A 114,542-nucleotide genomic window follows, 5' to 3' on the forward strand; every position below is an offset into this window, starting at 1 on the left:
GGGTTTATGGGACCAACCGATGAAGTGCGCTTAGTGAGGGGACGGCTCCGCTATCAGTCTGAGCACTGCGGTTCGCCCAAGATGTTTTCGCCCACGGAAGAAGAATGGCAACAGTTTTGGGTGGCGGCTCAGCTGTGCAATCTATGGAATTGGGCCTCCCGGTATGACGATACCGACATCTGCGATGGGACTCAATGGGAAGTCGTGATCACTCTGGGAGAACGGAATCTCCGATCCTACGGTTCCAATGCGTACCCAGGTGGTAAAGGAACGGGTTACTCGGAGCCCTTCACATTGTTGCTAAGGGCAGTCCGAAAACTCGTCGGGGGGGAGAGTTCGGCTGAGGCCTCTGGAATTACTCAGAAGTCAGTAATTTGAACAACAATATATCCAGTATCCATACTGGTTTCAGGGCTGGTTGTGCCGCCTAAGTTGCTGACTTCTCAGTAACCTTCCCTGTCACACATTCCTGCTAGGTTCTTTCCAGCAATGTATCGCTACTGCGATTGCCGAACCGTGAAGCTTGCCTACGCCTTCCTATCTGGGTCGAACATTTCTGGGTCGAATATTCTTACCGAGGTATCTGCATGTGAACACTCGAGTTTCTGAAGTGCTCACACCCGCGAACGCCACTTCCCATCTCCCTATCAGGGATCCATCAACTTCCTCGCGTCATGAGAGAGTTGGAAGGTTGGGAGACTCTGGCAATAGAGCCTACTGCACCAGCTCCACCTTGACGAATGGAGGCAGCATATACAGTTTGTCGTTCTTGATAAGAAATCGATATGTTTGCTTGCCCACATAGAAACCCATCATGCTCTTCGCATTGATCTCTACCTGCGCGAGGTATCCAAACGCTGGGGGCTTCCTGACACCTGAGAGATACGCATAGCATCGTTGTGGCTCTCCAACAAATTGATAGCGAGCGGCGTCCGGATCAAGCAGAATCCCTTGCATCAAGCGCTTGATGGCATCCTGATAAGTTGGTGAGACTGGGACATTCCCATAATCAGCACTCGCGATTTGTTCGGAAGTGAGGGGAATGGGGGATGTGATGCAACCGAGGGTGAGGAGCAGAAACAGTGCAAGGACGGTTCTGAGACAGGCTTTCGACGGAGAGATCATCGCTCCTCACGGCAGAAACCGGCCGCTTCTGTGTCGCCACCTGACGCCATTTTAGGAGCCGCCTTGTTGACCTTCAATAAGGTCCATCGCCTCAGGCTCATTCGTCGGGGAGTGTGATTTTGGAAGGCAGACCCAGCAGATTCGCTGCAAGTAAGCTCCACGATGTCACGCCCTAAACGCACAGCCTCATAAACTACGAAACCACGCGCAAGGTTTGGAGTAGAAGAAAGCCGAAGGGGTTTATCCGCCGACAATGATTACGATAAAGCGATAATTAGTCGGCGGCACACGCGAAGTGCGGTTTGGTGGCGGTGACCCGGATCGAACGGGTGACCCGCGGCTTATGAGTCCGCTGCTCTACCAACTGAGCTACACCGCCACTGGATTGATTTTACTGAAGAACTTACACTTGAGGCTACCCACGGAGTCTTGAAAGTGTCCACCAAATGCCCACCGTAAATGCGTTGCAAACTACCAAGGATGCGAAGCAGGATGCAACAGAGCCGTTAGGGGGGTGGACTATATCACGGCGGGGATCAGAAGGACAAATACCGAGGTTATTACGGGGTAGGGGTGGCCGGCTCGGGAAGACTGTCCGAGGCCTCCTCGGTCAGTTTTCGATGTCGCGCCACGACCAGCGCGCCGGCCTCTTCAAGTCTCGCTTCTGAGACGATGTTATAGCGATCGAATATGGATCGGGTCTTATGTCCCGAAATGGCCATCGCGATTTTCTCAGGAACCCCAGCGTCACTCAGGTTCTTGACGCCGGTTCGGCGAAAGTCATGAAGGAGCGCTCCGACGTACCCACGCTGGCCCACCATCTTTCCTCTTGGCTTGGTCCACTTCCCTAATCCTAGCTTGACACAAGCTTTCTGCCAGGCGGTTCGGATGGATTTGAGTCGTCGCCCCAAGTAGTGGCACACCCACGGACAATCAGGGTGGGTCACCCGCGTGGTCGCATCCCACGTTCGCAAGACCTCATAGAGATCTCCACCCATCACCAGCGCTCGAGGTTCGGACGTCTTGGTGTCAGAACCAGCGAGAGTAATCCGTACAATCTGACGGCGATGATCGAACAGGACTTGGTTCCAGACAAGCGACGTGATTTCCCCCCAGCGCATGCCACTCCAATAATCAATCGTGACCGGAACGCGGGCATGGGCTGGAAGTTCGTTCCGAAGCGACCTGAACTGTTCCCAGATAAAGAAGCCGGACCGGGGCGGAGCTTCTTTCAGCCTGGTCCATTTGGGGCGTTGAGTGATCAATTGATGCTCAAGCCCAAGTGAGAACCCTCGGAGGAGAAAGCTCATGCGACGGTTCACGCGTCCGCCTGAGAGGTGGTCCTGCTCGACCCAGATCTTGGCCCAGTCTCGTAGCGTGGTGGAAGTCACGCGCTCGGCAAGCATGGAGCCGGCCAGGCTCTTCCAGAACTGAGCCAGTTGCTGCGCACTGCGCAGCGACTTTCTGGTATTCATTTTGTAGTCGTCGACCACCAAATCGACGAGCTCGGCAATCGTCGTCTCCTGGACTGTGGGCCATCCGAACACCCCTGTGTAGGCGCGCTGAATCAACTCGTCAAGGATGCGTTCCGCCTGTTCCCTCGTTCCGAACACCATTCGCCGAATCCGCGGTGCGCGGCGACCTGGATGAAAATCTACGCGGTACCGCTTATCGGCCACGCGGGTTATTTTCCCCTTCACGCAAGCGCTCCTGAACGCCGCGTCTCATACTGTTCGACATCGGCGACGCGGATCCGCCAGCGACTGCGGCGGCCCCTGTTCAGTTTCATCGCTGGAATTCCATCGGGCGCGTTGACAATGTCTCGGTAAAGAAAATCGGGAGTGACTTGCCATCGGACGGCCAGCTGATTCACGGTGAGAAATGTGACCGTGGGCTGCGGCTCGAGACTCTTGTGGCGTTTCATGGACGGACTCCTTCGAAAAAAATAAGGCACGGTGGTCACGACCTAACATGACCTGTCATAGAAGTCATACGAGATAGAACTTTCATGAAGAGTGCCAACAGGTTAGAGGGTCATGAGCCTCGGGGTACTGGCCTGTTTCGAGGGGGCGAGATCCGTGCTTCGCTGACTCAAATCGCGGATCATTCGGCCATCCGGGATGGGCACCCTGGCTTTGGCAGAGGCATTCCACACGTGGCTCGTTCGTTGAGTGTGGTCACAGAGATAGAGGATCAGATTGATTGATGGGTGCACGGTGCTTGTCGTAATGCGAGGAGCATCTGAGCTTTTGTTCGAGGTTGTTTGATCCCCAATGATAAGAAGAGAGCGTTGGTGACTTTCCCGTACCAGTTTTGGGTTGCGAGTGCGAACATCGGATCTGTTTGGTAGCGTTCCATCCATCCCTGTAGGATTGGCATTCCTTGTTCTTGTGAAGATTCTCCCGGATAGAGGGTGTTGTAGGCTGTCCAGAGAGCTTCTGGTGTGGGACAGCGTAATGGCTTTTGCGGTGGGGCGTTTGGTGGAGTGGTAACCATCGTCTTCTCGTGAGTTCTTATTCGGTGGTGCTGTCGTGGTCTGGTGTGGCGTGGATCTCCGTCACCTCTGTAATGATGACTTCAAGGGAGAATGCCTTATGACGTCTTCCTTTGATGCCATGCCTCTTGAGTAGCTCTTGCACGGCTTTCTTGATTCCAAGTGGAATGGTATTGGCTTGTATGGTCGCGGATTGCCGCGCGCGCGGGACAGGGGCTTGATTAAATCGAGCGTTGATGTGAAGGCGTTTCATCATGCGATCTCACGTTGACCGGTCGTTAGAGGCAATAGGGACATGGTTCCCGTGCTCCATCGTCGTCGCGTTGGTGTGTGTGGCCGGCCAGTGGAGGGTGGGAACACGAGTGCCACAGAAATCTGGGTTTCTCTTTCCGGGCCGAGGCGGCTCCTAGCCTGGGCGGTTCTTCAAACAAGCACTCATGGCCGGCTACGTCACTGTCCATGCAAGACCTGTAGATGCATGACGGGTTGGGATGGAACGGAGAGAGTAGGGAGTTAGGCGGCTTGGGCTCTTGGTCGGCGCGTCTTATGAAACAGCGTGGAGGGATCTTGGTTGATACTCTGGGCCACGTCGAGCGGTGTGGTGTACAGCGAGCGCATGCTCCCGGTATCAAGGTCCAGATATGTGGCAAATCTGGTGAGGTCGCCGGTCAAGAGCAAGCGAGTCAACATGTCCATCATTTCAGAGGCCATCCTGGGGTTGATCCCAAGGGATTGTGCCTGGGTGATGGCTAATTGTGCGCAGGAAGGCGCGGGCGTTGTTTTCTTGGGAATGGTTGTGGTGTCGATCAACTCGGGGTGGATCAGTCCGGGTGCTGGGAGTCTGCTGCAAAACGTGGGTATCTGGAATGCACTGTTGAGAAATTCTTCTTGTGCGCAACAACCGAGGAGGATCTGTCCTGTGGTCTTTTCATTGCCAGCATCGATTAACCAGGTTCTCATGCTGTGATCGTAGCCACTTGTCAGGCTTTTGTGCATTTCTGCCCGTGCTTCAGTGGAGTCTACGCAGCCGATCAGGATCCTGGTCGTGTTGAATGAGGGAGGCTGGAACAGGTGTGCCGTATAGGGTTGAGTGATGGCTTCGATGGGGATCCCCCAGGCCAAACTATACCGTTGGGCCAGCGCTAATGCTTTGGGGAGACCGATTTCAGCATAGGCGAACATCTGGCGAGGGACATTGCTGTCCTCGACATGGTCGAAGTCGACGATCGCGTAACGAATCGTGGTCCACCGACCCTGTAGCAGAATCACGAGCCGAGACAAGAGCCCTGCCAACGCACTTCCGGTTCCTCCTGCGCCAACCTGAATGATTTCCAGGTTGTCCGTATGGGGGATCACGACGGGGCGTGCGTGCAGATGTCGAAAATCGAGCGTCACGGGTGTTTTCATACGTGAGTCAATTCGTGATCGGGAGTGATGGGTTCGAGGTTGGCTGGCAATTCAAAGATTGTGGCGCTGTCGATATCGAGGAAGTGGCCGTACAGACCAATCCTTGTGAGGATTCGTGGTCCTGAAAGGAAGTCACCGATGACGCTGTAGATTCGAAAGCCTTGTTCGTCATAGTTGTCCTGGGCTGAGAAAAAGGTGGTCAACTCGTGGTGGCTATGGAGTTCGATAACGGCACGTTGGTAGGCGTCGTCATCGGTGGCATGGGGTCGCACACTGGTACGAGCCTGATGCTGTGCCGGCATCGTCAGTTGCCAGTGGTCCTGGTTCCAGCCTAAATAAAAAAGCGACTCGACTAATCGGTTGTCCGTATCTCGCGTATTCTGCGCGGTGGTCAAAAGTTCTTCGGTGATGGCACGAGGAACTCTGGGGAGGCTGAAATGCCACTCAGGTTGCAGCGGGGTGAGTCCTCGGACTGTCAGAGGACTCAGGGGAAAGCAGACCGTGAGGTTAGGTTTCTGCCCACGCACCCAGAGACCGTTGCCGGCCATCACGTATTCCAGCAGGCCGCCGGGCGGTTCGAATGGATACCCGTTGGCGATGCTGTAACGGACGAGTCCGAGGCTACCGCTCGTTGAAATCATGGGTGGCCTTTTCGTCGTGAAACGTCTCTTCAATGATATGACTGAGACTCCTATGCTGTGGGCGCAATGCTCTGGTCGGAAAGCTTCTTGTTTTGGCGTGATGGAGTGCCCGGAGGAATCGAAAGACATCGTTCTCTTGTGAGTGAAGACGGTGTGTACCCAGTTCTGCGCTAAACGGAGAAGAGAGAAAGAGTTCCCACGTTTGTTGAATGGTTGTACTGGAAGCGAGCGGTTGCTTATTCGTTCCGAAACAGATCCGGCCGTCTTCCCAGATATTGGGGAGGGGAGCGTGGAAGATGTGTGATGGGGCGAGGTTCGTTCCTGTGTACGCCCACACGTAGTAGTTGTTGTTGATCCCTCCGAACAGCAATCCCGGAAGAGGGACCCGTAGGCGTTCAGTCTGTGGTCCGCTTCGTCGTGTTTTCGCTGTTGGAATCGTAAGGGTGTAGCGCCGTGGGGGCAATTTGAGGAGGATCCATTCGCCTCGTGCGCTCCATCCGCATCGTACGGTGTGGGGGGCGATCCATCCGCTGTCGAGTGGGGCTTGTTGGCAGGCGGTTTGGAGCGCCAGGGGGTTCAGGCATTTCGTGGTGATCCCATGGTCCTTGCGGTGATGGAAAATGAGTTGCCCTTTATGGAATCGGATCACCCCCTCATCTTCAGGATGAAGTAAATAGCCTATGGTTGCTCCGGGAGGTGTTGCTGCAGGCAGTGATTCCACAGTCGGAAGAACGCGATCCATAATTCAGGGTCCTTGGTAAATTCGTTCAGAATAGCGTTGAATTCGTCGATTCGTGCGGTGGCTTCTTGCCATTGAGAGGCTAGCCATTGAATGTCGTCGAGGCACCAGGTGAGCTCGATTTCCATGCCTGAGTTCGGGTCATGATCGATCCAGACATTGCCGGTTTCCCGTCCGATCATTTCCAGAACAGTTGGGACCTTGTTCAGTGGATACCCTTCTTTCTCGCAGAGCGTTTCGAACGCCTTCCAGTGTGTCTGTATATGATCGAGGCGATCGTCCGGAATCTGAATGTGATGACGAATTGAGAGGGGAAGTTCTGAGACCAGCTCTCCGAGGTCTTGCTCGTAGTAATAGGCACGGGAGATATCGGCAAGGATTCGTAGTGGAAGAGGGTCAGCGTCGGTGAAGTCTCGGTCAGCAGGCGACCAGCACGGATCGAGGGGGATATAGGGGAAGCATTCAAATACGTGCTCTATTTCCCAATATCCGAGAGGAAACAGGTGCTCGGTGATCAAGGTGAGGAACTCCTCGATCCGTGGGGCGGCGTGGTTGGAGTCATCGTGTTGATAAAGAGGTTTGTGGGATGCCGTAAATTCAATGGGAAAGAGTGTTCGGTACAGATCGAGAATGGTGCAGTGCTTCTGAAGTTCCTCAAGGTGGCTGATAGCCCACCAGGCATTCATATGGGAAATGATGCTGAGTTGAAGAATCGCTTGCGCAGGGTTGACGGGGCCCCTCTTAGAAGCTAATGGGGACGGTATGTGCATGGGTGCTTGCACTGAAGCATAGACGTTTGAAGATGGTGGCGACGGTATTAAGTTCATTGGTGCCTGCTTGAATCGCTTCTTCAATGACCTGCTGGTGCGTCATGACTTGAATGAGTGATGTGGGATCACTGAGATCGAAGCGTTGGTGGAGTTGAAAGGCGAAGGCGACGGCTGGGTTGATGTGGTGTGGTTGGCAGTCAAGACTGTGTAGAATCTCCTGGTACCCTTTTCTTCCTGCCTGTTTTGTCACCGTGATCTCCACGGTCTTATCTTCTGCGATCGCTCGAGTGATGCTGCCATTTGCCAGTTGCGTGAACATGGGGCCAAGAGCCCGACGGATCGAATTATCGTCTTGTGCAATATCATCCGGGATGGGTAGGCGCTGGCCGTCAATGATAAGTACGCTGGACATATAAGACTCCTATGCGGCTGAAGACATGAAGAGGCTGATTTGATCTGAGCCGGCTGCTTGCGGCCGTGCCACCTCTGTTGTATGTACCGTTGATTCTGGACGTTGTGTGGAGACCGTTTCTGTATCGGCGACTCCCTTGCGGTTTGCTGTGCGAGAGGCGGGCTTGGGGGAAGATGTGACTGTTGTGGCTTTGGCCTTGAGTTCGGCAAGTTTCGTTTGGAGTGCGGGGAGTCCTTCGGCCCATTTGAGAATGGCGTCTTCGACCACGGTCGGTAGGGGCCGGACCTCTTGTTCCGTCAGGAAGTGTACTGTGGGCATTGCGCTGTGGCTTTGAAGTCCCAGTATGACCGTTCGAGCGTCGTTTGCCCGTGGGAGAAATTGCAAGGTCACTGTTAATGTACAGAGCTCAGGGTCGAAGGGTTCATGAGCACAGAGCGCTTCTGGTTCTTCGACAGTGGTTGTGGGTCGGGAGGCCGGCCCAGATTGGGATCTTGGCTCGGGCGCGACCTTAGTGGTGTGAGGGATCGCTGTCTCGTCTTGTATTGATGGGCTCGATTCAACGGAATCCGTTTTGTCATCATCGTTTTCGACGAGATCTTCAATGTCCTCTTTCTGTTCCGAAGTCTCATCCTTTGATGCTGCTGTGTCTCCATCTGAGACCGCTTCTACTGTGTCGGACTCATCCGCAATTAAATCCTGTTGCTGCTCCATGGATGTGACTCCTGATGTGTTGTCTGTACTGGTCGGTGGTGGTAGTGGCGTTGGATCATTGAAGAATGTGGCCCGCTGGCACAGGTCGAGTGGGTAACCTGTACGCCAATGGTAGGCTTCGGGGGTTTCTTGATATGTAGGGATATCGGGAAGGGGCCATACGCGAGAGATGGTGAAGTCTTGCCGCCCTGTTTCCGGATCAGGGTCTCCATAAATCTTTCGTCCATGTTGCTCGATGTATTGAAGACAGGTGTCTTTTTTGATGTTGGCATTGAGTTCGTATTGCTCCCGAATTCTGGACCAGCGGATTCCGTGTGCGTAGAGATCGACGAGCAGGGTCAAAAGAAAATGTGTATCGTCGAACGGCCGTAAAGGGACCAGGAGGGTGTTGTTTTCTCCTCGTTGGACTTCATTGACCTTTGCATAGACGATTGTCGGCTCGGTCCTGGCTTCGCAAGCCGGACCACTGCTGAGGAGTTCTTTCATTCCTCGAATATGGCGACATTCCGGGGTCTTGCGATAGATCCATGGTGGACAGGTACATCCATAGATCTTGGTATCGCTGAGACTGACCGTCCAGTGTCCATCACCTGAGCTTTTAGGGACATCCCAGGACCGGATCCATTTCATAGGTCGCTCCGTGGCTGTAAATGCAGGTCCAAAGCGGGTGAGGCGGTTCAGAGTTGAAGTGTGGAACTATGAGTGGAAGAAGACGGTAAACGCCTGAAGTCTATCGAGATGGCGCGGGGTATCTGATTGAATATTGTCATCGAATGCAGCCACCTATTATCAACTAAAGTGGCCACCCAGACAGGGCACCTTTCATGAGAGCTCGAGTCCTGTTTGGGGAACCTGGCTCCTTTTGGTGATAATTGGTGGCCAGATTGATGACAATTCGCAGTCGAGATTACAGGAGCCATGGTCATGCCTGCGTGGGGCGATTGAGGCCTCAGGGACTATTGACGAAATGCAGAGCAGTAGTAGCAGTTAATGACGGGTTGGTCCGTGACAAGCGTCACTCTTCCGAGATCAGCTCGATAACGAATGTGTGGTTTGGGCTCCCTCAGACCAGTTGCCCACACCATAAACTCCGTTACCCCAAGAGAGGCAACGACACCGTTGATTGAGACAACGGCGGGCCCTGTTCCGTTGAGCGCATCAGTTGGGACTCCATAGATCGCTCTGTCCTCAGCATGTTGCTTTGGTGTCATAGATTCTATCGCCATAGCCCGCTGGTCCAATTCACTTGCGCAGGATAGACAGATAGTTCCATTGTAGGCGAAGAGGATCCGACCTCCATACCAGACCTGCCCGCCATCATCACCCGTATCAGTCGCAAGATCCATGTATGGCTTGCGGTGTCTTGAGGCAAATTCCGTGAGGCTGAGCCGCGCAGAATCATTGTCAACACATCCAAATAGTACATCTGCCTCTTCCACTTTCATTCTTGCTTCCTTCTCCCGAAAATCAGTCGCGAGAGAAAGAATGTCAGCTAATGGCTGAATTAAACGCACAAGTCTTTCAGCAACCGCTACTTTTTGCTGCTTTTGTTGAACATCAACTTCGCTGGCACCGATCAGACGATTCAGGTTCGTTAATGTCACGATATCATCATCCACAAGGATGAATCGGCGTACTCCTAGGTAAGCAGTCTGCTGGACGATATGGGAGCCCAAACCTCCGAGGCCGATGACCGCGATGCGCAGCGCATTCAGGCGTGCTTGCCCGCTCTCGCCAAACAGTCCGATGTTACGACTATATCGCGTAGTATTTAAGGCCACGGGGTTGCCTCACGGATCTCATTGTTAACGAGGTGGGATGTTCGTCACGAAGACCGGCAATGTGTAAGACAGCAAGCTCTTGAAAATGCTTGGGAGACTTCATCCAAACGAGCGCATCAAACCCCCGCTGTGAAAAGACAAGCGCGGCATACGGACGTCCTTGTAAACGCCACCAGACATGGGGAACGAAATCATCCAACCCGGCAATATCGGTTGGAGAAAACTCCGCATCAACGTCTCCAAGATGAGAATGTGCTTCTATCAAGGAAGACTGATTGTCCCATGCCCATTTGATCATCTGAGCACGGACCTCATCACCCAGATTGATGTGGTATGTCGTCTGGATGGAAAAGGCCCTCGATGGAACGCAGAATAGATCGGAGACACAGAGCGTCTCTCGATCATTCTCCGATGGGGTTGCCAGGAGGAACGCCAGCTGTTCGGTTCGGCCTGAGAATAAATGCTCGAGCAGCCGGCGATAGAGTTCGGATGAAATCGTAATACGCGCTGCCATTAGCAGCCCTGCCGCAAGCGGTCCGCAATAGACCGGGCAAAGTTCAGCATGTTACTTCCCTGAAAGGGATCTGCAGACGGTTGCCATGGGTCTAGCTGCCAAGAAAATCTTCCCCAGCCTGTACCAAATGGGGTTGCATCAGCTGGATAGGTATAACTGGACGGAGGACCACCACCGCACACCAACAGCTGAGGACGGACATAGAACCCATACGGTGCCTGCCCAGGAAGGTTCTCAGGAATTTGGAAGCACACTTCCGCTTCAGAGCAATTCCAAATTCCCTGGCCGATCCAATAACGCTGGAGTCGAACCCAGTGACCAGGTGAGATGTACTCGAGCTGCGTCCACGCACTCTTGAGCATTGAAAGTTCTTGCTGGATTCGGTCCAGATCTCCTCGTTTGAATCCTACTTTTTTTCCAAAACCCTTGCCCGGCTTGAGTTCCACGACCGCACTTTCGGCCAGCGTGATCTCTGTGTTCTCCCTCAAGTCGACCTCAATCACCGGAGTATTGCTTGGCAAATGTCCCAGATCACGGATCTCCGGCACTGTGATCGTCTCTCGATTCCAGTCGTAGATGACTCCCTCGATATTCACTTGGAACTTCCGTCCTTCTTCATGTTCCATTCGGCACCTCCTGTTTTGTTAGTGCGTGAACGTTTCTGATGTGGTATCATGATGCATGAATGTGTTTTGCATGTCAACTTACGTTTTATAAAGAAAGGAGGTATCAATGTCACGCCGTGCCCTCAGCAGCCTGGGCAAGATGGTGGAAGAAAAGCGAGGGGATAGCAAACTGCGTGAAACCGCTAAAGAAATTGGCATTTCAGCCGCGACGCTCCTCCGTATCGAAAGTGGTCGTATTCCTGATGTGGCAACTTTTGGAAAGGTGTGCCACTGGCTGGAAATTGATCCTGGAGATTTTTTGGGCTTTGAAGGCAAGGGATCGAGACATGGGGAGCAAAAGGGCACGAATCAGCCGGTTTCAATATCTGCGCATTTCAAGGTCGATTCAACGCCGAACCCAGAAACAGCCCAAGCCTTGGCAAAAATGCTTCTGTTTGCCATGACCATTCAACCGCAACCCAAACCTGTCTCAGACAATGGCGACGTTTGATCGAGGGTTTAAGAGTTGGGCGGAGCGGACATCCGCCAACATTCGTCGCGAATTAGATCTCTCGCCCTACGACCGCCTGGACGTGTTCAAGCTGGCTGAGTTCTTGGAAGTCACGGCTTGTACACCAAGAGATTTTCCGGGCCTGCCAAGCGACGTCCTCAATCAATTGCTCGATCACGATCCATGGGGATGGTCCGCCGCATGCCTCACTCTCCATGATGGGAAGGTTCTCTTAATTTACAATCCGAGGAAATCTCGGGGGAGGATGGCCAGCGACATTGCACACGAATTGGCTCACATAATTCTCGAACATAAGCCAAGTACGATTATTTTCTCGCACGACGGTAGTTTTGCCATGCGTACGTACGATCAAAAACAAGAAGATGAAGCAAATTGGCTCGCTTGGAGCCTGTTGCTCCCCCGAGAGGCCTTACTACGGGCAAGGCAGAATGCTTTCTCGACGGAAGAAACAGCAGAGATGTATGGCGTCACATCGCAGCTCGTAAATTACCGGTTGCGCATGACGGGAGTATCAGTACAACTCGAAAGGGCTCGGAGTAGGAAGTGACCATGGCCTGTTGGCTGAATGAGCGCTTATTGGGTTGAAGGGAAGTGAATAGCCATCAAAATGAGCCAGAACACTGCGAGTAGGCTTCGCCAGGCAATTCTTCTCCAGTACCAAATAAGAGTGAGAGCGGGCCCAAAGGTGAGAACCGACAGGATCGAACAGGATTCGATGCCCGCGTCATCCGGGAGTGCCAGTGTTCCCACACGCTGGCAAAGGCGAAGGGGCGGTGACTCTTCAAGCCGATCCACTTCGGCTGCTTCGAACGCCCGTGGACTTGCCATTCGTAAAACCCCGTCGCAATCACCAGGCAGCGCCGCTTCTTGAAGGCGGCCCGAAACGAAGGTTTCTCCGCCACGGTCTCGGCTTTGGCATTGATACACTGCAATCCAATGTTGGGGTATTTGGATGCTTTATCTCAATCAGCGGGCCGTAGCTTAGACCACTACTACACTGCCCACCACAAATCAAGCACTTACACACCGTCCCCCCCTTCCTGCCGGTCTCCGTGTAGGCACAGTGTAGGCAGTAAAACAGAGAAAATATTTTTTCTAGCCCTCCCCTGCTGGGCCTCAAATCTAAATCAACGAAGCTTTTTTCTGTGTTCCCACCCAAGCGATGTATGATTGTGGTCTCCCCCCGGGAACAAAAGTCCAAAAGCCAGGTTCATTGATAAAAATTTCCGAACAAGACCATCGGCGACGAACCCCCCGTTTTACCGAACGGGGGCTTTTCGGTGCGCGCCGCCGGCCTTGGCCGGCGATCGCGCCCTGCGACGTCGCAATCCCGTTGAGACGACGCATGCGGCTTCGTCCGTTCCGTTCCATCGCCCGTTGGACTTTTGCGAAATTGAAACGAGCCATGCGACTCAACCACTGCACGGGGATCTCCTCCTTGCGATAGGCCCGCTGGATGGACTTCGGGCTCATGCGGAGTTCCGCCGCTAATTCCTTCACCGTCAGCAAATCCTTCTTCATGCCCAGTCCTTTCTAATGGTGCGGCTCAGCACAGTGCTGACCATACCGGTGTGAGTGAGTGTAAGGAAGTACCCTGCTTAGGCCTGCTTAGGCCTGCTTAGGACAGTTAGGGACTCTTAGGGACAACGATCAGAAGCAAGCCGAAGGAAAGGTAACTTCGGTGCATACGAATAGAAATTCTGAATGTTACGTAAGAAGGCCGAGCAGGGGTCTGTCAGGCTGGCAAGAACGCAAAGGAGAAGATATTGTGCCGAAAAACACCTACCAATATGGAAGCCCAGTTAGACCGCAGAGGCACTGATGAGGATCTATAGGTCAATTTTGGATAAACTCTTGAACAATGAGGTGATTTTACAGGGAGGAAAGGGTATTCTTCTCCGCTAAATGTTTATTGAGCGCTAGGCTGTACTGAGTTTTGCAAGAGCGGGACGGACGACGAGCCCTATTCCTTGAGTGGTTTTGTCACAGCAAGACTCTAGTTCTTGGCTTATGAGATTGAAGGGAGTCATTCATGGGAGTACTGACCGGATGCAAACCCCGTAAGGAAGTCCTCAAAGGAGACCTCGATGACGCCATCTTTGCAGCCGATTTTGGTGACTTAATAGCAGGTAAGGCGCCTGCGGTTTATGGGAACCCCAAAGTCTTCTTTCAAAACACCCATCCCGCAAAACAGCTCTGCAAAGTTGTCGAGGCAGTCTTCGGTCGGCTCGCGAATACGAAAGAAGGTGGAGCTACCGTCCGCCTAAGCACAGGGTTTGGGGGCGGTAAGACTCACACACTGATGGCGCTCTGGCATCTGGCTGAGAACATCGGTGATCCAGCCATGGGAACGGATCTGTTGCCCGCCGCCGGCCGTCCTAAGAAAGTGGCCGTCGTCGCCGTCGATGCTGGAAAGGGAGGAACACCAGAGTTCAATGTGCACGGAAAAATCAAGATTGGCAGCCTGTGGGGCGAGCTGTTCTTTCAGCTCGGCGGCGAAAAAGCCGTCAAGGCTCTTGGCAAAGCCGACGATCCGGAGTTCTCGCCGAGCGAGGCTCAAATTCAATCTGTGTTTCCTACCGGGCCCGTCCTCATTCTCCTCGACGAAGTAGTCATCTACATGGCCAAGCTCTCCGAGCGCGGCCAGGGTAATCTCTTGGGTTTTCTGAATTCCCTCGCCGCTGTTGTGAGTAAGCGGCCCCAGACGGTTCTTGTTGTGACAGACCCAGCAGATCAACGCTCCTATGCGAAAGAGGCGGCAAAGCTTGCAGATAAGTTTGCGACGGCGGCCGTGAAACTGGATGATGTATTTGGACGAAAGATGACTGACTTTGATCCGATCGGCGAGGAGTCGGCGCGGGTCATTGTTCGGCGCCTGTTCGAGAACGTTGATCCGGCACTGTCGCAAGCGGCCTCGGCGGCTTACCATACCTTATACGAACGGGTTGCCCGTGAATCTCCGGGGGCAGTCCCACCTCCCACTGCGAGTGCCGACTACGCCAAACGGATTGTTGAGTGCTACCCATTCCATCCTCGACTTCTCGACACAGCACAAGGGCGTTTAGGGGCGTTGCAGGAGTTCAACAAAAGTCGTGGGACACTACGTCTGTTCGCGCGAATCCTCCGCACAGTTTGGGAAGCGAAAAGGGATTTGGATCTGATCTCACCAGGAGACATCGATTGGTCGAGCGACCGAATCCAGGCGGATCTTCTCCAGCGGCTGAATCGCGACAGTTTCAAATCCGCTGTCATGGCAGATGTCGAAAAGCATGCGGTGGAACTCGACGGCGGTGCACCACACGGGATTCATGTCCGTGTCGCCTCGGCACTTTTGCTTGAAAGCATTCCGATGCAGTCGAACAGTGGACTTGATACGGCAGAGCTCACTCTTGCCGTTCTGCGACCGGAAGAGGCCGGACCTGAGCCGGCTGAAGCACTCGATCGGCTGGTCGGAGTATGTTGGCATACCTATCCGATGCCAGGGGGCCGCGGCTGGCAGTTCCGCTACGAGCCGAACATCATTAAGCAGATTGAAGAGCGGATGGGCCAGATTCCGATTGAAGATGCGAAAAGCCGTGTCTTGACTGAGGCCCAGTCTTACTTCTCAGGCCCCGCCTTTAAGCTAACGGCCTGGCCGACGACTGCCCGACAAGTGCCGGAGTCTGCTGACCTACAGCTCGTCCTCTGTGAGGATGAGAAAACGGCGAACGCAACGTGTAACTACGCCGATGACACGGACCCAAAGGCAAACATCCCGCGCCGCTTTCAGAATGCGCTTGTAGCCGTCACCTCCACCGGAGCCGCGTTCAACGCCGCCATTGATCGTGCACAGCGCCTTCTGGCCGCCGAAGCAATTGAACGAGACCACAAAAGTGGCGAGCCGAACAAACTGGTTCGGGAGCAGCTCCAACGGATTAAACCAGAACTTCATAAACAGTTCCGCATCCAGACCTACCGTGCGTTCGATCGGGTCGTCCTCGCAGGAGGAAATTCTTACCCAGTGGAGGAACAGTTCCAGGTTTCCGAGGACCAGATGCTGCAGCGCCCCCAGGGTCAGACCTGCCTACGCAAGTTTTTGGACAGTAAGGGACTTCTGTACCAACCAGGCGATGCACTCGATATAGGCCGCTTCCTGAAAGATGTACTTCCCGGTGCCACGCCGCTTCCCGACATGCCCGAAGTGTACACAGCCAAGGCTATTCATGAGCGCTGTCTGGGCGCACCGGGTCTTCGTCTTATCCCGGATGGGAGTATCGTCCGCCAGACCATACTAAAGTCCGTTACAGGAGGAAAAGCCGTTGTACGCCTGCCGGACGAGAGGGCCTATGATGCAAAGGGCTGTATCGAAGGACCGGTCGGACACAGACGTCGCGTGCCCAGCATACTCACGTCCTTTGCGCTCGACGAATCCGTCTACGTCACCCGTGCGGACTCACAGTTTGGCATCCTCTGGGTGAAAGAGGACACTCCCAAGTACGGAGGTGATGAGAGAACACCAAATCTTCCCCCTCCACCACCAGCGGCTCGCATCACCGCTACGACATGGGAGCAGGTTCTGCAGTACGCAGCAGAGCGCCCTCTCGTGGAGCTGCACCTTGTCGCCACGACCCCTGCCGCAGCGGCTGCCCTTGCGGGAGTTGTGCAACCGCTTGGGGCAGATACGCTCACGCTGTCTGTCAATGTGGGGGGTAACCTTAAGGATGGAGGGACCCTGAACTTTGCGGCCAGCGACCTGAAGCCAACTCATCCGACGAAACCACTCACCATTGCCCAAACGCTATTTAATGCGCTCGTAGAAGGATCGACATACGAGGCCGACCTTATGCTGGGATTTGGCGTGGCCGGTCGCACAGGGCTTGAAACATCACTGCGCACGCTGGCCGATGGAGTGCCCGAAGGGGTGACACCTCGCGCCACCTATGAGAAGCCAATCAAAGGTTGCCAATGAAGATCCGTCAAGCTTCCTTTGCCCTGCGTGTCGTCCGACGCAGGGCGGGAGACGCTGCGATCCTCTACCGACGGCGGCTCACACCCAGGGGTGAGGAGCGGCTAGATCGTGTCGCGCCAATCTCACCGTTAGCGTTTTCAGCCGGCGCCTCCATCCTTCGTAACGCGGTAAGGGAAATCGCGGGACCATCTGCGAAGCTCACTACCGGGCCCTTCCATCCGTTGGATGCTGACTGGGGTGCCCGTGTCGCCTCTTATGCGTTGGTTGCCAAAGGATTGCGTAACCCCGAACGGCTTCATCGGGCAGCAGCCAACTTGCAGCACGCGGACAGCACGGAAGCCGCGTGGTGGCTTGGACTCATGAGTAGGCCCAATGGCAAACGCGTGATACGGGCGCTCCGCATCCTTGTAGAGGCTGTGAAATGAAGAAGCCCCCGCGTCTGCTGATCGAGGACTGGTTGCCGGCAGCGGCGATCGGTGTCGAGTGCATCCGAGAGCGATCTACCGGACAGCAGCCGCCGGATAAACGTCTCCACGTCTGGTGGGCCCGCCGACCCCTGACCGTCTCTCGTGCCGCGGTTCTTGCTTCGCTCTTGCCGGCGGACTTCCCCAGAGACGTGTTCGAGCGACTGCTGGGATTCGGAAAATCCGGAAGCGAACTGGTTGAAACCCGCCGACTGATGGATTTGGGTTACAAGGTCGAGGGCGGTTTCAGCTGCGCCCGTGCATTCAAGCAGGTATTCCGCGACACAGATTTGGCCAAGGCGCACCTATCGGCCAGCAAGCTTTGGGGAACGGAGATTACGGTCATTGACCCCATGGCAGGTGGGGGCTCCATCCCACTGGAATCTGCAAGGCTCGGCTTCCACACGCTCGCCAACGAATACAACCCTGTGGCCTGCTCAGTCCTCGAGGCCACCGTGGACTATCCTTTCCGGTTCGGCAAGGACCTGGGAACCAAGGCCAGAAAGTGGGCGAAAGTCTGGGGCGAGCGAGTGGAAAAACGTCTAGGCTCTTTCTACCCCGCTTATCGTTTCGCGAAGGTCCACGCCTACATCTTCGCTCGCACAGTCCCGTGCCCAGATACGCAATTCCACACGCCGCTGGTTCCTGATTGGCGATTGCTGAAACCTAAGACAGATCATGGTCACATCTTCGCCGAGCCGGTCGTGGACAAAAAGAAAGGCACGTGGTCCGTCCGCATCCGAGAGATTGGAAAAGAAGCAGGTCAACTGCGTCAGCCACCACTGCCAACATATAGCGACGGCAAGGGCATCTCACTCTTCACCGGGCTCCAGATTCCTGGCGACTACATCAAGGCCAAGGCACAGGCAGGCGAAATGGAGAGCGCCCTCTACGCCATGGCAATCAAGACACCACAGGGGCTCAAATTCCAGCCGCCTGAACCGGCGGACCTCGCGGCGCTAGAGGAAGCAACAATAGAACTCGCACGACTCCGGCCAGACTGGGAGAAGAAGAATATTATCCCAACGGAGATGTATCCAGAGGTGTCGAGTGATGAACGACCGAGGCTTTACGGAATGCCGCGCTGGGCAGATTTATTTTCACACAGACAGCTCCTCTGCTTCGGCGTCCTAGTTGAGGAATTGCGCTCGCTGAGGACTGAAATTTTGAAGGCGGAAGGCAACGAGCTAGGCGAGGCGCTGGTGCATTTGTTGGCCTTGGTGCTGGATAAGTTCGCTAACTGGAACGCAATTTTATCCTCGTGGAATCCTCCTGCTGGAACAGCCCGCAGTGTCTTTGATCGCCACGACTTTTCATTCAAGGCCACTTATAGCGAAATGGCTCCGTGCAGGGCTGGCGCTGGGCTCGAATGGGCAACAGACAGCTGCATTGAGGCTTATGAGGAAGTCAGCAGTTTGTCACGACATGATGGTGGCAGCCACGTTGATATCTCCCTCGGCTCTTCGACCAGTCTGCCCCAGTTAGTTGACAAAAGTATTACCGCCGTCGTTGTAGACCCGCCTTACGCCGACAACGTCCAATATTCGGAGCTCGCAGATTTCTTCTACGTATGGCTCAAACGCACGCAGGGGCACCGACGACCAGAATGGTTCTCGACCTATCTCTGCGAGCACGACCAAGAAACTGTTGTCAACATCAAGCGCCATCGTGAGAGCGGCTCAAAGTTCTCCAAGAAAGGCAAGCGCGATGGCAAAACCGCCGATGCGAAGGCCAAAGCCCATACCTTCTATCAGGGGTTGATGACCGACACTTTTAAGGAGTGCCGGCGGATCCTCCGTGACGATGGTGTCCTGACTGTGATGTTCACACATAAGAAGCAGGAAGCCTGGGAGGCGCTATTCACCTCGCTTATCCGAGCGGGATTTACGATCACCGCCACTTGGCCTGTAAAAACCGAAGGTTGGCACAGCCTCCATCAGGCGAAGAAAAATGCTGCCCAGAGTACGGTGATCCTCGTCGCGCGAAAACGCCTAGGCGGAGCCGGGCCCGGTTACTTCGACAGTGCACTCAAGAAGGAAATTCGGGACAAGGCGCGGGGAACTGCCGAGCGACTGCAAGCTGAAGGACTAAATCCGGTGGACCAGCTCGTCGGCTCCTTTGGCCCGGCCATGGAGGTCTATAGCCGGTACGACGAGGTCAGGACCGACACCGGTGTTGCGGTCGGCGTGGATAAAGCGATTGATGAAGCTTCCGACGCCGTCAGTACATGGCGCGTTGAACAATTGGCCGTTCACGGACTCGAGGGCGTCGAGGCGGAGGGACGATTCGCGCTCCTGTGCTGGGATGTGCTCGGCGCAGTGGAGTTCCGATTCAACGAGGCCAAGTTGCTTGGGCACGCCGTCGGAATGGACGTCGAGCAACTCGCAGTGGCCGGATTGGTCACAAAGTCAGGCGACAAGATTCAGATGCTTTCCGCAAAAGAGCGTCGGCGTGAGCGCGCGCTGGAGCCGGACGAAGTTGATGAAACCCTCTTTGGCCCTGTCACGGCCACCAAAAAAAGCACAAAGAAGCAAGTCTTGAAGGTGCATCCTAACGACCCACGTTTTCGGACGGCGCTCGATGCCTGCCACGCGCTAGCGCTGCGCTATCTCGAGGCGGGGGGAGGGGGAGGCGGTGTCGGCTCGGCCAAGGCCCTTGTCCGCCAGCAACGCTGGACGAAGGATTCATCTGTGGCGCATTTGATGGAAGCGCTGGTGCATGCAGCCCCCGAGGCACTCAGACATGAGAAGGGGAAAAAGTCCACCGCCGCGAAGTTCCCCGAGTTCCGCGCCTGGCATGCCCTGCTGGGGCCTCTGTTCGACATTGAGTCGCCTGATTGGACTGAGAAGATCCCACCGCAAGCGGGTTTGTTTGCTGCTCATGAGGAAGAAGCTGAATCGGAGGCTGGATCAGATCTCGAAGAAACTGCCGAGGATGACAACGGCGAGGCGGAAGAATGACAAAGCCTCAACCGGGGAATTTGAAAAATCGGAGCTGGAAACGGTTCTTGCGCGGACCGGACCCCGCCCTGCTCGATGAGTTATATGTGCCGGCTCTCATGGAGGCGGTCCGCTATGACCGTTGCTGCGCATACTTCTCCAGCACTGTGCTGGCGGCGGCAGCACGCGGCTTCGGACGGTTGATCGAACGGCTTGAGGCAATCGGGGAATCGGCGCCGCATCCCGCAGTGCGACTAGTCGTCAATGAGGAACTGGCAGAGGAAGACGTTCGTGCGTTAACCGAGACCGGCGACCTCTCCTCGCTTGAAGTGCTGCTTGAGAAGCGTTTCAAAACCCCCAAGGATATCTTGGAGAAAAAGCGGCTTGCCATGCTCGGCTGGCTCGTCAAACAACGCCTCCTCGAAGTGCGAGTTGGTGTCATGCGTCGGGGAGAAGGCATTGTCCATGCCAAGTTCGGTATCGTGACGGATGAGGCTGGCGAGACGATCGTCTTCAATGGTAGCGGCAACGAATCAGCTCAAGGGCTGCTCGGCAACTACGAGCGGCTGGAAGTCTCTACTTCCTGGGAAGATCCAGGGCGATATCGTGAGTACGCCGAGGAGTTTGAGTCCCTCTGGCGAGATACCCATCCGGATGTCCACACAGTGACGCTACCAGAGGCGCTACGACTGCGGCTCGTAAAGTTTGCTCCTAAAGAGCCACCGATCACGGACCCCTCGAATGCGATGGCGCGCCAGAAGGCTGCCATGATCTGGCGGTTCATAGTTGAGGCGCCGTATCTGCCGGACGGGGGGGCCACGTGCGACGCAACGGCAATGGTGGATCTCTGGCCACATCAGCGTCGCGTGGTCCAGGAGACAGCCGAAGCATGGCCGGAAGGTCGGCTCTTGTGCGACGAAGTTGGTATGGGTAAGACCATTGAGGCAATCTTGGTACTAAGACGCCTGATGGCAGGACGTGGTGTCCGTCGCGCCCTGATTCTGCTGCCCGCCGGTCTCCTGAAACAATGGCAGACGGAGCTACGAGAAAAGGGGGGAATGCTCTTCCCACGGTTGGAAGGTACGACCACGCTGGTCTGGCCCGACGAGCGTACCGAGAAGGTAAACGGTGTGGCAGATGCTCTTGAACGTGATGTCCTTCTCATGAGTCGAGAGACGGCCCGGACCGAGAACAACCTTCCGCTGTTACTTGCCTCGACACCTTGGGACCTTGTCGTACTTGATGAATCTCATGCCGCACGGCGACGGGAGCAGGAGGAAGGAGAGTTCAACAGCGGGACGCTCCTACTTACGCTTTTACGCCGGCTGCAGCTCCGCCGGAGAGTGCGCGGCTTCCTTCTGCTCAGTGCCACGCCGATGCAAACGCATCCATGGGAGCCGTGGGATCTCCTGACGGTGCTGGGTGAGGGTGGAGCCTGGCTGACTGATTTCACAGGTGTTCGAGACTTCTATGCTGCGGTTGCCGCCGTCCGAAACGGTCGGTGTGATATTGGGACTGCGCGCAAGGCTGCAGCATTGATCGCGGCTGATCCACTTTTCCCGGCATCCTCAGCCGGGTTGGTAAACACCACAAACTCCGCCACCATTGCCAAAGCGCTTGCCTTCGTGACTTCGACGAAGAGAGACGAGATCGCCCGATGGCTGCGTCAAGGTTCGCCGCTAGCTCGCAGGATGCACCGCAACACAAGAGGCACGCTACAACGCTATTATGAGATGGGCCTGCTCCCGGACCCGCCGCCACAACGAGTAGTCGAGGATATACTGTTCGACTTCCAAGACAGCGCCGAGCGTGAGGTTTACAACGCGGTAAGCCGATACATCGAGAAACGGTTCGCAGAACTTGAAAAGGAAAAACCCGGCAAGGGTTTCGTCATGACAATCTACCGGCGTCGTGCGTCCAGCTCGCCCTATTCGTTGGAACGGAGCCTCAAACGTCGTCAGGACGGCCTGCGTCGTATTGCCGACCACAAGGCTTACGACCAGGAATTAGCAATCGGAGAAGGCTTAGACCCTAAAGATCTTGATGACATCGGAGGGTTCGAGGGGGTCGTGAGGGTATCAGCAGCGCTCCCGTCTGATCCCAAAGTCGCTCTCGCTGAACTGAACGAAGTTGACCGGGTATTAGCTGATCTGCATGAGTTGAGTGGCAAAGACAGCAAGCGAGACCGTTTCTTTGACGTGCTCCGACGAATCACCGATGACGGGCGGCCCGTCCTCGTGTTCACAGAGTACACGGACACCCTTGAGTATGTGCGTGACAACCTCGTGTCCCACTACGGGAAGGGTTTAGGGTGTTACAGCGGCGACGGAGGCCAACTGTGGGACGGAAACGAATGGTACCCTGTTACCAAAGATACCATCACACTTGCACTGCGCAATGGTGAACTCCGGGCACTCGTGTGCACCGACGCCGCGAGCGAAGGGCTTAACCTTCAAGCCGCAGGTGCGGTCATCAACTATGATCTGCCCTGGAACCCCAGCAAGGTTGAGCAGCGGATCGGACGTATTGATCGTATTGGACAGCAGCTTCCCCAGATAAGGGTCATCAATCTCTTCTTGAAGGACAGCGTTGACGACAAAGTCTATCGGGCGCTCCGCACGCGGTGTGGCCTGTTCGAGCACTTCGTTGGATCAATGCAACCGGTGCTCGCGCAGGCGCGTCGAATGCTTCTCGGTCAGGATACAATGGACCTTCGCGTCCTTCAGACGGCTGCGTCGCAGATCGAGCGCGATCCGTTAGCTAGCGAGACGTACATTGAAAGTCAGGCGCAGGGAGACGCGAGGGCCGTGTGTCCAGTTATGCGCGCGCAGATCGAGTCGGCACTGGGTTATTTGAACGGCGAATTCGGCCCACAGGTCAAAAGCGAATCTGCTGGGGCAAAATATATCCTTTCGGGCCCTGGAATCTCGCGAACCATCTTCGCATCCACAGTCCCTGCCCTGGAACACGACCGCGCGGCGTTGCCACTCTCCCCCCTGGAACCCAAGTTACGTGAGCTGGCTGAAGGGCTTGTTCGACCGGGAGAGCGCCTGCCTCTCGTGATCGGTTCTTACCAGTCCGGTGCCTTCAGGAATTCAATGGCGTACTGGCTCGATGATAGAGAAAAAGTATTGGTAGAGTCGCTGGAGGATCTGGAACGCCGCGTTAAGGCATGGAGCGGGCAGTATCCTGACCCGGAGTCATGGCTGCAAGCGGAACGGGCAGCGCAAGTGGCGGCGGAAGAACAGGTGAGAAATTCAGAACGACTGGCAGCAAAACGAGAGCGAGAGGGCCTAGAACGACAAACGGCTGCCGCACGTCTTCGGCTGCAAAGAGAACTTGGGCGTTACTTGGCTTGTCTTGAGGCAGGCACGGCAGACCTGAATGGCTTGCTTCATAAACAAATGTCTCGTGATATTTCCAGCGCTCAGCGGTTGAAGAGATGCCTAGAGAAGCTTGGAGGATATCCCGACTGGAATTCCGACCTCTGCCAGAGCCTCCAGAATTTCGCCGACCAGCTCACTGATAATCAGCGACGGGCCCGCCTCCTCGGCAAGGAACTTGATGCCGCTCTCGACGACCCACGCTGGTTGGCTGACTCAAAGGGAGATTAGCATGCCGGCCGTCCATGCTTCCAGGAGGTCTCACCCCGCGCGCTCATCCCACTCGCGCACAACAAGTTAAATATGCCCGATTCTCCAACCGACCAGCCTCTCTCTCCACACCGGAGCAAGCTTACGAACATTGCTTCATGGTTAACTCCGTCACAGAGCCATAATACAACCATCGGATATTTTCATCTTTTGCTCACTGAGAACGTTGCGGCCCGCCCACAGATCCTCAATGAGCTAGGGAAATATTTCGAGTCCGCTTACCAACCAGCAAAATTGTACCTGCGGAGCATCTTAAGTGATGATTTGCATCCTCTCGGCCCTCAAGTTGAATTCGATCCAGCACAGGGATTTCCCAAGACGCTTGAGGCGATAACCCTCCAAGGCTACTTTGGTGAAATATTTACGGGGATAATTGCAGAGCATTATGAACACTTTGGTTCTTCCCAGTGGGAAGTTCCCATATTTCTCTTTCATACTCACATAGTAGTTTTTCAACAGCTTGAATTGGCGCGACAAACAGGAGGAGTAGTTGGCCGACTACCTGGTCGGACAGGGGACGATTGCGTAGCGTTTGAACGGGACGATCGAGGAGATATCACACGAATTATGATTTGCGAATCAAAGTGTACCCAGAATCATAGTTCTGGGCTTATTAATGACAATTTAGAAAAACTTAGTGCAGCGAATTTAATTCCGGTAGATCTATTGCGGATAATTGAAGCTCTCAAACTGTACGATGAAGACGATTATGCGAGACAGTGGGCGATGAGCCTCAAAAAGTTGCTGCTACTTCCTCCTACCCCTAGAAATGAAAGATGTGACCTAAGCGGTTATGTCTGCGGGCAGGCGCCGAGGAGGAAGGCAACATGGATCTCTCAAGGTACGATTCCCGACAAGTATTCCGGAGGACGAAAACTCAAAGCGGTTGAGACGCATTTGGAAAAAGTTGATGAATTGGTAAGAGTGGTCCATCAGGGGCTAGCTGACTAATGCCAGTTACACCAGAAGAACTTATTCAGATATCTGCTCAAGTAGGCAACGCGCTCGCCGGAATTCGTTTGCCTCGCGAGATTGCCCGTTTATATAGCCAGCAGGCTAGGCTCCAAGCTAGTCGGCCTGGCCTTCCTTCCTGGAGGAGAGAGGAAGCCTTCAGCCTTCTGTCTGATGCAGCAAGGCTTATCCAAGGTGCTTTCTTAAAGCGAGATCTGGGTGACCAAACATGGAAGAGGGATTTGAGGCGGTCAGGTGAAATCCTAGAGTGGTTATCCATGCCCACTATTTTGCCAGAGTATATCCCGATTAGCTTCTTGGCCGCTGCTATTTATCAACTTGCTGGCTATCCAGCGCGTGCGCTTGGCGTTTTGAATGGCGGATCGCTTGGAAGTGAGTTTTCGAAAGCATTGACGTATTTTCTGAAAGCTGACTTTCGCCTACTGCAAGAAGAAATTCGTCAGTACTGGGAACGCGAAGAATCTATGCCAGCCAGAGCAGATGAATCGGTAGAGGAGATTATCGGCAAAACAATCGTTAAGCAAACCATGCGGTCCCTTGGAGTGATTTCTGGTTGGGTTCGTTGGGGCGACGATGTTCGAATAGAGAAGGCACTTCTTAAACTGCAAAATGTTTCTTCGGCTATGGTTCATGGCTCTGATGCATATTCATGGCTTTTATCAAAGCTCCTCGCAGAGATCGCAGATCACTATTTGAAAGTATCGCTCCGAAGGCTTCTCAATCAAATGAGTCTTACACGTACTGATGTTGGCAAGGCCGCATTGGAGCGGTATGTGCGATTTGCCTTCGAGGCAAATTCTGCCCTAGCGTGGCCCTCGCAGAGGGATGGCCTAGCTCGATTGGCCGCTAGAGAGTCGTTTGCTTTATGCACACCGACGGGATCGGGAAAGACGCGAGTTGCAGAAATGGCGATTCTGGATTGCCTTTTCCCGCCGAACGATCCTGCGCAGGTCGAGCAGATTATTCCGATTGCATTGTATCTTGTCCCCTCACGAGCACTTGCGGCTGAAGTAGAAACTAAACTCTCCCGTATTCTCCGACAGACAGGAGGAGAAACCATCACGGTTACTTCATTGTACGGTGGAATTGATTGGGGGGCGTCTGACGCACTTTTAACTTTTGAGCAACGCACAGTGGTCATTGCCACTTATGAAAAGACAGAAGCGTTAGTCCGATTTCTTGGAACATCCTTCGTGGAACGCGTTCGACTCATCGTGATAGACGAAGCTCATAGTTTGATAGATGGAGCAACAGGCAGCGAGTTAACTCAGTTTGCGAGCAGAGCACTCCGGCTAGAGGTACTTGCCGCTCGATTACTCAGTGCCCTTGAGGGAAAAGGTTGTAAGGTTATTGCGCTTTCTGCGGTAGCGAGAGGAATTGATAGTTCTCTTGCGCAATGGGTCGCAAGAAGTCGAGACGCTGGACCTGTGGCAAATTCGTATCGGAGCACAAGGCAGCTCGTTGGTCAATTAATCTGTAGACCCGATCGCACCGCACAGATTAATTATGACCTGTTGGACGGCCAGCGATTAGCCGTTAGAGGATTATCGAGGGAGGAAGGGCCATACATTCAGTCCCCCTTCCCTCCACATCCTATCTCTCCAGGTTTTGAAGGCCCTGAAAAGTCCTTGCGACCGCAACTGTTCTGGGCCGCAATTCACATGGCTGCCCGCGATTCTCGAGGGCAGTTTCATTCTGTGCTGATATCTGTTCCACAGCAGCCCGGAGGATACGCACAGGACTTCTTGCGCTTGCTAGAAGATCTATGGACGGGAGTTGGCATTCCTGCTTTTTTTATTCGCCCACCAGATGGTGAGAACACAGTGTGGAACCGTTGTCTGAAGTCTTGCGAGGACTATTTCGGAACCGACTCTAGAGAGTATCGCCTACTTTCTCACGGAATCGCACTTCATCATGGGAAAATGCCTGGACTAATGTCACGCCTCCTGATCGAGCTGATTCAACACCGAATTGTAAACATAGTAATCGCAACTTCCACTTTAACTGAAGGAATAAATCTACCATTTGAAGTGATTTTGATACCATCACTGAGACGGGGAGATGGCTTTATGGATGCACGTGAGGTGGCAAACCTCATAGGGAGAGCGGGAAGGCCTGGCGTTTCGACAGAAGGACGAAGTCTATTGTTGATGCCTCATCGGCCCACCCAAAGAGTAAGCCAAGCATATGAACAGCTACTACAGCAACTGTCTGCGTCTGCTTTTCAGGAAGCCCAAGCAGACCAAACCCAGGGCCCCCTTGCAGCACTGCTAAATCATATAAAAGAAAAATGGGAGTTGATAAGCTCAACTTCATCCTTCGAAGAGTTTGAGTTGTGGCTTGAAAATGCGATTTTTGACCCTGATGGGCATGTAGAGGAGGCTTTCGAGGCGCTCGACACACTAGATGGGATACTTCTCGCAGGAATTGAAGAGGCTGGACTAGAAGGCAATACCCCTCGACAGAGATTAGATCTAGAGGATTACATTAGGCGTCTCTGGAAAAACAGCTTCAGTTTTTATTCATCAACAAATCAGAATGTTTGGGAACGTGGCTTAGTCATTCGAGGCACTGCCTTGGTTGACCGCATTTATCCTGAGAGAAATTTGCGGCGTCAACTATACAGGACCAGTCTCTCACCGCGAGAAGGCAAGCGTGTGATAGATCAGCTTCCGATATTTGAAGGATTTTTTCTCCAGGGTGAACAATATTTCTCATGGTCTTCGGCACAGCGTCGTACATATATCGAAAATCTCGCCGAGGCTATGCAGTCCATACCGTCATTTGCCATACAGGCACCGTCTAGGAATCAGGATTGGCGGGTGTTGCTTCACTGGTGGCTTGATCCGACAACAGCACCTATCAGGCCCACTTCCAGCCAAGTCTCCGATTGGTATAAGTACGTTGAGAAGAATTTCATGTATAAATTTACTTGGGGAATTGGAAGCATGCTAGCTCTACGGCTTGACACAGCGGAAGCTCGTGAATCCAATTTCGATACTTGGAGTGCATCAGGATTGCCATGGTCAGCTTACTGGATAAAAGACCTCGTGACTTGGGGGCTTTTAGACCCTGTCGCGGTTTATTTGCTTATGAAAGGGATTGCTGATACTCGGCTTGAGGCTATTACTAAAGCTGCTGTGTATTGGCAAGAATGGCGTGAACATGAGAGTGATGAGATGTTTGACCCGAGAAACCTTGCTGGCTGGGCACGCATGCAATTTATGCAGTCATTGTTCGCTGAAGGTTTTGATCGACAACAAGTTCCTTTAGACTCGCAAGAAGTTTCATATCCGGTCACTATAGAGCAAGCATTTGTGATTGCGACCCAGAGGCAATGGAAGGTTTTGCCCATTCAAACTGGCGATACAATATCCTGGCTAGACCAGGCAGGGTACTTGCTCGCGAGGGGAAGAAAGCCTGAAGGTTGGGAAACGATAGATATCAAGGGGAATGATTTCCTGTTGGATACAGATAGATCGTTGGTAGTTAAGCAGACATACCTATAGATGAAAATAAAATGTATACTGATGAAAGATGAAATCTTGCGCCCGGAGTTTCAAAGGGCGATCGGATTAATGTGTCAGGAACATTTCCCAGCTTGCGCTGATCTCCTGGCGGGGAGTAGGCTGTGTCCACTGGTTGTTCCTCTTTTCGGAGGGTCACCATGCGGGTTGTCTTCCTCCTTTTGCTCCTGCTGCTGCCACTGCTTGTCTCCGTACATGCGGAAGATCTCGGCGAGTTGAGCGCGAATCAGTACAATCCTGATTCCACGTCCAATCCCTACGGAGCCGGAAGCCCCCTCAAATCGGACGGCATCAACAATCCCTTCAGCCCCTACGGCAGTCCCTTCAGCAATCAATCGGCGACGAGTCCCTATGCGACTGACGCCCCTCGACTGTATGACCAGCAGGGGAACTATCGTGGCAAACTCAGCGCGAACCCGTATGATCCCGACTCGACCAGTAACCCCTACGGCCGCTATGGTTCTCCGTTCTCGCCGGACTCGATCAACAATCCCTATGGCGCCGGGAATCCCTACAGCCCCAGTAGTCCCACCAATCCCTACGGGAGCGGCTGGCAGATCCAAGGACGCTGATCCAGCCGCTGTACCGCTCCACGTGATCTCATGTCTGCTTGACACTTCCCCACGGTCGGCCTAGCCTGGCGGCGCAACGGCGGCGCGGGCGAGGTCGATCAGTCGTCCAAAGCTGTATTTCGCGTCTTTTGCCGTAAGAATTTGCATGTGGATCCTTAATTTTCCCGGCTAGTATTGGCCAATTTGGCCGATAAGGCAATGGATTCCGATGCGAATTCCGATGCGAAATTCCTTCCTTTTTCCAGGCAGGCCGTGGCTGAGCCACTTTTTAAAGGGACTGGTATTTTTGCCCTTAGAAGGCGACTCGCGGAAAAAGTCCTGCTGCGAAAGACTAAAGACACTTCAATTCTCCAATTGTTCCAGATTACGGAGAATCTGTTGTGCGAGGAAATCTACGTCGAGACTCATAATGCGAGACAGGTTATGCAGGACATTCTGAACATCTGAGGGACGTGAAGGGCGACCCTTGGATTGAGTGAAAGGGCCATCCGTTTCTGTCAAGATGCGTGCTATCGGGATTTCTTTTAGAAGGGCATGGTGGCGATCACTCTTAAGCATTTCGGCGTTGATTGAAAAATAGCAGCCAAGATCTATGGCTCTTTTTGCCTGCTTGGGACCGCCGGTAAACCAATGCAGTACGACTTTACAGGTGTTTTGACTGAGATGGGCTTCGATCATATCCAAAACTGTGGGAGCTGCTCTGAGACTATGAACAGTCAGAATTTTCTCGCCGGCGATCGAACATTCTTTCAAGATATTCTCAAAAACCTGTTTCTGGAGATCAAATGACTTATAAAAACTCGGTCCGGCATCAAGGCCGACCTCGCCGACATACCGGGTCTGAGGAAGGTATTCCCTCCATAACTCAAATTCATGGGCTCTTTCTGAAACGACTTGCGGGTGAAGGCCGAGAGCAACCCTTATATGTTTTGTAACACTGGCAAGATCGCGATTGCGGGGCCATGCCTTCGGCGTTGTCGTCACGGTAAGCGTGTGAATGCCTTTTAGATCGCATTCAGAAATCAAAGATTCGAAATCAGGATAGAGATCGAGGTGACAGTGAAAATCGACTAAATTTGTAATCATATGAGTTGCCTATGTCAGCTAGGAGTGGCTCTTACGCCGGATAACAACGCAGCCACTTCGTTCATGCCTCTCCGATAAACATCAGCCAATCCAGCCAGATTTTGTGGTTGGTCGGCCAGAGAACCGGATTTGTGGATCAGGATCTTTGCTAAATCAGGATTTTGTCGTAGCCTGTGAATGGCTAATTGGAAGGATCTAATTTGCTGACCTTCAGCCCGGAGGGTGTCCAAAATATGTGCATTAAGATTGTCGACAGTGTATGTCGTGGGGTCATTAGCAGCTCCCAAAGCATGCTGCAGTGCGGCTTTGCGAATGAGACAGGGCAGGCAGTAACCACAATGCTCAATAGCTCGACCCTGCCAGCGACCCTTTGTGGGGGATGAACAAGACAGAGAAGAGGGGATAGTATCGATTAACAGCCGTTGATTCCTGCATGCAGCCACCATTTCTCCCTTGGTCTTATTCCAATATGGATTTTCAACCCTGCCGTTAATGCCCAGGAGTGAAAGCAGTTCGCTCCACCGCGCCATATAAAAAGGATGTGTTGTGCGGGTACTGAGCGCTCCGAGCCGTACCACATCGAGAGGGACATTGAGTGCAATGAGACCATTTTCTGGCACCTTTAAGACAAAGGGTTGATTAATACCTGTTCCGGCAAAGATGCCGAGCGCAAAGAAAAGAAATGATCTGCCGCGTGTCGTATTTTCGCTTTCGACGTCGCGGACGAGAGATTTGGGGAAGTTAAGCCAAAGACGAAATCGACCCAATTCATTCCTTCTGTAATGGCCATTTAACGCGCTAGCGCACTGGTTTTGTGCGTCACTGGTGGCCCCTTCTCCCGCGTGACTTACAAACAACGGAACCTGGCCTGCTTCTATGGCATCAATTGCGCCTATGAGGCTATCAAGTCCCCCGGAGAATAAACTTACACTGTCAAAAAGGGGGGCGATTAGGGGTTTTGTCCTTGTTGGTACTATTGTGGAAAACCCCGTTGGCCGAGGCCGGAAGCCTATGTCCCATTTGTCGCCTGTTAGAAAATTAAGCATGCGGGACAACAAGTCAGATGTGGCTGCCCACAATGGTGGGGCACTGACCGGGACAACCAGCCGAAACTCGCGTGTCCACGTGTCCTGTGATTCGGTGGACCGAGATATCCTGGTGTCGGCAGCATGCACATGTGCGGCAAGAGTAATAAGGTCTACGCCTATCTCGGAGGGGAAAATCCGTAATCTCTTTAAATCTTGAAGCGCCGTTTGAACTACCAGTGGAAATTTAGTGACGATTTCATCCGGTGCGCTGGGAATAGGCGTATTGTCTTGGCGGCCGAGCGTGCCTATTAATAAGTGGCGTCTCATGGTGATTGGGCCTCTTGTTCACCGAAAGTCTGCAAAATACTGAATGCCCGCTCATATATATGGCCTACGAACTGCAGCGTCCGGTCAGGAGTTAATGCTTCCAGTCCTGCTCTTGCCTGCGTCAAGGCATCCGAAACACCTCGGAAGATGAAATCATGAAGGGCGGCTTGAACACGTTCGAAGGCCTGAACATTAGCTGGAGCAATATTTATCTTCGTTCCAATATCATTGCAAAGGCGAGCTTCAATCGCATGTGTAGCGTAGAGCTCCAGAACCGTCTGCATTTGATCTACAGTCAATGAGTCCAAATCCGTGATTCCAAATTCAGCCAAATCAACAATCGTTTCAATAAAGGCGTTACGAGCAATGCCCTCATCGACTGTTCCACCTTCTGGGCAGATGTAGTCAGCTAAGCCGATAAAGATTTCTTCAATTGGGCGACCTGCAAGATTTTCCAACTGAAGTGTACGTAGGGCTTCACGGACACCATGACTTCTTGCACTCGATAAGAATCCGGCTAGTTTCGCGCCAGCAGTTTTGGATGAACCCATTCTTTCTGCGGCTTGACGGGACCCTCCTGCCGATGACGAAACATAACCGGAAACGGCACGCCCAAGTTTTCCACGATCGTTGCCACCAGATTTTGCAAAACCGGTAAAATTTGTGCGCGGCATTTTGAACTGGTTTCGGGGGATTGGCACGGGAGCTGGCCGGGGAGGGGGTGCAGCGGGAACCTCGGGTGGGCTACCGCCGCCATCTCCTGAGTTTCCGTCGTCCGGTTGGCCTGCGGCGCCGTCGGAGGAATCTGCATTTCCTCCACCAAGCCAGCTTGGTATTAATGCACCGCCCTGCTGCCCGCCGTAAGAATTGGATGTACCCATCAGCGGGTTCCTCTTGGCAGCTGTCTCACTCCTGCCGCGGCTGTCCTGAGCAAGGCGTTATTACCGATCTTTGACCATCCATCCAGTAGTTTCGCGAGCCTGGCGGCGGGGGCAGCGTTTGAAACAACCGCATCCCATCCAGCAACAGCCCACGGCCCTAATTTTTCAGCAGGCAATCCTTCCAAAAAATCTATGAGATTGTCCTGTAATTCAGGATGGCTCTTAACAAGAACGGTGAGGCCCGGAATGCCTGCAGGTTCCGTCTCAAACTTTGCCTCGTTGATAATGCGGCTCCTGACGGCTTCAAATAGTTGCGCGGCCTCCGGTGGAGCCAAACGTTTAAGTTCGGGATCGAGTGTTTGAACCGACATCTTAGCGCCAAACAACCGCTCGGCGACTGTCGCGAGATGCCCGAGGGCGGTTGCTGAACCAAAATAATCTTTCTTGTCTTTGGTGACGAAAAGATAGGGGCGGAGGTCTACGCCGGAGAGCGATGGTTTGATTAATGACCAGGAATGGATCACTTTGGAAGCAATCCATTCTGCTACAAGGGGATTTTCTGAAAGGGGCACCATTTTTAAGTCGGGAGTCTTCTTTTCTTCCTTCTCCTTCAGGCCATCCTTCCCGGCAGGGACGGCTTCCAGCTGGGAGAGTTCCTCGCAGACTCCGGCGGGGGAAGACGCAGCAGACGTTGCGATCTGTCCGAAAAGCCGGGACAAAAAACATTCTGCCAGCATGAGTTTGGCCAGCACCGGTAAATTCACGTCTTTCCCGAAACCGCGGGCATCTGCCGTGCGCTGTCTTAGTATCAATGTGTTCAGGAAGCGTTTAATTTGCCGAGGATTACCCTTCGTCCCGCTGGCAAGGGAGGGGCCAATTTGATCAGCTAGTATGAGCACGTTCTGTGCTTTTCCAGCCTTATCAGCCAGGGTGTTTCTTATAGTCTCGGCATCGATGGGCGAACTTTCCCAAGGCTTCTTGAGGCGTTCGCGAGCCGCTTCGATCAATTTGTTGAATGCTGGATCTGACTCTCCCAGTTCAGCGCCGACCAGTAGCAGAGTGACATAAATGCGTGTTTCCATTTCTCCGAGAGGAGGAATGCGGAACGGTACCTGGATAAGTTTTTCGAGATAATTTCTCGCATAGGTCTGGGGCCCTGTTGAATCGGGCAAATCGGGGAAATGTTTACGCACTGCATATTCGATCATCGCTTCATCTGCTGCGACGACAAAAGCGGTACGCGAAGTAAAAACAAAAAGGCGGATAGCCTCCAGGGTTTCAATGGCGATATCAGGCAAGCATCGGTCTAAGTCGTCAACGAGGACGACGAGCTGGGTAATTCCGGCCTCCTTCAAAAGGGCATCGAAGGCCTTTCTGAACTCGCTGATGTCTTCCGGGATATTCCGAACCTCCGCAGGCCTGAGGAAAGACTTGGCGCCCTCAATTGCTGCACCAATTGTTTCGGGATCTTTTCCTGCCTGGGTAAGTGCTCCCAAGATGGCATCGATGTGACCCGGCAATAATATGCCGTGTGCGGCCAGGGCCAAGCCACCGCCTGCTTTGGCAACTTTAAGCCAATCTATTCGTTTGTATATGTCCTTAACGGCTGCTGCCGCCTTGGTAAGTGCAGGCCGTTTGTTAATCAGTTCAGTTACTATTCCCTCGATGAGGGCGATCTTGGCGTCTTCGAAGCCCTGGAAGCGCCAGCCATTGAATTTTATGCAAAGAACATCCTTTGTTCCCTCGAGACTGGCTTCAATCATCTCAAGAACACTAGACTTCCCTGCCCCCCAGTCACCGTGAACGCCGACTGTAACCGGATGGTCAGGCCTTTCTCTGAGTAATTTTACAATCGTGGTAGCTATTGCCTCATTGTTGAGGAGATCCACTTTAGTTTCATTATCACTCAACAGCATATTTCCACTCCTGTGGTTTTTAGAGGGATGCGTAGTGATATCCGGGAAACGGAGGTATGTCAAAAGGACGCGTAGATAGCCTCTTCTCCAGGGGAGTCCAGCCTGCATGCAAGACGGCCGCTGGTCAGATCGCCCCTTTGCGATAATCTAAACATGATGCCGCTTAATGCCCTTCTTCTGACAGAGTTTGCCCCCGTTTATATCCGGCTGCATAGGCGTCCGGAAGGGCCGTAATCTCGCTGGCCACTACGTCAATGAGGTATCTCCCATGCCGGCAGGCGACAAATGCAGAGTTGCGTTGTCATCCTTGGCTAGAAAGCCTAGTTGGAGACACTCTTTTTGACTGCCGATGCGCCCGATCAATTGTGCGATCGTCTTGTGGTGATCCTCATCGTACATGGTCTGGCTCTTTCTCCTGGAAACTCGATTCAGAGATAAATAGCAGTTCTCCAAGAAACGTCAAACGGTTGATGTTTGTCATTGTTCTTCTGCACGATGCGAACACGTGGTAACTATTAAAGCAGCGCCGCGAAGGCCCGGAGACCTGCGACGAATTCATTAAGCGCCTGCCGCTCCAGAGCTTCAAGGTACTGGTCAACTGTCTTGCCGGGATTGCGGAGCCTCTTCCGGTGCGTTTGCGCAGCAGCGCAGACGGTGCCCGGAGCCAGATCCAGAACATGTGTGAGAAATTCATCTGGGTGCTGGGCCGCAATGCCATACTTCTGAAGGTCTTTTTCTGGAAAATCCTTGAGATTGTAGGTGACAATCACGTCGGCCCTGCCACGGATGGCGGCGGCCAAAACGTGTCTGTCCTTTGGATCGGGCAGCTGGAGCGCGGGGATGAGGTCTTCGAAATTCTCGACCAGGCAGTCACGGACGTGCATATCCATCAGTTCCCTGGTGTGCTTCAGAACGTCGGGAGATAAATCCGGGCGGTTTTTCAGAACCGACCGTATCCACTCATCGTGAATCATGGAAGACCACTTCGCCCGGAAGAGGTCAGTGAGCGCGATCTCCATCAGAAGGTCACGCAACGGTGCAGGATAGAGGACGCACGCATCGTATAATGCGGTGAACGTAGCCAACTTCAGTAGCCCATACCCAGTGTTTCTGATTGTTTGACGAGTTCATCGAGGGCTTTGTGGCGTTCCCTGTCAACGCTCTTCTTGTAGCGCATGAGATCCTCAAAAAGGATGCGTCTATGAGTCCCAACCTTGACATGGGGGATCTTACCTTGTTCGAGAAGGTTCACAAGAAAGGGTCTGGAGACGTTCAGGACATCGGCGGCCTGTTGCGTGGTAAGCTGGGCGTGAACCGGGATAAGCGTGATGGCATTCCCTGCCGCCATCTCCGTAAGGAGATCGAGCAGAAGCCGGATAGCAGTTGCCGGCAGCAAGAGTTTTTGGGTGACTTTCTTCTCCTCACCGACATGAAAGCGAAGGCTCTCCAAGTGTTCGACATAAGGCGCAAGCATCCGGCTGGCCTCACGCGCGATCGCAGCATCCTGGGCTGTCGGCACAATCGGTTCTCTCGTCCTGGTGGTCATCGTGGCCATGGATTTTTCTCCTGTGGTCTAAGACCAGCCTACCATATAAACGAAACAACCGCAACAACCGAAATAAACAAAACAAGCCTTCAATTTTTGCTTTAAAATAGAAAACCGTTACAAAACAATGCCACTTACTGTTTTTATTGAGCTATTTCGGATGGGGAGGCCCTTTTAAGGCGAGGGCCCTTGGGTTCGAGTCCCAGGCGGCTCACCACCTAATATCAAAGACTTCTGTGAGTTTCGCCTTAGTGCGCTGTTCCCTAGCTGCGAGTGTTACAACGGTGGTGACTGCGTCTGACCTTTTTGCGTGCCTGAGACTTCGTATGGAGTTAGGCTGCAGCTTTGTCAGGCTTATTGATAGGCATGATCACGGTCAGCCATCTCGATACGTCGCCATTCGTGAGTACGCAGGGCTTCAGACCATCTTCCATGTGGAAACGAATGTTTTTGGAAGGTGCGGTTTGAATTGATTCAATCAAGTATCTTGCGTTGAGCCGAGCCTCCAGGCGTTCCACCCCAATGGTTGCTGTCAGGGTTTCGTTTGCAGTTCCCAGATTGGGATTCTGAGTCTCGATCTTCAACCCGTCCGCACTGAGTGTCAGGTCGACGGCTGGTGATGTGGATTCTGCCATCACGGCCACGCGTCGAAGGGCTTCTGCAAACTGCGGCCCGTCAATCTCCATCTGGGCAGCCAGTTTCTTGGGAATCACCTGGTTGTAATTTGGGTAGTTGCCATCGACCAAGCGGCTGGCCAGACGCACTGAGCCAATTTGCAGGACGAGTAAGTTTTTGGTGATGCCGACTCCCACCGTGACCTGATCCGTTTCTCCAAGGAGCTTGATGATGAGGGTCGCCGCTTTCTTGGCGATCATGATCTTGTGATCGTTTTCGGGTTTAGAGCGCCAAGTGCCCATCGACTTCTCTGCCATCGAGAGCCGATGTCCGTTGGTGCTCACCAGCCGAAGTTTGGGGGTTTTCGTTCCTGAGATTTCGGCTCGCACGGTATTGAGGATAAACCGGCTCTGATCCTCTCCGATTGATGGCATCACTTCGCGCAAGAGGGTTTCGAAGTCCTCTCGCGGAAGATCGAGTTCCAGAGGTGTGTCGAGTCCGTGAATGCTGGGGAATTCATTGGGCGGGAGTCCCTGAATGGTGAATTTACTTCCTCCCGATTGAATTTTGACGTTCTGATTGTCGGCCTGGGTGATCTCGACGGTCTCCCCGGAGAGTTCTCGAAGAATCTCCAAAGTTTTCTTTCCCGGGAGAGTCACGGTTCCTGGTGTCTTGATCTTGGCTTCACAGCTTCCCTGAAATCCCGTTTCCAGATCTGTGGCCTGGATAGTTAAGAGGTTGTTTTGGGCTGTCAGCAGAATATGGCCGCTGATGGGAAGCGTGGTCTTTGCTTCCAACAAAGCCGTTGAATTCCGGAAAAGACTGACAATGTGAGAGAGGTTGCAGGTGAGCTTCATAGTCACTCCTTTGATGCTGAGAGGATGGCTGTCGTAGTTATATGGGGTTATGCGGCGACGTCGTTGTTGGTAGCTCTTTGGGAGGCAGCTAAAGCTTTCTTGATAATGGCCCCACCGAGAAGCAGATCGAGAAGCCAAAGCTGGTCAACGCATTGAATACGGAAGGTCATGGGGTAGTTGGTGATGAAATCGAGAATGGCTTGTTCGCTGACATTCCAGGCGTCTCGGTCACGATTGGTTCCACGATAGCGGACCTTCAGCTTGCCATCAGTGACCCATCGTTCAATTGTATGATGGTCCTGACCAAAAGCTTCTTCCAGTTCCCGAAGTGTGTAGCCATCCCGGAAGCGGGTGCGTAGCTTCATGTGTTTGCATTTCATGATGACGGAAGTGAGGGAGCGCTTCAGTTTCTTGGCCATCCGCTCTCTCATCCAGGATCCGGCGTGTTCTTCGACAAATTGTTCCTCTTCCTTCGTCCAGGGTCGCCGATCTTGACTATAGGTCAGCCCAAGGTGGGCGGCTCGTCGCTTGATTTCCCAGACAGGGAACCCGATGTGTATCGCGAGTTCTCTCGCTCGCCCCTTGATGGTGCCGTTGTACTGCTGGCGTAGGATGCGGTCGAGCGCATCCGTCCAGACGTATTTTCTGGCCGCCCGATCGGCCTGTTCGGATGCGATGGGTGTTGGCGGTCTGACGGATGTGGCTGTCATGAGGTTAGCAATCGATTACGATGTGGTCACCGAAAGTGGATCCGGCCGTAAGGTCCCAGGCTTCCACGACTGGCTTGAATCGTTCGATGGTCCTTTCAACTTCTCGGGTTTCTAGCCCCTTGTCTGTTTCATACTCTTCTTCAATGGAAGGAAGTTTGGCTTTGGTTTTGGTTGTGCTGCCTTTAATGGCCCATCGTCGAGTGTCGGTCGTAATCAGGGAATTATTGAGGAGGCCGGCAGCGATCATTCTCACGAGATGGCCTTTCCGTACTGGCATCAGAGGGGTGCAGAGTGTTTGTGCGGGAAAGTGCAACGCATTGTGTACCGCGGGGTCATGCCAAATCCCATGCTCACGGACTTCTCGGAGTTGATCTTCTGGATCGATCCAATCCGAATAGAACACGTCTGCCGTCGTGGATCCTGCTGGTAATGTGATCGTAGTCTGTGTATCGGGAGAGCCGAGTTCATCCCATTGGATACTGGTTCCTGCGAGTCGATCGATCTCGTAGCGGGTCTTGGATGTTTGTCCTCGTGTCCCGAGTACGATGATTTGGTTGAAGCGTTCATATTCTTCTTTGGGGAAGCGAAAGAAATGGAGGCGGCGAAAATGAGCAAATAGATACTGTTTCAATTTGAATGAGCATTGTTCTTCTTGAATGACCAGGATCATCAGGCCGTTCACCTTCAGGGTCCCTGTCATGTGGTGCAGCCAGATGTCCTCGGATCGCGTTTTATAGCCTTCACTATCGTACGGAGGGTTGAGCAAGCAGACGGTGAAGTGCTCGCGTTGAATGCGTGCACTGAGCCCATCCGAGCAGAGTGTCCGATCGAGTATGTGAGCGGAGGCTTCAACCCGTCCTTTATGGATCTCACATCCGTAGCTCGTGAGCTTGAGGTGTCGAGCGATTATTGAGGCAGCAACCCCTTCTCCACAGCAAGCGTCGAGTAAGGCTCCCGTGCCTGCAGGACTTGGTTGAAGGTGTTTCAGGATTAGATCAGCCACGCGGGGTGGCAATGGATAAAATCCGGCCTTCGCCCTGCCCTCAAGATGCATGGGTGTCTTTCTCCTGAAAAAAAAGTGTGAGTGAACGGATGTTGTCGTTACGCGGCGTTACTGAGGACGGGCAGGTGTTTCTTCTTGAGTAGCGTGCTGATCTCGTCTCGTAAGGTCTTGATATCGGGATTCATGACAAAGCACCGGATATTGTGACCGGGGAGTTCCCTGATCCATTTCCGGCTGTGTCCGAGCTGCCAGAGAGCGGAGAGCCATTCCGGCAGGATCGGGTAGGGCACCAGTCGATCGAGAATGGGACCGAATGACGCAGGAATCTCGTCGAGACTGTCAGATCGTTGAATCAGAAAGGCCGGTTCTCCCACTGCAATTGAGTATCGCGTTGCGGCTCTTGGTATCAGGAGGCTTGAAACTAGGCCGGAAGGGAGCCGTCGTTGATAGTGGGTCATGGGCAGAAAGGGATGGATGGGGATGCTGATTCGATGGAGATGCCCGATGGCTCCTTCATTGTGCAGAAAGAGGTTCGAGACCACCGATTTGATGAGCGTGGGGCGACCGACGATCGAGATCGCTCGTAAGGCCGGTGTGTGGTGTTGCTCGTCGTACGCAAATGCCTCGACGACCGCCTCAAAGCCCTGGATTGAGATAGTCAAAGGCGCGGCGGTTTCACTATCCATGGCGATCCTTTCGAGGTTATGCGGCAAAGAGGCTGAGCTGGTCAACGGCTTGTCGAACTGCTTTTGCAGCCTCCGCCTGTTTGGGGCTGGTTAAGCTGGTGCTCTCGGTTGAAATTGTGGGTGCGGGGAGTGCCGCTGGGATAGGACCATCGTCCACGGTTTCCACGTAGGCCCGTGTGGTGGCGTGTAGTTCCTGGAAAGCTCGTTCGGCGCTCAGGATTTCCGGGTTCTTATCAAGCAGAAACTTGATCAGGGCGAGCGTCAGATCGTCTTCTTGTTCAAAGACGCTAATCGCATGGCTGACCAGGTCTCCTTCCGTATGTAGGGCGGCTTGCATGCCTCTCGCGATGAGTGCCCAGGCTTGTTGTTGGAAAGAGGAGGCATAGAAACTCGCTGACACCAGAATATCGTTGGTTTGTCCAATTCTCCATGACCGACGCGAAGCCTGGCGAACTGTATTGATTTTGTACTCTGGTTCAAACCAAAAAATACGCTCGTATTCCAGGAGGTCCAATCCCAGTTCGACTAATTGCGGCTGGCAGATCATGGCATCGAGCCCACGTTTCCGTTGTTCGCGCAGCCAGCCCATTCGTCGCCGTGCGCTAATTGAGGCTTTCATCACAGTCGCGCGATATCCTGCCCTTTGGATGATGGAGGCCAGCCGGCCGGTGATATCGCGTGTTTCGGTATGGGTACAGTAGACCATGGTCCGGAAGCCGGCTTTGACGTTGATGGCGATGTGGTCCAGTAATTCTTGTTCTTTGGGGTAGATGATATCGCTAGGCAAGGCGGGAAGTTCGAAGAGGACGTCACCGAATTTGTCGGTAATCACTTCTGGGGCAATCATGCAGCGATCGGGATAGGCCAGCAGACTTTGAATCGTGCTCGAGAGGAGATGCCCGTCACGAGATTTTCTGGCCTTTCGAATCAGTTCCTTGGCTTTGTTTCGTAACTCGCCATAGTTGGCAGCCAGGGCGTCGTTGAACCGGATCGGCAGCACTTGCTCCCTATATGGCGGCAGGGCAAGGCCGAGATCCTCCATCTTCATGAAAATGCATCGTTCGATCAGATAGGGGATGAGGGCAGGTGATATACCGGGTCGCTCCCGGACGGTCACATACACGCGCCGACGGGATTGTTTGCCATGTTCGATCACCGTATCAGTGTCGAGTGTCGTCGTTCGTTCTTCCCAGACCCCGAAGGCGTCGATCCACTGTTTATCGGCATGGTAGGGGAACATTTCGCGAAGGTCCGGCACTAGCCGCCAGAGCAGGTAGAAGAGCGAGGTGGATTTTCCATTCGAGAGTGTCCCCGTGAGTCCGACCACTTTCTTGGTCTTGCCGATCAGATTGGCAAAGACGAGGCCCTGAGCAGAGCCCTTCCCTTCAAGGGTATGCAGCTCATCACCGATCAGCAGATCAAACTTAAACGGGAACTTTCGGCAGATGAAGTCGCCGAGCGCGACGCGTCGAGGTCCTTCGGGGTCAAATGTCCAGAGGACACTCTTACACTGTTTGCATTTGTCTTCAGCACTGAGTGTGTCTGGATCAAGGGGGATGTCTTCTTTATCTGTGACTGGAGTCCAGCAGTGGGGGCAGACATAACGGGTGATTCGTCGATCCTCAACCTTGTAGGTCTTGGGAATGATCGCTGGTTTTCTCGCGTATGAAAGCTTGGCGCGTTCTCGCGACATGATCGCAAAGAACGGCCTGTCGGGATCGATGGGAGCTTGTGCAGCGGTTTCCACGCCACTGATGGATTCGAGTATGACGACACGCGCATTAGGAAGAACGGCCAGGATCTCTTCTTGCCATTTGTCAACAAGGTGTGGTGGGACCACAATTAAGGCACGCTTCGTGTGCTGAAGTCGGCTGGTGGCTACTCCCATTCTCGTTTTGCCACAGGACATTTCTGCCACTGCAATCGCGTCTTTGTGCGTCGAGAGACGGAGCGCAAGTGCTGCGGAGCAATCCAGCTGGGCGGGGAAGAGCGGCTGTTTGAAGACATGTTGTACATACTGTGACTGGTTCCTGTGCTCTGGCTTGAACCTGGGCTGCAGCTCCGCCGCTGCCGTGGCGCAGAGCGAGGTATGAAATTGGTCGATGAAGTCCGTGATCGGGACATGCCGAGACGTCATACCGAGTCCTTTGGTGAGATGAACATGGTGATGCCAGAGCAGAGGTGTCGCGGCTAGCCGGCGGTGTGTTGTAGTGCGGCGTGATGGATACCGGTTTTGGCGAGCTCGAAGAGCGAAATGCGTTCGGGCTTCGCCAATAGAAGTCTGTGAAGATCCTTTTTCTTGGCGTGATGGTGAACTTGCACTTCGATGGTATGGATGCCGTGTTTGGTGAGGGATTCCACCAGCTCCTTTTGGACTCGAGGGCCTTTGTCTTCCTCCGGGTCATTGTCCAGGGCCAGGTAGACGATCTTGCTGTGTAGTCGCTGCACGTAGGACAGCAGTTTCTGGGCTTGTCCTAAACCATTGAGGGCACAGAGGGTGAAGGAAGGTCCAAAGAGTTGATCGCCTGCCAGACAATCAATAATGCTCTCAGTCACTAACATTGGCGCGTGGTTCCGTTTGAAGATCCAAGGAGAGCCGATTCCTCGGAATAGTCGTCGTCGGTCGACGGGCACATCCCGCAAGGATCGGCACATGAGTCCCTGGATGAAATGCACATTGGGGGTGGGTAATGGAAAGGCGATGTACGGGAGATTCAATTCTCCCAACGGCAACCAGACTGCTCCTAGATGCGTATAGTACGGAAGACGGTGCAGAGCGAAGTAGTTGCGGAGTTCTTGTTCGCGTTCCTGCGTCATGGCCACTTTCGCGCCGTAGTAGAGCTTCCGGGCATATTGGATTCGCTCACGATCGCTGGTCGTATTGTCAGGAATTCCCGTAGTCGGCCGTGGAATGACGGGGGCATTGCCAGGATTGATGAGTCGTTCGATCGCTTCTTTGAACGAGAGATTCGAGTAGCGTTGTAAGAAGTCGATGAGATCGCCATGCTCCTCCCGTGCGAAGTCAAACCAGACCCATGCTCCTTTGACAAATGAGACGGAGAACGACGGGTTGCGATCCTCTCTCAGGGGAGAGTGATAGAGCGCATGATCTCGCCGGCTTTGGACCGGTCGGTGTCCCAGTTGGTGAAGATAGTCGATCATGTTGATCTTTCTTGCCTGGGCAATGTGTTCAGGAGTGATATTCATCGCAACCCATCGTCCCTTCTCTCAGAGTCATAGCGGATGGATACAGGATATTGTCCTGGCGGTGTTCTAGGTCGGAAGTGCGCGTGCAATGAGATTACGCGGCTTCGTCGAAGCGATACTGGCGGGATGGCTTGCTCACGAGGAGTGCATCAAGCCGCTTTTCGACATCCTTCATGCCTACTTGAATCATTTCGGCAAGCGGCTGATTGGTTCGGAGTTCCTTGGGGCTGACCCCGTTTAAGAGTGACTTTGCCTGGCTAACCACGTCCGTGAGCTCCGTGTCCTTCCCAAGGTTCTTGGCATCGAAACGACCCAGAAAGTCGAGGAGGTTGTTCACCGTCGAGGCCTTAAAGCCTTTTTGGGTGCCATCTGCGCGCGGAGTCAGTCGATTCCGGAGATGTCGGACTAATTGCCGCATGGCTTCGCGGAGAGACAGGTTGATCTCAGCGAGCATTTCTTCCAGCTTCCGCTGGGCGTTCTCGGTTTCTGTTTTGAGCATGGCTTCGCTGATCGAGGCCATGGTGACCGGCAGGTCCCAGGTAATGTAGTGCGCTTCGATCCAGAAGGCCGTTTTGACCGAGTCCTCGTCGGGATAGTCGGTGGCGTCGTAGGCGTCTTTGAGGCGTTCTTGGTCGGCCGCGACTCGAGCCGGGTAGACCTGACAGAAGTAGTCGATCAGGGGGGCCAGGTCCTGTCGGCCTTTGGTGAGGATGTCATTCAGCTCTTGCGTGAAGCTGATGGGGATGAGATAGACCCCTGATTTCATGCTGGAAGGAAGGACGAGTGGTTTGAGCTGGCTTCGGATCTTGTTGTACAGCTTTGAGATCGCCGTATATTCCTTGCAGTTCAGGATCGACTTGGTCACCCGGATCAACGTTTCATCGGTGTCGATCGACAAGACCTCTTTGGTCTGGAGACGGCGTTTGCTGCCCAGTTTATGAAAGGTCAAGATCAGGCAGATGGCATTCTGCCAGAGCGGGGCGAATGGCTGCGGAGGAATCGGGAGAGACGCGGTCTTCATGGGCATTCCCTTTCATTCGTGTATGTGAACATGTTCGTGCGTGTGAACATGTTCGTGCACGGTGTCTCGTGTTGTGATCGTGACCGTTCCGCCGGCCAGGCGGGCGATCATGCGGATGGCGTCTTCTGCGTTACCGTGATTGGGCAGGCTGATGCTATCTGTAGAGATCTTGATTCGTCCGCCCGGTTCAATCTTGATGCGAATTGCGTCAGTCATTCGTATCCTGCTGTGGTGTAGGGTTAGTAGTGTGCCATCACAAATTCGTGTTCTTGTTCATTCACAGCTTCGAACGTCCATCCGAATTCCTGGGCCGCAGTTCGAAGGATGGTCTGGGCGCAGGTCATGCTCAATGTCTCGATCAGGTGCTCCTGCCCGCTTCGTATCGTCGCTTCATGATTGGCGATGGTCATGACTTCCCTTCCTGACGTTCTGATGACCAGTCGGTCTTGATCGCCTTCGAAGCTCCACCCCAGCTGCGTGAGAGCCTGTTGTAGGATCTCGTGATCGGTGTGGGGGAGTGAAACGGTGACCTGTTGTTCGAGGTAGCAGGGCATTGTGTACCTTTCAATCGGTGTTGGGATCGACTACCGGTGTACGGATGTGAGGCGACTCGTTGCAGTGGTTGAGATCATCGCAACGGCGTTGAGCGAGGTACCGATACTTGTACCAGCCCTGGTATCGCAAGACCCTGATTCTGGGCGGGGTGATCGGCCAATACCCGATGCCTTCGACATCCATATGGTCTTGGCGGTCCACAATGGGAGGAGAAAGCTTGATCGTGTATCCGTACGGTCGTGTCGGGTGTAGCGCGTCTTTGTTGGGAATGACCGAGTAGTGCCGGCGCTGGGTGAAAGAGTCGGTCACGTCCTCTGTGTCGGGACAGGGCTCGAGCGTCATGGTTCGTATCTCCGTCATGGTGAGGTGGGAGCGGTGTGACTGCTTAGTCACGAATCTCGGACTCTTCGTGTCTGAGCTGGCCTGACAGACAATCGATGGCGATCTCAAAGGGGACTCGTAGTATCCTCACCGTCACCGCGTGGGGGACAGATTCGAAATAATGGCGGAGTCCGTTTTTCAGTTCTTTCATTCCCCGCATGTGTCGCGTCGGCCCTGTTCATCCCGCCCATTCCTTTGTTTCAACCGGCTGTAGATGGTCCATGCGGCTTGTTGCCAGGTCCGCATCCTTTTCAACGCCGTCGCTTTTCGTGCCGTGAGTGTGGTTGTGACGGATCCCTCTCTTTTATGCCGCGTCTTTGAATTTCCGGTCAGGCATGAAGGAGGAATCGGCCTTCTGCGTCCTCTGGTACACCTTGCCTGTTAAGACGGACAGGTAGGTGCTATGTGCTTCGTTTCTCAATTTCTCGATGCGATCTTTCTGGCTGGTTGCAATCGGGATGATCTTTTCTGCTGCGTCCTTGAGGGAGATATTCAGCTTCCAACTGAGGCGTGCGCATCGAGAGATTTCATCTCCGCTCCAATTGGAGGACTCTGGCAGGTCATAGCTCTCGGGGATGTTGTATTTCCTGAAATAAATCGCCCAAATCAGACGGGCTTCCTCTTCGGTGGGCAGGTCGGCATACCACGTTCCCAGCGAGAATCGTCGAATCAGTTCGCCCGGGAGACCTGAAATGTCATTGGAGGTGGCGATGAACAGGGTCCGATCCTGTGAGATCGCCGAAATGATATTGAGGGCTTGCTCGACCTGGCGTTCGGTTTCACCTAACAATGAGGCTTTGAGTCGGCCGAGGTTGAGTTGGATGGCTGGGATCCCGGCTTCTGAGGCGGTCGCTTTTGCCAACAACGTTTTGGAACAGCCGGGGACTCCTACTAACAGGGCGCCGGCCGCCTGGTGGTCCTGCATGTAACTGAGGAGATTCCCCATGATGCCTTTGCCGATCTCGGAGGTTTGCTGCGTATTCCCGGCTGAGGAGGCCAAATGTTTCTCGATTTCGTCCAACACGACGATGCAACGGGGTGCTTCTTTTCCCTTGATGACTTGTTGGAAGAACTGTTTGATGCCGGTGAGTCCTCCAATGTCAGAGAAGCGCTCTCCACCCCGCCAAATGGTCAAGCCTGGGGTGTCGTCGATGATTTGTCGCTTCCGTTCCCAGAGGCGATCGAGATTTACCCCCTTCGGGGTCATGGAGAGGGCGACGACTTGTTCGGTCGTGAAGGCCGCGAGTCCTTGGACGGCTTCCACGGCCTTCCCCAGTGTTTCTTCATCAGGAGCGGATAACTTTGCGTGCGCATGCTGATCTTTAACGATGGATTCGAGCTGTGCGGGTGACGGCAACGGTTCATCGAACACAATGATGTCGTTCGAGAGATCGGCGGGCAAGGAGATCCCGCAGCTGAGCAGGACGAGCATGCGGCCGTTCATTTTGTATCGATCTCGTAAATTGGCGATCCCCTGTGCCACGAAATCGTTGTTGATGAAGCGGTGCGCTGAGTAGAAGAACACGATGCCGTCCTGTGACAGGTTTTCCAGCATCCGAAGCGCTTCAGCGGGATTGATCGACGTATTTTGCTTTGTGCCTCCACTGGTGAGGTTGGCGTGATCGGCCAATCCTTTTTCATTGATCGCGACCAGGCCGTGACCCGCGTCCCATTTCAGGAGTGGGAAGTCCAGAAGGTCGAGCGCATTTTTTGTTGTCTCTGCGGCGACCTTCTTGGCATCGAGCAAGGACCACATGAGAGCACGCATGGTGGCTGTTGAGTCGGGGGTGTTGACGGCTACGAGGGGGACCGACACGCGTCGAGCCTGACGGAATTGTGACACGATGGGCGAAAGTTCAGACATAACCACTCCTTCTGAGGCTAAAGAGAACATACAGACGAGATCGGAGCTGACTAGTGCGCAGGGCTTGCGTGTGGCGGTACCGATTGAAGTTGAGGAGGTGTGTTCATGAGGGCGGCAATCCGCTTTCCGACCGTGATGAACTGGGCGTCGTCGCCTTCTTGATAGCAGCGATCGCATTGCGAGATCATGGCCATGACGGGCGTAAAGCGAGGATCTTCTTGTGTGAGCCCATGTGTGAGATCGAGAATCCGCCGGTAGCGTTTCAACCATTTATCCTGCGTGGTATCTGACATGTGCTTCTGTCCTTTCATGCCGTCGAGCCCGTGCGTAGAAACACTCCAGGCGGCGAGGGTGTCTCCTTCTCCTGACAGTTGCGCGACACCCACTATTTGATCGAGAGCGATCGTGACGTTGGTATCCAATCTGATTTGACTGATTGGTGTGGCATCGATGAAATCAATAATGCGGCCGTCTTGGAGTGGGTGGTTGGGCAAGTGATAGACAACCCGCCAGTGTAACTGGAGTCCGGACGGATGCCGTTTTTGGGTGGCACGCGTGCCCGTAGAAGATCGTCTCTCGTGATGTGGATTGGGGGATTGCGTTTGTAATGGGGTCATACGGGACTCACTATCCGATACAGTATGTGGCGTTGGTGGCAACTCAGCCTCCTCTCTGTTGATTTTCAGGGATAACAGAGACAGTTAATTACACCCCCCGGAGGTCGATCCGCAGGAATCGCATCGTAGGCACGTGCCGCTTCTGACCAGTGTGAACTGCCCACAGGTGGTGCAGGGTTCTCCTTCGTACCCTTTCTTCTTCGCGATCGCGACATGTGCGCTGGGGTTTGTTATCCCTGAGACCTGCATGGCCACTGGGAGATGCTTTCCATCGCCAGTCTGTGTTGCATAGGGTTTCACCGAATCTCCTCGAAGATCCTCTGGCGCGACCGTGACCTGGGCTAACTCCTTGCGACCAAGATAATTGATGCCCAGATCGCGGAAGATTAAGTCCATGATCGATGTGGCCATCTTGATGTTGTCGTGATTTGACACGGGTCCATTCGGCTCAAACCTCGTGAATACATAGGCGTTCACGAATTCTTCCAGAGGCACCCCGTATTGGAGTCCGAGGGAGATCGCGATGGCAAAGCAGTTCATCAGACTCCGAAATGCCGCGCCTTCTTTGTGCATGTCCAGGAAGATCTCGCCGAGGGTCCCGTCTTCGTACTCTCCGGTGCGAACGTAGATTTTGTGTCCTCCGAGAACGACCTTTTGAGTAATGCCCTTCCGTCTATTCGGTAATGGGCGATGTGTCCCCCGTCCCTGTTCAAGGACCTTGGCCGCAAGCGCTTCGGCAACGGCTGGGATGTTGTGGTTGTCTACTGCTTCTTGCAAGGCGTCTGGGCCGATTGCGTTGAGTGGCTGACTGAGTTTGGATCCATCACGGTATACCGCGATACATTTGACCCCGAGTTCGTATGCCAGGCGGTAGACTGCTGCGATATCATCTGGTCCTGAACTGGCCGGCATGTTGATGGTTTTGCTGATCCCTCCACTGACGAATGGTTGAATGGCTCCCAGCATCCGCACATGTCCTTCCGGGCTGACACAGCGCGTGCCGTGATTGCCGGCCGGTACGGCACATTCGAACACACGTAGATGTTCTGGTTTGAGGGATGGGGCTCCCTCGATGGTGAGGGTGCCACAGGCCCACGTATTGGCGATCTCGACGTCCTCCTTCGTGAAACCCAGGTGACTGAGAACGTTGAAGCCTTTCATGGACAGATCTTCTTTTCTCATGTGGAACTTGTCCATGCACCATTCGATGCCGAGGGTTTCTGGTGTGATGACCATGGAAAGATCAAGACTGCGTTCCAGCGCCTGATTGATGCGTTCGATCGCGACGTCCGTCACCCCGAGGTCTCGGAGGCGTGTGATGTTAATGATCGGACAATGTGCCAACGAGTTGTGCCCCGCTGCATAGGTGACGATGTCGATGATGTCCGATTCGGAATAGCCGAGTGTGCGGAGCGCGTGAGGCACGGAGTGATTGATCAGTTTCATGGTCCCGCCTCCGGCAAGGATCTTATGTTTGACATGCGCGAAATCTGGCTCGATGCCAGTGGTATCGCAGTCCATGACGAGGCCGATGGTGCCCGTAGGCGCGATGACAGTCACCTGAGCGTTTCGATAGCCATGAGCGAGTCCAAGTTCGTGTGCCTGGTCCCAGGCTTCTTCGGCCCATAACATCAGCGCGCTGGGACAATGTGTACGATCCAGAGGCTGAACGGGACTGGTGAGAGCATAGAAACCGGTGCCACCACGAGCGGCACTTCGGTGATTCATGATGACGCGTCGCATCATGCCTTCGTTGACCTTGTAGCCGTCAAAGGGACCCAAGTCTTTCGCCATTTCCGCGCTCGTGGCGTAGGCATGACCGGTCATGATCGCCGTCAGGCCGGCTGCGTAGGCTCGACCTTCGACGGAATCGTAGGGAAGTCCCCTTCGCATCAGCAGGGCGCCGAGGTTCGCGTAGCCCAACCCGAGTTGACGCAATTGGCCGGTTCGTTCAGCGATCTTTTCGCTGGGGTACGACGCCATGTGGACTGTGATATCCAGCGCGATCGTCCAGAGACGAATGGCGTGACGATAGCTTTCGATGTTGAGTGCGCCATCCGGTTGTAGGAATTTGACCAGGTTGATTGACGCGAGGTTGCAGCTCGTGTCGTCGTTACTCAGATATTCCGAGCAGGGGTTGCTGGCATTGATGGGGCCATGAGCCGGCGTGGTGTGCCAATCGTTGATGATGTCAGAGTACTGCACGCCTGGATCCGCACATTGCCAGGCAGCCAGACAGAGCCGGTCCCACAATGCACGGGCTTTGACCTGTTTCGCGACGTGTTTATTCGTTCGATTGACCAGGGGCCAGAAGCCATCAGCGGTGAGCGTGTCCATAAAGGCTTTGGAAATCCGCACACTGTTGTTGGCATTTTGGCCGCTGACTGTTTCATAGGCTTCGCCTTCCCAGGCATAGGACAACACAGCGAAGTCGTAATCCTTGATCCCCTTCTTTGCGAGTGTGAGGACGCGTTGGAGATAGGTTTCCGGGACATTCGCTGCCCGTGCTGCTCGAATGGCTACATTCAGCTTGGTGTTGTGTTGGGGGTTGGGCTGGACAAGATCCCTGCCATCGTCGTTGACCCAGCAGGCTTGCAGGACGGCGGTCAGGTGCTTCTTGCAGAGATGAGAGCCAGCGACCAGGGCTGCGACTTTGTGCTCTTCTTTGACTTTCCAATCGATGAATTCTTCGATGTCCGGGTGATCCAGGTCGAGCACCACCATCTTGGCGGCTCGACGCGTGGTTCCGCCTGACTTGATCGCTCCTGCCGCTCGATCGCCAATCTTCAGCCAGGATAGTAGTCCAGACGATGTGCCGCCTCCAGAGAGGGATTCGTTCTTGGCCCGCAAGGTCGAGAAGTTCGTTCCACTTCCAGACCCGAATTTGAACAGTCGCGCCTCACGGACCCACTGGTCCATGATGCCCCCTTCATTGACCAAGTCATCGTGGATGGCTTGGATGTAACAAGCCGAGGCCTGCGGGTGTTCGTACGAGTTGGCGATTTGCTCCGTTTCGTGAGTTGTCGGGTTGTATCGCCAAAGGCCCTGTGCCGGTCCCGCAATCCCGTATGCGTGATGGAGCCCTGTGTTGAACCACTGCGGAGAATTCGGGGCCGCGATCTGATGTGCGAGCATGTATTGGATTTCTTCAGAGAAGGCTGTCGCGTCCTCGTCGGAATCGAAGTACTTCCCATCCTTCCCCCAATAGACCCAACATTCTGCGATGCGTCGAAACACTTGGCGGGCGTCCGTTTCGCTTCCCGTAGGGCTGATGTTCTGGGGCAGTCCAGCTCGTCGCATGTACTTTTGAGCCAGGATGTCGACGGCTACCTGAGACCATGAATCCGGGGCGAGAACTGTCTGACGTTTGGTTTCTTCTCCCTTGGCGTTCCGTGAGACAGAGACTCGGGGCGAAAACGTCATGTCTTCATATGGCGTCCGGCGTGATTTCGTGAAATGCCGCTCGATTTTCATTCCAACTCCTTACAAGTATTACGAGGGACCAGGGTCCTATATGAAAGAAATACCGAGTGACCAGTCCCGGGCGCTCAGGGAACAACCTTTTCCTCGCAATTGGTGCCGCTTGGTTGGGTCTGGAGGCTTCCGGATTGGGTCTCGATGCAGGCTGGTATGACTGAATGAGGGCCAGTCATCTAACGAAGGGATCGTCGATGGCAGGAGATATGTTTGACAACCTGAGGGAAATCAACGCAACCGGTCGATTAGCACCGATCCATCCTTCAGCGACGTTAGTCGGGTTTGGCGTCAATATGTCAGATCATCACCATGAGGGAGTGATCGCCATTCCCGATGCCGAGCGGGGAGGTCATTTTGGCTGCTTGGGAACCACCGGGATTGGAAAGACCCGCTTGGTTGAATCTATTGTGGAACAGGATATCCGCAAGGGGTATTCCGTGGTCATCATGGACCCGAAGGGTGATATCGATCTGTTTTCAAAAATTGCCCAGGTGGCGGCGGAGTCAGGACGTCTTGATGAGCTGATGTTCTTGAATTCCATCTTTCCCGATAAGTCGATGTACATTGATCCGTTGGCCGATTTCTACATGGAAGATGAACTGGTCAACCATGTGGTGTCAGGGATCAAAGCCAAGGACGATTTCTATATCTCGATTGCCCACGAGGTGAGCCAGGTCATTGTGGCAGGGCTGATTAAGTTGATTCGCAGTCAAGGGGAAAGCGTCAAGATTTCCTTTTCGGACATCTATGACCGCTTGGGATTTAGTGATCTGGAGCAGTTCAAGGAGGCGCTTCGCGCCATTCCCGGGACGGATGAAATCTGCCGGCGAATCGAAAAGATCTGTCATGGGCCCGGTGTGGCAGAACATTTTCACAAGATCTCGGCATCACTCAGAACGATGCTCTCCGCGCTGACCTTCGGGAACGTCGGTCGAGTCATTGGGAAGGCACGGACCAATGAGTTTGTAAAGCGCCTGCAAGAGGGGAAGCGGGTCATCATGGTGGTGCATACAGGGAGCTTATTGACCCCGCGCGCCAGCGTCATTTTTAGTCGGGTGTTTGTCTCGATGATTCAGAGTATGGTCGGCCGATTTTTTGCGTCGGGCTTAAAGCTCAACCCGCCCTTATGTCTTCATATCGACGAAGGTCATAACGTGCTCTACACAGGGATCCAGGAGTTGTTTAACAAGGCGCGCGGTGCCAACGTGTGGATTAACTTCTATACTCAATCGAACGCGCAGATCTCGGTGGAGGTCGGTGATGATATGGGCCGGAGCATCGTGGACAATATCAACTCCTGGCTCTATTTCCGTGTGAATCATGCCGAGACAGCGCAACATGTCGAAGACAGTTCGCCGCTTGTCCAACGGCCTGAACCGATCATTTCCGTGGCGGGGCATGTGACATTGAGGATGTCAGATCAGCGATTAGTGTTGCGCGATCGGGTCATGCATCTCATGTCGCGGTGGTTCTATATGCGAACCCAAGGGCATTGGTTCAAGGGGAAGACCTTGGACTCGAGTGCGTCGTATGTGAACATCACATTTCCGATTATCGGTCCAGGGAAGGCGTAAATTAGGCGGTGTAAGCCAACAGTGCTCTGTGGAATGTGTAAGACAGTTGCTGAGGGTGGTGCTGCCTGTTTTCCTCAAAGGATTGTTTTATCGATTCTCCCAGAGTGGTAATCCGATCGGTTTGTCTTCTTTCTTCATTGGCCCCGGTTCACTGATTGATTGTTGAACACGGAGAATCATGGATCGTTTGACCAGTCCCATGAATGTGTCGTGAGAGTACACAAGAACTTCATCGGATCCGGCCAGGAGCATCTGGTCGAGTGCTTCCTGCAGCGTCGTCTGTGAGCTGACCATCAGTTCCTGCCTCAGTGGGACAACGTGTGGACGAATTGCTCCTTGGCTCGCTTCAAGCCAAGTAGGATCTTCGCGAACGTTTTGGTAATGCACTAGCCCGCTCACTGTGTCACCGTCCATCACTGGATAGACTTTGTAGCCGTGTCGCAGGAACGTGGTTTGAAGATCCTGCATGCTTGCAGTGATAGGCAAGGTCCGGACGTGGTTAGTTGGAACCATAATCTCCTGGACTGGCCTGGTCAGCTTGCTGCTTTGCTGCACGGTCTTGTAGGTCCCCGCCGCGATGATCCGCAAAACAATCCCAACGATGATGAGCCAGAATGTGTTGAATTGAAGAATGATGCCTAGCCCACCGAGCGCCATCATCCCGTTGCTGATCTGTTTACTGAGTCTCGCCATTTGTTCCGCGGCCACGGCGTAAGATCCGCCGCGTGCCCAGAGAAACGCGTGGAGGATGCGTCCTCCATCCAACGGCACGCAGGGGATCAAGAGGTTATAGGCGCCTAACATCATGTTGACCTTATAGAGTTCACGGACAATAGGATCCGCGCTGAAGCACCAGAGAATCCCCGCGAGGCCAAAGGAAAAAACCGGTCCGGCTGCCGCCACAAGCGCTTCAATTCTCGGTGTTTGTAGTTCCCGATCAAAGACGGTCCACCCACCGAGGATGTGCAGATAGATTCGTTTGATTTGGTACTGATAGCGACGGGCCACGACCGCGTGAGCGATCTCATGAAAGAGCACTGACGCGAGGATGAAGAGCGTGGCGACGGCGCCGGCCGCCCAGTGCGCTCGCATGGGCACATCCGGCAGAGCATCTTTGAACATGGCCGTGGAGAGGGCCCACGTCAGCAGGCAAAATGCGACAAGCCACGAGTAGTGAAGACTGATCGGAAAACCGAGTAAGCGAAAGTGCATGATGACCTCATAGGCGAAAAGGAATGGGGAATGAGGGGTTATGGAGCAGAAGCCACAAGGCTTCCGTACTCCCGGCCTGTTGGCGAATCGCGACCCGAAGTCGTTCGAACACAGCTGGACCCCACGAGCTCTGCTGGGCCTTCAACTGACGAAGGCACTGACGTGTAAAGCCTTGTACAGCGTTGGTGGTGTGAAACATTCTCGGGGGCAGCCCGTGAGATCCGAAGAGAAAGAAACGGAGCGTGGGTTGGATGGCGAGATCACCCAAGATCATGTCGGTGCCCAACCCTGCATTGATTCCATCGATCCAGGCTTCATAGAGACGGGTCGTCTGTGGGGTGGCCAGGTTGATAAGCAGGAGGATCAGGAGGACATGTTCGACCTGAGAGAGGCCTAAGCGCAGGGTGACGGTCAGGGGATCAATGACCAAACTGCTATGACGGGTGTCTTCTCGAATCAGCAGGGAGGTTTCATCCGGTGCGTGCCGGGGACGGTAGCGTGATAAGGGCACGGCGCCGGGCTGGCTATGCCGAATGATTGCCGTGGGGTCTCGCGGATGGTCAGATCCCGAGTCGTTCATCTCGAGATACAGCATTAGGCCTTGCCTTGCTTCGTACGCCCGCGTTTGACCGTCGCGCCGTGTTTATCTTTCAACAAGGCCGACACCTGTGAGAGTTCACTCTCGAGCGACTGCATGCGCGCTTGGAGCTGCTCCTTGTAAGATTTCGGGGTGCCATTTGTATTGATGGGAATGGTATCTCCCGGCGTGACAAGTTCCCCTTTCCATTCACTGGTGACTGTGTGAAAGGACCATCGTCCTTTCGCAATGTGGTCGATCGTCCCTGCGCCGGCGAGATAGCTCATCACGGGCATCACGTCATTCATCTCGTCGCACATGCAGACCATGATGAGGTAGCCTGTCGGCGCGACCAGATTGAAGGACCGAAACTCCCGTGTCTTACTTCGGCCACGGCTCGTTTCAATGATCTCCCCGACATTGGCGGTAAACACACACTCGTTGTGGGCATAAAAGCGCCCGGTCGGCGTGGTGTCTAATGGAAAGAAGTCCCGGTTCAACGATTTCCTGCTCGGGTCCCATGTGACGCGAGCGACAAACAGCCGGTCGTTCCGGAAACTTGTGGCTGTGAAGCGAAAGCGAAAGGTCATGGCGGTGGTCATCGCCCCTCCGCGGCGTGGAGTGCGGTGAGGGTGGGTTGTGGGATGCTGCGAATGAATCGGCACGGTTGAGTGAGGATTTGCTGGGCGCCGTGGTGGTAGTGCTCGACGGGATACAACATCGTCAGCTGATCTTTCGCCCGAGTGACCGCGACATAGAACAAGCGCCGTTCTTCTTCCAGGACGGGTTCGTCGTACCAGCTTCGAACCGGGGGAAATTGTCCGTCCAAGAGCCAGATGACAAAGACCACTTTCCACTCCAGTCCCTTCGCGCTGTGGATGGTGGAGAGGGTGAGGTGGCCGTCCTTCTGGTCCCGGCTCCCATCTTTGCTCTGATTGGGATCTAACGTGATGTCTTGAAGAAAGACTTCGAGCGAGGGGTTGTGTCCGGCCAGTTCCGCCAGTTTCTTGAGATCGTCCATCCGGTGCTCCGCTTCGGTGCCGTAGTCACGGCGTAACAACGGTTCGTAGTGATGAAGGACCAGATTCATTCGGTCCATCACCGGGATGGTTTCGTCTTGTACGGACCGGATCACGGCCGCGAGGTTGCTGAGGGCTCGCTGTTGTTTCCCTCCGGTCTGTTCGAGCACATCCAGCGGGTGCGGGTGAGCCTCCATGGACTCAATGAGACGTTGGGCGAACTTGGCTCCTACGCGATCGATGAGTAGTAACAGGCGGTGCCAGGCTCCGGCATCGAGCGGATTGTCGGCCACACGGAGGTAGGCCAGTACGTCTTTGACGTGAGCAGTCTCTGTGAGCTGAAGCCCTCCGTATTTGACGAAGTGGAGCCGGTGCTTGGTGAGACAGGCTTCCAGTTCAAATGAGTGAGAGGAGGAGCGGAAGAGGACGGCCATGTCTTCTAACGAGACTCCTTGATTCAGGAGTTCAAGAATGCGAGTCGCGATGAATTGGCTTTGCGCGAGTTCCGATTCGCAGGTCACGAGTTCAGGCTGCGATCCATCTTCTTGCGAGGTAAAGAGCTTCTTGGGGATGAGCCCCTTGGCGTCCTGCAAGATGTGGTTGGCGACATTCAGAATCTGCTTGGTGCTTCGATAGTTTTGCTCTAAGCGGAAGATGTGGGCGTGGGGGAAGGACTTGAGAAAGCCTTTCATGCTGTCGATCATCGAACCGCGGAACCCGTAAATCGCTTGGGCATCATCTCCTACCACCATCACGTTCTGATGTTCGGACGCCAAGAGTTGGACGATCATGGCCTGTAACTCCGTCGAATCTTGGTATTCGTCGACGAGAAGCGCTTGGTAGTGGTGCGCGAGTCGGAGACGAGTGGGGGCATGAATGCACAGCAGTTTGTAGAGCAGCAGGAGAAGATCGTCGTAGTCCAGCCGATGCTGTTGCCATTTCGTATCCGTGTAGACTCTGTACAGCGCGACGAGTTGAGGAGTGTGTTCCTCGAGCCAGGGGAAATACGTGGCGACGACGTCGGGAATCGGTCGCAACATGTTGGCGGCGCGACTAAACACGGCCGCAATGTGCTGCTTTTTCGGAAAGCCGGTGCGAGACGTAAAGCCTCGTTTGCTTGCGAGAATGTGAATCAATCCAGTGGCGTCGTCTTCATCCATAATGCTGAATTTGTTGTGAAGCCCGATCGCTGCGCCATAGATCTTGAGCAAGGTGAGGCCCATTGCGTGGAAGGTCCCGCCTTGGATCTTGAGCGGTGATTGGTTCAGGAGGACTTGCGTCCGATGGATCATTTCGTCAGCGGCTTTTCGGGTAAAGGTAATCAGAAGAATCTGTTCCGGCGCGACGCCTTGATTCACGAGTCCGGCCACACGATGGATCAAGGTATGGGTTTTTCCGCTGCCGGCTCCCGCCAGCACCAATGTGGGGCCTGGGGGGGCCAGCACGACTTCTTGTTGTTGGGGATTCAGCCGTGCCGATAGTGCGATGCTTGAGGGCGTACTAAATGAGAGAGAGGACAGTTCGCGTACGGTCTCATGGGACCGTGCTGGGACCTGGGGCCATTGATGCAGCCACGCCGGCACTGGACGGCCCTCTTCGGGAGGCGCAATGGGTTGCCCTTTCCGTGTAGGGAGGAGCGAGGGATCTTGTTCAACTGAAAATAAATCATCTTTGAGCGTAGTCGCACGAAACACGACGGCCTCCATGTGGGTCACTCTTCAGGGACTGATGTGAGAAAACTATTACTTGGGAGAAGGGATCAGGGTGGTAGAGAGCTTCCGGATGTAGTCCGAGTCGCCTAGACCCAGTACGACGGCACAATGATGCGGCGTTGTGGTGTCGGTTGGCTGCCGGAAGGCTGTGAAGTATGTGCAGTTCACGCAGATCTTCCAACTGGGCATCGTGCCCTTGGAGGAAATCAGGTGCCATTGTCTTGTGAGCACGGCAATCAGGTCCGCGAGGGCCGCCGGGGAACTTTGCGGGATGAAGGCCAACAAGAACTGTGGCCAGCTCCAGAGGCGCTCGAACTCTTTCCGTCCGCGCGGGGTCATGCTGAAGACCGGTTCGCCATCGGCTGGCTCTGGTGTCGACTGGGTCAGGAAGTCGTGGTGCAGCAGGACGCACAGTGCGCCTGTGATGGCGCAATTCGAAAAGTGTGTACGAGAGGCGATCTCTCGACGTGTCAACGGATGTTCCACGTTGGCGATGATTGCTAGTAGATGGCGGGCAACTAACTCGTCGTTGGACCACCTGGGGTACTCGACGCTCCAGTTGTAGAGCGCCAGTTCGTGGAGAAGGAATATGGCTCGTTTTTGGTGGATCGCCAAGGACTCGTTTTGCGTGACGGCGTGACTCGCTGCCTCGCTCGTGGTGTGACTCTGTGTCGGTCGTTGTTGTGGTGTGAACATGATGGTCTGCTGTCCTGGTAACACAGCAAATTCTGTATCTGCAAGGGTTCATCAAAAATAGTTTCTGTAAGCCAAGGCAATCACTAGGTCTGCCAAGGGGCTCCCTGGGCCGGTTGAGGGAGATCCCTAGGTGGATGGAATCATGTCAGCGCCGCCGGCGGCCGTGTCCGTTCCGAGAACTGTTCGGTCCGATCAAGCTCAGTTTGCCGTTGTCCTTTGCTCCTGCGGTCTTTCCGCGACCAGTGCCCGACGGGACCTGTCCATCATGGTGAGGCTTGAGTGATTCTTCGATCTGTGACAGGGACTGCGCCAGCTCCTTGAGGTAACTCATGGCCTTTTCGCGATCGGCTTGCCCGAGTGCTGGCAATTTGGCGGCATAGATCGTGAGGCAATGCAGGAAGCGCTTGCTGTACTCCAAACTATTGAGCAGTTGTTCCGGTGAGAGCGTATCGGCATTACTCATGCGCTCTGCCACTACAATATGGGCGGCTTTCGCCTCTGCTGTTTGTCCGGTCACTTGATGCTCGAGAGACTCCACTTTCTCTTCTAGGTTGCTGATTGTCTGATCTCTGTCCTTCAGCGTCTTCGACAGTGTGGTATTGATCTTCCGGATTTCCGCGATCTCTTCAGTGGAATTCTTCCTGAATTCTTGGATCTGTGATTCAAGCCGAGCGATCTCCTGCCTGTGCTGTCTCATGCCTTCGTCTGAACCGGCTGGGAGGGTTGGTTTCTTCTCTCCACCAGAAGAGGTTTTGGCCCCACGGCCGTTGAGCTTGATGCGGTCTGCGCGATCGAGCCATTCCCTGAGATAATCCTCTTGTTCCTCAACAGAGGCCTGGGCGAGCCTGAGTCGCACTTCGTGCGGGAGGATAATCAGAAGTTCTTGGATGCCCGGGATCAAGCGGCTAAAGGCGGTCTCGCGCAGTGTCTTTTCCTGCTGTTGCAACCGGCGCCGGTCGCTTTCGCTCAGCTGGCGACGGTGAATGTTGTCGAACAAGGCAGAGATGCGTTGTTCGATGGTCGTCGCGATGCGACAGGGAACCTCGGGGAGGCCTGTTTCGATGGCGATATCCTGCCGATGATGTCCCGCCAGCACGACGTAGCCTCCATCGCCTTTCTCTCCCCACCGTTCAACGATTAAGGGGGTATGGATTCCGGCTATGACGATATCGTTCTTGAGGGTCTGGTATTCATCGTCCGTGAGCGGCGGAAACAGGTTTTTGTACTCCGGGCGAGTCTTGAGTTGATTGACAGGAATCATGACGCTTTCCATGTAACGCTCCCTTGGTGAAGTAAATGGTTTTGAGGTGATACACCGTGCGCGCAGGGATATGGACTCCGCGATAGTGGATGAGTCGGCAGACGTCGACGACGGCCGCCTCCGGATGTTCTCGTAAGACGTGCAGAGCAGCTTGTGTCCGTTCCGGCAGGCGATCCCACAGCGAGGCGGCGAGGTGTCGGGTGGTGGCGATGTGCTGTGCGGTACCGGACAAGTACCGCAAGGGGATCACATACGGCTGCTGACCTCGGAATCCTCCTCGTTGTTTGTGCTGAACCGTGGCGTACCACGTGGCGGGGGCGAAGGCGAGAAGCCCCCGTAAGGCGGGTGGCAGGAGTCCGTGTTGAATCCCTAGCCATCGATAGAATTGCCTCCGGCCCATCGAGACTCCCATGTGAGCGAGGAGCGTGCGAAACTCACGAATCGTGAGGTAAGTGTCCCGGAGTCCGATTTGCTCAGGGCGTGCGCCCATCCCCAGCTCGTCACAAAGTTGAACGGCTAGAGAGCGTAGGTTCTTCACACACAACTCCGATCGACAGTCATCAGATGTTCGGGGATGTCATACTCAGCCGACTCTCCGTCTGTGGGGTCGGCGTGTTCCTCTCCTTCAAAGAGGGGGACGATGCGAGACACGGAACGCGCCTCATAGCCGTTGGCTTTGATTTCACGTCGTCGCTTCAAGTAGACGGTCCAGGGCAATGTCTCGATCAAGCGGTCATGCCGATCGCGAATCTCGACGAGTTTGTTTTTCCCGGTCACTTTCTTTTGGAAGAGTTTTTGGAGGTAGCGGAAGAGGAGACTTCGAAAATGTGCCCGCCCTCGCGAGAAGTCCCAGTTGGCGGCACAGTCGATGACGGCCAAGTATCCTATCTGGGTGAAATCGTCTTTCTCGAAGGCGCGGTCGAGCGCAAAGGCGTTGTACCGAAACGCCATATAGTGAATCAGCTTTTTGTTCTCTTCGTACAATTCGAGGATGAACGACTCAGAGAGTTCTGGATCGGCGGGAATGCGGTGGGGAGCCGGTGTGGCAACTGATGCATGGAGACCCATAACCAAATCCTCCTTCTTGACGGACTGACTACGACATTAATAAAGGGAGCATCCGTTCACTGAACAACGAGAGTGAGCGAGAGCGACTCCGTTCGAGATGTTTGTGCACGTAGCTGTGAGCGCAAGCCGCGAGAAGTTCGCGTGAGACGAGTTCTCGATGAGGGCGTTGGCGTTTGGGGGCTTGCTGAAGGCAGAGCGTGAAGAGTGTCGTCAAGGGCGGAACGGAAGGAAGTTGATCGGTCGTGATGAGTTTGCGGAACCAGACTTCGTTGACACGAAGTGCTTGTGCAAACTCGCGGAGTGTGAGTTGGATCTCCTGTTGGATGGCTTCGATGATTTGCTGGGGCGCGCGCTTTCTCGCCATGTCATCTCCTTAGTAACTGTCGGCGACGGGCCTTCGATAGGGTAACAATGCTGTTACCTATACAGGGTAACAATGCTGTTAATAAAAAGTAAACAACTAACTAGTCATTACCGGATAAGACGAAATGTTTTTTCTGATTGACAGGGAAATTGAAGTAAATTATAAGAATAACATCAGCTGATTAGGGATATGACTAGGATGGTTAGGCTCTAAACTAGTCCTGACGGAAAATGGCATACGCACCCATAACAATATTGTTACCTATAGCTGGTCACAATCCTGTGAGTGGTCAGGAATTCCTGTGAGAGGGTGGTGAGTGAAATGGCGGAACCTACGATTCACTTCTTAGTGAAGCAAGCCCGGGAGCGGGCTCATCTTACACACCGTCAACTGGCTGCTCGTCTGGGATGTGCCCACAGCCACATTATTCAAATCGAACGAGAAGTTGCCCTGTCTCGGTCTGGTACCGGGGATGGCGGCAAGCGGGGCAAGACCGAGAAGGGGCTCTTGCCCAGTGCGGAACTGATTCGGAAAATTGCTGAAGTCTGCGCGCGCAACAAAGAGGAAGAACAGGTCCTGGTACAACGCCTGCTCCTCGCACGTTCGCGTGAGGTGGTTCCTATTGAGATCCGTCCTTTTGTCTCTGAGCAAGTCTTGCTCCCGATGTCAGAACGTTTCCGAACGCGGGTACTGGCCGATGTGGCTGCGTCGGGGCGTGGCTCTCTTCAGGAAATAGGCGTGCGTCTTGGGGTGGGAGAGCGATTAGAGCTGGTGTTATCCGGAGTAGGTCGCTTGTCGGCGCTGGAAGTGGCAGGGCTTGCGAGCCAGCTTGGTCAGTCGGTTGAGGAGTATTTGCTTATGGCGGACTACGTTTCGGAACGCGCGGGTCGTTTATTTGCTCAGTATCCTGGCTGTATTAGTCTGTTGGAAATGTTGGTTCAGTTGAAGCCCGAGACGAAACAGGAAATTGAGCAGTTTCGTGTTGCGATGGAAAAGCTCTCTCAGAAATCTACGTCCCCAGTCGTGGCAGGCTAACACTTCCTTCTCCCTTCTCATGAATCCTGATTTGAGTGTGGGCGAGCATACGAAAGCATTGTGTTCTTCAGCTCAGAGTGGATTTGATTCTAACAACAAGTGTGACAGAGATAATGGTCATCTGTGAAACAGCTGGCTTGTTCGCCTCCTTGTAATAGCCGTGGGCTATACGTCGTGCAGGGGAACAATGGATCTCGGATGCCGGGGACCCTAAGCGTCGGTGGCCCTTCTTGGGGGAGCCTACCCGTGGCACGCAAAGAGGCAGCGACTGCGTCAAACCCGTTGTCTGATTGTCATTATTTCTGGTACCCCGTGCAGCATGGTGTTGCGCAACTGAATGTGCAGTGAGGTGCTGTGACTGATGGTCGGATGATCTGGGAGAAGGATGGGAGGGGGGATGGATGATCCGCTACATTTGATAGATACGGCCGATGAAAATTCCGCCTAAGACGCCTCCTCGAAGAGAAACCAGAATGAGTTGCAAATAGATGCCCACGGCATTCTTGTTTTCGTGAATCGTTATGTTTGATCTGGTCAAGGCAGTGCAAAATGGCCTGACCAGATCGGTTCCATTGATCGTGGATTGTCGCTAAAATTCTGCCCCTTCAGGTGGCGGGGTAGGAAGGGGCGTTGTTGAATTGACTGCTGCTGGAAGTACGATCTCTTCTTCTTTCACAATGTCGAAGGCAGAGAAATCCCCAGCCTGAAGTTGATTGATCAGGTTTGATGCTTGTTTGATCGTGTAGCCTTGCGTGTGTTCTGTCACTTGGTCTTGCGGGATCTTCATGGACCCAGCGAGTCGACAGAGGAAATCGAACTGCGCCTGGGACATGGTTTTGGGTTCCCTAGGTTCAAGCCTTTCCATTGCATTCCCTTGTAGTGTGGAGTGAGCTGCTTTCAAGGAAGTAGTATCGGCTGGAGAGTTTCCGGTCGTGGATGGAGTTGACTGTGCCAATTCACTTTCTGTCTGCTGAGCTTCCTGCGCGGTGGTCGTGGTGTTTGTGGCTTGAGTGGAGGACAGTGTCATGACTTCAGGCAAGTCCTCTTCCGCCACAATCTTGGCATCTGTATCCGCTGCGGGATTGATGTCCAAGGGGTCCTGGATCTCGATTGATTTCAGTTTCTTGAGAACGGTGGCGGTTTCCTGCTTCAATTGCCTGCTTTCTTCCAGTGTGCCCTCATATCGAAGGACCAATGGGTAGTGCGTTTCGGATCGGTTTTCTCGGCGCCGCGTGAGAGGAACACGGCGGAGCTTGAGCGGGATATTCGCGATGCGCCCGAATGTCATGTAGAGGAATTCGAAGTAACTGTTGATGCTCGGGATACTGTCCTGATTGCCCGTGTCGATTTGGTACAGTCCCCCGGATCCTACCTTGGGTAGCATAACCATGAGGTTGGCACGCGCCCGGCATTTCCGCTGATCATAGAATTCGCATGTACAAGCTCGCGGTTCCCATTTGAATCGCTCGTTTAACCGCGAGGCTTGTTCGCCGTTGCCGATGCATTTCAGCAACTGGTTCTCTCCGTACAATTTGAGGGCCTGTGGAAACATTTTCGTTTCATCATCGGAAACGAAAATGATGTCCAGTTCTGTTGGCTTGGGTCCATAGACGTGTTCGACTTCCGATGGCACGACGAAATAGGGAGTCTCCTTGGGGTAGAGGCCGTCTTTCCCATTTACTCTCACCCCGAGTTTAATGCGTCCGATGACAGGCACCCTGCGTCGGTCCGAGAGCCCTTTGATTCTGTGGAACGGGATGAATGTGCTGATTCGTGCGTCTTGGGTCTTGAGTGCTTCGCCCATGGTGATCTCCTTCCGTGAGGGAATGAATGTTAGCTAGCCAGGGATTCGGTTTGGTTCCTCTGTTTGCGTTTCAGAGCTTTTTCGTGGAAGCGGTACACCTCTAATTCTTCCTTTTTCCGGGTTGTCTTCGATCGTTCGACGAGATCGGTCGGCAGCAGGCTTTGGTCAAGCCGTTCTTCTGTTGATTCATTGATGGCGAGGACATAGCCTTGACCCTGTGCTCGTTGGATATGTTGGCTCGTGAGTTCCAGTTTCAATAATTGTTTGATCTCTTTGAACCGCTTGTTTTTAGGTTTCAGCTCAGCCTCCAATTTCAGATATTCCTCGATCGTCGGAATCAGCTCCGTGCGTAATTCCGCAATTCCAGTCAGGGGTTGACGGACAAACCCCTCCCAGCACTGCGTCCGGTATGGACAGTAGTGGCAGTGGTAGGAATCGTCATTCTCGAATGGTCGGGTAGGGAGTGTTCCAAATTCTCGGTGTGTTTCGATCTGGTCGAATTTGGTCATGGCCTGCTTGTACAGACCGATGAACTCCTGGTTGGGAAATGTGTGCTCGCCGTTGGAATGGATGGTCTCTACGACGGTTAACCGGTCGGCGTCGGTGTCGTACCGCAGGCGGAATTCAAGAAAGGCGCTTTGATTCTTGTTCTTAATGAGGAGGAGGCACTCATTGATTTCCGGGTTGATCCGTTGTACCCCGGTTACGTACATCGCGCATTGAGTGAAATGGTTGATGGGATAGTCGCCGTTGGAGAACCGGGTAAAAGTGAAGTGTTCATGACCCTTGAGTTCGAGCAGACGGTCGACACCGAGCAGATCGGTCACGATGCCATCGATCGCGCCGTTGATGTCATAGGTCTGGCCATTCCAGGTCGTCGTGCCACAGGTGACGCGCAGTTGGCGGCTATGCAATTGAAAGACGGTTTTCTCGATCCAGTTCAACACGAGCTCTTCGTGCCAAGTCCCGTCGTCCAACACGACAAGGAATCGTCCATGGGGATCCTTGCCGGCGATCTCATTGGCTTGGTACGAAAGCTTTCTGATGCAGATCTCTGGCCCGGCGTTGGAAGGACGTGGTCGATAGGGCCACTCTTCGTAGCCCATCGCGGCAATGGGATGGATCAGTTCAGCAAGCATTGGTTGATCCTTGGTGAAAATGGTTGGGAAAGGCCACGACAGAGATGGAGTGGCGCGGCCAGGATTGAGCTGGAGGGGTCTAAGGGTGTTCTGGGAGGGATCGATGTTCTGTTAATTGCAAGATTCATTTCCTCGGGTGATGAATGTTGCAAATCATGGGAAGAAAAAGGGGATTACTCCATGACAGGGGACGTGACGATAGCCGGATATGTCACGATGATTAGGTCGACGATCCGAACAACTGCCAATGGGTCATGGTGAAACGGAAGATTCGTGTCTTTGTTTCTCGGGAGTTTGGAGAACTGTCGGTCGCTGCCAGACATATTGTTTGGTGTATCAAGGAGGAAGAGATATGTCGGACGAGGTGTATGAATCGCGTGGAGCAATTGAAGTGGTCCTGGACGAATTTGTGACGACCCTGCGAGAGAACCCCCTTCAGACGTTGAACTATGCCTGGTTTGAAGGTGTTTCCGACTGGCTCTTGGCCCTGAAGCCTGAGAATGCCTATGTGTGGTTCTATCGATTAAGCCAGGAACTTGAGCGGCATAGTGTGGTGCACGGTTGTCATGCCAATGAAATCTTGATCGCGTTGATGGAACGGAAACTCTATGGTCTCCAGGTTCGGTAAGTTAGCCGCGTTACAGCGGATAATGGGGCTCCGTCGTCGATTGAAGCCGGCGCGTTGGAAGCAGGTTCCGTCTCATGTGAAACAAGCGGACCCTCCTCCGACCGTGGAGCTGTTTGGTCAGCCGCCCGTCCTGGAATTGCCAGGGCGACTACCGTCAGGCAAGAATCAGGTTGGCGTGGCCTGTGGAGAATCGGGACAACAACGGTATTCAAACACGGGTTTAAGGCATGCGTTAAAGATGTAGAAAAGGAGATTCTGTTGCAACCGCGCCAAGCTCGCAGGCGTATGCCAACAATAATTTGGTGACCGTGGAAGTGGAATATGTGCCCGGCGATCTGCTCACTCGTGATGTGCCGGGAATTGAGGACGCGCTCTGGCACTTATTGGAGCGATCACGGGTCTTGCTGAATGATCGCTGCCCGGTGAATGTGATGTGGAAAGCGGCGTCCTCAGACCGTGACTCCCTCGTGTGCGTGTGATGATCCTTCCGGCCTCCTGGTCGCTGCGGTGTGAGGTGATTGACCCTCAGCGTGATGTGCCAATACTCGTCCTGAAGTAACGGATTAGTAGTACTTCACTGTTCGCCTTCCTCGGCTCGTCCGTATTACCTCAATAGATCGATTCTCTTTTATCATTTCCGACTGAGGGTTTGATGAAACAGACATTGTCTGTTGTTGTGCTGTTTGCCGTGTTGCTGACTACAGCGAGTGTCCCTTCTCCGGCATGGAGTTTATCTATTGTGAATTTGAATTCAGGCTATGGGACGAGTCTGGATGACGCGTATCCGGTTCCAAAGGGAACGTTTGCCGCGCAATCGGCTCTTCGGACCGACCTCACGGAGAACGCAGTTGGTACCAAAGTAGGACGATTACGGGCCACGCATGATATCCGCCTGGGTGTGGCGGAAGATATTGAGTTCACGGCAGGTGGAACATCATTGCGAGGGTCTTTGAATCCTGCGACGGTCGAGGATCCGCGCTCCTTTAGCTTAGGAACAATGGTTCGCTTTTACAAACAACCAGAGCCAGGAGATTGGAAGCCGAGTACCGCGATTCGAGTGTCGAGCTCTATTCCTTTTCAGGGTGATCGGAAGAACCCCACTTTGAGAGGCACTCTTGTGACCTCCTGGAATGTACGCCACAACTGGTGGATTAGCGGGAATGTTTGGTATGAAGTCGTTCCTTCATTCCAACCTGGTCAATGGATTCCTGCTAGAACGAGCCTCTTTGGCGTCAATCTGGGGGCCGTCAAAGCTCTCGATGAGTCTTCAGCTGTCGTTCTTAATGTCCGCGTCATGCAGGATCCGCTCAAAACAGATTCGATGATAGTCGCTCCCGAACTGGGTTACCTGGTGGCTCTGGACAAGAAGTGGCAGCTTAGCTTGGGGGTGAATCGAGATTTTCTGGGAACGACAGGTCAGGCCATTGTCCGTGGAATGGCGGGTCTGACCTTTACATGGTGAACGTCATGTCTGATACAGTTTCCGATGCTGCGACGGGAGGTGTTATACGCTGCGATTACCAGGGCGAAGGAACGGTTTGTCTCTATAGGCTCACTAAGGCCTTTCATGTTGCGGTAAAGAACCCTGAGTCTCTTCATCGTCACAGCGGACTGTTTCGCGAGTTGCCATCTCCCTCTCACATCCCTGCTCCATCGGTCATTCACTGCGCTCTTTAGTTTTCTGCTTTCGATGTTCCCGTTGTCGTAGGTCCCAATCCGTATAACTTCAGTGTGACTATAAGCGCTGCTGTTATTCGGCAAATTCATCAGAGCGATCATCGGCTCAGGGGGTGCTGAGAGGGACTATGTCGACAATGAGTTCCCGCTATTCCGTTGGACAGGGTATTGGGATGGTTGCAGGAGTGTGTGCGGTACTCTCTCTGACTTCTTGTCTCGCTCCCACCAGGAGTGACTTGGCTGATCGGATCAATGTGTGCGGGCAACAGTATAAAGCGAAGGCGACGGTGGTCACGGTCGAAAAGCAGCCCCAGTGGCTGATTACGGAACCGCGTACCTGTGTCGATCACCCTGTGTTGAGTCCTCAGCCACAACCACGAGGTGAGGCTATGAAGAAACAAGAATTGGCTCCAATCAAGACGGTCGTGATGGGCGTTCTTCAGGGGCTGCCTCGCTTTGTTCCGCCAGGACAAAGTATCCCTGCCGCGGGTATTGCCGTTGTGGCTCCTGTCCTCCCCGGTCCTGTCCAGCAACCCCTGGCTCCTATGGGTGGTGGACAGGGTCCATCGATGCGTACTTGTGAAAATGGCAGCGAGGTTGTGCGTGAGGTGATTCAGTTTGCTCTGGGGTCGAACGTGATGACTGAGTCTGAACGCGCCAAACTTGCCCGATTTCATGGAATCCCTGTCTCGTATTTCCATCTTGAAGGGTTCACTGATCCAACCGGATCCGTGGCGATGAATGAGACGCTGGCGATGGAACGAGCACGAGGGGTTTCACGCGCCTTATCCGAAGTCGTGGGGAAGCAAATGCGCATCGAGGTCAGTGGCCGTGCTGGCTGCTGTCACAAATCGACCGACGCTACAACGCGGCGGGTGGAAGTGACAGGTGTCATATGGAAGCCTTGTCAGCCATTGATCACGTCTGTTCCGTCCGTGAAGCCGACGAATATGGTGTCACCTATTGAGCATAAAGGGGGGACTCCTTCTATGGCCAAGTAGCAGGCGTGCGCTTCCCATTTGGTTTGGTGCCTGTGAAGACAAACATAATCCGAAACGTTCCACACCAAATGGAGAAGTACGTCTAAGGAGGACATCCATGAAAACGATCAGCAAGTACGCAAAAAAAGTTGGGTCAGTGGCAATGGTTCTCGGCATGGTCATGTTCGCCAGCTTCGTGGTGCTGGCAATCCCGGCTCATGCCGGTGCGGATGCCACATTCACGCCGCTGGTGACGTTGGTGACCAACTACATGCAGGGTTCGCTTGGCCTGTTGCTCGCCCTTGCGGCGGCCACCTATGGGCTGGTGTCGGCCATCGCCGGCCGCTGGGGCGCCATGTTCGGTGGGTTCGGCGTAGGAGCGGGATTCTTCTACGTTCCGACGATCCTTCCGACCATCGTGACGGGATTGCTGTAAGGGTTCGCTGAGATGGAGCGGCTGCGCGCCGCCTGGTTTCTCGCTACGGTGGAGACACCGGATCGCTGGGTCAACGATAACTGCACTTCAAACCGATACGTGCGTCTGGGGAGGGCGTTCATGAAAACGATCAGCAAACATGTAAAGAAATTCGCGTCGATGGCGATAGTTCTCGGCATGGTCATGTTCGCCAGCTTCGTGGTGCTGGCAATCCCGGCTCATGCCGGTGCGGATGCCACATTCACGCCGCTGGTGACGTTGATCACCAATTATATGCAGGGTTCGCTCGGTTTGTTGCTCGCCCTTGTGGCGGCCACCTATGGGCTGGTGTCGGCCATCGCCGGCCGCTGGGGCGAAATGTTCGCCGGGTTTGGCGTGGGAGCCGGATTCTTCTACGTTCCGACGATCATTCCGACCATCGTGACGGGATTGCTATAGCCGGTATTGAGATGGGGCGGCCGGGCCGCCCCATCTTTCTTCCCAAGGAGGGACTGCTGTGGGTACCTTTATCCCGAGATACATGGATGCGCTTCCCCAAATTCTTTGGTGGGAGTTGGATGAACTGGTGATTCTCTTTCTGTCTTTTTTCCTCGGTCTGATTACACGCCAGCTCACCACGCTCTTGATCGTCGGTGTCATTAGCACATTCATTCTTGCGAAGCTCAAGAACGGCAAGAGTGATGGCTTTATTTTTCATTTGGCCTATTGGTATGGCGTTCCGTCTTTTGCGATCAAAGGCGTGCCTTCAGGGGCGATTCGGGAGTTCGTTGAGTAGGAGACTGTGATGAAAATCGAACTGTGGAAATCATTGTTGCATACCAGGCAGATGCTCATCGTGTTTATGGCGTTGATCATCCTTCTATTGTCTGGTGCGTTGGTAACCAACGGCATCTTTCGAAGCCATGAAGTGCTTCACATCGTGCCGATGCAGATTCAGCAGGCGTACTCGGCGAGTGCCATGGATGGGGATGAACAGTATCGGAAGGCCATCGCGCTCTCGCTATTGCCATGGATTGCCAATGTCACTCCCGCGTCAGTCGAATACACCCATAAATTGTTCATGAGTTATGTCCCTCCAGATTTGTACGGGGTCATGGGAGAGTCGCTCGGAGCTGAAGCGGTGTATGTGAAGAAACATAACTTGAACCGAGTGTTTTTCCCAACAGCGACTCGGGTGAGCGGAGACGAAATCATCATTCAGGGAATGGAGCGCCGGTTTGTTGGCAAAACTGAAACCCAAGAGGAAGAACGTGAATATCACATCAAGCTGCGTTTTCAAGACTGGAAGCCGTGGGTTGTTGCTGTGCGTGGTATCCATCTGGATCGCACTAACAACGCCGATGGAAAGTCTGGCGAGTCAGAGGCTGGTCATAACGGGTGACAGTCCGCAGCAGATCGTCCTCTCCAGTCGTGATCTGAACGTGCTTGTGTTTCCCAGCCAGGTCACGAGCGCTGTGACCTCAAAGACGGACCTCCAGGCTGACAAAGATGGTCGGAATGTGATCGTCCGTGCGCGAACCGGGCCTGCCGATTTAATCATCACGGCAGGTTCCCTCACCTACGTGTTTGAAATCACTGTTCGGCCTGCGCTGAGCGCGCAGATGATCAATATCGATGACTTTCGCGGTGCCGCTATGGATCGTGACGCGGATCCGATCCGACATGCAGCTGACTACCAAGATGGGTTACTCGAAGTCATTAACCTTGTGGCGAAGGGTTCGATTCCAAAAGGTTACTTTGCCTCGACGATCCCTCAAGAATTTTATCCCAAGTGGCTCGAACTCAAAGTGTTGAATGCGGTCGAGTACAGAGGGCCGAAGTACCGTGTCACCGTCTATGTGCTCGAGAACATCGCGCAGACCAAGTACACGATTCGTCAGCCTGAATTCTACACCGGTCGTCAAAAAGCCATTGCGCTTGATCGTCAGGTTGTCGAACCGGGTGAGCGTGTAGAGATTCTGATTACCGATGATACGCCTCCTATTCGAGAAAAGGCGGCACCGAAGATCGATCCAGATTCCAAGAACTAGTTTGGGAGTAGGGGGGAGATTTGCACCATGACGACCTTATCCGGACAGACTGGCCCGGTGTTACAGCCGGGCGATCCCATCAAAGCGGAAAAGACGACCCCATCGTCGAAAACCTTAGTGACCGCGGCTGTGGTGATCGGATTTGTTGCCCTGGCGATCGTACTGAGTCAATTTCGTACTCCGCCCGATGCTGTAGTCGCGACAAAGGCACCAAAGACGATCTCTATTGATACTGAAAAGGTTGACAAGGAGATCTTCCTCAAACAGGCCGGTTCCCGGATTGAGGCGTTGGAAGTAGAGAATGATGTGCTGCGTCGAACACTGGATCTTGACCATAAAACTCAAGATGAGATCAGAAAACAGATCTCTGATTTATCAAAGCAGATCGGGAGTGTCCAGCGTTCCGGCGGAGTGACATTCGCGCCCGGCGATGGTAAGGGCGCTCGGCCGTCCGGCATGCCTCCGCTGCCGCCTCCATTGGCCCCTGGAGGGGCGTCTGTACAGCCAGCGGCCTTTCCTCTTCCGAAGGGTGGTGTACCTGGTGCACTTCCAGCAGGGCGTCCGGGCGCAACGGGTGTTCAGGCCGGTGGGGCCGTTGACCTTCCACAAGATGGGATCCGTGTGCTCTTTAAGACTGATCCTGCGACGGTGAAGAAAGCCTCTGAGAAGAAACTGTGGTTGAACACCGGCGCGATTATCCCGGTCAAATTGTTGTCCGGGATGGATGCCCCCGCGAAAACTGCGAGTGGGGCCGGTGCTGGTGGAGCCTCACAAAACAGTCCCTATCCCGTGTTGATGGTCGTTCGGGATCTCATGAAGCTCCCGAATGAAGTCATGGTCGATGCTCGTGAGTGTTTCATCCTTGGTGAAGGGGTGGGGGAACTCTCGAGTGAGCGTGTGCAAATACGAGGTACTGCGATCTCGTGTGTCAAGCAGAATGGCGAAGCCGTCGACCTTGATCTGAGAGGATTCGTCAACGGTGAAGACGGCAAGCTCGGCTTGCGCGGCCGAGTCGTGATGAAAGAGGGTGCATTACTGGGTCGGACGCTACTGGCTGGTTTCGTTTCAGGGATTTCACAGGCATTTATGCCGTATCAGCAAGGGTTCGTTATCGCTCAAAGCCCCAACCAGGCATTTAATCTTCCTTCAGCCGGTCCGCTTGCCATGGCCGGGGCAGCGGGCGGCATGGGACAAGCGGCTCGGTTTCTCGCCCGACATTACAGCATGATGGCTGCCTCGGTCTTTCCGGTGATCGAGATCGATGCCCAACGTGAGGTGGACTTCATTGTCGGGACTGGTCGCGAACTGGTGGATTACTTCCTGTAACGGCGTGAGTTCGTCGGGCAGTCATTATTGAAGGGGGTTCATATGTCGACAACAAAAAGAGTGGGTGTTGGATTGACAGTCGCGGTGATGGTGGTCTGTGAGGTCATCGCATTCGGTCAAGTTTCCCAAGGGAGTGAACGGAGTGATGTACCGCAAATGCTCCAATCCACAATGGAACAGAAGTTTCCGGGAATGAAACTGCGTCGCGTGGCGAAGACTGAAATCCCGAGTTGGTATCTCGTTGAGACTGAGTCGGATAGTCCGGAAGGGCTGTGGTACGTCCATGAGAGTGGTCGGTATGTGTTAGCAGGCGGGATGTTTGACATTCAACTTGGTCGCAACGTGACTCAGGAATATCTGAGAGAGCGGGAGCGCAGAGTGCTTGATTCACTGGATCTGAGCAAGACGATCCTCCTCCAGCCTGAGTCCCCGAAGATTACAAAACCTCTTTTAGTTGTCGATGATCTGGACTGCCCGGTTTGTCAGAAGCTGCATCCGGAAATCAAGAAGCTGGTTTCCTCAGGGATTCCTGTCGCCGTTCTGCTGCATCCCCTGACCACGATTCACCCCGATGCCTATCGGAAATCAGTGGCGGTCTGGTGTTCTTCTGACCGTGCTGCCTCGCTGGATAAGGCCTTGACTGCTCAGCCTATCGAGAATCCAGCACAGCTTTGTCAGCATCCGGTTGATGACATTTTGAAGTTTGGCCGGCGCCTCAAATTGCACAAGACTCCTACTGTGTTCCTGCCGAGCGGTCAACGTCTGGAAGGATTTGTCTCAGCAGAGCAATTGTTATCGATGCTTCAACTCGATGCGTCCAAACCGTGATCTGAGGCTGTGTTTGTCCTCAAAGGAGTAACGTCCCATGATGTCCTCTCGCAGGCAAGTCAATCTTCTGGGCTATGAGTCCATGCACCAGTTCTTCTTTCCGGTTGTGAAGGGGCTCGCCCTCCTCTTGTTGGGGACATTGACTGCGTGCGGAGGGGGGTACCAATCAGATTTCTCGTGCAAAGGCTACCCGGATCAGGCGATTTGCGAATCGGTTTCCATGGCGTATGCGAATCGGTTTGATAAACCGGCAATGGTGACTGAGAAACATGGAGGCAATTCCTCATCTGATCATGGGGATTCGAAAGCTGCGCAGGATCTCCCGTTGCCGGTGAATGGCGCCTTTGCTGGTCGAGCGGAATCCTTTCTCGGCAAGCCGATCGTGACCCCTGCGAAGACTCTCCAGGTGTGGATCGCGCCATGGCAGGATGCGAAGGGTCGTCTCCACGAAGCGACGATTGTCTATCAAGTGGTAGAAGGTCCCCGATTTGTTTATGGACATCAATTTGGAGGCAAGGGAGCAGCCGCGTCATCCTATGGTCGATCTCGCGAGTTTATCCCTCGGAACTCCCGAATGGTGGAGCCGCCGAGTACTCGCAATCGTGCGGGTGGTCCGGCTACGGCTTCAGGTTTGTCGGCGGTTCAATCTCATGAGCCAACCGGAGGTCCAACGGGTGGAGCGGAACATCCGCCTACGATGTCTCCTCTGCCACAGGGTTTGCCGCAAATGCCGGTTCCTGGTGGGGCGTCTCCGTACATGCTGGAGGATGGACCCCTGGGATTACCGACAATGCCATAAGTTGATCGTGGGAAGTCGTGGGGGGGCCTCCATTGTTATGGGCTAAGAACAAGAAAGGTAGGACATGTCGACCATACTAGAAACTCGCGTGAAACAGACAGTTGAGCGGACCTCGTTGAGTGAATGGCTTCCCTATGAGGCTTACGACGAGAAGAATCGTGTCTATCGAATGGATGATGGCCGCATCGGAATCCTATGGGCCAGCCGACCGATCTTAGGGCTTGATGAAGGGCGGATTCAAAAGCTGACCAACTTGTTTGAGTCGGATCTTCCTATCGGAACCACCTTTCAATTCATGCTCCATGCGTCCCCTATAATCGAACCGTGCTTGGATCAGCATGTGGTGCTTGCCGAACGGGGGACTCAGAGCCCCGAACATCATGCTGCTGCCCGTGCCAAGAAGGAGTTTTATCTGCACGCGAGAGATACATCTCTGATTCCAAATCCTCCCCTAAAGCCTCGTGACATCACACTCTATGTCTCCATTACGATGCCGGTAAAGGATATCAATCCTGATGGGTGGGACGAAGAATCGGTCTATCAGGCCTTAGATGGGATCGAAGAACAGCTTCGCACGATGGGACTGTTGCCTCAGCGTGTACCTCCGCTCCAGTTTCTCTGGCTACTTCATGTCTTATTGAATCCCGGCCATTCATGGAACGATCGTCCCCCTGGCTACTCAGATGAGATTCTCCTTCGTGATCAAGCCGTGCGGTTGGATACGGTGATGAACGTCAAAACCAAAATGCTGGAACTTGACAATAAATTCGTCAAGACCATGACCATCCAATCGTGGCCCCTTCATTGGCACGGAGGGCGTAATCGGGAGTTCATCGGTAGCTTGATGAAGCTGACCGATCAGCTCATTTGCCCCTTCTTCATCACATTAAACGTACTGAAGTTGGATCAAGTTTCAGAAAAGGCACGATTCAACAAGAAACATCTGGTGATCTCCAATCAAGCTAAAGGGTTGTTTCTGAACCTCATTCCCGTGTTTCGCTCAAAGCTCGAACATTCCAATGCGATGGCGGTAGAGATCGAGAATAGTCGTCAGTTTATTGGCCAGTTTTTCCAAGTGGCGATCTATGCCGATTCTCCTCGGCAGGCGCAACAACAAGCGGACTCCATGAAGTCCATCTATCGCGCGATGGATATCAATCTTCAGGACGATTTCTTCATTGGCTTGAAGATTTTCCTCTGCGGCCTGCCGATGGCGTTGCCTTCTGACGCCAAGCTTTTGCGGGATGGGTTGCGCCGACTCAAGACGGTGCACACCGCTGTTCCCGCGCATTGTGCGCCATTGGTGGGGGATTGGAAGGGGGGCGGCTCCCCGGTCCTCTTATACACGTCCCGCTCCGGACAGGTTGTCTCACTCGATCTCTTTGCGAATCAACAAGGTAATTATAATTTTTCGGCGATTGCGACGTCCGGTGCCGGAAAGTCGTTCTGGATGAATGACTTGATCGAGAACTATCTGCAGGTGGGTGGGCGTGGATGGATTATCGATGCCGGGTATAGCTACGTCAAACTATGTGAACTTCGCAAGGGCCAGTATATCCAATATGCGAAGCAAGGGGCGAAGCTGTGTTTCAACCCATTCTCCAAGCTCGTGCATTGGGGTGATGGCTCCAGCGCCTATGACGATGATTATGCCGATGAGATGGAGCGAGCAAAGGATCGTGCAGATGAATTCTGGTCGTTGGTTGCGATCCATGCCCAGATGGTGAGTCCGTCGCAGAAACTGAACGATGTACAGATGGCCCTCCTCGAGGAAGCCATTCAGTTCGTCCTTCAGGACGAAGGCAATAGTGGAACGCCCACGCACGTAATGATGCGTCTTCGAGAATCGAAGGATGATCGCGCACAGGATATGGCGTTAGTTCTGCAGAAGTTTTCCAAGGGCGGTATGTACGAGCATCTGTTCAATCGGGTGAACAATATCAATTTTGAAAATGATTTGGTGGTGATGGAGATGGACGGGCTAGGAGACCAGAAAGCTCTAGGCTCTGTCCTCCTGCTCTCGGTCCAGATGAGCATTCAAAGCGCCATGTTTGAAAAAACGAATAAAGGACGCCGTAAGTTCTTGGTCATGGATGAAGCGTGGGATCTCCTCTCGGATGGGGGAAACTGCGGTCCGTTTTTCGAAAAGGCTGTGCGCCGGGTCAGAAAATATGGGGGATCGATTGGAACCATTACCCAGAACATTGATGACTATGACGTGAAGATGAAGGAAGTCGGGATGGCTCTGTTGGGGAATTCCGATTTCAAGCTCCTACTGAAGCAACATCCCGAGAGTATCGAAAGCATGCGGCGTACTGGAAAGATCAAGCTGAACGATTTCGAGTATTCCCTTTTGGAGAGCGTGGACCGGGGAAGGGGATATTCGGAGATCTTTGCCATCACGCCCTTTGGTCGAGGTGTTGTCCGCCTGGTGGTCCCACGACAGACCCAGTTGCTCTACACGACCGATCCCGATGAACTCCATATGATTGCACAGGTTCGAAAGGAACATGGCGAGGATCTGAGTATTACCGAGGTCATCAAGATCATGATTCAAGAGGAACACCGTCGGAGCGGTCAATCAGCGCGGACTACTTAGTTGGTGCCGTCTGGGAGGAATGTGATGAATGCAGATATGGTTGTCACGCAACCCAAAATACAGGTAGCCGGCAGGATTACTCGCTGGATCGATGAGCATCCTCGTGTGTTTTGGGGAATGGTCTTTGTCTATGCGGCGATCTTTACGTTGGCCGCTATTTCTCCTTGGTATCAAATTCATATGCGAGATCAGGAGAGCTGGCCGTTTCATACGGTGTTCTTGATTAAGAAGGGGAGGTTGCCTGAACGCGGGGAGTTGGTAGCTTTCCAGCTACGGGAGGAATACGTCGAGCGCATTGAACCCCATGCTCCGAGAACACAAATACCCGTGAATACGATGTGGATGAAGCGAGTCTTGGGTATGCCTGGGGATCGGGTGGATGTTGTTGAGAATCAAGTGGTGATCAACGGACAACCGGTTGCGTCTGGACTCGGTCGTGATCGTTTTGGTGTTCCGATCTACCTCACGAGTTTCCGCGGGGAGATTCCACTACATCAGTATTATGTCTCTCTTCCTCATCCGCGGTCTTTTGATTCGCGATATTACGGGATGGTGAAAGAAAGTGACGTGATCGGTCTTGCAGTTCCCTTGTTCTAGTCTATCTCGTAAACCTGGGTGTGGGACTTGTTTCGGGGATTCTTCGCCCAGGCGATTCGGCCTCTTGCTCTTACGCCGGGGCACGGTCTTACAGTTCTTGATCATAGCTACATGTCCACGTTGTTCTAGGAGGTTCGTTCAATGATGCCGCTGCATCTCCTTGTAGCCAATCTGGTTCTGGGTCTCGGTATTGTTTCTTCCTGGCCGGTTCTGGCTGGGCAAATGACTCCAAGTCAAACACCATCAGAAAAGACCCATCAACAGATCGCTTCTGAAATTGCGCGATATTCAAGGCAGCACGTACAGCAGACGATGCCGTCGAAAACACCGAAAGAGATGCGGAAGGATGGCGTGTATTTGCTCGTGTCGTTCTCAATGCCTGAAGAAACTCTCAAAGAGTACTTCCGTCAAGCAAAGCAGCTGGGCGCGCGTGTGCTGATTCAGGGCCTGGTGAACAATTCCTTTAAGGAAACACAGACCCGAATCATGCGGATTTATATGACAGCTGAAAATCAGCCCGATGAGTCGACACATGCCGGTATCGCCATTGATCCTGTGATATTTCGGAAAGCGTCCGTGTCGGGAGTTCCAGCGTTAGTCTTTTGGTCTGAGGATCATTATTGGATGGCCTCAGGGGCGGGGAGCGTTGAGTACTTGCTTCGTGTGCTTGCGAGACATGATCGGCAATTAGATTCTTGGGTGGGTTGGTTAGAGCGGCGTCAGCAGGGCTTTTTGCAAGGAGGGCCAACGACAGAACCCAGACCGAAGCTTCCTGCGATAAGTGCGAATTACAAGGTCGCGGGTGAATACCAAACCTTCCAGATTGCTGAGCGGGACATGATCACAATGATGAAGGAAGGCATTGCGAAGGTTGACTGGGAGAAGGTGAGACAACACGAAGAGGAGATTCTCAAGGGGAAGCTTCATCGGGGACCAGGGCTGAAGATCCCTGATGCTCAATCACCCAGGACCTTCCTCGTCGATATGACCATGGAGTATCCGGAAGACATTACAGATCCGACGTCCAAAACAATCTTGGTGAAGGCAGGCGCTCGTGTCAATCCGTTACAGAAGGTGAAGTGGCCTTATGCGATGATCTTTCTCAATGCCGACAATCAGGATCAGGTGCGTTGGGCTCGACGGTATCTCGATGCACACGATCGGATGTATGTGAAGGTGGCTGTGACCGAAGGGGATATTGCTGAAGCGATGAAGGCGCTTGAACACCGGGTCTATTGGGCCGATACGTATCTGCTGCAACGGTTTGGTGTGGTGGCCGTGCCCAGTGTGGTCAAGCAAGAGGGGGAACGGTTGAAGGTACAGGAGTATGCGTTGCGATGATGACCCAAGCCGTGAATGAACCTAGCTGGTTGATGAATGCACGCTGGTTCGGTGTTCTGAAGCGGGGTGTCCTTAGCGTGATTCTGGTTATTCTCTGCGGTCTGCCTTTCTCGGGGGTAGTGGCTCCAGACACTGCCGAAGCCTTTTGTCAGACGAGCACCAATGTTCTTGCCAGCTCGCTCGCTACGACATGTTGGGAGTGTATGTTTCCCATTAGCATGTCGGGGTTCACGCTCTTTAATGCTGGTGAGGACTATACCGTTCCGGCGGTTGGACCAGGACGAGCCCCGTACTACGGGTCTGTTTTGTGTGGTTGTATTTGCTTCAACGGTGTCTGTATCCCCGGACTTCCCTTCGGCATCTGGGAGCCCAAAAACCTGATTGAAGTGGTGCATGATCCCCTCTGTTTCCCGTCGTTGGGAGTGTCGCTGACGGGTGGATTCACCCATATTGGGCGCGGGTCTGAATCGACCCAGATGGACGATACGGAACTGAATCACTCCTTTTGGAATGTTCATTATATCTCCTATCCCCTTTGGTTTCTGATCGGTATTGGGCTCGATATCGCTTGTCTCAATCCGGGGGGGATCGCGGATGAGATTGATGTCGTGTTCATCTCCGAGATTGATCCGTCCTGGAACGACGACATTCTCAACTTGATGCTGTTTCCCGAGGCGTTGCTCATTGCAAATCCGATTGCGCTCAGTGCATGTGCGGCCGATTCACTCGCTTCGTCCTTAGGATTTCCCATCGATGCCTTGTTTTGGTGTGCAGGGTCACAAGGATTTCTCTATCCTCCGGATGGCAACCATTCAGGTGCTGGTACGGATCTCGGTCCCGCTGCATTGTCGGGATTTCATATGTTGTCCAAGCTCGCGCGCGTAGGTGCGGAGGCGTATACCGCCGGCAATGGAGCTCTGATCTGCGATGACTTTCCGACAGGGCTTATCGTGAAGAGCCAGTACAAGTATCAATTGATCTATCCCATTCCAAATACCGGGACGATAGGACCGTGCTGTCAGCCGGTTGGTCGAACCCTCATGATGTGGGGTCTGAATAAATCCATCCCTGCAGTCGGTGAGGATTATGTGTTCCTACTATGGAAGCTCCAGCGATGTTGCATGCTGTAACCCGTGTCGCCGGGAAGGGGAGGTGAGATGATGCGAGCTAGTTTTGGTAAGGCGGAAGTCGGTTTCCGCATCCTTACCATTTCTGTGGTCTTTCTCCTCCTACAAGTCGTGAGTGTCTTAGCCGAAGTCTTTCCCGGTACGATGGATTACATCGATCATTCACGCGAAGGGTGGTTTTTCTACAAAGACCCTCCGGTACAGATGGACGAGGAGGATGACGATGAAGAGATGCCTCCACAGCTCAAGATGCTTCCTGGAGATATTTGGTCGGACCCTGCCAAGCATCGGCCGTTGCTGAAGAAGCTTCCCATTGATGGGATGAATCTCGAACGGCTGCCGGCGATGTTTCTCAAGGAGCTGGTTGACGCGAAGAAAGAAATGGCCTTAGACCTTCCCACCGTCCCCAATGTGACGGAGTACATTAAAGTTCAGCAGGCCGCATTCGATCGGTCGCAGAGGTTTACGGATGCGTATCAGGTGGCGATGTATACGAATCCACAATTGGATTCATCGACGAAGCATCCGACCTCGACCTACGGGCATCAGATCGAAGCTGAGGTCACGAAACAGCAAGAAGAAGCATTGCTCGCGAGTGCGTCCGAAGAGGCCGGCCTGTTCTTCTTTTTCACGTCGACCTGCCCCTACTGTAAAGAGCAGGCCAAGATCGTCAAGCTCTTTGCCGATCAGTACGATCTGAAGATATTCCCCGTGTCGCTCGATGGTCAAGGTCTTCCTGAGTATCCACGGCCGGTCCGGGACAATGGGATGGCCGATAAGATTGGTGTGCATATGGTCCCGACGATCTATCTCGCGATCCCGCACGACAACTTCTTGAAACCCATTGGCGCTGGGCTGATGACGCTCAACGATTTACGAGAAAGAGTGTTGGTTCTTCTTCAGAAGAAGGACCTACTGCTTCAAGAACAGAAACGCAGTTCCTAACCACACGAGGATGCATGATCGGACGCACTATTTGTATTTGGTTCTGTGTGCTGACGTTACTTCTTCTCCCTGTCTTGTCTGAGGCGCAGAGCCTCGATTCTTCTCTGCAAAACATGTTTACGTCCTGGGGTACTGGGGTCACCACACCTCCGGGGTCATATCAGAGCCAGAGCAAGGGGTACTTTAGCGGGGGCGGCGTCTCCGTTCGTACGTTCCAAAACAGCTTTAACGTGTTTTCAGTTGCTCCCCCACGCCTCAGCGTCGGGTGTCAGGGAATCGACGTGTACTTGGGGGCGTTCTCGTATGGAAAGCTCAGTCGGTACGTGAATCTTTTGACGCAGATTGGAACGAGTGCCGTTCTGGGCTATGCGTTTCAACTTGCGATGAAAGCGATTTGCCCGGATTGTGCCGACGTTCTCAATAAGATTGAGGCGGCGGCCCGCGCGCTGAATGTTGCTGGTCGTATCCAGCCTTGTCAAACAGGCAATGAGATTGCGAAGGCATTGTCCGGAGATGAAAGTGCTCAGAATCGTCTCGCGAGTCGCTATGGCGACGCGTGGCAGAAAATGAAAGAAGCCGGAGCCTCTATCGGCGATGTCTTCGAAGATCGGGATACGACCGCTACCCAGACTACGCAACAAGCGACCACGGCGATGAAGGGCACGACCTATGACGTGACCGGAAATCTTGTTTGGGATGTTCTGGGTCTTGCTGGTGCGGACGACATGACAAGGCGATTGATTATGTCAGCAACCGGTACGGTTATTGTCGATGATACGGGCGATGTCCAAACCCGTGAACCAACCCTCACCTTTGAACAACTGGTCGACACTGATACTGGGGATACGGTCAGAGTGTTCGATTGTGGCGGGACACCGGAATGCCTTACCCCTACCGTGGTGGGCGATACCACGGTCCAAGGATTTCACAATCGTGTCTATGACGCCCTCACGAACATCGTCACGGCGATTCAAGCTGGAACTGCTCTGGCGGCCGCGGATATTACCTTGATCAACATGTCGCCTGCGCCGATGTATCGGATGATCTCTGAGTATGGGCGGGATCCTCAGATGGCGGATCAAATTGTTCGCCTCAGTGCAGAAATGATTGCAGCGGATATGGCCTATCAATGGATGCGATGGGCGGGGCAAGAAGTGAGTCGCAATGTTGATGGGATGAAGAAGCAGAAACCGGAATTCCCTGGCGATATTGCCAAGTTCAAAACGGAACTGCGTGCTCGTTTGCAGTTGGCGTCGACCGATCTCGCGAAGCGGGCCGGGATGCTGAACAACCTGAATCAGCTCATGCAGTTGGTCAAGACCGAGGGTCAGCTGAAGTCTCGGAAGTAGTGGTGTCAAGGCCGCGCCGATCAGTCACTTTGACGATGAGGTAGTCCGGTGTGGGATCTTTATACATATGGCAACGGTGACGTGATTAGCCAGGTCATGCTTGGTCTTCGGATCATGATGACCACCGGTCGTTTTGAGAGTCTCTTTCACCTTGCCCTCCTGGGCTTCGTGCTGTTCGGACTGGTCTACTATGCCTTCAATCGCCGCGCTCCTATGCTGCCCCTGTTTTTGGGAGCGATCATTATTCTGTATGCGAGTGTGCGGATCACGGTTGATGTCTCGGTCATGGACCAAGTCAACCCTGATGTGGCAGACGTCGTTGTCACGGGTGTTCCCATCGCCGTGGCCTTGCCGGCGTATGTTACCGGACAAGTCGGGTTCTTTGTCACCCAGTTGGTTGAAGCATCGTTTGCGATTCCTGTTCAATACACTCAGGGGCAATCGACGTACAATCGTCCTCTCTTTGATTTTCAGAAAGTATTAACTGCGACTCTTACCGATTCGGATTTAGCGAGGAATTTGGACATCTATTTCATGTTTTGTGTGTTCCCCGAGGTCGATCTGCAACAGAAGAATCTGGGTACGTTGATGTCTGCTGGCGATCTTCTGGCCGCATTTGCCGCGACGAATAATGCGCTTACGGCTCTGGGCTATGCTGGCGGCACCAGAGAGGCGGCACCGAGAACGTGTCCAGACTTCTACAATATCCTCGTCGCGCCAGCGTTCACCGGGCCTGGTGCGGACTACACCAATGCCATGCGTCTCTTGCGTACGAAACTTCAGCTGACTGCTGCAAGTCCAATTGATGAGATCGGCTTGACTGATGACCTCCGGGCTAACCTCCTGCCAGTAGCTGGTCAGGACAGTACTCAGCTTATCAATAATGTCTTGTTGATCAATCGTTGGCGCCATGCGGAGCATGAAGATGCGAAGCGGAAGGCGGATCCCGCGGAAAGTATCCTGCTTGAACAGCGAGCGGTTCGTCAGGATTTGAAAGAACAGGCGTTCTCCCGATCGAATGTGGCGCAGAAGATGATTCCCATGCTACGGACCATTGTCGAGGCCATGGTGTATATCATGAGCCCATTTATTCTCATCCTCGCTATTTCTCCAGGGATGATGAAGATGGTCAGTCTCTACTGGAAGTGTTTTCTGTGGTTGCTCACATGGGGACCGTTATATGCGGTCATGAACTTCGTTTTGTTCCAAGAGGCTCGCTCCCGATTGGGTGGTCTGTTGGCTGCGGCTACGAGCGCCAATGTGAACATGGAAACGTATGATGCACTGAACGAGTTCATTGCAATGATGAATTCCACAGCCGCCGACTATGCATTTCTGGTTCCAGGCATTGGCTGGGCCTTGGTGTGGGGTGGGTCAGCGATCGGGAGTTCGTTTGGAGCCGGTGCCAAGACGGCGGAAGGTGCGGCGTCTTCAGTGGCATCGCAGTTTGCACGAGGGGAAGGCCGGGCACTTCTTGAAGGTCCAGCGTATCACACGGAGCCTGTCAGTCTTCCACGTGGTCAAGTGATCGGTCATGGGGTGGAGTCTGGTCCTCAATTCTCTATTCCTGTCGGAGCCGGGGGAGTCAGAGTCGACAATCAGAACGGGACCGCCGATATTTTTGATAGTCATGGCGGGGTGACGAAGCTGGGCTCGAACGGCACGGTGATATATCACGGGAGTGAGGGGCAATATACTCGTCGCGCAGACGGATCCTATGAGTCCGGTGTGTTCCGGCATAGCATGTTTGATTCTCACAGCGGCCAACAGGTTCAGGTCCAAACCTCTGTATTTGGAGACATGGTCGAAGACCGATTCACCTATACGGGGGGAGATGGGGTGGGGCGTTCCGTGATGGTTCAGCGGAATCAGAATAGTGGCGTCATCAGTGATCGAACAGAGCAGAGCATCCATGACGGGTTGCGTGAGAATCGGACTATTTCTGATAAGGGGTATGAATCGTTCAATCAGAGCGGCAATTTGATGCTGTGGCGGCATTATGGCGATCGGGTTGAGGCCGACCAAGCGTTAGTCACTGTGGCTGGTTTTCGTGAGTCCGGGATGAGCTCCGATCAACTAACCAACGCCACTATGCAGAGCACGATCGATGGTAAGTCGTTCCAGTCTGGAACGTTGGAAAAGAAGAATGGTCAGTGGCACTTTTTCGCGCAGCAGTTTGAGAAGGAAAAGGGAGGGAAGGAAACAGGCATTGCCGGTGGCCTGCAACGAACGATCCTTGGTGGGCCAGACCATGAACAGTTTTTCCTCGAGACGGGGAACAAGTCTTTCATGACGGTTGGTCCGTTTGGCCAGTCAGGTTTTATTGCAGGGTCTGTTCTCGCTCGAGGCACGGTCGATGATACGGATAAGGCCAATCCCAAGACCAATTATTCGAATTTCTCTGTCTCGGAGGATCGAGGAGGAATCACCCATACTGTATTTGGACAGGTTCGGAAGGACGAAGATGGCATGGAAAAGCTCTTTGTCTCTCACGAATCGTGGGAGCAAGGCTCCAAAGGAATGCAGCACGGTCCGCAAACCATTGGTGGATACACGTTCGAGGGAACGTTTACGGGTCTGACCGGAAAGGCGAATGACTCGAATGTTCCAACCTTGTTCAATGGGATGATCATGGATTCAAAGAATCCCAGCGCACAACCATTTCAGGCTTCTGCACTGTTAAAAGATGGAAAGGTGGCATTCCTGTCCGGGCAGGATGGCGACATCAAAACAAGTCACGAGAAGCGAACTCTTTCGGATGGAACGCAGCTGGAAGGCACCTTTACTGAAGTGAACGGCTTTGGCAAAGATAGCTCACCAGTTACCCTGTTTAACGGCAAAGAGAAAAGCCTGGTCGAGCCGGAACGTCAAGTCAGTGGTTTGCTGGAGGGGGATAAGCTTGTCAGCATGAAGGGCGGATCGGGGATACACACCCAAGATATTGGAACAGATATCACTCCAGACGGGAATATCCGCAGAGGTGTGACAGATACATACTCTGGCGCAGATGGCAAAAACCCTATGGTTCGTTATGATGGCGTCAAAGAAGACTCGCGTACTGGGGAAAAGACTGCCTCAAGATCTACCTTCTTGGGTGGTGAGCGCATCATGGAGCAAGATCAGCGGGGTTATCAGAAGGGTGTGTTCGATCTGGTCCAGGAGATGTATGGGCATCGGAAAGAAGGATTTGGCATTGATTCATTTCAGGGCAGTTTCATGGTCTATGACTCGAATCAAGGCCAAGAGATTCCTATGTACGCGCAACTGTTTTATCAAACCGGCGAGGACGGCACGCGCGTGAGTGATACGCCGATTGGAGGGATCGTTAGAAATACCGTTGATGAAAGTTATTCCTCCTTCATTACCACGGAGTCGGGCGAACAGGTGTGGGGGATTAAGCAGGGTGCGCAAGATATGAAAAGGGGTATCTCAGTCGGAACGTTCCAAAGCACGATGACGGCGAAAACCGGTGAAGGTGGTGAAATTCACACCAGAGAATTAGGCAAGAAGATCGGAAAGGATGGTCAACGGGAGCTGCTGTCTCACAGTGTTGTGAGCGGATTTAGCCGGCAGCACCTCAATGAAGATGTGAGCAAGGGAACATTTGCGGTCACAGATCCTAAGACTGGTGGCTCAAGGAAGGTAAATGGGTGGGTCGCTCGTGACCCTCAAACCCATCAAGTGATGGCGTACGATGTGACTGACACGGGTAAAGGGGTCATTGGAGAATTTCGAACTTCGAAGGAAGGGAAGCCGGTATATAGCGTTCGAGAATTCACGGCCTCTCCGGATGGGAAGGGGATGGTTGAAAGAACTCGTGAAGTCAATCAGGACTACTTCGTGCAGAACGGATATGTCACGAGCAATTATCGAGACCAAGAAGGGAATGTAATTTTATCAGAGGGAAAAAAAGGAACTGACCATCACGATTTCAATCGTGTCCAGTTTCACTCTGACAGCGGGTCCAATCTCTCTGTCACGCAAATGGTGTTCAAGGCTATGGGTACGGATATGTCGAATCCTTCAAAGGTTGAAGAGGGCATTGCCTATGGCATTGAGAGTGGCAGGCTGGGGATTGATGGGCTTAACAAATTTCTCATTCTTAGGGGCCGCGGACTAGGGCAATCGCGTAGAGGCGGGGGCATAGAGGGAGGGGGGCCCACGTCTGGTGGTCATGGTCCTTCGGGGCCTGGGAGCGGCTCTCCATCTGGGCAGGGCCCACAGTTTCTTAGTTCTGAGCAGAATAAGAACGAATGGATGGCTTCGTATGGGAGCATGCTTCAAAATGCTGCAGAGTTCGCTAGAATGAGCGTAAGCAGTGCGGTCTCGGCCGGGCATTTTGCTCCAGACTCACCTGAGGCCGCAAGTTATGCCGCCACGCAAGCATACGAATCGATCAAATCTCAATCCAGGGCCTTGGTGCAGGGGGACGAGGACATTTCCTTCCCCTCGATGCCCAGGATTCTCGATGATCAACCCTCTCTTTTGAAATCGCCGTCGAATGGAGAGGGAGCGCCTTCTGCTCGAACGCGCGGAAGTGATCGTGGTTCTTCACAATCTTCTCAGCCGTCGCCCTCGCGATCAAATGAATCAGTTATGAAGTAACGTGAATACAATTATTGAATGTTGCCACTTCTTCTCAACGAAAGTGGCCATTGCACGTCATGTAAAAGGTCAGCTCGAGTCCCTGTTTTTCCTTACTGGGCCATAGATGTGGAGGTGATAGTGCGATGGGCTCCACGTGGACAGTGATACGGAACGGTCCGCGCAAGGTATCGAGATGATCGCGCACGTTTGCGGTCTCTCGATCGGAGAAAGTGTCATGATCAGGAACGGAAAGCGGCCTGTTCATCCTGGAGAGGTCCTGCTCCGGGAATTAATGATGCTGCCAGATCTGCCGGTTAAGGCTAATAGGCGGGCCAAGGCCATTGACGTTCCAGCGAACCAGATTACGGCGATGACCAAAAGATAGCGCGGCATCACCGGGCGAACGGCGGTAAGTCTGGCGACCGTTTCAATACCACTGCTGATTTCTGGAAGAACCTGTAGAAGACCGACGAGTGCCGACTGCTGAAAGGGCTTTGCCGAGTATGCTCAGGAAGCGCATCGAACATGCAGGAAAGAATTCCTCTAGTGCTTGATGCTCTTTCCCATGCTACAATTGGACGGGCAGAAGTGCCGTGAATCACAATAGTGATGAAGATCACGATGAAGGCTCAGGAGCTACCGCACGCGCTGACCTAGCCGAGTTCCCGTGTTGAGAATCGGTTCGTGGAGGGTTCCATGACCATCCCCATGGAGTAGGGGTTCTTGAGGGCGGGAGCGGTAGGCGAGAGACCGGGGGGAAACGTAATGAACTATGAAGAGTACATCGTGCGTGATGCGACGATCTGTGGCGGAGAGCCTGTGGTCAAGGGAACACGAGTGACAGTGCGCACGATTCTCGCGAGCTTGGCCGAGGGCGCAAGCACCCAAGAACTCCTTGATGATTTTCCAACCCTGACGGAGCGTGCGGTGCGCGCCGTGATTGCCTTCGCCGCCACTTCTGCCGAAGAGGATCTGCCTCTTCCCAGCGTCCCGCATATCGCGTGAAGGTCAAACTGGACGAGAACCTCCCGGCCCGACTGGTCCGGCTGCTTGCCGAACTAGGACACGATGCCGATACGGTTCCGCAGGAAGGGTTGGCTGGAAGACCGGACGCCGACATCTGGGTTGCGGCTCAAACTGCAGCGCGTTTCCTCATCACACAAGACTTAGACTTTTCCGACATCCGCCGCTTCGCACCGGGCACGCACCAGGGACTCTTACTGGTACGACTTCGGGCTCCAGGTCGTGAAGTGCTCGCCCGGCGAGTACATGCTATATTCCAGACGGAGCCTGTCGAAACCTGGAAGCAAGCCTTTGTTGTAGTCACCGATCATAAGCTCCGAGTCCGACGCCCCAAAGCAGGAGAAAAGTAACAAGGAATCTTCCCAGTCTCTCGGCCAGTCATACGATCACGTTGCTGCCTGCCACCCGACTCTCCTAAAACTGTCCCCTGATTGTCGTGCATTGAATCTTCTATCAGATGACGCGGCACGGCTCGCACCTGTTTTGCTTAGACGGAATAAATTGGTTCTGATTAGCCGGCCGGCCAGTTCCACGTTCCACTATTAGGTCTGATCCAACTCGCGATAGTCTCGATCACGGTGGAGAATCCGTGCAAGCTTCACCGCATTGGCTTTTTCATCGATCGCATAGACAATGCGATATTCGCCCTGTGTGACACGAAAGCCGGTGAAACCTCGGTAGGTGAAATGAGCGAGCTGTTGAGAGTCTGGAGGACGAGGAGAGGGACGAAGACTCATGATCTTGAGAAAGACTTGGCGAAGGCGCTTTGCATCGGTATGCCCGAGATCTTCAAGTGTGTCGAAGACCGCTTGTTCGCTTCAAACTGGTCTTGATCGGCGGGGAAGGAATGACGAGGTAGAGGATGTCGCCTTCAGACTAGGTTATCTGATGCGGATGTCTGTTTTGTCTATTTCGTTCGTCGATCCAAAGAAACCAGATCCCCACCACCGCCGCAAAAAGGAAACAGCAGGTCCGCCATCTTTTCGTTTCCGTTCGATCAGTCGCGCACACGTAGCTCGCGTACGCCGCGGCCGATCTTGCGACGAATGAGTGTGCGCAGCGTCACTCCGTCTGCATAGCCGACCTGAGCGGCAATCTGATCAACACTGGCCGTACTCGTTTGTAGCAGATGCACCGCGCGCTCGACGCGAAGATCCTGAAAGTAAGCTAGCGGGGACTTGCCCAGCACGGATTGCAGGCGACGCGCCAGGGTGCGTTCACTGGTCACGGCTGCGTGAGCCGCTTCGCTGAGCGAGAACCCATCAGCGAGCTGTCGCCGTGCCCATCGCTCGAACCGTTCGACGAGCGGGTCTGAGTGCGCAAGATGGTCGGGAATCATGAACGCCGCCTGCGAGGGCCGCGGATCAACCAGCAGGTAGCGAGCGGTCAGCGCCGCCAGCGCAGGACTGCGGCGACGCACCAGCCATAATGCCAGATCGAGGTGTGCCAGCGCGGCGCCGCCGGTGACGAACCGAGATGAACTCACAATCATTCGCGAGTCGTCGAGTATGACATGCGGGTACCGTTCACGAAAGAACGGGGCGAGCCACCATGATGTCGTCGCACGATGGCCGTTGAGCAGCGACGTGCCAGCAAGGACAAATGTTCCCGTGCACGCAGCACCCACAAGCGCGCCGCTGCCAGACCAGCGACGAAGGAGTGTTTGCGCGTCCGTGACGTCTCGCCGTTCAAGCGCAATTCGCAAGGTGTCCGGCATCTTCGCCCCGAGCGCCGGCACAAGCGCGACATCCGGGCGCGCAAGTCGTCCCGCCGACCGTACAGGCACAGACAGCCCGTGACTGGTGTATACGCGGGGACGGACACCCACGACCGTCACATCGAAACGTGCCGAAGGTGTTCCAGCGGATTCCGCCAGGTCGTTCGCCGTTCCGAACGTGTCGAGCAGCGTAGTTAAGCCGGTGTCGAAGACTTCATTCAGAGCAAGCACGTAAATTCGCATGGCGATAACTGTATCATAATTGTCACTTCTGCCACTAGCACGGATTCGCACTCGTCGCTAGAATTTCACGACACGTTGTTTAACCTCAAATAGGAGTGATTATCATGGTGCGAGTTGCTCTATTCGTGCGATTGAAAGCCAAACCGGGAAAAGAAGCGGATGTCGCCCGCCTTCTTGAAAGCGGGCTCGCCCTGGCGAATCAGGAAGCCACGACGCCGATCTGGTTCGCCCTGCGATTGGGGCCAGCGACGTTTGGCATCTTCGATGCCTTCGCTGATGATGCAGGTCGCAAGGCACATTTGGCTGGCCCCATTGCCGCAGCACTGATGGCCAAGGCATCCGAGTTGCTTGCTGAACCGCCACAGATCGAGCAAGTTGACGTGCTCGGCGCGAAGATCCCGCACTGAGGTCTAGCAAAGAGGGAAGTGTGTTGGCGATCAGTTCGGTCGGTGTGAGGAGATTGCTTGCCGATCTGCCATGAGCGGCAACCAGCGGCTTGCCGGAGGCTGCCGCTCGACTGATGGCAAGACATTTGGTAGACAAGACTGGCTGTCTGGAAGCCCGTCAAAAACGTTGTGAAGAACGAGCCGCCATTTTATGGATATAGTTGAAGATAAATAGTAGCTGTCAATGGAGTCTAAAAGAACTGTTTAAGAGTCACATCTGGAATCGGAAGCAAAATCGGGAGCGAACCGGGAGTGGATCTTGGCGGATGTTTCTACGCGCAGAACGTCCGGTTCGAGTCCTCTTCGGCTTACCTCTTCTTGGGCAGCGATTTAGACTGAGCGGTCGGCCCTCTCCTCACCGCCCTCCATCAGATCCCTGATCACCTGCCCCAAGCGCTGTTGCTCAGTCTCCGTGATCCGAAAGAAGGCCAGGCCGAATATCTGGCCGCACACCCACTGCACGCTTGCCGCCTCAACCATGAGCGGCCATTCTACGTCTGGCGCATAGATACGCAGCTCCAACGATACGCCCGGCTCCACGGTGACCGGGCTCTCGATGCGACATCCGCCCGTAGACAGATCAAGCATGACGCCCATCCCTTCCAGCTTCGTGGAGGCCGAAAACGTGGTACGGAATTGCACACGGAGGCGCGGCGTAGCCCGGCGATCCACAGTCTTCATATCCATGACGGACCGGCCTTCCACCTTCCCATCAATGAGGCGTTGGCCAAACGCAATCCCGTGGATATCAGCTTCCTGCTCAGTCATATACAAGCCATCGGCTGAGAATTCAGAAGTTCTGACACCCCGGTGATCGTCCACGGAGATGAAGATGCGAAGCTGCCATTTCTCACCGTCTGCCAAATGATGCGGGACGGACTGAATTGTGTATCCCTGATACTCGACAGTCCTTCCCATGGGCGTAATTCTTCCCCTTCGGCCGCAGGCCCTGCTGCTTCAACTCCTGCACACCAGTCTCTATGGCTTCAATCAACAGGCCTTACTCGACGGTCCCCCACCGCGCGGCGCGCTGTACTTGTTTCATCAGATCGCGGGGAATGTTCAGAAATATTCACGACCCGCCCTTATCTTCTGGCGCTTTCCCTTTCGACATTTTGCGAGGGTATCACAGGCGGGCGGACTAGGTACATATTCCTTGACATCATCTACCGTGTGAACTGCACTGCCCTACTTAATTTGTGGACGAGAACATTTCTCGATTGCGACTATCCTTTTATAAAGAATTCAGGTGCTTCCGAAGTTCCACTTCCAAAGGGATATAAGAGATATTTGGTAGCACTCGCCTGCTACTCTGTAACGAGGCTCACGGCTCCCTTCCCATGATCGTTTTGAACAGATTTCACTGTATTTCCGGTATATTCCCCGACGCATTCTCCCAGTCCACATTGTAGGCGGGGCAAAGGAGGGTACCGGCGACCACAGTCCCGATATTCCGCTTTGCCTCATACCGTTTCCCCTTCCACCGTTCCGCCAGATCAATCCGCTGGTGCTCCCGAACTCGCTGTCTCGCTCTGACAATCCATCCCATCCCATCACTATGGGGTTCAACCGCGATTTGAGGTGGTTCTAAGACCTCGGTTCGCTCGACTGTCACCCGCTCAGAGAACGAATCCAGGCTGATGGGTACGAAGATTGAGGAGCACCCGACCAGGAATACGGGGAAAATCGCTCCGGCCGCTAGAGCCAAAACCCGTATCTCTTGTCTGACGACTTGCAGGTATTGGGGTGAACTCAATGGAGCAGGAAGGGCGGAGTAACTGCGGTACCGTACATTCATAAGGGATATCCGGTCCGAGAATGAACCATCAAGACTTTCTGAAATGACTTACTGGATGGGGCAGGGCTGGCTCGTATCACCCCTATAGCATAGGCGATTTATGGACATGATTCCAATTGGACATTTAGTCGCAGGCCGGGTTGTTCGTGCCTACCCAGATAAAGATGCGTATCTGGTGTGGTTGCACGAATCCAATACGTTTGCCCTCCTTCCGAAACGGTATCAGGACCATCCACTCAAGATACGCGACTCGGTCTCTGCTGCAGTTTTTAAGTATGGGGGAGCATACCCGATACTTTCTCAACGCTGCGCGCACTTTTTCCGGAAAATCGCCGAATCTGTTCTCCTGCCGGCACTTCGTGAACACGGCATCTCTGTCCATCGGGTTGCGACTGTGGAACATGCCGATTTCGTCAAAATCGCTCTTAAGCATAGTGATCCGACAAAAGATCCAGTGAAGGTGTGCAAGGCCCTTATCCCGCAGTTTACCAGTCAGATTTCCCGCACCATCTGTCTCGTTCGTTACAGCCAGGATCTCGAAGCCTATATCGTCAACGCACTGTCCCCGGCTCCGGCACGAGCCATCCGGCATATCTTTGTGTACCGAGAAGAACGACGAGCCCGTGTGATCGTTGAACGCGGCACGATAGGGGCTTTTCTCGGAAAGGCCGCCATGAATGTTGCGACGGCGAGCAAGTTAACCGGGATCGGTATCGAGCCGTTCGATGAGTCTGAACTAGCTGGGGGAACAACGTAAGGAGGCGTCTATGACAACAACCGCAATTACCCAGAACGGTCAGGTGGGCCAGGTCCAGCCGCCTGCCGCCGTCCAGCCTGCGGGTCGAGAGAGCAACAAAGGGCAACAGCGGACTCGGGATCTGAAACACCGCATTCAGGATCGTCGCGACCGCACAAAGGATCCGTCTTCTATTCTCATTCTTCATCGCACGACGGAAGGCAGGATTCTCTCAAACTTGCTCTTCCCCTTCGACAAAATCGTTCAGCGCCTTCGTCGTGGTGCTGGTGACCAAGTGCCGATGGAAACCGTTCACGCTGTGCAGGTTCGGATTGAAAATTGGATGGAGCAATGTCGGGCCCTCCTCCAAAGTTTTGGAGTCGGGAACAATGTGTGGCAGTGGAAAGAACCCGCGTCTGATATTAACGACCGAATGGTGTTGGCAGGCCGGAAGAATGCGGTGGTGATCGTGCCACGAGTGCAGGACACCACGAAGGTGGTACCTCTGATTCGAGCGCTCGATGACACCATGCTGCGGATTCGGATGGAGGCCGAAGACCTGTCGAAATACAAAGACCAGTTTCGTCTTCTCGGGGAACTGGTGGTTGGGCTGCATCAAATCATTCAGCACGGTGCCCGTGTCACGGACACAGAATACAGAATCAACGATGACCTTGGAAAGCTGTTACGGCAGAGCTCTCCCGCGAAGGACGCAAGCCCATCCGCCCATCAATCATAATTTCTGAAGGAGGACCCCATGTATCGCGCAGTACTGTTGTTGCCAATCATACTCATGGCCCCTGGTTGTGTGGGTTGGGGGACCTACGATGAGTTGCATGCCAAGCACGATCATCTGTTGGATGTGAAAGAACAGTGGGAGAGCGAACAGCAGTCGCTTGAAACCCGAGTCGAAGATACGGCTCGGGCCTATCAGCATGTGAGTGTGGAGCAGACCTCATTGAAGCACCAGGTCGATAGGGTCATCGACACGATGCGGAGTGCGAAGGAAGATCTTCGTATCGCCGGTGTGAAGATCGATCGGCAAGATGCAATCCTTCGCACGCAACAGGAGCAAATGACTGATCTGGGCAAGAAATTTGTTTCGGTCATGAGTCAGGTGGCTACTTTGGCTGAAACCAATTCCGCGTTGGCCAATCGGATGGATCAGATTCTTGTTCGCTTGAACAAGGTCGTTCAGGCGAAGCACGCGGGGCCTGCAGAATCCGCTAAGACCAAACATGGATCCGCTCAAGCGAAGGCTGCTCTTGATAGGCCAGACGAGGCTGTGGTGAAGGGAGACGACAAGAGCGACAAGAGCAAGGTCGCTTCCGCAGATTCCATGCAGGCTTTTGTGCCCGGCGTCCAACTCCCTGGTAGTGCTGCCTACTCACTAATGAACCCAGTCGTTCCAGGAGTGGGACCTTCGGTAGGCTCGGTCGCTTCAACACCACAAGATCTGCCTCAAACTGAGGCGCGTACTGTTCCTTCGCTAGAGAAACAGCATGTTCCTGAGGTCGCGAGTGTACCGGTCGTTCCAGCGGTAAAGCCGGCTGTTATTGAGGCAAAAAAGAGTTTCATTGCTGAATGGATACAAAAGCTTCGTCCAACTGTGGTGAAGGCTCCGGTAGCGCCCAAGCCCAGTGCAATGACTTCAGGAGGTGGGCAGAAGGCTTCGGATGTGGCTGAGAAGTCGAATGGGGAGGCGTTCGCTGCGCCCATGCCATCCGATTCACTCACAATTAGCACTCACCGTGGAGTGCCTGCGACTGGCCCTATGCCAGGGGCGCCGTCTTCGGATGCTCCTGCAGTGAAGCCGTGAGGTCATGATGAAGGTGCTGACAATTCCGTATTTCCCCTTTCGTCAATATGAACCGATCGATGCCTTAACAGAGTTCCAAACGGTAGGGCTGGCCTCTTGGCGAGATTGGTGGGCCAAGTACTTCGATATTGTTGGTGGGCGCGCTCGGGTCTATGAACGTCCGACCATGAGTGCCATCCAGGACGCGACCTCTCGGATGAAACAGGAGGCTAAGGATCTGGGTGCCGATGCCATCATCGGGTATTCGATTTCCGTGTTTCCGTTGAATTCAAAGGGGATGGGCATGTCTCAGGTTCTCGTCTGCGGAACGGCCGTACGATTCGTATCCATGCCGGCGTCGAAAGTGGCTTCGCGCACCACTCGACCGGGTGAGGAGCCGACTGAACAGACAATTGCCGAACACTCGGTTCCGGTCGAGGTGTTTCCAGGTTTTTCAGATCTGGATATCCAAGTGCCATCTCTCGACGGTGTCAGTAGGTCGTCCTCGATTGTGAAGTAAGAAATGTCATGATACATGTGTTGATTGCCCTCTCGATGATCCTGTTCTGTGCGTTGGCATTGCCCGCGGCACCGGTTGAGGCGAACCATTGTGCGGCGATGCCCGACGCGTATCAGCAGGCAAATTGCGAGATCGGCCATCAGAAGGCTAGTGGAATTGTCGGTGGGGGAATCATTGCTCCTCATATGGGCAATGTTCCTCAATATTCAGGATCGCCTGGGTGTGTGACGGCCAGGTGTTCCGGCGCATCACAAGAGGGATATTTTACTGACACCGGTGATACGTCGGCTCTCAATTCTGCGGGCGGCTCAGCGGCTGGCACAGATCCTCGTTATGGGGAGATGATGACCACACAGACAGACAAAACTGGCTACAATCTTTCAACGAGCGCTCCTGTGACTACAGCTGAAGCTAATGCGGCGGGATATACAGGGTCGACGGGCGTGGGAAGTACCTGTATCGATGTTCAGACCTGTACTAGTTGGACGGCTGGGACGCCAGCAATACAGCAGTGCACGGCTTCTGGGTCGGCCGTTGCGAATTGTCATATTGGGGTCACGACGACTGCCCGGACATTGAATTTCACATTGACAATGCCATCGCCACTTCCGATTGTTGGGTGGTCGTCTCCGCATAGTGTGTTTGTTCATCTTCAAAGTTTAGGTGGTAGAAATTACCAGGCCTTAATTGGACGTGGTCATGGCTCCGTATGGAGCTGGTACACGCTCTATACCTTTACCGCTCCTGATCCTGGTCTTGCTCCGGACGAGATCGTCGTACAGAGCGGTGTGTCTGTGAATATCACTGTCCAGGGAGACGGAGGGCCTGGGTGCGGGACGTGGAGAGGCGATGTGCCCGTGGGGGCTTTATGGGAAGTGCTGGCGTGTTCTGCGAGTGGTGACCAATCTGGTTGGGCGAGATTGAACAGCGGTTTCGGATTTTATGATATTCGAAAAGATGTCATTGATGATGGGTGTGGAGGGCTTCGCGCGAGCGGATGGTTACTCCAGACATCCGTCTGTAATGATAACGTGCCGCGTCAGGTGACCACGGATACCGGCAAAGTGCTCACGCTTCCCCCACCAACGATATTCCCTTTGAATAATTGTTGGGATCGGGATGAGCAGTGGGGTTATCAAGGCACTGCTCCTGATACCTGTGCTCCGCTGTTGAGCCAGGGATGTAGTCAGATTGCTTCTGTGTGTACCGTTCCCCTTCCTGGCGGCTGTGATACCTATCAGAACACCTTCTCCTGTCCATCTGATTCAGTCTGTGCTTCCTATACGACCGTGCAACAGTGTACCGATTGTGGAACTCCCGGGAGTCCTGTTCCGTTCTGTGTTGACAAGACTACTCCTCCCAATACCAATCTGGCTTTAGCCGCGACCTGGCTACAAATCGCGAAGGATATTGAGGATGATTGGGATCCTGCGAATCTCAGGATTTTTACAGGTCAACGCCGCACGTGTGATTATGACACAGCGGGGCAAATCATTGTGAATTGTTGTGATACGGATCCGTCTAAATTATTTGGAACCTGTTCGCAAGAGGAAATTGATCTGGCCTACGATCGCCAGAATCGGAAGGCCCACTTTGTCGGGACGCATTGTGTGACGCAAGTGTTTGGCATGTGTATTCGCAAGGAGGAAGTCTATTGTTCGTTCCGGACCGAGCTGGCTCGGTTAATTCACGATCAGGGACGTCCTCAGATCGGCAAGTCGTGGGGGACCGCTGACACGCCGGATTGCACCGGGTTCACAGTCCCGGAATTCACCAGCCTGAATTTTGCCGCGATGGATTTTAGTGAATGGTATCGCAATGTGAGTGCCAGCATTGATCCAGTGGCGATTACGAATCAGATGACTACGAAGATCTGTGCTTATACGGGCACTTGTCCTTGACGCCAACGAGGAGCAAGTCACACCTATAGGATGATCATGAAAAAGCAGGTGGTTGGGTGTGTCTTATTGGTTGTGACAGGGGTGCCTTCAATGTCAGTCGCCGCTCCTGAGCAGTCTCCCCATTTGGTAAATCCTTTTTGGTACGTGAACCATCCGTGTGTGTATCACGCGGCTACTCGATACAGACTCACGCCGCGTATTCTCGAAGCCATTGTCCACGTTGAGTCGAAGGGGAATCCGTATGCTGTCTCCGTCAATGAAAAAGGGGAAGGACATACCCAGGGACCATTGACCTATACCGAGGCAAAAGCCGTGGTTCAGAAGTTGTGGAAGGAAGGCAAGAATTTTGATGTTGGTCTGACTGAGATTAATTCGATCCATATGAAGACCTATCGTCTCGACCCCGTCCTGCTTTTGGACCCATGCACAAATCTCTACTGGGGGGCCTTTATCCTTCGCCAAAAGGTCAATCAATTTGGCGAGGGATGGGTTGCCGTTGGACGGTACAACGGAAGTCGTAACGTGGTGGGCTATAGCTGGAAGATCTTTGAGGCGCTGAAAGTCCTCGACCAAGTTGTCCATGGCAAGCGATAGGGAAGGATCACGAGGAGGCAGGAATGGGAGACTCTGACGTTGTATCCCTGACCGTTCCCGGCGACTTGCCCCCTGTGGAGGTTCCTCGCCGTCTTGATTCTTCTGAGCATTACGCCGTGGATGTTGTAGTCGGGAAGGAGCGCCGTGTGATTGAGGGGCTGCGCCGTCTGGGCTATCTCGAGGTGACGTCTCCGATTGCTGGCTATGTTCAGTTTTCTGCTAAGGACATCAATCGCGACATTATTCGGCAAATCCCGAATGTCCGACAGCTCATGGCATTGGGGCACGAGTCTCTCTCTGTCCCATCGAGTGAACAATCGGGTACAGCATCGTTCAAAGAAGGGGATCTTGTGCGAATCCGATGTGGCACGTACAAGAAATTGTCAGGAATTCTCCTTGCCTGGAAAGATCAAGCCGGAGTGGTCGACACTATTATCTTCGGCCGCTCCGTCCGGGTGCCTGTTGATCATGATGAGATTGAGTCCATTCCTTTACCGGAAGCCTGGAAGTAGTCATGTGTAATCTTCATCAGTGGATCCCTCGATGGTGGGGTAAAGCCCATCCTCCCATCGTTCAGCCTGTCCGGACGCAGATCAATATCGATCTCGATACGATCGCGAGGAACATTTGGCTTCCCTACAACATCGACTTTATTCAGGAGTCGGGCGATCTCAGCGAAAAGCCCGTCGAGCTCGATCCTGCGGCGATCGATGATCCTGAAATCATCAAAGAGATTCGATTGAGCAAAGAAATCGAACAGGCTCAGTTACAGGCCGAGCAGCCTCCCGCGCCTTCAACTCCCTCACTCCCAACCAAGCCGAATGTGGTTATGCAGCTTGTTGAGTCGATCGATGTTCGACCGAAACTGAATCTTCCTGTTCAGGCCGAAGGATCATCTGAAATCATTCGGGAACTGATTCTCCCAAACGAGAACATTCTTCGGACGCAAGGGGTGCTCACGCAAACGCTGGAACTAGCGAGGGTCATCGAGCAGAAAGGGACTTGTCCGTCGATTGTGACGATCGCTCCAGAAAAGGATTCGGAGTATGCCGATCTATGGGCCATTCGTAACACGCTGGCCCAGGTGTCCATGGCGAATCACACCCTACGTGTCTCACAGATTGCGTTGCGCCTTGTACGGGAGCAGTACCGAGATCACCAGCTCCTGGTGCCGAAGGTGCTGATTACTGCGTTGGGCCATGATCTCGGCAAGATCCCCGATTTCCGCGCTGCCGGCATCTATTCCATGGGAGACCATCCCATGATGTCTGCGGTGAAGTTGCAGGAAATATTCAAGGGGACGGATCTCCCTTGGTTCCATGAGGTGATTGAGGCGATCAAATCACATCATCGCACGAGCAAAGAGCCGCTCGATGTGTTATTGAAGCGAGCGGACGGGGAAGCGCGACAATATGAGTTGGCCGCCACCAAGGGGAATTTGGTTGTGAAGCCATGGGATGAGTGGTGCACGGTTCCGGAGATTCTGCAGCTCATTGAACCTCGGATCAACCTCCTCGGTCGCGGGAACAAATGGGCCGCCTTGGCCATGAAAGATATCGTCTACGTGGTGCCGGAAGTGCTGCTCGAAGCTGCTCGTCATCTCAGCGAATCGAAGGGGGTGGTGGACATCACCTTGATTCGTCAGTCTGATTATGAAGGGGCATTGCGAAAGATGGTAGCCCAGTTCCGGGACGCGCATCTTTTGGCGCTGGATGTGGGTGATGGTTTCTATGGGAGAAAGTTTGCCATTCAGACTCCCAAAACAGGCGGAGTCCGTCGATCGTATCTGGTCCCGATTAAGATTGGTGCCTTTGCGGTGTCTCCTGGCGAGCTCGAGGCGCGTAAGCGCGGGGTGCTCAAGATTGTGAGTGATGTGCGACTCGAGAGTGCGTAGGAGGGGGTGTGGAGGATCTGCTGTTCTGGATAAACCCGTTGGCCTACATTACCGAAGAACAGTATTTGGCTTGGTGGACTTGGGTCTCCCATCTCGTATTGAAGGGGCTTCCGCTTCATCTGATGACCCTGTCGGCTCTAGGCGCAACCTTCTGGTTCGGTGCGTATAAGCTGCGCGCCGGCATCGGACTGTTTTGCTTTCTCATCACCATCCTATGCGCGTACGTTCACCCTTTCATGCGACTCTTGAATTTAGGTGAATGATGGAACGTGGAGCCCGACCTGGCCCACTGTTTTCTGAGGGCAGTCCCCGTAGTCAACCGCGCAGCTTGATTACGGCGATCAGCGAGATTCAGGAACTGGCGATCGTTGAGAAGATGGGTAGGAGTCTTCCCGAGCAGATCATGCTGCTGGATCGGAGCTTCGCCTATGCCGAGGTTGGTGTCTACGGCGTGGCTCTCGATGCCTTGTTCAGCGTCATTGGGATTCCGCTCAGCATTGCCGTCTGCTGGAATCTGATGCCGATCTTTGGGTCGTGGACACCCGGGCTGTTTGATAAATGCATTGCCTTGTTTATCGGTGTCGGGTACGGCGTCGTCTTTAACGTGATGATTGGACGGACCCTTGGCGGGTGTTACTACGGCAAGGTTTGTAAGCGATCAATCGATCTTATTTACGAAACGATGATCTATTGCAACGTGTTCAAGATCCTGATTCTCTTTCTGGCCTTTCACGGGATCCGGAACGTTCTCACTCCGGAATTTGCGCATAACATCTTCGATACACTCTGGCCGGCGTTCCGACCATTCATGTCTACCGACTCGGCCGTTGTGTTTCAGGACTGGATGGTCAATATGCGTGAAGTGATGATCGTGTCGAGCTGGTGGGCTCTGGCAACGACACTGCTCTCTCTCCTGGTGCCCTACTTCTACTTCCAACGTGGCGAGAAACGCGCCGCGGAGGAACACCGTCTCAACGTGCTCTACGACGGCTACTAGCTCTTTTCTTCATTTGAATCTTCCGAGCTTGCGGGCGAGGGTAGTCTGCTGTCCCAAGATTGGATTCAGACGTGAAACGGAGGAGCCCCCCCTTAGGAGGGCTCCTCGTCGAAGAGTGTTAGACGCCGCTCTTCTTGGCCTGTGTGATGAGGGTTTTGATATTGAACCCTCCCAAGGAATGGATCATTTCGGCTGATGGAACCGTGTCGTCATCTGGCCGGCGCTTGCTTGGTTGTCCCTGGACGTGATCGGCTTGTTGCTTGTTGGCAAGGTGTTTCTGAAGTCCGATAAACAATAATCGCTTCAGCGTCGTGGGCCGTTGCTCTCGCCGAACTCGCCGAAGGTACCGTTTGATCATCGCATCTCGCTCGCTGTTGTTATTGAGATAGACCAGAACTTTCATCTCTCACCTCATGCAGGCGTGCCCACTATCGGTGCTCCCTCTGTTTCGCCTACACGACTGTCGTTCGCAGAAGCCTCCGTACGCTCGGGGGACGCTGCCTCGTGGTATCCGTGCCGGGCTTCCTGCCATCGAGCGTATTGGAGATAGCCCATGGCATTCGCAAACTGACTATCCTTTAAGACTTGATAGGAGGGCCGATAGGCACCGAGATACGGTTCCACCAATGGGACGCCGCCTCCACAAAAGACGAGTCGATCCACATTCGGAGCGCCGTTTCCCCACAAATGGGTGATCTCATTAAACAGTCGTTCGGTCAGGGGCTTGATGCAGGGTTGGATGAGGTTCGCGATGATGTTTGCTGGAATCACTTCGCCCTTGATGCGAAGCGGCCGGATACCACGGAACGCCCAGTCTACTTCGTAGGCATCGACGGGTCGATTATGTTGTTGAGCCAGACGATTGGCTACCTGAGCAAACACTTCGCCGACGCCAATGATCAGGCCGGCCGACGACTTCGCCAGGAATTGGCCATCGCTAAAGCACACGAGCTCTGTGGTCCTGGTTCCAATATCAATCAACCCGACCCGGCCCTCATTCAGTTGGGGATCCTGGGCCGCTGCGGCGCAGTACGCGCCCACGCCTTGCGGCAGGATGGTGATTTCTTCGGCGTGCAGGCCACGTCGCAGCACGTCCCGAATCTGCTGGTGGGCTTTGACGGCGCTGTAGATATGCAGCGGCAGCCCGGTCATGACATGGGCTTTGGGGGCGATAAACTTCGAGGCGTATTGGATGATTGCCCGGAATCTGACCGATGTCCACCAGCTGTCATATTGTTCGACGAATCGGAATTCCCGTGTGGCTGCGTTTTCTCCGACGATGTACTCAACCCCGTCCAGAAACACTGCGGGGCAGGCTGCTGACGCGATGCCTAAATCAATGGACCCAATATCCCCAGGAGCCACGAGAGACGGGAAGATATGCTGGGCCCCTGAGGAATCCATGATCTTGGTGTACCCATACCCCACATCGAGGCTGAAGATGGGTAGCCTCCGCGGACTGCTGTTCGTGACCCGTTGTGCGGATTTGGTACGTGAGTGCACGGATGATTTTTTCATACAGTGCTCCTTCCTAGTGAGATGAACAACATGACCTTCCAAGGAAGTTATACGGAATTGAGGCAGACGCCTTTCAGCTCGACGTGTGGTGGCGAAAATGGTGGCAAGAAACCAGGATGTGTTCTGACACCTGCTCTGAAACCCTCGAAGAAACAATCAGGTAGGGTGATGGAGTTCTGTATAGAGCCATGACGTTATTCCGCATGTATTACGCGACCGATCAGGGGCGCTCTAAAATTAGGCTCTCATTGCAGATATGCTGCACGTATAACCAGTCGATGTTGTTAAAGAAAAGACATGTCAGAGGCGATGAGGGGCAGTGCGAGGCCCTGATGGGTTGTCGTAATGGTCTCGGAATTTTGTGCGGACAATATGGACAGGGATTCAGGCGTGTCAGGACAGGGTTGTTACCATTTTGTGAACACCCTAAGACTAATATTCATTAGTCGTTTCGGAAAATCGGATAGGGATGGGTGTCTGCCTCGTATACCCTCTGGTAAGCAGCAGCAAAAGTAGCGTCAATTATGTCAACCGGTGAGGGAGTCATGGAGCACGTTGGGGAGGGTTCTCAAGAGAAGGTGGTGTTAGGGGAGGCTGATCGCTTTGAGCTGGGAAGAGATCGTGAAGAACTCTGGAAGGGCAAGCTGGTTCGAAAGTGCGGGTATCTCCAACGGCAATCGGAATTGGTAGCAACGATCACTGCTTTGGAGAATGACACGGATCGGAAGCGGATTATCGAGGAACTGATCAAGGCCCTTGAAGAAGAGATTGGATGGGCCCCTAAGTTCACGAAGATTGAGCGATGGATGGAGGCGGTCTTCGAGAATGAGATGAAAAAAAGGCCGTACCGTGTCGCCACAGAGGCGATGCGGTATTTCCATATCGAACAATCGAAATTGCGATCCCTGAGAAAGCTTGCCCGGAAAGTGAAGCGGCGAGTTGTGATGAGGAATGTACGTGAGCAGGGCCAGAGTGAAGAGGTGACGACATTACATCTCTCAATTGAGGATGGATTGCCGGCCATAGGGAGATTCTCCTCATGATGGGACGAACGCATTGTATGGTACCGGTCGGAATGGCCGCCTGGTTATTTGGTCCTGATCCAGGACCGATTATAGTGGCCGGGAGTACCGGGGTCTTACCGGACATCGACGAAATCAAAAGTCATATGGGGTATCGGGTTTGGACTTCAGAATTTTGCTCACTCATTCGGCGGGTTGGCCGGTGCCGTTATTCTGGCCATGTGATGTCGTTTGGAGCCGACATGGAGCCTGGCGGGGATGATCGACTGGACTTGCCAACTCGTGCTCGATGCCCTATCAGGTGGTATCCCGTTATGGTGGCCATCGGTGGGCGCGCGCCAATCGGAAAATGCTTGGATTGCTGGATTACACACTCATGCTCGTTGGACTGGTGTCACTGATGGCGTACTTGGCGATCAACAGTGGCTGCAGGGTTGGATCGACCTTCTGAAGGACGATAACGTGCGAACGTAGTAAAGAGGGAAGTAATGTTCGATGTAGAGAAGCTACCGTTGCCGGCATGCCGACCGACTGGACTCCTCACGATGATCCAGCGGGCTACGGATGCCAGCCTTGTACAGTCTCTTGGCGTCCAACCGATCCTGGTGCAGGGGATTGGTCGTAACCCCAAACAGTGGGAAGGGCGGGTCTACTTTGACCTTGAAGATCCAGAGCAACCCACCGTGCGTCTTCGAGCGTGGATTTCAGGGAAACGGGCTCCTCAGTGGAATCAAGTCTTGTTCCTGACGGTCCTGATTCGGACGAAGATTAAAAAGCCTGGGGTGATGATTGAACCAGAGTTGGAAGTGGTAGGGATTCAGGAATCTGGTCAAGTTGCCTCCTCTCGCGATGAGCTTCGCAAGAAGTTCATCGCGGCCATCAATGCCAAGAAACTCGTGGTGGCAGATATATTCCTGAAAGAGATGCCGAAGGTCATCCTAGTGACGAATCAAGGCGGGGAAGCCGATCGGGACATTCAAAGCCAACTGGTGGGGTATCGGGATCTGTTGGCGTGGGAGATCCAGTCCGTACGGATGACGGAACCTCAGAGTGTGTCGACGACCTTGAAGGATGTGTTGGGGAAAGTAGGACAGGTGGATTTGGTGGTCTTGGCTCGTGGAGGAGGAGAAGGGATTGCGGCCTTAGATCATGAGCAAGTGCTTCAGGCTGCGTCAGCTCGTACTGTTCCATTGGTGACAGCCATCGGCCATGCCAACGATCATACACTTCTGGACGATATTGCAGACTTCTCGTTAGCGGTTCCAAGTATGGTTGGGAAGTGGCTGGCTGAGCAATTAGAAATGAAAGCCCGTCGTCAGGCTGACTCAAAGCGCTTGTCTGGATTGAAATTGGAAGAGGAATTGAAAAAGTTGCAAGGAGAGATGGTGGCGGTAGGGAAAGCGAGAGTGGAAGAACAGAAGGCTCTCCTCCAACTGCAGACGGACTGGGGAGCGTTGGTGGATCGGGTGAACAACCTGAGTCAGAACAGATCGCTTTGGCGAACCGGCGCGCTTGTGGCGTGGGTCTTCATCGGGGGGTGGATTGCGGGGAAGATTCTGGGCTGGTGGTAACATTGAATACAAAGCCCTGCCGCCGTAGGCGGCCTCTTGAAGACAGGGAATGTGGAAGAGGCCGATGCAGTCACCCGACGATGTCCGGCTTGACTGTCCTTCCATCCCTGCCCCTCTCATCTTGTAATGAGAGGGGAAAATACCCTCAGACAGATCGTCACAGGTGCTCACGAAGGGAGAGTCGCTCCCTGAATCGGATCTTCACGACTCTCAATCCTTGGAGCGGCCTGCTCCCTGTTCGGCTCTAGGCTCTCATGCAGCGGCGAAGCGCGTGCGTATCGCGCGCGAAGCCGCCATCTGCTCTTCTGACTGGTACCAGCCAATTCGGGCCCAGTGCTCCACCAAAAGCATCTGTGGCAACAGCTTAGTAGGGCGGATCAGCCGGCAATTTCTCCATGCGCCTACCGTGAACCAAGGCAACCTGGCCACAGGTTCCTTGGATCTGGCGTAGTACCTGGTCGGACCAGGGCGGCGTAGCGCGGAGAACACCCGCGCGGAGCCGCCTGTCCTCTGCCTGAGGTCAGGACCGCACCCACTCGAAAGCGAGATGCAGTGCTAGGCCCAGCCCAGTGCCTTGCGCATCGCCGCGCGTCGTTCATCTTGATCGCGCAGTTCACGTTCCAGTCGAGTGTTCCGACGTCGAGCAATGGCGTCGACGATGTGACATTCGGCACGACCAAGTTGAACACGGGCTTGCTCGTTCAATGGGAATCGACCAGACAGTTTCTGAGCCATCGTGGACCTCCGGGTTCATAGTGAAGAATCACCCGAGAGTGTCACTGCCCGCGGAGCGGGCCATCTTTCTAGAGGGGAGGGAGTCCATAGTGTGAAGGAAGGGCTGGTTCTGTCATCCCCCAGTTTCCCAAGCACTGCTCGGTGACCTCGTTCAGGTGAGTTCCCCTGGTCGTGTCGTATCCGCGATTACCGATCAATCAATCCGGCTGGTCGCGGGATAGTGGCTCGCTGCGGTTCATGCGGCCATTCGATCCGAATCTTGGCGGTGCAGATGCGGGCATCGGCATGCCATGTGGTGTCGTAGTCGATCGTGGGGCTCGATGAATGTCGCACACGGAGAACCTGGGTTTGGTAGCTGTAAGCCACACGTGCGATCTGCAGGGCGACGTTTTTGGCCTGATCGCAGGCCAGCGATTCATTCTGCGTAGGTTGGCTGGCTCCATCGGCAACAATGATGTCGTATTCAGCGAGCGTTGGTTGCGGCACGGGGATGCCAGGTCGACCATCGTCGGCCAGGACAAGCAGCGGGACCATCATGATGGCACACACCAGCGTGAACAGCATGAGACGGGTCATCGATGACAGTTGCATGAGTCCTCCAGCGTTAAGGTGAGTCAGAGAGACAAGGAGTCACGCGGCCTGCTCGCGCCGCGAGCCTGGTTTAGGAGTTCGGACGGAAGAGCATGGTGAAGCCGTGTCGCAGCAATTGGGCTCAAGCGCCGGTATCATCTCGGCGGCCCAGTCGTTCGCCGAGCTCTTGTAGGTCGGGCCAGGCGATCTTGTTGTTGATAGGGTGGGTGCCGAATTGACTCGCATCGGCTCCAACTACCTCGGTTAATTCCCGCGAGCTTGTGGAGGCGTCGCATGGGAACAGCGTGGTCGTGACGCGATACCCATCTGGCTCCCCATCGTAATGGTCTGGGGAGTAATCGAGATGTTGGCAACCTCTTTGGAATAGGGACCAAAGCCGGTCAGCTCTCCGTTCATACCCATGATGTATTACTTTGTTGGTCGGACAAAGTTCTACATCCGCTCTTGCGTAAAGGTACATCGTATAGTCATGGAGTGGATGTCAGACATGCGTTGGCCTCCTCGCGCATGACCCGGTCGAATTCTTCGGCTATCTCGACGGTATAGCAGTCGGCCGTGTAGTGCATCGGATCGGCGCAGAGACAGCGATCCCCGAAGACACAGCCGATCGTAAAATCAGCATCGTGGTCATCATGAAGAGCTTCGCCTTCTGTGATGTCGTCATCACCGTTACCCCCTGTCAGATCGTCATAGACTTCCAGCTGCAACTGATCGTTGATCGGTGGCATCTGAACCTCCTCACTGAGGTGCGAGGCTTAGCGGAATAAGTCGACCGGAAACCTGGGGTAAAAGGACCCGGTTTCAGCAGCGGTGCGGGCGACACGGTCCACGCGGCTGTTCCCTGGCTCGCCGCTGTGTGCTTTGATTTTTGTCCAGGCGATTGAGACGAAGGACTGTTGAACGGTGTGGCGGTACCGATGAGTCAGCGGAGTGGACGTCCGCCACGTGCCTTCAGCCCAGTGCTTCAGGCCCATGTAATCGAACCTGATCTCAACGGTCTTGCAGTTATGGAAATGACACCAGTCGATCGCTTTTTCGACGGCATGACATTCGCCCGCAATGTTCCGAATCTTGAGCGCGTCCGCGTCTGAGAAGCAGCCCGCCATCCCATCGATCGGAGCGCCATCGCGCCACACCTCGAATGCCCAACCGATGGCCGCGTGGTCGTCCTGATGCTCAATGTAGGAGCCATCCACATAGATGACTGTCGTGCCGGGCTCTTGCTCGATCGTCATGCGTGAGGTCGATGGAGCTTGGGGAACGATCGTGCGTCCCTTGAAGAGTTGCTCGATCTGTTGCCAGAAATCGAGTGGCCAGGTTTGGCCATCGGCGACGAGCGAATGGCCTTTCTTGCCGACATAGACTGTGGCGTCGAACCGCATATTGGTCTGGGGTTGGAGGACCACCATCTTCTGTCCGTATTGGATGGCTTTCCCCATCTCGGCATAGATGTCGGCGTCTGCCAGAGTCGAGATGAACGCGAGAGTCGCCGTCTGGGCTTCTTCGGTCGCCGCGATTAGCGCAGGTGTCATGGTATCCTCCTGTTGTCTAAGCAATCACGGAGATTGACACCATGCCCGCGCAGCGGGCCTTGAGTCGTCCTCACGAGCCGTTGATGTAGACATGACAAGCTTCTCGAGGGGAAGGTCTGGAGCCGGCTCGTGGGGACGACGGCTCCGTAGCGGTCTCACCACCTAGGCGAGCCGACTAGTGATGTAACCGAGGGCGGAAGAGAGGGCAGTAATCCAGCGATCGATTCGGCCAGGTGGAATACATCCTCGATGCTGCAGGCAGCGAACTTGTCAGCCACCAAAGAGTACGTGAAGACTCCCATCGGCCTGATACGCCACTGTCTTATTGCCCACATCCTGATTCTGGTCGTTCTGGACGCTCTTGAGCATGATTGATGGAACGGAGATGCCAAGTTCGGTCAGCTTGTCCTGAAAATACTCGACCGATTGTGTGCCTTGAAAAGGCAGGTTCTCGTCATCGAGATTGGAGTACAGATAGGGCGAGGAGTCTTCATCTGGACAAGTCTTGGGGTCTTGAGAGGAAACAGTCATGAAAACGTATTGGAGCGGACGGTCCCATCCGAGGTCCACCGTGACCGGTCTCCCATTCAGTGCGGTCTGAAATATGTGATGGCTCATAATCTCCTCCGGATCTCAATCGCAGAATTCGTGCTGCCGAAATTCCCGTACCGTAAACATGGTCGGTGCTGGAGAGGATCACACGTCATGCCGTAATATTGGAATCTTCCCGAGACAGGATCGCAGTCTACTTCGTAGGGCTATGAGGTGAAGATCCTTGGAATGATGGCTGACAGAGGGGGTTCAGAATCCCTGGATCGGCCATGATGTCTGCCCGTGGGATCCGTACAGGATTGTTTGGATCGATCACGACGAACTCAAAATCAAACCAGGGTTGAAGCGCGTCTTCGGCGTGAATGCGGCGGGCTTCACTGACCGTATACCCTTCCTGCTCAAAGGCTTTCCGAAGCGTACTGCGGGCCAAGGCGTCTTCATCGAGGATGAGAATTTTTGCCATGAGGCACCTCCTGGTGCAACGCAACGAGAGGAGTCTGTACTGAAGATCTACGAGATGGAAGGATTGTGGCGGTCAGTGCCTATGTTGAGGACGCCCTGCTCGTATCGACATCTGGCCGGGTGGTGTTCGTGCTCCCAAGGTGGGTCTGTTATCCCATCTGTTGTACGTGTCAGACGATTTACCGCGATCCGGTATCGTGAAGATGGCGTCTGTTCGGCCGGATCTTCCTGAGGAACGGGTTTAGCTCGATGTACATTGGGCGATGCCGCAAATACGAAGAACGGAATTTCCGAACGAGGATGCTCATGCCGTTAACGATTCCGATCACAGCGACGACAACTCCAAGCACGATCAAGGAATTCATGAGATTCCTCCTTTCTGGATCACATGCGCCTCATTGATGAGCTGCTATCGAGGTCTTATCGGATGGCTGTCGGCCATGGCCGGCCCGGTTATTATGTGGATGGAAGAAGTGAGGCGGCGTCTGTGGTGCGAGGGAGGTCGAAGTATCGATCAAGCTTCCCGAGTTCTCGATAACGTTCTTTCATGCGTACGAAACCGAAACTGTAGAACCAGCTCCAGGCGTTGTGGGTATGAACGAGATCGCGCACAACTGGGACCAGTCGTAAGGCTTGGGCACGTGTGGGGAGGGGGCCGACGAGCAAGCCGAATCGGCCCATGTCGTAGACCGAGCAGTCATAGGAGTCGGGGTCCTCTTCGAGGTGCTCCTCGTGACAATCGAGGAGGACGCGACAGAGTTTGGGAGTCGGCATACCCGTCGCTTCGTGAAGATCAGGTGTTGGCTAGGTTATGCCTTGGACGGAGACAGGATCACGAACCGGTCATCCCAGCGCGCAGACAGAATGGGGTGGACAGCATCCCAGTGCAGTTGGCCTAGGCCACACCCCAAGCGCACCGTATAGACGTCCTTGAGTCCCATGTTGTTCACATAGCGGAGGAGTTCGTCTGCTGATTGGGTGATGAGAGCGAGGGGGCTTGGTTCAAACGGATCATCTTTGGTAGGTATTGAGAAAATCCGATGGTCCGGAAACGCATAGACGTGATTGCCAGAACGAGAGAGCAATTCGCCGAGTTGACGAGGAAGAGTGGGGAAACGAAGCGCGGCCACCTTGGCGAGCCCTGCACCCATCACGGCCTCGCCCGAACGAGAGACCCTCCCATTTGTGGTGATGCCAATATATGCTCCCGTACTCCAGAATTCCCAGAGATCGCCGGTCTGTTCGCGCATAGCTCCTCCTATTGCTCTTTCATAACACGAGGGTGTGTGCCCGGCAACGGGCCAAATGGTGGGAGTTCAAGGTAGGACGTGTGAGGCCAGCGACAACAGTTTGGCGCCAATGAGGGCACATAGAGCACAAGCGATGAGTCCCAGGAGGGGGTGTAATGGACTCACGCCATTGATGATCCGGAGCAAGAGGAGACAGAAAATGGCGAGGATGGTAAGGCCGGCCACGATGAGGGTTCCTGCAAAGAGCCATCGAATCAGGGTGTTCAAGCCATGCTCGAGGGATTGTCCCAATGGTACTGGTTGGAGTCGTTCTGATGCGCGGCGGCCAGTGGTCTGCATGGGCTGTTCCTTATATCGGCCATGACTGCTTGAAAACAGATTTGAGCGCCAAGCGCCGCTCGTTCTTCGATCGTCAACGGAGTGAGATAAGGAGCCAGGACATCTTCGATGTCATCGAGGTGGCCTAAGTGGAGTCAATGACAGCTCTTCGAACGGTCCGGTTGGCCATTAGGCAACCATTCCGGGATTCTGACAAAAACTCCCGTTTCGAGAGCCTGCATGACATCGTCAGTGTCGGGATCTGTGAAGGAGTGTCCTCGCTTGGAGAAGCGAAACCGGTACTCATTGATTGTAATGATGCGGTTGTTCCTGAGTTGACGTGCGATCATCGCATGGAGCCGTTCGATCGGAGTCGCTATCACGTTGAGTGGAACTGCTGTTGTGGTTTCATTCATTCCGTGAGCCTCGTCTAGGAACAATGAAGCCCCTGATCGTTCCCAGGGGCAAGGGGGCGGTAATACAGCCGGAGCCGCTTCGGCGTGTAGATACCCTGAACTTGGAAGCAGTGAACCTCAGGGTATCTCGTCGTCCACAAACTATGCGCTGTGATTTCTGCCTGCACGGACTATTGTGTATTCAAAGCCGGCGATCTCATGTTTCCGGCCTTTCTTGTTCTCCTTGCCTTCCCACTCCTGGTAGTCCAGGGCGCCATTCACCTTGATCTGGTCGCCTTTCCTGAGCTCTTGCGCGGCCTTTTCTGCGGTTTCTCCGCGGAAGACCACGTCAACCCAGTTGGTTTTCTTGACGAGCTGCTGTGTGTCGTCGAGCCAGCTCCGGTGCGAAGCCAGCGACACGCGCACGATCGCCTTCTTGGTGCCGCTCAAATACTCGAGTACGGCATCTTTGCCTAACTGCCCGCCGATCTCGATCTTGTTGATGTCGTTGTAGGGCTTGGGAGGTATTTGCTGATGTGGGGTGGATTCGTTGGATGCGGCTCGTGCAGCAGTGGTCATGATTTCCTCCTTGGAACACGTTGTGAAGCTGCGCTGTCCTCTGTGTTGCGAACTGTCATTGAGGGAGTGCAATGCCCGCGGAGCGGGCCTGGGTTTGATCGAATGTCTGAACCATTCGTCGCAGCGATGGCGTGTCAAAGTTGTGGGTCATTAGGGATGACATAGCCGTCACTCCGAATGAGTCGTGTTTCTGGGCTGGTGGGGGTGACCGTCGAAGGGGCCAGTCGGAGGTCGGCGATCTGCAACGGCCCCATGACAAATGGCCGATTGGGATAGTCGACTTGGATAGCGTGTAACAACGTGTCGGCTGGAATTGAGCTGTTGATGAGAATCACGTGTTTTTCAGCTCGATCGGTGAATCGTACGTGCCAGCCTTGCACACTGGGAACGTAGAAAGGCATGGCATCGTGAAGAGGCATCCCGGGATCCTTGGTAACCTCCTCAAGTTGTTCAGTCTCCTGTCGTTCAGGAATCGACTGAGGTCGGTTAGATGCCTCCAAGACGGCACGTAACCCTTGGTAGATCCGTTTGGCCGCGTCCGACCAGTTCGGATTGAGCGGAAGTCCACGGAAGGCGGCTTGAGAGGCTTTGTGTTCATCGTGACTTAAGAGACGGTCAACAGGCATGACGGTGTCCTGGTTGATGAGCGGATTCGTTGCATAGGGGAATCACTCGTCGACACCGTTGGGTCATCAGAGACGCCATCTTTTTTTTAGACGGCTTGGAGGCGGTTTCGTTGATGATTGATCTGGGTCAGGACTGCGGTGAGGCTGGCATCGGATTGGAAAATGGATGCGCCGATATGCATGTTCAGTGCGGGAAGGACGGAACAGGCGGATACAGCGACCCCGTCTTCTTTTGCGATGGAGATACATTCCCACAAAATGGGTTCTGGACTGTGTTGCAATTGGGCCAAGGCCTCACCGTGTCCAATGACAATGAGTTTCCCTTTGGCCCGGGTGATCGCGACATTGATCAGTAGATGGGGGCAGGCATCTGCGAACTGACTGCCGAGCATCGAGCGAGTAATGTTTTCAGTATTGACCGTATCGAAAATCAGGATGTCGCTGGCTCGGCCTTGAAATCGATGCACCGTCCCGACTCGTACCTGGTCTTGGAGTCCTTCATGCCGGACGATCCGCTCGATGAGGTCGACTTGGGCGCGGTAGGGGGTAATGATGCTGACTCCTGGGAGTGGGTCGGGCACATTCAACGCTTGTTTCGCCAGCCGTACGGCGAGGAGAGCGTGATAGACGTTGAAGGGCGAGCCTTTCGGATCTCGAAGGGTGACAGGTTGGGCCTGGGTCGTATCGATGAAGATCAAGGCTTCTCCCGGAGCTGGGGCGTGAGCCGTCAGTGATTCGCGCATGCTCTCCAGGTTGGGAGCCGATTCGTAGCGGAGTCCGGCTCTGGCGTACAGTCGGCTGGCCACACGAGCAATATGGGGATGCATGCGGTATTGTGTGCTGAGGGCCACGACGCGGGGATCGTTCCCAGAGGAAATCTGAGCCAGTCGGTAGATGCAACGCGCGAGCCACTGTTTGGTGGCTTCGGTATGTACCGTGGCGATGGGTGGAAGTTGCAGAAAGTCTCCCACGACGATCACCCGCTTGTTGGCGAGACAGGCTGCGGCAAAGATTGCCGGGGCGATGCCCATACTGGCTTCTTCGATGATCACGGTGTCGAATCGCTGATGTTCGAGGAGCCGGGACGTGTAGCTTCGGGTCAGGGTTGTGGCGACAATCGGAGCGTTGTGTATTAACAATTCTTCTGTGCGGCTCAGTCTTTGCTCGATCGTCCGCAGTTTCTTCTCCAGCTCCTCTTTTATTTTCGTGAATTGTGTCTGGATCGTGGTGAGTTCTGCCGTGGTCCAAATGTTGGCGTCCCATGCGACTGGTTGGGACAGACGCTCTAAGGTCGCAATGTGGTTGGCGGTCCACGGGAATTTCGTGTCCAGGGTCTTCTGGACTTCAGTCAGTCGTTCTTGATCGCGTTGCTGACTTCCTGACAACCGATGAAACTGGTCGAGGAGCTGGTGTCGTGTGGGCCGTTTCAGGATCCGGAGCACTGGGGGCAGGGCATCTATCTCCTGAATCTCGTGATTGATATCGTTGAGCGTGAGTTGTCGTTCTTCGATCGTGTGTTGGAGGACACGGCTCGCCTTCTCTGATTCCATGCGCTCGTGCTGGAGTGCTCGAATGGTGGTTTGCGCACGATCGTACTCGGTCAGGACGGTGAGACAGGATTCAATAGTCTTGAGGTCCTGGTCCAGATCGTTGACCTGGTTTCGGATCTGACCGGCTTCTGTTTCCAGGGGAACGTTGTACGCGATCGTCAACGCTTCCAAATTCACCATCTGTGATCGATCGCTGCTATCCGGGCTTGGGCTGCCTAGACGGACTAAGCTGCCTTCGGTCAGTTTTGGCCGTCGGTCGAGGGTGGTATCAACGATATGATCGATCGCCGTATTGGTGGGTGAGCAGATCAAGGTCCGTTCTCCGAGGTCATTCAAGGCAAGACTGATCGTTGAGATCACTTCGCTTTTGCCGGTTCCCGGGGGGCCAATCACATAGGTCACATCCTGTTGGATGCTTTTGGTGAAGGCGTCGAGTTGTTCTGTATTGAGCGAACCGGTCGGTGTGATGGGGGTGTATGCAAGCAAGTCCGGCCGTGCTGAGGGATCGAAGGTCTTGAGCGCGAGCGACGTGCCGAATCGCTCGGTTTGCCGGCCGATCTGAATGAGTCGCTTATCGAGACTTTGTAGGAGTCGGAGTGAATCAAATGCCAGTTGGGCTTCTGGAATCTCAGGGGTCAGCTCGGCGTCGATCGCCAGAGCCAATCCATCCAAGGAAAACCCGACGACACGACAAGGGAATCGATTGGCATTCAGGACTAACGATGGATTGCCCTCGTCGAGAATTTGAGCGGGGATGGGTTCGCTCTGAAAGAGGAAATAGTTGGTGCGTCCGGACTTGTGTTGTCGCTTGCCGTCCTTCAGCGGGAGGGCGAACGTTTCCTGTCCGGATTGGGGTTTGCGACCGCTGAGTTCATCGCGAATGGCATCCCGGAAGGCTTGGAGGAGGAGTTGGAGCCGGACATGGTCTGGCTTGCCAGATGCGCTGTCATAAAAGGCCGGCGTAGGCGCAGTCATTGAGCCTCCTTCTGGGGTCCGGTCAGTGTGTGAGGGCATGATCGCGGGGCAGGAAAGGCTGGCGCTCGGAGAGCGCCCTGTTCTGGCGAGGGTCGTGAAGGTCAGGCGGTTGGCAGTTGGAGTGGGTAGGGGCTCGCGCTTTTCTGGAGAGCAAGGCTGGTACGGATTATGCGGAGCCAGCAGAAAGATTTTATCTGAAGACCTCTTGTTTTTGAAAAGACGGTTGGAGTACCATGCGTTATCTATTTGGTTTCGTAGGCTCTGCTGAAACATTTCTGCTGTACGCTCGTACAGATTTTCATCTCTCTCGTTGTGATGTGTTCTTTCGATTGATCATCGTAAGGCACTCACGTGTTCACTTCGTTCTTTCCATCTTCCCCGCGTCTTCCCTCTGACGCTCTCTGCATTCTGTTTCACCTCCACTGCGTTTCTCACCATCCGATCTCTTGATGCATGAAGTATCACTGAGATCTACCATCGTGCTTTGTCAGTCCCATTTCACCATCATATTCACATTGGTTGCGCACATGTTGCCAGCCGCTAACAGGAGGTGCCTTCATGATGTCATGTGCCACTCGCATTACTATCCAGTCTGTCGCAGTTGATGGAATCCGTCCGCTGTATGCTCAACGTGGATGGTTTCTTGGCACCATTGCTGAAGTAGATCGAATCGTACGATGCAGCGAATCCTTTGCCTCTGAACAGGATGCGCGGCGCATATGTTGGGCATTACGGCAAGAGGGCGTGGTGGATCAGGATTATGTCAGTCAGGAAGCCTTGCCAAATCTGTATCTGGATGTGGGAGGGATGTCGTTGTTCTCGCCAAATCGGTCAGAATGTCGTGCGGTGTTCTCGAAGCCCCAGGCAATTGTGCGAGTGTTACGGATGGAACGTGATCAGTTGGTGCAGGATTGTGAGTTACCGTTCGTCAGGATGGTGATTCGTGCTGTCCGCTGGTGTCGTGTAGTCCGTGCCTCGTTCATTGGTCGAACGGTCATGATGTCGCACTGAGATCATGTCGTCGATCCCGCCCGGTGTGCCTCCTGCATAGTTCGGTCTTCTCATCGCGTCGACATCCTCAATCATCACATTCACCACCATTCAAATCATGCTGCGTACCGTGTGTAGTCGAAAGGCTAGACACGTATGCGCCGAGGAGTATGCATGTACGACAACGCAACCATTAAGGTGGAATTGCGCAGTGTAGGAAAGGCCGTTCATGTGGATCTCACAGGATCGGATGAGCTGTTGCAGTGGGCGTATAACGATTTAGCGAGTCGCTTTGAATTGCTAATCGAGGCAGGAGTACTGAAGTGGTATAAAGCGCGAGCTGACCATTTTGTGCTTATGCCCCAAGATGATTGGAAGCCTGCTGAAGTGGTCTATGAGTTAAAGCAGCAACTGCGGCTTCAATCTCCTTAACCAGCTTCGATTCATGGGGTTCAAGTGTAATGGTGGCACTCAGATTCTGTATTTGAGTGAGTACGCGTTCACTGAATCCTTCGAGTCGGCAAAAGCTGTCCCTTCCTACAAATTCTGCATTGCTTCGCCAGATCGTTTCCCGACTGTTGAGTAATTCAGACAGCTTGCGGGTAATTTCGAGTTCTGGTGTCACCTTCATGCGTCCCTCCCTGTTGGACCGTTTCCTCCCATCAATCTAGCACTGGGATTCGATACGGTCAATGACGGGAAAGGCAAAGGAGTTACGTGATGAATCAACATGAATTGGCAGAATCAGATTGGCGTGGGGTCTATCGAACGCATGTCCAATTTATTCTTGCACAGCTCTTTTCTGCTGGAAATGCTGTGATTCATGCACGTGCCGGCGAAGTGCTTTGTGAGTATCAAGAAGCGCTTCTGTTGGTACGGGATTTGGTGCAGCAGATTCAAGGGAGCGTTTCGTCAA

General features: G+C 53.9%; 113 protein-coding genes, 1 tRNA gene and 1 pseudogene (1 of these 115 running past the window's edge). 48 read left to right on the forward strand and 67 right to left on the reverse strand.

Annotated features, from left to right (window positions below; genetic code table 11):
* A partial coding sequence (locus P0119_13275; protein MDF0667030.1) for a hypothetical protein occupies positions 1–378 on the forward strand: 378 nt, incomplete at its 5' end.
* Between the two features lie 336 nt (positions 379–714).
* Here the strand turns inward: P0119_13275 and P0119_13280 are convergent.
* From P0119_13280 to P0119_13345, 14 genes are all read right to left on the reverse strand, one after another.
* Complete coding sequence (locus tag P0119_13280; GenBank protein ID MDF0667031.1) at positions 715–1,125, reverse strand: hypothetical protein; 411 nt, start codon at positions 1,123–1,125, stop codon at positions 715–717.
* A 303-nt stretch (positions 1,126–1,428) separates the two neighbouring features.
* Positions 1,429–1,504 (reverse strand) — tRNA-Met (locus P0119_13285).
* Positions 1,505–1,685: 181 nt separating this feature from the next.
* Positions 1,686–2,825, reverse strand: coding sequence for a tyrosine-type recombinase/integrase (locus P0119_13290; GenBank protein ID MDF0667032.1), 1,140 nt, complete (start codon positions 2,823–2,825; stop codon positions 1,686–1,688).
* Entirely contained in the window at positions 2,822–3,049 is a 228-nt protein-coding gene (locus tag P0119_13295; protein ID MDF0667033.1) for a hypothetical protein, read from the reverse strand. The genes P0119_13290 and P0119_13295 overlap by 4 nt, the downstream gene beginning before the upstream one ends.
* 589 nt (positions 3,050–3,638) lie before the next feature.
* On the reverse strand, positions 3,639–3,875 hold the full coding sequence (locus P0119_13300) for a hypothetical protein (GenBank protein MDF0667034.1): 237 nt from the start codon (positions 3,873–3,875) through the stop codon (positions 3,639–3,641).
* Between the two features lie 257 nt (positions 3,876–4,132).
* Positions 4,133–5,026, reverse strand: coding sequence for a ThiF family adenylyltransferase (locus P0119_13305; GenBank protein MDF0667035.1), 894 nt, complete (start codon positions 5,024–5,026; stop codon positions 4,133–4,135).
* Positions 5,023–5,667 carry a hypothetical protein gene (locus P0119_13310; GenBank protein MDF0667036.1) on the reverse strand — a complete coding sequence of 215 codons (645 nt, stop codon included), beginning with the start codon at positions 5,665–5,667 and terminating at the stop codon, positions 5,023–5,025. The genes P0119_13305 and P0119_13310 overlap by 4 nt, the downstream gene beginning before the upstream one ends.
* On the reverse strand, positions 5,648–6,316 hold the full coding sequence (locus P0119_13315) for a hypothetical protein (GenBank protein ID MDF0667037.1): 669 nt from the start codon (positions 6,314–6,316) through the stop codon (positions 5,648–5,650). The genes P0119_13310 and P0119_13315 overlap by 20 nt, the downstream gene beginning before the upstream one ends.
* Before the next feature lie 29 nt (positions 6,317–6,345).
* A complete protein-coding gene (locus P0119_13320; GenBank protein MDF0667038.1) occupies positions 6,346–7,092 on the reverse strand; it encodes a hypothetical protein in 747 nt (248 codons plus the stop codon).
* 55 nt (positions 7,093–7,147) lie between these two features.
* Complete coding sequence (locus tag P0119_13325; GenBank protein ID MDF0667039.1) at positions 7,148–7,588, reverse strand: hypothetical protein; 441 nt, start codon at positions 7,586–7,588, stop codon at positions 7,148–7,150.
* Between the two features lie 9 nt (positions 7,589–7,597).
* Positions 7,598–8,929, reverse strand: coding sequence for a hypothetical protein (locus P0119_13330; GenBank protein MDF0667040.1), 1,332 nt, complete (start codon positions 8,927–8,929; stop codon positions 7,598–7,600).
* Positions 8,930–9,255: 326 nt separating this feature from the next.
* Positions 9,256–10,080: a ThiF family adenylyltransferase gene (locus P0119_13335; protein ID MDF0667041.1), complete on the reverse strand. Its 825-nt coding sequence runs from the start codon at positions 10,078–10,080 to the stop codon at positions 9,256–9,258.
* A complete protein-coding gene (locus P0119_13340) occupies positions 10,055–10,594 on the reverse strand; it encodes a hypothetical protein (protein MDF0667042.1) in 540 nt (179 codons plus the stop codon). Before P0119_13340 ends, P0119_13335 begins: the two co-directional genes overlap by 26 nt.
* Complete coding sequence (locus tag P0119_13345) at positions 10,594–11,220, reverse strand: E2/UBC family protein (protein MDF0667043.1); 627 nt, start codon at positions 11,218–11,220, stop codon at positions 10,594–10,596. The genes P0119_13340 and P0119_13345 overlap by 1 nt, the downstream gene beginning before the upstream one ends.
* Before the next feature lie 106 nt (positions 11,221–11,326).
* Here P0119_13345 and P0119_13350 point away from each other — a divergent pair, with 106 nt between their 5' ends.
* Both P0119_13350 and P0119_13355 read left to right on the forward strand, forming a co-directional pair.
* Complete coding sequence (locus P0119_13350; GenBank protein MDF0667044.1) at positions 11,327–11,710, forward strand: helix-turn-helix transcriptional regulator; 384 nt, start codon at positions 11,327–11,329, stop codon at positions 11,708–11,710.
* Positions 11,697–12,278: an ImmA/IrrE family metallo-endopeptidase gene (locus P0119_13355; protein MDF0667045.1), complete on the forward strand. Its 582-nt coding sequence runs from the start codon at positions 11,697–11,699 to the stop codon at positions 12,276–12,278. Before P0119_13350 ends, P0119_13355 begins: the two co-directional genes overlap by 14 nt.
* Before the next feature lie 575 nt (positions 12,279–12,853).
* Here P0119_13355 and P0119_13360 read toward each other — a convergent pair.
* Positions 12,854–13,252 (reverse strand): hypothetical protein, encoded by a 399-nt coding sequence (locus P0119_13360; protein MDF0667046.1) that lies wholly within the window; start codon positions 13,250–13,252, stop codon positions 12,854–12,856.
* 511 nt (positions 13,253–13,763) lie between these two features.
* On the opposite strand from P0119_13360, the gene P0119_13365 reads away from it, so the two are divergent.
* The 7 genes from P0119_13365 (at position 13,764) to P0119_13395 (ending at position 28,806) form a co-directional block, all read left to right on the forward strand.
* Positions 13,764–16,679, forward strand: a complete 2,916-nt coding sequence (locus tag P0119_13365) for a DUF499 domain-containing protein (GenBank protein ID MDF0667047.1) — start codon at positions 13,764–13,766, stop codon at positions 16,677–16,679.
* A complete protein-coding gene (locus tag P0119_13370; GenBank protein ID MDF0667048.1) occupies positions 16,676–17,104 on the forward strand; it encodes a hypothetical protein in 429 nt (142 codons plus the stop codon). Before P0119_13365 ends, P0119_13370 begins: the two co-directional genes overlap by 4 nt.
* Positions 17,101–20,103, forward strand: coding sequence for a DUF1156 domain-containing protein (locus P0119_13375; GenBank protein ID MDF0667049.1), 3,003 nt, complete (start codon positions 17,101–17,103; stop codon positions 20,101–20,103). Before P0119_13370 ends, P0119_13375 begins: the two co-directional genes overlap by 4 nt.
* A complete protein-coding gene (locus P0119_13380; GenBank protein MDF0667050.1) occupies positions 20,100–23,696 on the forward strand; it encodes an SNF2-related protein in 3,597 nt (1,198 codons plus the stop codon). Before P0119_13375 ends, P0119_13380 begins: the two co-directional genes overlap by 4 nt.
* 72 nt (positions 23,697–23,768) lie before the next feature.
* Positions 23,769–24,686, forward strand: a complete 918-nt coding sequence (locus tag P0119_13385) for a hypothetical protein (GenBank protein MDF0667051.1) — start codon at positions 23,769–23,771, stop codon at positions 24,684–24,686.
* Between the two features lie 278 nt (positions 24,687–24,964).
* Positions 24,965–28,216 (forward strand): DEAD/DEAH box helicase, encoded by a 3,252-nt coding sequence (locus tag P0119_13390; protein MDF0667052.1) that lies wholly within the window; start codon positions 24,965–24,967, stop codon positions 28,214–28,216.
* A 158-nt stretch (positions 28,217–28,374) separates the two neighbouring features.
* Positions 28,375–28,806 (forward strand): hypothetical protein, encoded by a 432-nt coding sequence (locus tag P0119_13395; GenBank protein MDF0667053.1) that lies wholly within the window; start codon positions 28,375–28,377, stop codon positions 28,804–28,806.
* 342 nt (positions 28,807–29,148) lie between these two features.
* Here the strand turns inward: P0119_13395 and P0119_13400 are convergent, their stop codons facing one another.
* The 20 genes from P0119_13400 to P0119_13495 all read right to left on the reverse strand — a co-directional run bounded on the left by P0119_13400 (position 29,149) and on the right by P0119_13495 (position 50,580).
* Complete coding sequence (locus tag P0119_13400; GenBank protein ID MDF0667054.1) at positions 29,149–29,892, reverse strand: TatD family hydrolase; 744 nt, start codon at positions 29,890–29,892, stop codon at positions 29,149–29,151.
* Positions 29,893–29,906: 14 nt separating this feature from the next.
* Complete coding sequence (locus P0119_13405) at positions 29,907–30,659, reverse strand: hypothetical protein (GenBank protein MDF0667055.1); 753 nt, start codon at positions 30,657–30,659, stop codon at positions 29,907–29,909.
* A gap of 584 nt (positions 30,660–31,243) precedes the next feature.
* Positions 31,244–32,128, reverse strand: a complete 885-nt coding sequence (locus tag P0119_13410) for a hypothetical protein (protein ID MDF0667056.1) — start codon at positions 32,126–32,128, stop codon at positions 31,244–31,246.
* Positions 32,128–34,044, reverse strand: a complete 1,917-nt coding sequence (locus tag P0119_13415; GenBank protein ID MDF0667057.1) for a P-loop NTPase fold protein — start codon at positions 34,042–34,044, stop codon at positions 32,128–32,130. The genes P0119_13410 and P0119_13415 overlap by 1 nt, the downstream gene beginning before the upstream one ends.
* A gap of 246 nt (positions 34,045–34,290) precedes the next feature.
* Positions 34,291–34,443: a hypothetical protein gene (locus P0119_13420; protein ID MDF0667058.1), complete on the reverse strand. Its 153-nt coding sequence runs from the start codon at positions 34,441–34,443 to the stop codon at positions 34,291–34,293.
* A gap of 116 nt (positions 34,444–34,559) precedes the next feature.
* Positions 34,560–35,129: a PIN domain-containing protein gene (locus P0119_13425; GenBank protein MDF0667059.1), complete on the reverse strand. Its 570-nt coding sequence runs from the start codon at positions 35,127–35,129 to the stop codon at positions 34,560–34,562.
* A 2-nt stretch (positions 35,130–35,131) separates the two neighbouring features.
* Positions 35,132–35,599 (reverse strand): helix-turn-helix domain-containing protein, encoded by a 468-nt coding sequence (locus tag P0119_13430; protein MDF0667060.1) that lies wholly within the window; start codon positions 35,597–35,599, stop codon positions 35,132–35,134.
* A gap of 323 nt (positions 35,600–35,922) precedes the next feature.
* The gene (gene dnaN / locus P0119_13435; GenBank protein MDF0667061.1) at positions 35,923–37,062 is read right to left on the reverse strand and encodes a DNA polymerase III subunit beta; all 1,140 of its coding nucleotides are present in this window, start codon (positions 37,060–37,062) and stop codon (positions 35,923–35,925) included.
* 47 nt (positions 37,063–37,109) lie between these two features.
* Positions 37,110–37,772, reverse strand: coding sequence for a hypothetical protein (locus P0119_13440; protein MDF0667062.1), 663 nt, complete (start codon positions 37,770–37,772; stop codon positions 37,110–37,112).
* A 4-nt stretch (positions 37,773–37,776) separates the two neighbouring features.
* The gene (locus P0119_13445; protein MDF0667063.1) at positions 37,777–38,826 is read right to left on the reverse strand and encodes a DUF6094 domain-containing protein; all 1,050 of its coding nucleotides are present in this window, start codon (positions 38,824–38,826) and stop codon (positions 37,777–37,779) included.
* Positions 38,827–38,873: 47 nt separating this feature from the next.
* Positions 38,874–39,461, reverse strand: coding sequence for a hypothetical protein (locus P0119_13450; GenBank protein MDF0667064.1), 588 nt, complete (start codon positions 39,459–39,461; stop codon positions 38,874–38,876).
* A 16-nt stretch (positions 39,462–39,477) separates the two neighbouring features.
* The gene (locus tag P0119_13455; GenBank protein ID MDF0667065.1) at positions 39,478–41,598 is read right to left on the reverse strand and encodes an SNF2-related protein; all 2,121 of its coding nucleotides are present in this window, start codon (positions 41,596–41,598) and stop codon (positions 39,478–39,480) included.
* 53 nt (positions 41,599–41,651) lie between these two features.
* Positions 41,652–42,668: a CHC2 zinc finger domain-containing protein gene (locus P0119_13460; protein ID MDF0667066.1), complete on the reverse strand. Its 1,017-nt coding sequence runs from the start codon at positions 42,666–42,668 to the stop codon at positions 41,652–41,654.
* 94 nt (positions 42,669–42,762) lie between these two features.
* Positions 42,763–43,689, reverse strand: a complete 927-nt coding sequence (locus P0119_13465; GenBank protein ID MDF0667067.1) for a hypothetical protein — start codon at positions 43,687–43,689, stop codon at positions 42,763–42,765.
* A gap of 12 nt (positions 43,690–43,701) precedes the next feature.
* A complete protein-coding gene (locus P0119_13470; protein MDF0667068.1) occupies positions 43,702–43,905 on the reverse strand; it encodes a hypothetical protein in 204 nt (67 codons plus the stop codon).
* A 23-nt stretch (positions 43,906–43,928) separates the two neighbouring features.
* Positions 43,929–44,243: a hypothetical protein gene (locus P0119_13475; GenBank protein MDF0667069.1), complete on the reverse strand. Its 315-nt coding sequence runs from the start codon at positions 44,241–44,243 to the stop codon at positions 43,929–43,931.
* A 10-nt stretch (positions 44,244–44,253) separates the two neighbouring features.
* Positions 44,254–44,637: a hypothetical protein gene (locus P0119_13480; protein MDF0667070.1), complete on the reverse strand. Its 384-nt coding sequence runs from the start codon at positions 44,635–44,637 to the stop codon at positions 44,254–44,256.
* A gap of 292 nt (positions 44,638–44,929) precedes the next feature.
* Positions 44,930–46,489 carry an AAA family ATPase gene (locus P0119_13485; GenBank protein ID MDF0667071.1) on the reverse strand — a complete coding sequence of 520 codons (1,560 nt, stop codon included), beginning with the start codon at positions 46,487–46,489 and terminating at the stop codon, positions 44,930–44,932.
* Positions 46,490–46,539: 50 nt separating this feature from the next.
* A complete protein-coding gene (locus P0119_13490; GenBank protein MDF0667072.1) occupies positions 46,540–47,106 on the reverse strand; it encodes a hypothetical protein in 567 nt (188 codons plus the stop codon).
* An 84-nt stretch (positions 47,107–47,190) separates the two neighbouring features.
* Complete coding sequence (locus P0119_13495) at positions 47,191–50,580, reverse strand: adenosylcobalamin-dependent ribonucleoside-diphosphate reductase (protein MDF0667073.1); 3,390 nt, start codon at positions 50,578–50,580, stop codon at positions 47,191–47,193.
* 197 nt (positions 50,581–50,777) lie between these two features.
* Here P0119_13495 and P0119_13500 point away from each other — a divergent pair, with 197 nt between their 5' ends.
* On the forward strand, positions 50,778–52,157 hold the full coding sequence (locus tag P0119_13500) for a type IV secretion system DNA-binding domain-containing protein (GenBank protein MDF0667074.1): 1,380 nt from the start codon (positions 50,778–50,780) through the stop codon (positions 52,155–52,157).
* 87 nt (positions 52,158–52,244) lie between these two features.
* Here P0119_13500 and P0119_13505 read toward each other — a convergent pair whose 3' ends face one another.
* From P0119_13505 to P0119_13545, 9 genes are all read right to left on the reverse strand, one after another.
* Entirely contained in the window at positions 52,245–53,369 is a 1,125-nt protein-coding gene (locus tag P0119_13505) for a site-2 protease family protein (GenBank protein MDF0667075.1), read from the reverse strand.
* Positions 53,370–53,376: 7 nt separating this feature from the next.
* Positions 53,377–53,949: a hypothetical protein gene (locus P0119_13510; protein MDF0667076.1), complete on the reverse strand. Its 573-nt coding sequence runs from the start codon at positions 53,947–53,949 to the stop codon at positions 53,377–53,379.
* A 14-nt stretch (positions 53,950–53,963) separates the two neighbouring features.
* On the reverse strand, positions 53,964–54,548 hold the full coding sequence (locus P0119_13515) for a hypothetical protein (GenBank protein ID MDF0667077.1): 585 nt from the start codon (positions 54,546–54,548) through the stop codon (positions 53,964–53,966).
* Positions 54,545–56,659: an ATP-dependent helicase gene (locus P0119_13520; GenBank protein MDF0667078.1), complete on the reverse strand. Its 2,115-nt coding sequence runs from the start codon at positions 56,657–56,659 to the stop codon at positions 54,545–54,547. The genes P0119_13515 and P0119_13520 overlap by 4 nt, the downstream gene beginning before the upstream one ends.
* 48 nt (positions 56,660–56,707) lie before the next feature.
* A complete protein-coding gene (locus P0119_13525) occupies positions 56,708–57,373 on the reverse strand; it encodes a hypothetical protein (GenBank protein ID MDF0667079.1) in 666 nt (221 codons plus the stop codon).
* A 145-nt stretch (positions 57,374–57,518) separates the two neighbouring features.
* Positions 57,519–58,646 (reverse strand): ParB N-terminal domain-containing protein, encoded by a 1,128-nt coding sequence (locus P0119_13530; protein MDF0667080.1) that lies wholly within the window; start codon positions 58,644–58,646, stop codon positions 57,519–57,521.
* Positions 58,564–59,172, reverse strand: coding sequence for a hypothetical protein (locus tag P0119_13535; protein ID MDF0667081.1), 609 nt, complete (start codon positions 59,170–59,172; stop codon positions 58,564–58,566). Before P0119_13535 ends, P0119_13530 begins: the two co-directional genes overlap by 83 nt.
* Positions 59,169–59,702 (reverse strand): sigma factor, encoded by a 534-nt coding sequence (locus tag P0119_13540; GenBank protein ID MDF0667082.1) that lies wholly within the window; start codon positions 59,700–59,702, stop codon positions 59,169–59,171. Before P0119_13540 ends, P0119_13535 begins: the two co-directional genes overlap by 4 nt.
* A gap of 28 nt (positions 59,703–59,730) precedes the next feature.
* Positions 59,731–60,066 carry a hypothetical protein gene (locus P0119_13545; protein MDF0667083.1) on the reverse strand — a complete coding sequence of 112 codons (336 nt, stop codon included), beginning with the start codon at positions 60,064–60,066 and terminating at the stop codon, positions 59,731–59,733.
* A 321-nt stretch (positions 60,067–60,387) separates the two neighbouring features.
* Here P0119_13545 and P0119_13550 point away from each other — a divergent pair, with 321 nt between their 5' ends.
* Positions 60,388–61,101 (forward strand): helix-turn-helix transcriptional regulator, encoded by a 714-nt coding sequence (locus P0119_13550; protein ID MDF0667084.1) that lies wholly within the window; start codon positions 60,388–60,390, stop codon positions 61,099–61,101.
* A 589-nt stretch (positions 61,102–61,690) separates the two neighbouring features.
* Here P0119_13550 and P0119_13555 read toward each other — a convergent pair.
* Both P0119_13555 and P0119_13560 read right to left on the reverse strand, forming a co-directional pair.
* Entirely contained in the window at positions 61,691–62,905 is a 1,215-nt protein-coding gene (locus tag P0119_13555; GenBank protein MDF0667085.1) for a hypothetical protein, read from the reverse strand.
* A gap of 29 nt (positions 62,906–62,934) precedes the next feature.
* On the reverse strand, positions 62,935–64,044 hold the full coding sequence (locus P0119_13560; GenBank protein ID MDF0667086.1) for a PD-(D/E)XK nuclease family protein: 1,110 nt from the start codon (positions 64,042–64,044) through the stop codon (positions 62,935–62,937).
* 352 nt (positions 64,045–64,396) lie between these two features.
* On the opposite strand from P0119_13560, the gene P0119_13565 reads away from it, so the two are divergent.
* The 21 genes from P0119_13565 (at position 64,397) to P0119_13665 (ending at position 86,666) form a co-directional block, all read left to right on the forward strand.
* On the forward strand, positions 64,397–64,672 hold the full coding sequence (locus P0119_13565; GenBank protein MDF0667087.1) for a hypothetical protein: 276 nt from the start codon (positions 64,397–64,399) through the stop codon (positions 64,670–64,672).
* A gap of 302 nt (positions 64,673–64,974) precedes the next feature.
* The gene (locus P0119_13570; protein ID MDF0667088.1) at positions 64,975–65,151 is read left to right on the forward strand and encodes a hypothetical protein; all 177 of its coding nucleotides are present in this window, start codon (positions 64,975–64,977) and stop codon (positions 65,149–65,151) included.
* Between the two features lie 173 nt (positions 65,152–65,324).
* On the forward strand, positions 65,325–66,134 hold the full coding sequence (locus P0119_13575; protein MDF0667089.1) for a hypothetical protein: 810 nt from the start codon (positions 65,325–65,327) through the stop codon (positions 66,132–66,134).
* 343 nt (positions 66,135–66,477) lie between these two features.
* Complete coding sequence (locus P0119_13580) at positions 66,478–67,350, forward strand: hypothetical protein (protein ID MDF0667090.1); 873 nt, start codon at positions 66,478–66,480, stop codon at positions 67,348–67,350.
* Between the two features lie 97 nt (positions 67,351–67,447).
* A complete protein-coding gene (locus P0119_13585) occupies positions 67,448–67,765 on the forward strand; it encodes a hypothetical protein (protein ID MDF0667091.1) in 318 nt (105 codons plus the stop codon).
* Between the two features lie 120 nt (positions 67,766–67,885).
* Positions 67,886–68,203 carry a hypothetical protein gene (locus P0119_13590; protein ID MDF0667092.1) on the forward strand — a complete coding sequence of 106 codons (318 nt, stop codon included), beginning with the start codon at positions 67,886–67,888 and terminating at the stop codon, positions 68,201–68,203.
* Positions 68,204–68,261: 58 nt separating this feature from the next.
* Positions 68,262–68,540 carry a type IV conjugative transfer system protein TraL gene (gene traL, locus P0119_13595; protein ID MDF0667093.1) on the forward strand — a complete coding sequence of 93 codons (279 nt, stop codon included), beginning with the start codon at positions 68,262–68,264 and terminating at the stop codon, positions 68,538–68,540.
* Positions 68,541–68,549: 9 nt separating this feature from the next.
* Entirely contained in the window at positions 68,550–69,146 is a 597-nt protein-coding gene (locus P0119_13600) for a TraE/TraK family type IV conjugative transfer system protein (GenBank protein MDF0667094.1), read from the forward strand.
* The gene (locus P0119_13605; protein ID MDF0667095.1) at positions 69,106–69,795 is read left to right on the forward strand and encodes a type-F conjugative transfer system secretin TraK; all 690 of its coding nucleotides are present in this window, start codon (positions 69,106–69,108) and stop codon (positions 69,793–69,795) included. The genes P0119_13600 and P0119_13605 overlap by 41 nt, the downstream gene beginning before the upstream one ends.
* A 27-nt stretch (positions 69,796–69,822) precedes the next feature.
* On the forward strand, positions 69,823–71,121 hold the full coding sequence (locus P0119_13610; protein MDF0667096.1) for a TrbI/VirB10 family protein: 1,299 nt from the start codon (positions 69,823–69,825) through the stop codon (positions 71,119–71,121).
* A 42-nt stretch (positions 71,122–71,163) separates the two neighbouring features.
* A complete protein-coding gene (locus P0119_13615) occupies positions 71,164–71,949 on the forward strand; it encodes a DsbC family protein (protein MDF0667097.1) in 786 nt (261 codons plus the stop codon).
* Positions 71,950–71,986: 37 nt separating this feature from the next.
* Positions 71,987–72,748 carry a TraV family lipoprotein gene (locus tag P0119_13620; GenBank protein MDF0667098.1) on the forward strand — a complete coding sequence of 254 codons (762 nt, stop codon included), beginning with the start codon at positions 71,987–71,989 and terminating at the stop codon, positions 72,746–72,748.
* 64 nt (positions 72,749–72,812) lie between these two features.
* On the forward strand, positions 72,813–75,347 hold the full coding sequence (locus tag P0119_13625) for a TraC family protein (protein MDF0667099.1): 2,535 nt from the start codon (positions 72,813–72,815) through the stop codon (positions 75,345–75,347).
* 24 nt (positions 75,348–75,371) lie between these two features.
* On the forward strand, positions 75,372–75,944 hold the full coding sequence (locus P0119_13630; GenBank protein ID MDF0667100.1) for a S26 family signal peptidase: 573 nt from the start codon (positions 75,372–75,374) through the stop codon (positions 75,942–75,944).
* 141 nt (positions 75,945–76,085) lie between these two features.
* Positions 76,086–77,285, forward strand: coding sequence for a type-F conjugative transfer system pilin assembly protein TrbC (trbC, locus tag P0119_13635; GenBank protein ID MDF0667101.1), 1,200 nt, complete (start codon positions 76,086–76,088; stop codon positions 77,283–77,285).
* A 32-nt stretch (positions 77,286–77,317) separates the two neighbouring features.
* Positions 77,318–78,415 carry a TraU family protein gene (locus P0119_13640; GenBank protein ID MDF0667102.1) on the forward strand — a complete coding sequence of 366 codons (1,098 nt, stop codon included), beginning with the start codon at positions 77,318–77,320 and terminating at the stop codon, positions 78,413–78,415.
* A gap of 27 nt (positions 78,416–78,442) precedes the next feature.
* The gene (locus P0119_13645) at positions 78,443–79,357 is read left to right on the forward strand and encodes a conjugal transfer protein TraF (protein MDF0667103.1); all 915 of its coding nucleotides are present in this window, start codon (positions 78,443–78,445) and stop codon (positions 79,355–79,357) included.
* 14 nt (positions 79,358–79,371) lie between these two features.
* Positions 79,372–80,706 carry a conjugal transfer protein TraH gene (locus P0119_13650; protein MDF0667104.1) on the forward strand — a complete coding sequence of 445 codons (1,335 nt, stop codon included), beginning with the start codon at positions 79,372–79,374 and terminating at the stop codon, positions 80,704–80,706.
* Between the two features lie 48 nt (positions 80,707–80,754).
* Entirely contained in the window at positions 80,755–85,311 is a 4,557-nt protein-coding gene (locus P0119_13655) for a conjugal transfer protein TraG N-terminal domain-containing protein (GenBank protein ID MDF0667105.1), read from the forward strand.
* A 747-nt stretch (positions 85,312–86,058) separates the two neighbouring features.
* A complete protein-coding gene (locus tag P0119_13660) occupies positions 86,059–86,298 on the forward strand; it encodes a DUF433 domain-containing protein (GenBank protein ID MDF0667106.1) in 240 nt (79 codons plus the stop codon).
* Entirely contained in the window at positions 86,295–86,666 is a 372-nt protein-coding gene (locus P0119_13665; GenBank protein ID MDF0667107.1) for a DUF5615 family PIN-like protein, read from the forward strand. Before P0119_13660 ends, P0119_13665 begins: the two co-directional genes overlap by 4 nt.
* 192 nt (positions 86,667–86,858) lie before the next feature.
* Here the strand turns inward: P0119_13665 and P0119_13670 are convergent.
* Both P0119_13670 and P0119_13675 read right to left on the reverse strand, forming a co-directional pair.
* Positions 86,859–87,071 (reverse strand): annotated as a pseudogene (locus P0119_13670) (type II toxin-antitoxin system RelE/ParE family toxin).
* Between the two features lie 242 nt (positions 87,072–87,313).
* Complete coding sequence (locus tag P0119_13675; GenBank protein MDF0667108.1) at positions 87,314–88,276, reverse strand: helix-turn-helix domain-containing protein; 963 nt, start codon at positions 88,274–88,276, stop codon at positions 87,314–87,316.
* A 104-nt stretch (positions 88,277–88,380) separates the two neighbouring features.
* Between P0119_13675 and P0119_13680 the strand changes: the two genes are divergently transcribed.
* On the forward strand, positions 88,381–88,683 hold the full coding sequence (locus tag P0119_13680) for a hypothetical protein (protein MDF0667109.1): 303 nt from the start codon (positions 88,381–88,383) through the stop codon (positions 88,681–88,683).
* A gap of 369 nt (positions 88,684–89,052) precedes the next feature.
* Here the strand turns inward: P0119_13680 and P0119_13685 are convergent, their stop codons facing one another.
* The gene (locus tag P0119_13685) at positions 89,053–89,640 is read right to left on the reverse strand and encodes a PilZ domain-containing protein (GenBank protein ID MDF0667110.1); all 588 of its coding nucleotides are present in this window, start codon (positions 89,638–89,640) and stop codon (positions 89,053–89,055) included.
* Between the two features lie 442 nt (positions 89,641–90,082).
* Positions 90,083–90,520, reverse strand: a complete 438-nt coding sequence (locus P0119_13690; protein MDF0667111.1) for a hypothetical protein — start codon at positions 90,518–90,520, stop codon at positions 90,083–90,085.
* A 106-nt stretch (positions 90,521–90,626) separates the two neighbouring features.
* Here P0119_13690 and P0119_13695 point away from each other — a divergent pair, with 106 nt between their 5' ends.
* From P0119_13695 to P0119_13740, 10 genes are all read left to right on the forward strand, one after another.
* Entirely contained in the window at positions 90,627–91,277 is a 651-nt protein-coding gene (locus tag P0119_13695) for a hypothetical protein (protein MDF0667112.1), read from the forward strand.
* Between the two features lie 10 nt (positions 91,278–91,287).
* On the forward strand, positions 91,288–91,995 hold the full coding sequence (locus tag P0119_13700; protein MDF0667113.1) for a hypothetical protein: 708 nt from the start codon (positions 91,288–91,290) through the stop codon (positions 91,993–91,995).
* 18 nt (positions 91,996–92,013) lie between these two features.
* Positions 92,014–93,075: a hypothetical protein gene (locus tag P0119_13705; protein ID MDF0667114.1), complete on the forward strand. Its 1,062-nt coding sequence runs from the start codon at positions 92,014–92,016 to the stop codon at positions 93,073–93,075.
* A gap of 4 nt (positions 93,076–93,079) precedes the next feature.
* Entirely contained in the window at positions 93,080–93,574 is a 495-nt protein-coding gene (locus P0119_13710) for a heavy metal-binding domain-containing protein (protein ID MDF0667115.1), read from the forward strand.
* Positions 93,575–94,167: 593 nt separating this feature from the next.
* Positions 94,168–95,475: a conjugal transfer protein TraN gene (gene traN, locus P0119_13715; GenBank protein MDF0667116.1), complete on the forward strand. Its 1,308-nt coding sequence runs from the start codon at positions 94,168–94,170 to the stop codon at positions 95,473–95,475.
* A gap of 36 nt (positions 95,476–95,511) precedes the next feature.
* Positions 95,512–96,069, forward strand: a complete 558-nt coding sequence (locus P0119_13720) for a transglycosylase SLT domain-containing protein (protein ID MDF0667117.1) — start codon at positions 95,512–95,514, stop codon at positions 96,067–96,069.
* A 23-nt stretch (positions 96,070–96,092) separates the two neighbouring features.
* Complete coding sequence (locus tag P0119_13725) at positions 96,093–96,581, forward strand: hypothetical protein (GenBank protein ID MDF0667118.1); 489 nt, start codon at positions 96,093–96,095, stop codon at positions 96,579–96,581.
* A gap of 2 nt (positions 96,582–96,583) precedes the next feature.
* Positions 96,584–97,963, forward strand: coding sequence for an HD domain-containing protein (locus P0119_13730; protein MDF0667119.1), 1,380 nt, complete (start codon positions 96,584–96,586; stop codon positions 97,961–97,963).
* 8 nt (positions 97,964–97,971) lie between these two features.
* Positions 97,972–98,226: a hypothetical protein gene (locus tag P0119_13735; protein MDF0667120.1), complete on the forward strand. Its 255-nt coding sequence runs from the start codon at positions 97,972–97,974 to the stop codon at positions 98,224–98,226.
* Positions 98,223–98,960 carry a hypothetical protein gene (locus P0119_13740; GenBank protein MDF0667121.1) on the forward strand — a complete coding sequence of 246 codons (738 nt, stop codon included), beginning with the start codon at positions 98,223–98,225 and terminating at the stop codon, positions 98,958–98,960. Before P0119_13735 ends, P0119_13740 begins: the two co-directional genes overlap by 4 nt.
* A 118-nt stretch (positions 98,961–99,078) precedes the next feature.
* Here the strand turns inward: P0119_13740 and P0119_13745 are convergent, their stop codons facing one another.
* Positions 99,079–99,363: a hypothetical protein gene (locus tag P0119_13745; protein ID MDF0667122.1), complete on the reverse strand. Its 285-nt coding sequence runs from the start codon at positions 99,361–99,363 to the stop codon at positions 99,079–99,081.
* Between the two features lie 8 nt (positions 99,364–99,371).
* Positions 99,372–100,478, reverse strand: a complete 1,107-nt coding sequence (locus P0119_13750) for a ParM/StbA family protein (protein MDF0667123.1) — start codon at positions 100,476–100,478, stop codon at positions 99,372–99,374.
* A 545-nt stretch (positions 100,479–101,023) separates the two neighbouring features.
* Between P0119_13750 and P0119_13755 the strand changes: the two genes are divergently transcribed.
* Positions 101,024–101,521 (forward strand): hypothetical protein, encoded by a 498-nt coding sequence (locus tag P0119_13755; protein ID MDF0667124.1) that lies wholly within the window; start codon positions 101,024–101,026, stop codon positions 101,519–101,521.
* Between the two features lie 467 nt (positions 101,522–101,988).
* Positions 101,989–103,071, forward strand: coding sequence for an exodeoxyribonuclease VII large subunit (locus P0119_13760; protein MDF0667125.1), 1,083 nt, complete (start codon positions 101,989–101,991; stop codon positions 103,069–103,071).
* Positions 103,072–103,626: 555 nt separating this feature from the next.
* On the opposite strand, the gene P0119_13765 is transcribed toward P0119_13760, so the two are convergent.
* The 14 genes from P0119_13765 to P0119_13830 all read right to left on the reverse strand — a co-directional run bounded on the left by P0119_13765 (position 103,627) and on the right by P0119_13830 (position 112,636).
* A complete protein-coding gene (locus P0119_13765) occupies positions 103,627–103,806 on the reverse strand; it encodes a hypothetical protein (protein MDF0667126.1) in 180 nt (59 codons plus the stop codon).
* A gap of 186 nt (positions 103,807–103,992) precedes the next feature.
* Positions 103,993–104,397: a hypothetical protein gene (locus P0119_13770; protein ID MDF0667127.1), complete on the reverse strand. Its 405-nt coding sequence runs from the start codon at positions 104,395–104,397 to the stop codon at positions 103,993–103,995.
* A gap of 243 nt (positions 104,398–104,640) precedes the next feature.
* On the reverse strand, positions 104,641–104,799 hold the full coding sequence (locus P0119_13775) for a hypothetical protein (protein MDF0667128.1): 159 nt from the start codon (positions 104,797–104,799) through the stop codon (positions 104,641–104,643).
* A 65-nt stretch (positions 104,800–104,864) separates the two neighbouring features.
* Positions 104,865–105,125 carry a hypothetical protein gene (locus P0119_13780; protein ID MDF0667129.1) on the reverse strand — a complete coding sequence of 87 codons (261 nt, stop codon included), beginning with the start codon at positions 105,123–105,125 and terminating at the stop codon, positions 104,865–104,867.
* 27 nt (positions 105,126–105,152) lie between these two features.
* Positions 105,153–105,929: a hypothetical protein gene (locus P0119_13785; protein ID MDF0667130.1), complete on the reverse strand. Its 777-nt coding sequence runs from the start codon at positions 105,927–105,929 to the stop codon at positions 105,153–105,155.
* A gap of 270 nt (positions 105,930–106,199) precedes the next feature.
* Positions 106,200–106,547: a hypothetical protein gene (locus tag P0119_13790; GenBank protein MDF0667131.1), complete on the reverse strand. Its 348-nt coding sequence runs from the start codon at positions 106,545–106,547 to the stop codon at positions 106,200–106,202.
* Positions 106,548–106,674: 127 nt separating this feature from the next.
* Complete coding sequence (locus P0119_13795) at positions 106,675–106,944, reverse strand: hypothetical protein (GenBank protein ID MDF0667132.1); 270 nt, start codon at positions 106,942–106,944, stop codon at positions 106,675–106,677.
* A gap of 455 nt (positions 106,945–107,399) precedes the next feature.
* Positions 107,400–107,717 (reverse strand): hypothetical protein, encoded by a 318-nt coding sequence (locus P0119_13800; GenBank protein ID MDF0667133.1) that lies wholly within the window; start codon positions 107,715–107,717, stop codon positions 107,400–107,402.
* A 35-nt stretch (positions 107,718–107,752) separates the two neighbouring features.
* Entirely contained in the window at positions 107,753–108,193 is a 441-nt protein-coding gene (locus P0119_13805) for a hypothetical protein (GenBank protein ID MDF0667134.1), read from the reverse strand.
* A gap of 66 nt (positions 108,194–108,259) precedes the next feature.
* On the reverse strand, positions 108,260–108,532 hold the full coding sequence (locus tag P0119_13810; protein MDF0667135.1) for a hypothetical protein: 273 nt from the start codon (positions 108,530–108,532) through the stop codon (positions 108,260–108,262).
* Positions 108,533–108,666: 134 nt separating this feature from the next.
* Positions 108,667–108,927 carry a hypothetical protein gene (locus P0119_13815; GenBank protein ID MDF0667136.1) on the reverse strand — a complete coding sequence of 87 codons (261 nt, stop codon included), beginning with the start codon at positions 108,925–108,927 and terminating at the stop codon, positions 108,667–108,669.
* A 141-nt stretch (positions 108,928–109,068) separates the two neighbouring features.
* Positions 109,069–109,485: a single-stranded DNA-binding protein gene (ssb, locus tag P0119_13820; protein MDF0667137.1), complete on the reverse strand. Its 417-nt coding sequence runs from the start codon at positions 109,483–109,485 to the stop codon at positions 109,069–109,071.
* A gap of 134 nt (positions 109,486–109,619) precedes the next feature.
* A complete protein-coding gene (locus P0119_13825; protein ID MDF0667138.1) occupies positions 109,620–110,111 on the reverse strand; it encodes a hypothetical protein in 492 nt (163 codons plus the stop codon).
* Positions 110,112–110,197: 86 nt separating this feature from the next.
* A complete protein-coding gene (locus P0119_13830; GenBank protein ID MDF0667139.1) occupies positions 110,198–112,636 on the reverse strand; it encodes an AAA domain-containing protein in 2,439 nt (812 codons plus the stop codon).
* A gap of 558 nt (positions 112,637–113,194) precedes the next feature.
* On the opposite strand from P0119_13830, the gene P0119_13835 reads away from it, so the two are divergent.
* Positions 113,195–113,647, forward strand: a complete 453-nt coding sequence (locus P0119_13835) for a hypothetical protein (GenBank protein ID MDF0667140.1) — start codon at positions 113,195–113,197, stop codon at positions 113,645–113,647.
* Between the two features lie 334 nt (positions 113,648–113,981).
* On the opposite strand, the gene P0119_13840 is transcribed toward P0119_13835, so the two are convergent.
* Complete coding sequence (locus tag P0119_13840) at positions 113,982–114,257, reverse strand: hypothetical protein (protein ID MDF0667141.1); 276 nt, start codon at positions 114,255–114,257, stop codon at positions 113,982–113,984.
* 89 nt (positions 114,258–114,346) lie between these two features.
* Between P0119_13840 and P0119_13845 the strand changes: the two genes are divergently transcribed.
* A protein-coding gene (locus P0119_13845; protein ID MDF0667142.1) for a hypothetical protein crosses the window boundary here: on the forward strand, positions 114,347–114,542 show its start. Its footprint extends 212 nt past the window's final position; only the first 196 of its 408 coding nucleotides appear in the window; its start codon is at positions 114,347–114,349; its stop codon lies beyond the right edge, outside the window.

The organism is Nitrospira sp. (genome assembly GCA_029194665.1).
Classification (GTDB): domain Bacteria; phylum Nitrospirota; class Nitrospiria; order Nitrospirales; family Nitrospiraceae; genus Nitrospira_D.

What these genes read in the sequence shown, in the direction of transcription:
- P0119_13390 (MDF0667052.1), top strand. Translation starts at nt 24,965, where the DNA reads ATGCCCACTATTTTGCCAGAGTATATCCCGATTAGCTTCTTGGCCGCT.
- P0119_13700 (MDF0667113.1), top strand. Translation starts at nt 91,288, where the DNA reads ATGACAACAACCGCAATTACCCAGAACGGTCAGGTGGGCCAGGTCCAG.
- P0119_13545 (MDF0667083.1), bottom strand. Translation starts at nt 60,066, where the DNA reads ATGGCGAGAAAGCGCGCGCCCCAGCAAATCATCGAAGCCATCCAACAG.
- P0119_13415 (MDF0667057.1), bottom strand. Translation starts at nt 34,044, where the DNA reads ATGCTGTTGAGTGATAATGAAACTAAAGTGGATCTCCTCAACAATGAG.
- P0119_13400 (MDF0667054.1), bottom strand. Translation starts at nt 29,892, where the DNA reads ATGATTACAAATTTAGTCGATTTTCACTGTCACCTCGATCTCTATCCT.
- P0119_13450 (MDF0667064.1), bottom strand. Translation starts at nt 39,461, where the DNA reads ATGGATAGTGAAACCGCCGCGCCTTTGACTATCTCAATCCAGGGCTTT.
- P0119_13730 (MDF0667119.1), top strand. Translation starts at nt 96,584, where the DNA reads ATGTGTAATCTTCATCAGTGGATCCCTCGATGGTGGGGTAAAGCCCAT.
- P0119_13620 (MDF0667098.1), top strand. Translation starts at nt 71,987, where the DNA reads ATGATGTCCTCTCGCAGGCAAGTCAATCTTCTGGGCTATGAGTCCATG.
- P0119_13815 (MDF0667136.1), bottom strand. Translation starts at nt 108,927, where the DNA reads ATGAATGAAACCACAACAGCAGTTCCACTCAACGTGATAGCGACTCCG.
- P0119_13810 (MDF0667135.1), bottom strand. Translation starts at nt 108,532, where the DNA reads ATGCAGACCACTGGCCGCCGCGCATCAGAACGACTCCAACCAGTACCA.
- P0119_13585 (MDF0667091.1), top strand. Translation starts at nt 67,448, where the DNA reads ATGAAAACGATCAGCAAGTACGCAAAAAAAGTTGGGTCAGTGGCAATG.
- P0119_13395 (MDF0667053.1), top strand. Translation starts at nt 28,375, where the DNA reads ATGCGGGTTGTCTTCCTCCTTTTGCTCCTGCTGCTGCCACTGCTTGTC.
- P0119_13500 (MDF0667074.1), top strand. Translation starts at nt 50,778, where the DNA reads ATGGCAGGAGATATGTTTGACAACCTGAGGGAAATCAACGCAACCGGT.
- P0119_13365 (MDF0667047.1), top strand. Translation starts at nt 13,764, where the DNA reads ATGGGAGTACTGACCGGATGCAAACCCCGTAAGGAAGTCCTCAAAGGA.
- P0119_13455 (MDF0667065.1), bottom strand. Translation starts at nt 41,598, where the DNA reads ATGACGTCTCGGCATGTCCCGATCACGGACTTCATCGACCAATTTCAT.
- P0119_13555 (MDF0667085.1), bottom strand. Translation starts at nt 62,905, where the DNA reads ATGGGCGAAGCACTCAAGACCCAAGACGCACGAATCAGCACATTCATC.
- P0119_13360 (MDF0667046.1), bottom strand. Translation starts at nt 13,252, where the DNA reads ATGAAGAAGGATTTGCTGACGGTGAAGGAATTAGCGGCGGAACTCCGC.
- P0119_13740 (MDF0667121.1), top strand. Translation starts at nt 98,223, where the DNA reads ATGATGGAACGTGGAGCCCGACCTGGCCCACTGTTTTCTGAGGGCAGT.
- P0119_13530 (MDF0667080.1), bottom strand. Translation starts at nt 58,646, where the DNA reads ATGGAAAGCGTCATGATTCCTGTCAATCAACTCAAGACTCGCCCGGAG.
- P0119_13355 (MDF0667045.1), top strand. Translation starts at nt 11,697, where the DNA reads ATGGCGACGTTTGATCGAGGGTTTAAGAGTTGGGCGGAGCGGACATCC.
- P0119_13615 (MDF0667097.1), top strand. Translation starts at nt 71,164, where the DNA reads ATGTCGACAACAAAAAGAGTGGGTGTTGGATTGACAGTCGCGGTGATG.
- P0119_13835 (MDF0667140.1), top strand. Translation starts at nt 113,195, where the DNA reads ATGATGTCATGTGCCACTCGCATTACTATCCAGTCTGTCGCAGTTGAT.
- P0119_13445 (MDF0667063.1), bottom strand. Translation starts at nt 38,826, where the DNA reads ATGCATCTTGAGGGCAGGGCGAAGGCCGGATTTTATCCATTGCCACCC.
- P0119_13695 (MDF0667112.1), top strand. Translation starts at nt 90,627, where the DNA reads ATGATTCCAATTGGACATTTAGTCGCAGGCCGGGTTGTTCGTGCCTAC.
- P0119_13710 (MDF0667115.1), top strand. Translation starts at nt 93,080, where the DNA reads ATGATGAAGGTGCTGACAATTCCGTATTTCCCCTTTCGTCAATATGAA.
- P0119_13430 (MDF0667060.1), bottom strand. Translation starts at nt 35,599, where the DNA reads ATGGCCACGATGACCACCAGGACGAGAGAACCGATTGTGCCGACAGCC.
- P0119_13540 (MDF0667082.1), bottom strand. Translation starts at nt 59,702, where the DNA reads ATGGGTCTCCATGCATCAGTTGCCACACCGGCTCCCCACCGCATTCCC.
- P0119_13640 (MDF0667102.1), top strand. Translation starts at nt 77,318, where the DNA reads ATGAATGCACGCTGGTTCGGTGTTCTGAAGCGGGGTGTCCTTAGCGTG.
- P0119_13685 (MDF0667110.1), bottom strand. Translation starts at nt 89,640, where the DNA reads ATGGGAAGGACTGTCGAGTATCAGGGATACACAATTCAGTCCGTCCCG.
- P0119_13470 (MDF0667068.1), bottom strand. Translation starts at nt 43,905, where the DNA reads ATGACTGACGCAATTCGCATCAAGATTGAACCGGGCGGACGAATCAAG.
- P0119_13300 (MDF0667034.1), bottom strand. Translation starts at nt 3,875, where the DNA reads ATGATGAAACGCCTTCACATCAACGCTCGATTTAATCAAGCCCCTGTC.
- P0119_13650 (MDF0667104.1), top strand. Translation starts at nt 79,372, where the DNA reads ATGATCGGACGCACTATTTGTATTTGGTTCTGTGTGCTGACGTTACTT.
- P0119_13375 (MDF0667049.1), top strand. Translation starts at nt 17,101, where the DNA reads ATGAAGAAGCCCCCGCGTCTGCTGATCGAGGACTGGTTGCCGGCAGCG.
- P0119_13350 (MDF0667044.1), top strand. Translation starts at nt 11,327, where the DNA reads ATGTCACGCCGTGCCCTCAGCAGCCTGGGCAAGATGGTGGAAGAAAAG.
- P0119_13610 (MDF0667096.1), top strand. Translation starts at nt 69,823, where the DNA reads ATGACGACCTTATCCGGACAGACTGGCCCGGTGTTACAGCCGGGCGAT.
- P0119_13725 (MDF0667118.1), top strand. Translation starts at nt 96,093, where the DNA reads ATGGGAGACTCTGACGTTGTATCCCTGACCGTTCCCGGCGACTTGCCC.
- P0119_13750 (MDF0667123.1), bottom strand. Translation starts at nt 100,478, where the DNA reads ATGAAAAAATCATCCGTGCACTCACGTACCAAATCCGCACAACGGGTC.
- P0119_13440 (MDF0667062.1), bottom strand. Translation starts at nt 37,772, where the DNA reads ATGACAGCCACATCCGTCAGACCGCCAACACCCATCGCATCCGAACAG.
- P0119_13605 (MDF0667095.1), top strand. Translation starts at nt 69,106, where the DNA reads ATGGAAAGTCTGGCGAGTCAGAGGCTGGTCATAACGGGTGACAGTCCG.
- P0119_13825 (MDF0667138.1), bottom strand. Translation starts at nt 110,111, where the DNA reads ATGCCTGTTGACCGTCTCTTAAGTCACGATGAACACAAAGCCTCTCAA.
- P0119_13385 (MDF0667051.1), top strand. Translation starts at nt 23,769, where the DNA reads ATGCCCGATTCTCCAACCGACCAGCCTCTCTCTCCACACCGGAGCAAG.
- P0119_13510 (MDF0667076.1), bottom strand. Translation starts at nt 53,949, where the DNA reads ATGAACGACTCGGGATCTGACCATCCGCGAGACCCCACGGCAATCATT.
- P0119_13575 (MDF0667089.1), top strand. Translation starts at nt 65,325, where the DNA reads ATGAAACAGACATTGTCTGTTGTTGTGCTGTTTGCCGTGTTGCTGACT.
- P0119_13770 (MDF0667127.1), bottom strand. Translation starts at nt 104,397, where the DNA reads ATGCAACTGTCATCGATGACCCGTCTCATGCTGTTCACGCTGGTGTGT.
- P0119_13800 (MDF0667133.1), bottom strand. Translation starts at nt 107,717, where the DNA reads ATGCCGACTCCCAAACTCTGTCGCGTCCTCCTCGATTGTCACGAGGAG.
- P0119_13420 (MDF0667058.1), bottom strand. Translation starts at nt 34,443, where the DNA reads ATGTACGATGAGGATCACCACAAGACGATCGCACAATTGATCGGGCGC.
- P0119_13705 (MDF0667114.1), top strand. Translation starts at nt 92,014, where the DNA reads ATGTATCGCGCAGTACTGTTGTTGCCAATCATACTCATGGCCCCTGGT.
- P0119_13410 (MDF0667056.1), bottom strand. Translation starts at nt 32,128, where the DNA reads ATGGGTACATCCAATTCTTACGGCGGGCAGCAGGGCGGTGCATTAATA.
- P0119_13675 (MDF0667108.1), bottom strand. Translation starts at nt 88,276, where the DNA reads ATGCGAATTTACGTGCTTGCTCTGAATGAAGTCTTCGACACCGGCTTA.
- P0119_13305 (MDF0667035.1), bottom strand. Translation starts at nt 5,026, where the DNA reads ATGAAAACACCCGTGACGCTCGATTTTCGACATCTGCACGCACGCCCC.
- P0119_13295 (MDF0667033.1), bottom strand. Translation starts at nt 3,049, where the DNA reads ATGAAACGCCACAAGAGTCTCGAGCCGCAGCCCACGGTCACATTTCTC.
- P0119_13325 (MDF0667039.1), bottom strand. Translation starts at nt 7,588, where the DNA reads ATGTCCAGCGTACTTATCATTGACGGCCAGCGCCTACCCATCCCGGAT.
- P0119_13495 (MDF0667073.1), bottom strand. Translation starts at nt 50,580, where the DNA reads ATGAAAATCGAGCGGCATTTCACGAAATCACGCCGGACGCCATATGAA.
- P0119_13600 (MDF0667094.1), top strand. Translation starts at nt 68,550, where the DNA reads ATGAAAATCGAACTGTGGAAATCATTGTTGCATACCAGGCAGATGCTC.
- P0119_13460 (MDF0667066.1), bottom strand. Translation starts at nt 42,668, where the DNA reads ATGAATATCACTCCTGAACACATTGCCCAGGCAAGAAAGATCAACATG.
- P0119_13345 (MDF0667043.1), bottom strand. Translation starts at nt 11,220, where the DNA reads ATGGAACATGAAGAAGGACGGAAGTTCCAAGTGAATATCGAGGGAGTC.
- P0119_13565 (MDF0667087.1), top strand. Translation starts at nt 64,397, where the DNA reads ATGTCGGACGAGGTGTATGAATCGCGTGGAGCAATTGAAGTGGTCCTG.
- P0119_13525 (MDF0667079.1), bottom strand. Translation starts at nt 57,373, where the DNA reads ATGTTCACACCACAACAACGACCGACACAGAGTCACACCACGAGCGAG.
- P0119_13790 (MDF0667131.1), bottom strand. Translation starts at nt 106,547, where the DNA reads ATGAGCCATCACATATTTCAGACCGCACTGAATGGGAGACCGGTCACG.
- P0119_13780 (MDF0667129.1), bottom strand. Translation starts at nt 105,125, where the DNA reads ATGCCACCGATCAACGATCAGTTGCAGCTGGAAGTCTATGACGATCTG.
- P0119_13560 (MDF0667086.1), bottom strand. Translation starts at nt 64,044, where the DNA reads ATGCTTGCTGAACTGATCCATCCCATTGCCGCGATGGGCTACGAAGAG.
- P0119_13720 (MDF0667117.1), top strand. Translation starts at nt 95,512, where the DNA reads ATGAAAAAGCAGGTGGTTGGGTGTGTCTTATTGGTTGTGACAGGGGTG.
- P0119_13380 (MDF0667050.1), top strand. Translation starts at nt 20,100, where the DNA reads ATGACAAAGCCTCAACCGGGGAATTTGAAAAATCGGAGCTGGAAACGG.
- P0119_13765 (MDF0667126.1), bottom strand. Translation starts at nt 103,806, where the DNA reads ATGGCTCAGAAACTGTCTGGTCGATTCCCATTGAACGAGCAAGCCCGT.
- P0119_13830 (MDF0667139.1), bottom strand. Translation starts at nt 112,636, where the DNA reads ATGACTGCGCCTACGCCGGCCTTTTATGACAGCGCATCTGGCAAGCCA.
- dnaN (MDF0667061.1), bottom strand. Translation starts at nt 37,062, where the DNA reads ATGAAGCTCACCTGCAACCTCTCTCACATTGTCAGTCTTTTCCGGAAT.
- P0119_13475 (MDF0667069.1), bottom strand. Translation starts at nt 44,243, where the DNA reads ATGCCCTGCTACCTCGAACAACAGGTCACCGTTTCACTCCCCCACACC.
- P0119_13280 (MDF0667031.1), bottom strand. Translation starts at nt 1,125, where the DNA reads ATGATCTCTCCGTCGAAAGCCTGTCTCAGAACCGTCCTTGCACTGTTT.
- P0119_13805 (MDF0667134.1), bottom strand. Translation starts at nt 108,193, where the DNA reads ATGCGCGAACAGACCGGCGATCTCTGGGAATTCTGGAGTACGGGAGCA.
- P0119_13515 (MDF0667077.1), bottom strand. Translation starts at nt 54,548, where the DNA reads ATGACCACCGCCATGACCTTTCGCTTTCGCTTCACAGCCACAAGTTTC.
- P0119_13680 (MDF0667109.1), top strand. Translation starts at nt 88,381, where the DNA reads ATGGTGCGAGTTGCTCTATTCGTGCGATTGAAAGCCAAACCGGGAAAA.
- P0119_13340 (MDF0667042.1), bottom strand. Translation starts at nt 10,594, where the DNA reads ATGGCAGCGCGTATTACGATTTCATCCGAACTCTATCGCCGGCTGCTC.
- P0119_13330 (MDF0667040.1), bottom strand. Translation starts at nt 8,929, where the DNA reads ATGAAATGGATCCGGTCCTGGGATGTCCCTAAAAGCTCAGGTGATGGA.
- P0119_13760 (MDF0667125.1), top strand. Translation starts at nt 101,989, where the DNA reads ATGTTCGATGTAGAGAAGCTACCGTTGCCGGCATGCCGACCGACTGGA.
- P0119_13580 (MDF0667090.1), top strand. Translation starts at nt 66,478, where the DNA reads ATGTCGACAATGAGTTCCCGCTATTCCGTTGGACAGGGTATTGGGATG.
- P0119_13755 (MDF0667124.1), top strand. Translation starts at nt 101,024, where the DNA reads ATGGAGCACGTTGGGGAGGGTTCTCAAGAGAAGGTGGTGTTAGGGGAG.
- traN (MDF0667116.1), top strand. Translation starts at nt 94,168, where the DNA reads ATGCCATCGCCACTTCCGATTGTTGGGTGGTCGTCTCCGCATAGTGTG.
- P0119_13320 (MDF0667038.1), bottom strand. Translation starts at nt 7,092, where the DNA reads ATGAATGCCTGGTGGGCTATCAGCCACCTTGAGGAACTTCAGAAGCAC.
- P0119_13465 (MDF0667067.1), bottom strand. Translation starts at nt 43,689, where the DNA reads ATGAAGACCGCGTCTCTCCCGATTCCTCCGCAGCCATTCGCCCCGCTC.
- P0119_13370 (MDF0667048.1), top strand. Translation starts at nt 16,676, where the DNA reads ATGAAGATCCGTCAAGCTTCCTTTGCCCTGCGTGTCGTCCGACGCAGG.
- P0119_13645 (MDF0667103.1), top strand. Translation starts at nt 78,443, where the DNA reads ATGATGCGAGCTAGTTTTGGTAAGGCGGAAGTCGGTTTCCGCATCCTT.
- P0119_13310 (MDF0667036.1), bottom strand. Translation starts at nt 5,667, where the DNA reads ATGATTTCAACGAGCGGTAGCCTCGGACTCGTCCGTTACAGCATCGCC.
- P0119_13795 (MDF0667132.1), bottom strand. Translation starts at nt 106,944, where the DNA reads ATGGCAAAAATTCTCATCCTCGATGAAGACGCCTTGGCCCGCAGTACG.
- P0119_13690 (MDF0667111.1), bottom strand. Translation starts at nt 90,520, where the DNA reads ATGAATGTACGGTACCGCAGTTACTCCGCCCTTCCTGCTCCATTGAGT.
- P0119_13550 (MDF0667084.1), top strand. Translation starts at nt 60,388, where the DNA reads ATGGCGGAACCTACGATTCACTTCTTAGTGAAGCAAGCCCGGGAGCGG.
- P0119_13490 (MDF0667072.1), bottom strand. Translation starts at nt 47,106, where the DNA reads ATGACCCCATTACAAACGCAATCCCCCAATCCACATCACGAGAGACGA.
- trbC (MDF0667101.1), top strand. Translation starts at nt 76,086, where the DNA reads ATGATGCCGCTGCATCTCCTTGTAGCCAATCTGGTTCTGGGTCTCGGT.
- P0119_13505 (MDF0667075.1), bottom strand. Translation starts at nt 53,369, where the DNA reads ATGCACTTTCGCTTACTCGGTTTTCCGATCAGTCTTCACTACTCGTGG.
- P0119_13775 (MDF0667128.1), bottom strand. Translation starts at nt 104,799, where the DNA reads ATGGGTATGAACGGAGAGCTGACCGGCTTTGGTCCCTATTCCAAAGAG.
- P0119_13590 (MDF0667092.1), top strand. Translation starts at nt 67,886, where the DNA reads ATGAAAACGATCAGCAAACATGTAAAGAAATTCGCGTCGATGGCGATA.
- P0119_13625 (MDF0667099.1), top strand. Translation starts at nt 72,813, where the DNA reads ATGTCGACCATACTAGAAACTCGCGTGAAACAGACAGTTGAGCGGACC.
- P0119_13660 (MDF0667106.1), top strand. Translation starts at nt 86,059, where the DNA reads ATGAACTATGAAGAGTACATCGTGCGTGATGCGACGATCTGTGGCGGA.
- P0119_13485 (MDF0667071.1), bottom strand. Translation starts at nt 46,489, where the DNA reads ATGTCTGAACTTTCGCCCATCGTGTCACAATTCCGTCAGGCTCGACGC.
- ssb (MDF0667137.1), bottom strand. Translation starts at nt 109,485, where the DNA reads ATGACCACTGCTGCACGAGCCGCATCCAACGAATCCACCCCACATCAG.
- P0119_13745 (MDF0667122.1), bottom strand. Translation starts at nt 99,363, where the DNA reads ATGAAAGTTCTGGTCTATCTCAATAACAACAGCGAGCGAGATGCGATG.
- P0119_13840 (MDF0667141.1), bottom strand. Translation starts at nt 114,257, where the DNA reads ATGAAGGTGACACCAGAACTCGAAATTACCCGCAAGCTGTCTGAATTA.
- P0119_13630 (MDF0667100.1), top strand. Translation starts at nt 75,372, where the DNA reads ATGAATGCAGATATGGTTGTCACGCAACCCAAAATACAGGTAGCCGGC.
- P0119_13785 (MDF0667130.1), bottom strand. Translation starts at nt 105,929, where the DNA reads ATGACACCTGCGCTAATCGCGGCGACCGAAGAAGCCCAGACGGCGACT.